Origin of the sequence: Ensifer sp. 4252, assembly GCF_050434565.1 — a bacterium.
In the GTDB taxonomy this organism is placed as follows: domain Bacteria; phylum Pseudomonadota; class Alphaproteobacteria; order Rhizobiales; family Rhizobiaceae; genus Ensifer.
The window spans coordinates 1-115,343 of record NZ_JBNDIU010000022.1; the positions used below are offsets into that span (position 1 = coordinate 1).

A 115,343-nucleotide genomic window follows, 5' to 3' on the forward strand; every position below is an offset into this window, starting at 1 on the left:
CCAATATGGGCATCGGCGGCATCACGCCCGCACAGAAACTGAAAATCGCCGCGTGAATTCTACCGCGGAGCCCCGTTGAAAACGGGGGGATTACCACCGCTGCGCGTGTACAGGACTGACATGTCGTAGAAAGGGAGAAACGACCACGCGAAAAAGTTCGTCGGATCGGAGCGTGCGGGTGGCACAGCATCAACTACGTTGTTTTCCCACTGGTAGAATTGTCTTTCGGGGAACTGCTGGGAGACGCATGTCAACGTATCCAGGCATCTTCTCTGGAAATCCCAAAGGAGACGATATGCGTGACGGACGTCGACGAGAGACGCTGACAAGGTGCGTTCATCGAGGGACATGGGCGTGACTTTCACTTGAAATTTCTGAGCGAGGCGCTCGCGATCGGGTTCCAGGGGCGGGCTTGATAGGGCATGTCGCCCAGAAGCCGGAGGTGTTGGTAGCCGGCTAGACCGAGGGCGGTTACAATGTCGTCGACAATCCTGCCCGCTGAACGGCCCATTGGTTTCGCTCGTTCTTCCTCAATGGCGGTCAAGAGGCGGTCCCAGCCGGCCGCCACCACTTCGATTTCGTGCCCTAACGCAGAGATCTCTTTGGCGATTTTGTCCACGGTAGCCTCGACATTCTTGCCCAGGCCTCCGATGGCGGCGAGAACGACTTTGTTTCCGTCGTCGCCATTGGCTTCCCGGTATGCCGTCCATTGTCGAACCCATTGGTCGGCATATTGAGTAGGATAGGTGCCGAACTTCGCTTCCACGATCAGCTTCATGGAAATTGCGGGATCGCCAAGCTTGAAGTCAAGGAACGCGTCCGGTTCAACCGTACCGTCCGTCTCCCCGCTTTCAAGCCAAGTCGGCCAAAACGTGATTTCAGACAGCTCGGCCACGCGAAAATCAGGCAGCCCGGGACCAAAAGTTCGCCTCAGAATCCGCCACAAGACAGCGCCGTCGAGATAGGCGAGGCGACTGAAAACTGAGGCAGTCAGAAGATCTTCCGACATGCGGAAGGCCGCCCGCCAACTGATCGGTTCGTTTTCAGACTGGAGCCGGCCGGCTTTTCTGCCGGCAACCGCGTGTAGCATTGATTCTCCCGGAATGGTTGTCGACACCACTGGTGGGATAAATGCAAACCGAACGCAAGCGGTGCTCGTGGTTTTGCCGGATGTCCATCTCCGCCTTGGTCCGCACCATTATCCGCCTGGTCAGTTTCAACTAGACACACTCGTGACTAGGCAGACGCGCGCAGACATATTGACTTGGATCGACCTGAACTAACCAACTGTTGGCGATGTGGTATCTGTCTTTGGAATCGTATCACCGTGAGTTGCCGTGGTAGAGTCTGTCGCTGTTTGCCCCGTCGCTTGTGCGCTGCCTTTCGTCGACTCGACAACTGCGAGGGAAGGCACCGTCGTCGATTCATTAAACGGTTGAGGCGAGGCGGCCGTTGACGGGTTAGAGCTCGGCTTTGCAGCAGACGCCGGATCCTCTTTTCCCGAAGGAAGCGTCGCGGCGGGCGGCGATAGGAGGCTAATCCAGATCGAGACCACCGCTCCGAAGATCGAGGAGCCTATGATCGTGGTTACGTTCGCAATCGCATCATGGTGTTTCGACGCCAGTTTCAGTTCCGAACTGGCAATCGCGCCGGGACGGCGGTTTGTCGGAGTTGTCGGACGACTTCTCCACGAGTATATGGTTGCGATATCATCTCCGACATCCACGGTCGAAGGAATGGCGGAGATGACGTCGAACTTGTGCGAAGGGGACCTGACCCTCACGGTGACGGGGAACTCGCATTCAGATGTTGGCTTGGTTATGCCCTGCGAAACCGCGCGACTACATCTGCCAGTCTGAACCGTCGCGATCATCTTGACATGGAGACGACCGAAGCCGGCGTTCCAGCTTCCCAGAGGAAAGATCGCCGTCTCCACCGTCTGTGCTGCTTTTGCTATCCGCACCACATAGGGAAACTCTCCCTCGAGTTCCTTTGCGTCCTTTGCCAAATGATAACCGAGCGGAAGGAGCGGGGATGGCGATTGAAAGGTGACCTTCACATCAGGTTCAAAGTCGCACCCGGAGGGTTTCGAGTGAACCTGTTCCGCTATCAGCCTCAGCTCGTTGGGCGACTCCACGAGATTGGTTTCGAGGGTTAGGAAAGCGAGCTTGTCGCATGGATCGTATGCCGACAGGATTATCTGCGGTTCGGGATCCAGGTAGTCCTGGGATTCGAATAGGCCGAAACCATCGTTCACAAAGAGTACGGCACCCAGCGATGCCGCCCCGCAGGCTGCCAAGGCAATCCACCTCCAGACCACGATCGTGTTCCTTTTTGAAGGGCGCGGACATTGGAAATCGAGAAATGTAGAGCGACTTTCCAGGATTGTATGGAAACCGCGAGGCAGCGCAAGATCGGCTGGTCGGCGATCATCCGAAACACCAGTGCATCAGCGCGGCGATAATGTGCCACTCGAGGCCGAACTGAAAGCTTGCTTACTCAACTTTTCGTAGAGAACGCAATGGATTCTTAGGGAGTCCTGAATAATCGCCGAGACCCTTCGCGGCGATCAGCACCGCGATGCCCCCATCGACAGTCACGTCAGGATGGCCTGGCTCACGCCAAGCCACGGTGTACGATGTATCTCGCAATCGATGTCCGCCGGCGGGTTAACCAGAGTCAGATCTTGATATCGATCGTGTTCGCCCCTGGCCGAATCCGAAAGTGCTCGGTCTGCTTTGTAGCGCCAGGCGAGGTCTTGAAACCGGTCGAGGAAAGAATGTCGTTGTCTATGACTTTCCTGCGGAAGTTCTGGCCGAAAGAATAGGTCGAAGTCACCGTTGAATACACCCTGTTCAACTGCGGGATCGTGAACTCCTCGTCAAGCAGGTAGGCTGGAAGGATCGACCATGCTCCCTTGCTACGAAGGCGCGATACGGCGACGTCAATTATCCGGTTTTGATCGAACGGCAGCACTGGTAGGTCGTCGACTGACACCAAGCTCAGGCGATCTGCAGCCGGCTCGGTGGCGGCCAGCTTGGTGTGGGCAACCAGCGCTAAATACGCGACTCTGATGGACGGCCACCGCGGGTCGGGCTTCTCTGTGTCCCGACCGGAAAACGTGAAAAGCTGCTCGAAGTACACGTCGTCGAGGCCAGTGCTGGCGAGTAGCTCACGCTGAACGACTGTTTCGAGGTCTATGTCTTCGTCGCCGTCTAAAAGCCTGCCCAAGAGAGCAAGGGCGCCGGTGTCTCCCTTTAGCGGTGCCAGAGCGACATGCAGACGTTCGTCCTTGAGGGTTAGGAGGACGGTGTCCACACTCACTTTCACTTTGCCGGGAGCCGTCATCAATTCAATTCCAAATAGGTTGGGGAGGGATCATTCCTACGAGCAGCCAACCGGATGCTGGCATGGGGTGTGTTTGGTCAGTGGGACGTATCCCATGGCTCTCCGATCCGACTTGCTCGGGTCTGCAAAAAGGAGACGCTCGAAACAGTTGCCGGAACCGTGAATCGAGTTAGGCCTCAATTTCTAAGGAAGGGTGAACATTGCTTTGAGGTCTCTTCGTGTCGGTCTCTGAGATGATCACCTGACGTCTGGTATTCGTCTGATGGCACAACGCTAGGCGCGGCAATGACGCCGAGCGGAAAGCCCTGGTGGCCTCCTCGGATTGGTCGATGCGTGGCCTCCGATGCGTCGGATCTAATCAGCCACTGCTTGCTCCATCCGACACCCACGAACTCCGTACGGCCCGCCCCATAGGGTAATCGGCTATGCGCTGGGTGCCCTTTCATGCCAATCCGGTCCGCATTTAGGCTAACAATCGCGCGCTAGACTAAAAGCCAACGATTGCCGGTGTTTGGGCGCCGGTTTGGCCGTTGGGCCATTTGAGAGTTCGCTTTGCAGCAGAAAAGGTTGCCGAGCGGCAGAGTTCGTTGCTTTCAGCACTCGTGGCTTTCCTCAAAGTTCCGTATATTTCAGATTGTATATTGGATCCAATCTTTCTATGACTGTTGCCACGTCGGCTGTCAGCGGCCCTTTGGCCACCGAGAGAGAGCCGTTCTCCTGAGTGTCGACGTGCAGATATCAAGGCATGGCATGTGGATGCGGTCCCCATGCACCGCATGGAGGCGAGAGATGCGCAGCAGCAAGGTCATTCATATTGTTTCCTGCCACGCGGAGGGCGAAGTCGGCGATGTTATCGTCGGCGGCGTCGCACCGCCACCGGGCAAGACGTTGTGGGAGCAACGACGCTTTATCGCCGAGAATCAGACCCTGCGCAATTTCGTGCTCAACGAGCCGCGCGGCGGCGTCTTCCGTCACATTAACCTCCTGGTGCCGCCAAAGGATCCACGCGCGACCATGGGCTTCATCATCATGGAGCCGGAGGACACGCCGCCGATGTCCGGTTCGAACTCGATCTGCGTTTCGACCGTGCTGCTCGACAGCGGCATCGTGCCGATGCAGGAGCCGGAGACGAGAATGGTGCTGGAAGCGCCCGGCGGACTGGTCGATGTCGTGGCCACCTGCCGCAACGGCAAGGCAGAGCGCATCACGGTGACCAACGTCCCGTCCTTTGCCGGTAAGCTTGACGCCAAACTCGAGGTGGAAGGGCTCGGCACGCTCACCGTCGACACCGCCTATGGCGGCGACAGTTTTGTCATCACCGACGCTCGCGCGCTCGGCTTCTCAGTGACGCCGGATGAAGCGCGCGAGCTTGCCGAGACCGGCATCAAGATCACGCGGGCAGCCAACGCGCAACTCGGCTTCGCCCATCCCGAAAACCCGGAATGGGCTCACATCTCGTTTTGCCAGCTGACGCTGCCGGTGGAAGAGCGCGACGGGGTCCTGCACGGTCGCAACACGGTGGTGATCCAGCCGGCCAAGCTCGACCGGTCGCCGACCGGCACCGGCTGCTCGGCGCGCATGGCCGTGCTGCACGCGCGCGGGCAAATCAAGGTCGGCCAGCGTTTTGTCGGTCACTCTATCATCGATTCGACCTTCGATTGCCGTATCGTCGGCGAGACGACGGTTGGCGGCCGCCCGGCGATCGTTCCGGAAATTTCCGGCCGCGCTTGGGTCACCGGCACGCACCAGGTGATGCTCGATCCGGCCGATCCTTGGCCGGCCGGCTACCGGCTGGCCGATACCTGGCCGCGCAAACAATAGAGCATTTCCAGGAAAAGTGCGGAGCGGTTCTCCGCGGGAAAATGCGTAAAAGCATGGAGATAGAGCGTTTCTGCGGGCCCGCCCAGACCGGAAACGCTCTACGGCGCCAGAGCCTATTCCTCGGCTATGATGCGGGTGGTGCCGACCCAGAGTTCACGGGCCGACCCCGCGCCGATATTGCGGGCGCGGTGCGGCAGGGACGAGGGGAAGTGCAGGGTGTCGCCGGCCTTCAGGACATATTCCTTGCCGTCGATTTCGTAGAGCATTTCACCTTCGATCAGATAGAGAAAATCCTCACCCTCATGGCTGGTCAGCTCGGAGGCGTAGCCGGCTGGCATGTGGGTGATGCAGCCATTGAGCTGGGCGCCGGGAAAGCCGCGCTCGAGCAGTTCATAGACGCGCTCCTTCGTCTCGACATTGTAGCCGCGGCGTTCGCCAGCGTGAGACACCATGGAATGGGCGTGCTGCGGCGGCTGCGACAGGAACGTATCGACGCTGGTGCCGAGCGCATTGGCGACATTGTAGAGCGAGATCAGCGAAGGGGTCGAAATGCCTCTTTCGATCTGGCTGATGAAGCCCTCCGTGAGGCCGGCTTCCCGCGCGACCTGCTTCATCGTCTTGCCGATTTCCTTACGGCGGGCGCGCAGCATCTGGCCGATCGATGCGGTCGCAGGCAGGTCGGTGTGGGGGGCGCCGGCGTCTGCCACTGGCGCCTCGTCGGTATCGAGAGGCATGGTTTTCTTTCCGCTTGACTCGCGTCTGCTGTTGTACTTTAGTCCAGCTAAAGTCGGTTATGCAAGCTGATCAACTCCGCTTGTGACCGCTTTAAAAAGGGGAACAACAAGAATGCCTTCGTCGCAATCCGGACGCAAAGGAAAACGTTCGGAAAAATTGGATCCAATATCCAATTAGCGCGAGGCGTCGAACCGACGTTCGCCGGTCGATCAAACAGGAGGAGTGAGAGATGAAACGTTTGTTGCCGATCTTACTGGGTGCGGCGCTTGGTCTGGCTGCGGCCACGTCCGCGCTCGCCATCGAGCGTGGCGGCGCGATGACCTTCGCGCGCTACGACGATTCCACCGTCATCGATCCGGTCTATGCCGATCGCAACCCGGATCTCTGGATGGTCACCGGCCTATACGAAACGCTGCTGCGCAATGGGCCGGACGGTTCGATCGTGCCGGGGCTGGCCGAGGGTTACGACGTCGCGGCCGACGGGCTCTCGATCAAGCTTAAGCTGCGTGACGGTCTGAAGTTCTCCGACGGGTCGGCCCTGACGGGTGCCGATGTGGTGTTCTCGCTCGACCGTGCCCGCAATCCCGAGCTTGGCCCCTGGGCGGGTCTGCTTGGCGCCGTCGACAAGGTTTCCGCCGACGGCAAACAGGTGACATTGACGCTCAAGAACCCGGATCCGACCATCGTCTCTATTCTTGCAACGTTCAACACCGGCATCATGCCGCAAGCAGCCTTCGAGAAGGCGACCGGAGCCAACGACCAGGAGAAGGCGCGTGCCTTCTTCGAGGCTGGGCCGGTGACGTCAGGTCCGTTCACGATGAAGAGCCGCGTGCAGGGCTCGAGCATGACCTTCGCACGCAATCCGAACTACTGGCGTCCTGGTACGGACGGGCAGCCGCTGCCCTATCTCGACCAGGTCGATTTCGTCATCATCCCTGACGATGCGACCCGCATCCTCAAGCTTCAGGCTGGTGAAGTCGATGCGGCGGAGTTCATTCCATTCGCGCGCGTTGGCGAACTTGGCGCCGATCCGGCGCTGAAGATGGAGCTCTTTCCCTCGACCCGCATCGTCTATGCGCCGATCAATACGCGCGAGACCCGTAAGGACGGCTCCAAGAACCCGCTTGCCGACGTCAAGGTGCGCCAGGCGCTGAACTACGCCACCGACAAGAACGTGCTGATCAAGCTCGTCACTTTCGATACCGGCAAGCCGATGACGTCGTTGATGTCGGCCGCCACCCAGCTCCATTACGGGCCTGAGCCGCTCTACCCCTACAACCCCGAAAAGGCCAAGCAACTGCTTGACGAAGCCGGCCTCGGCGGCGGCTTCGAGGTGAAGTTCACCACGCTTGCCGGCAGCGCCGACGATGCGACCTTGTTCACGGCCCTGCAGCAGATGTGGTCGCCGCTCGGCGTCAACCTCAAGGTGGAACAGGTCGACAATCCGACGCGCGGCGAGAAGAACCGCTCCGGCGACTTCGACATCCACACCTATGGATGGGCTAACGACGTCAACGATCCGGCACAGGTTACCGGCTGGCTCGGCTACTACAAACAGCGCCAGGCAGTGGGCACCGGCTGGAACAACGAACAATTCAACACGCTATTCGAAGCGTCCAACGTCGAGGTCGATCCGGCCAAGCGCAAGGACGAATACAAAAAGATGCAGGAGATCTACGCCGAGGGCGCGCCGCTGCTCTTCCTGTTCGAAACCCCCTTTGCGGTCGCCGTCTCGAAGTCGATCGAGGGCTATGTGCAGACGCCACTCGGTGCGAACGATTTCTCCGAGGCCTGGCGGGCCAAGTGACAACGGCCTGATTTCAGGATGTCGGGTGGCGAGCGCTGCCCGACATCGCTCACAAGGTTCAATCCATGCCCTCGTTATCCTATCTTCTGGCGCGGCTGTTGCAGATCATCCCGACCTTTCTGCTGGTCATGATCTTCATCTTCCTGCTTGTCCGGCTGCTGCCCGGCGACCCGGCGATTGCCATGGCAGAGGCCAAGGCAACGGACGCGCAACTCGAGCAGATCCGCCACAATCTCGGCCTCGACCAGCCGCTGCCGATCCAGTTTCTCGTGTTCGTCAAGAACACGCTGACCGGCGATCTCGGGCGTTCGATCATGCTGAAAGCGCCGGTAACCGAGATCATCCTCGATCGCTTGCCGACCACGGTCTTCCTGGCGCTCTATTCCGTTCTGCTGGCCATCTGTCTCGCAGGGCCACTGGCGTTCCTTGCCGCCTCGCGGGTCAATCGTCCCGTTGACGTCGCAATCCGCAGCGTCTTTCAGGTCGGGCTGTCCATGCCGGTCTTTTACATCGGCTTGGTGCTGTTGACGGTTCTTGCAGCCCAGCTGCGCTGGTTTCCCGTCGGCGGCTACGGCACGGGCTTCCTCGACAATCTTCATCATCTGATCCTGCCGGCGCTCAGCGTCGCGCTCTATACGTCGGCCATCATCCTGCGCAATCTCAGGGCCTCACTGATCGAGGTGCTCGATGCCGACTACGTTCAGTTCGCGCGCGCCAAGGGGCTTTCGCGGCGCATCGTCATGACGCGGCATGTGCTGCGCAACGCGCTGGTCTCGACAGTGACGCTGCTCGGCCTTTCCATCGGCAACCTGATGAGCGGAACGCTGGTCACCGAGACCGTCTTTGCCGTTCCGGGCGTCGGCCGACTGATGCTGGAGGCGATCTTCGCCCGTGATTACCCACTGATCCAGGGGCTGACCCTCACCTTCGCCGTTCTGGTTTCCGTCGTCTTCCTGCTGACGGACATCGTGCAATCCTGGCTCGATCCGAGGCTTCGTCAGTCATGAGCATCGTCGTGCAATCTCCCATCCGGAAGGCGGGCCGCGTGCGCGCCTTCCTTGGCCGGGCCTTCTCGCGGCCGTCCTTCGTCATCGGCTTTGCCATCCTCGCGCTGTCGATGGCGCTGGCGCTGTTTCCTGGGGTGCTCGCCCCCTACGATCCGCTTGCCTTCGACCTGAGTGCGATCCAGCAGGGGCCGAGCCTCGCCCATCCCTTCGGCACCGACAATTTCGGGCGCGACGTGCTTTCGCGCGTCATCTGGGCCTATCGCGTCGACATGCAGATGGCGTTCTTCGCGACGATCTTCGCGCTTCTGATCGGGGTGACGGTCGGGGCCCTCGTCGGCTATTACGGCGGCATCGCCGATACCATCTTCGGCCGCTGCGTCGATGCGATCATCACCTTTCCCTTTCTCGTGCTGGTCATCGCCATTGTCGCAGTTCTCGGCCCCGGCCTCGTCAACATGTATGTGGCGATCACGGCCGTGAACTGGGTCTACTATGCTCGTCTGACCCGCGCGGAGATCATGACGCAAAAGGCCAATGACTATGCCGCGGCCGGCCGCGTGCTCGGCTATTCCGACCGGCGCATCATCTTCCGGCATCTGCTCCCCAACGCGACCTCGCCGATCATCGTCTACTGGATGACCGACATGGCGCTCGCCATTCTTCTCGGCTCTTCGCTCGGTTATCTCGGCCTGGGCGCCCAGCCGCCGGCGGCTGAATGGGGCGTGCTGATCGCCGAAGGCCGCAACTTCCTGCTGACGGCCTGGTGGATGAGCCTGATGCCCGGCATCGCGATCGTGCTCACCGGCCTTGGCTTCAGCCTTGTCGGCGATGCGCTCGCCGATCTGCTTCGACCGAAGGGGCGCTGACATGAGCCAACTTGAGAAAGAAACGGTTCTGGATGTCCGGCACCTGCGCACGGAGTTCGGCCTGCCGGAGCGACCTCTTGTTGCCGTCGACGATGTTTCGTTTCAGGTGCGGACCGGGGAAATCCTGGGACTTGTCGGCGAATCCGGTTCGGGCAAGAGCATCACCTTGCGCTCGATCCTCGGCATCGTGCGGCCGCGCGGTCGCGTCAGTGGCGAAATCCTCTGGAATGGGCGGAACCTCGTGCCGCTTGATGAAGCCGCTTTGCGACGGGTGCGCGGACGCGAGATCGCGATGATCTTTCAGGAGCCGATGTCGTCGCTCAACCCGCTCCTGACCGTCGGCTTGCAGATCTCGGAAAACCTCGCTGCTCATACCGAGCTGGACGCGAAGGCACGGAAAGCCCGCGCGATCGAACTGCTCGACATGGTCGGCATTCCCGCGGCGCGCAACAGGCTCGGCGACTATCCGCACGAGTTTTCGGGCGGCATGCGGCAGCGGGTGATGATCGCCATCGCCCTTGCCTCCAACCCGAAACTGCTCCTGGCCGACGAGCCGACGACGGCGCTTGATGTGACCATCCAGGACCAGATCCTGCGACTCATTCAGGGGCTCAGCCGCGACCTCGGCATGGCCGTGATCCTCGTGACACACGACATGGGCGTGGTGGCGGAAACCTGCGACCGGGTGGCGGTGATGTATGGCGGGCGAATGTGCGAAACGGGACCAACGGCTGATGTTATCGGCGACGCCCGGCATCCCTATTCCCTTGGGCTTCTGCGCTCCATTCCGCGCGACGTCGCACCGCGCACGCCGCTCTATTCCATCCCCGGTGCGCCGCCGTCCTTGGACGCCTTACCGGCCGGCTGTGCGTTTACGGCCCGCTGTCCCGTGGCTGGCCCGGAATGTCGGGATGTTCGCCCGAGCCTTGAAGCTGCCGGACGACAGCGTCAGGTCGCCTGCCATCACCGCGAGGAAGCACTCGCCCATTTCAGCGCGCGGGAGGCGGCGCAATGAGCCAATCAACGCATCAGGCGGCCACGCCGCTGCTTTCCATTCGCGATCTTTTCATGCGGTTTGAAAAGCGTCGTTCTCTGTCGGACACGCTTGCCGGCCGGCCGCGGCAGGTTGTCTCGGCATTGAACGGTGTCGACCTCGATGTGATGCCGGCCGAAACGCTCGGCATCGTCGGCGAGTCCGGTTGCGGCAAGTCGACGCTTGCGCGCTGTATCGCCGGCCTGCACCGGCCGACATCGGGCGATATCCGCTTCGAGGGCGAGAGTGTCATCGACCTCAAGGGCGCCAGGAGACGCGGCTACAACAAGCGCGTCCAGATGATGTTCCAGGATCCCTATACGTCGCTCAATCCGCGCATGACGGTGCGCGACACGCTGCGGGAGGCGATCACGGTCCATCGCATGCGCGAGGGCGCGAGTATCGAACGCCGTGTCGATGAACTGCTTGACCTGGTGCGATTGCCTGATGGTGCCGCCGACAAGTACCCGCACGAGTTTTCCGGCGGTCAGCGCCAGCGCATCGGCATCGCGCGGGCACTTTCGTTGGAGCCGACCTGCCTTGTCGCCGATGAGCTGGTTTCCGCGCTCGACGTCTCCGTGCAGGCGCAGGTCGTCAATCTGCTGCTCGAGTTGCAGGACAATTTGGGCCTGACGGTGCTTTTCGTTGCCCATGACCTCAGGCTAGTACGGCATGTCTCGCACCGCGTCGCGGTGATCTATCTCGGTGCCATCGTCGAGATAGGGCCGTCGGAGGCGCTTTTTTCAAAGCCGATGCACCCGTATTCGCAAGCCCTGCTGGCGGCCGCCCCTTCGCTTGATCCGACTGAGCGGCGTAGAGCGCCGGCGCTCTCCGGCGAGTTGCCGAGCCCGCTCGACATTCCACCGGGCTGCCCCTTTCACATTCGCTGCCCGCACGCCACCGCGCTTTGCCGACAGGAGAAACCGACACTGCGGCCGGTTGGCCACGGCATGGCCGCCTGTCACTTCGCCGAGACGATCGGCGACGCGTGAAGACCACTATCCAATAGGGAAAGACGACATGACATCGAACGACAGGCCGGGCGTTTCCAGCCGGATCGAGGCCCTGCGCCGCAAACTCGACGAGCAGGGGCTGGACGGCTACGTCGTCCCACGGTTCGACGAACATCAGGGCGAGTATTGTGCGCCCCATGACAACAGGCTCGCATTCGTGACCGGGTTCACCGGATCGGCTGGCGTCGCAATCGTCATGCGCGACCGCGCGGCAATCTTCGTCGACGGCCGCTATCAGGTGCAGGTTCGCCAGGAGATCGACCTCGGCAGCTTCGCCATTGAGCATTTCTACGACGCACCTCTCAAGGACTGGCTGCGGAAGAACCTGCGCAAGGGAGAACGCGTCGGCTTCAATTCGATGCTGCTGCCGTCGACCTGGGACGTCGATTGCGGCCAATCCGTTGTCGCAGCCGGCGCCGAGTGGATTGCCGTGACGGATGATCTCGTCGACGCGATCTGGGCGGACCAGCCCGAACGGCCGCTTGGCAATGTGATTGCCCTGTCACGCGACTATGCCGGGGAAAGCGTCGCCGACAAGAAGCGCCGCATTGGCCAGCTGCTGGCAGAGCAGGGCGCCGATGTGTTGATCGAGGCGCAGCCAGACAACATCGCCTGGTTCCTGAACGTCCGCGGGCGCGACGTGGCTTTCAACCCGATGCCGCAATCCTTCATGATCGCCGACAGGGACGGCCGCGTCGAATGGCTCGTCGACCACCGCAAGCTGCCAAACGATCTCACGGACTTCGAGCTTGACGGCGTGACGATGTCCGGGCCGGATGTGCTTCTCGACCGCGTCCGGACGGCTGCCGCGGGACGAGTGGCGCTCGTCGATCCCGGCTTTGCCCCTTCGGCGGTCGCCCACGCGACGCGGGAGGCCGGCGGCACCGTCCACCTTTTGCGCAGCCCGATCACGCTTGCCAAGATGCTGAAGAACCCCGTGGAATTGTCGGGCTTCCGCGATTGCCATCGCCATGATGGTGCGGCCTGGATCAGGTTCTTCGCGTGGCTGGAGACCAATGCGGCCAAGCGGGAGGAGGAAGGGCGTCCGGTGACCGAGCTCGAGGCTGAGGATCGGATCCTCGCCTTCCGGCAGATGGAGGAAACCTTCGTCGAGCCGAGCTTCCGGTCTATCTCGGCGGCCGCCGGCCATGCGGCCATGTGCCATTATGCGGCGAGCGCCAAGAGCAATGCGCCAATCACCTCGCATGGCGTCTATCTGCTCGATTCCGGTGGGCAGTATTTCACCGGCACGACGGATGCGACGCGCACGACGGCGATCGGGCCGGTCTGCGATGAAATCCGGCGCGCCTATACGGCGGTCCTGAAGGGACTCATCTCCATGGTCTCGCTCAAATTTCCGAAGGGGACCTACGGCCATCACCTCGACGCCTTCGCGCGCCGACCGCTTTGGGACCTCGGGCTCGACTACGATCACGGCACCGGCCATGGCGTCGGTCATTTCCTGTCGGTGCACGAGCAGCCGCAACGCTTCGACCGGCGTGTCAACGAGATCGAATTGCGACCGGGCATGGTGACGACCATAGAGCCTGGCTATTACAAGGCCGGAGAATACGGCATCCGCATAGAGAACCAGGTGGAAGTGATCGACGACGGCGACGGCTTCATGAGCTTCCGCAGCCTGACGCTGGTGCCGATCGATCTGCGGCTCGCGGACATCAATCTGCTGAGCGAAACCGAGAGGCAGTGGATCGACGCCTATCATTGGCGGGTTGCCAAGACCATGAACAGGGTACTCGATCCGGAGACGGCAGCGTGGTTGGCAGCGCGTACCGCGCCGATCGGCGGCTAGCCGAATGAATAGCGGCGGCGGGCTTCAATGACTTATCGTCGTCGCCGTTTTCAAAGCGAAGATTCTGGACGGCGGAGGCTTGCGCTGCAGTCTTTGCCGTCTGCCTTTTCTGTGGCTGTGAAGTTACTTGCGGAATGACGACGTTTTGTGATATTTATCACAAATGATGTTCGGCCATCTCTGCTGTGATGTTTTGGCGCGAACGACCGGACATACGGAAACGCTCATGGCCAGCCGCAAGACAGCCCGTATCATTCAACTCGCCGACGCGCTCTCCGGCCGCCGCGTCCTTCATCTGCGCGATGCCGCAGCCCTGCTCGGGGTTTCCGAGATGACGATCCGGCGCGATGTCGCTGATAATCCGGGGCAATTCACCTTCCTCGGCGGCCACATCGTGCCATCAGGCGAAATCGATGGCGGTATGCCTTATGAGCTGGCGCGCGAAGCCGACAGCCATGCCGCAGCAAAGCGCGAGGCCTGTGTCCATGCAGCGCAGCACATCCGCCCGGACGAAACCATCTTTATCGATTGCGGAACGACGCTCGAATATCTGGTCGATCTCATCCCCGAAAATTATGCAATTACTGCAGTATGTTACTCGTTGAATGTGGCGGACAGGCTGACCCGAAAACCCAATGTCCGCATCGTCATGCTCGGTGGTGTCTATCATCCGGCCTCGGCGTCGTTCTCTGGGAATTCGGGGCTCGACACGCTCGATTCGCTGGGGATCAATGTTGCCTTTCTCTCTGCCGCGGGCGTGGATCCGGGGCGCGGTGCAACCTGTGTGCATTTTCACGAGGTGGCAGTGAAGCAGAAAGTGATCTCGCTCGCCCGCGAAAGCCATCTCGTCGTCGATCTGAGCAAGATCGGCAAACTGAAGCCTGCCTTCTTTGCGCCGATGAATGTCTTTCGTTCGGTGATCACCGAAGACGGCGACACGCGCATTCCAGCGATCTGAGCCTCGCCAAAAAATGGTACGATTCCATCGGAATGCGATGGGTCGCTTGACACTTTCGGTTTCTGGTGGAATGCTAACAAAAATGCGATAGAAAAATAACAAAACGAGAATCGCCGTCGAAGTGGGTAACAGCCGTGGTATCGTGCTGCGATGTCAGGGAGTTCGAGGAGCAATCGCTTGGAAGACCTTGCTATGAAGACTGTGGCCGCGAAAACGGTGCCAGCTGTGGCCTCCGGCCACAACTGGCCGCGCAACGATGGCATGGAGCTTGATCTCGGCTGGGTCGTCGATCAGCGCGTCAATCTTTCGGCTGCCGAACGGCGCGTTTCTACACTGCCTGGTCGGCGGACGGTGAAGAGGGATGCGCAGGCCGCCTGGCTGTTAAAGGCCGTGACCTGCATCGACCTGACGACGCTCAACGGCGACGACACGACGGAACGCGTCAAGCGGCTCTGCGCCAAGGCGCGCCAGCCGGTTCGCCAGGACATTCTCGATGCACTTGGCATGGGCAACCGCGGTATCACCACCGGCGCCGTCTGCGTTTATCACCGCTTCGTTTCGACCGCAGTCGAGGCGCTTGATGGCTCGGGCATTCCGGTCGCCGCCGTCTCCACCGGCTTTCCCGCCGGTCTCATCCCACACGATGTCAAGCTGCGCGAGATCGAGGCTTCGGTCGCCGATGGCGCCAAGGAGATCGACATCGTCATCACCCGTGAGCATGTGCTTACCGGCAATTGGCAGGCGCTCTATGACGAGATGCGCGATTTTCGCGCCGCCTGCGGCGATGCGCATGTCAAGGCGATCCTGGCGACCGGCGACCTCAAGACGCTGCGCAACGTTGCCCGTGCTTCGCTCGTCTGCATGATGGCGGGCGCCGACTTCATCAAGACGTCCACCGGCAAGGAAGGTGTCAACGCCACCCTTTTGGTGACGCTGGTGATGCTGCGCATGATCCGCGCCTACCAGGAGCGCACCGGCATCAAGGTTGGCTACAAGCCTGCGGGCGGCATTTCGGCCGCCAAGGATATCCTCAACTACCAGTTCCTGATGAAGGACGAACTCGGTCGCGAGTGGCTGGAGCCGGATCTTTTTCGCGTCGGCGCATCGAGCCTGCTCGGCGATATCGAACGCCAGCTGGAACATCACGTGACCGGCGCCTACTCGGCCCTCAACCGACACCCGATTGGATGATCCCGATGACAGTCGCAAGGTATTTTGACGAAATGTCCTATGGTCCCGCACCGGAAGCCGACGCCGAGGCCCGCCAGTGGCTGGCGCGCCACAAGGGTGAGTTCGGCCACTTCATCAACGGCGCTTTTGTTGCATCGTCTTCCGGCAAGACCTTCGAGAGCCATGAGCCCGCGACCGGTGCGCTATTGGCGAAGCTCGCCCTTGGCAGCGCCAAGGACGTGGATGACGCGGTCACTGCCGCTCGAAAGGCGCAAGGTGCCTGGGCCAAGCTGCCGGGCCACGCCCGTGCCCGCCACCTCTATGCCCTTGCCCGCATGATCCAGCGCCATGCGCGCCTGATCGCGGTGGTCGAAGCGATCGACAACGGCAAGCCGATCCGCGAGACACGCGATATCGACATTCCGCTGGCTGCGCGTCACTTCTACCATCATGCCGGCTGGGCGCAGTTGCAGGAGACCGAGTTTGCCGATCAGGTGCCGGTTGGCGTCGTCGGCCAGGTCATTCCGTGGAATTTTCCGTTCCTGATGCTCGCCTGGAAGGTCGCTCCGGCGCTGGCGCTGGGCAACACCGTCATCCTCAAGCCGGCCGAGTTCACGCCGCTGACGGCCTTGCTCTTTGCGGAGCTCGCCGCTGCCGCAGGGCTGCCTGCGGGTGTACTGAACGTTGTGACCGGCGAGGGCGAAACCGGTGCGCTGATCGTCGAGCATGCGGATATCGACAAGATCGCCTTTACCGGCTCGACGGAAGTCGGTCGCCTGATCCGGGAAAAGACGGCGGGCACCGGAAAATCGCTGACGCTCGAACTCGGCGGCAAGTCGCCGTTCATCGTCTTCGACGATGCCGATATCGATGGCGCCGTTGAGGGCGTGGTGGACGCGATCTGGTTCAACCAGGGTCAGGTCTGCTGCGCCGGTTCCCGGCTGCTGGTGCAGGAAGGCATTGCTCCGCTCTTTTACGAGCGCTTGACGCGGCGCATGCAAACCTTGCGTGTCGGCCATCCGCTCGACAAGGCGATCGACATGGCAGCGATCGTCGCGCCGGTGCAGTTGCAACGCATCGAGAGCCTGGTTGCCAAGGGTGTCGCCGAAGGCGCGAAGCTCCACCAGCCGAAGATCGAGCTGCCGAAGGGTGGCAGCTTCTATCCGCCGACCCTGCTCACCAATGTGCAGCCGACGTCGGTCGTCGCGACCGAGGAGATCTTCGGTCCGGTCGCCGTGTCGATGACCTTCCGCACGCCGGAAGAGGCGATCCAGCTCGCCAACCATTCGCGCTACGGTCTGGCCGCAAGCGTCTGGAGCGAAACGATCGGCCTGGCGCTTAACGTCGCAGCAAAGCTTGCCGCCGGCGTCGTCTGGGTCAACGCCACCAATCTCTTCGATGCGGCTGCCGGTTTCGGCGGCAAGCGTGAATCCGGCTTCGGTCGCGAGGGCGGCCGCGAAGGTTGCTACGAGTATTTGAAGCCCAAGGCCTGGGTGGGGCGCAAGCTGCGTGCAGCACCGGCAGAGCCGGTGTTGAAGCCGGCGTCCGGCGATTTCTCGGCTCCGTCGCTCGATCGCACCGCCAAGCTATTCATCGGCGGCAAGCAGGCGCGTCCGGATGGCAACTATTCGCGCCCAGTTCTGTCGCCGAAGGGCAAGGTGATTGGCGAGGTCGGCGAGGGTAACCGCAAGGATATCCGCAACGCCGTGGTTGCCGCGCACGCCGCTTCCGGCTGGACGTCGGCGACATCGCACAATCGTGCGCAGATCCTCTATTACATCGCCGAAAACCTCAGCGGTCGGGCGGATGAGTTTGCAGACCGCATCGTCGCGATGACCGGCGCATCGGGAGCCAACGCAAAGGCAGAGGTCGAGGCTTCGATATCCAGGCTCTTCACCTACGGCGCCTGGGCCGACAAGTACGAGGGCGTGGTCCATCAGCCGCCGCTGCGGGGCGTGGCACTCGCCATGCCCGAAGCGATCGGTGTGGTGGGTGTCGTCTGCCCGACGGAAGCGCCGCTGCTCGGCTTCATCAGCCTCGTCGCGCCGCTGATCGCCACCGGCAACCGCGTCGTCGCGGTTCCAAGTGAACAGCACCCGCTGGCCGCGACCGACTTCTACTCGATCCTCGAGACGTCGGATGTTCCGGCCGGGGTCATCAACATCGTCACCGGTTCGGCGATGGAACTGGCAAAGACGCTGGCGAGCCACAACGATGTCGATGCCCTCTGGGCCTTCGGCACACAGGAACTGTCGACGGTGGTCGAAAAGCTTTCGGCCGGGAACCTGAAGCGCACATTCGTCGACTATGGCAAGGCGACCGATTGGTTCGATCGCTCGGCGGCGGAAGGGCAAGCCTATCTGCGCCGTGCCACCGACGTCAAAAACATCTGGATCCCTTACGGCGAGTAAGAGATCCACATCTCGGGGCGGGGGAGCCGGCCCGAGAGTGCGACTGTCTGCGGAGTTGCAACGGAAGATTGGGAGTGCGTGGTGCCGGCTCGGCGTCACGTGGTTGCGCGTCACTCGGGAGCATGCGAGCGGGCGCCTGGAGGAGGAATGTCCATGCTGAAAAATCTCGACCCGGCCCTCAATGCGGATGTGTTGCACGCATTGCGCTCTATGGGGCACGGTGACACGCTGGTCATTTCCGATACCAACTTTCCGTCCGATGCGATCGCCCGGCAGACCACGCTCGGCAAGCTCTTGCACATCGACAACGTCTCCGCCGCCCGTGCCGTGAAGGCGGTTCTGTCGGTGCTGCCGCTCGATACGCCGCTGCAGCCATCGGCAGGCCGCATGGAGATCATGGGTGCGCCGAGCGAAATTGCCGATGTGCAGCGAGAGGTCCAAGCCGAAATCGACCGTGCCGAGGGCAAGTCTGCGCCAATGTACGGCATCGAACGCTTCGCCTTTTACGAGGAAGCCAAGAAGGCCTATTGCGTCATCACCACAGGTGAGACGCGCTTTTATGGCTGCTTCCTGTTTACCAAGGGCGTCATTCCGCCTGAAACGGCCTAGCTGACCCAAAGTCAGCCTGCGCAGGATCCGCTTGAGCAGGTCGTCATAACGTCTTGAAGTCGTGAAAATTTATCTGGATCCCCGCTCCGGTATTCGCGGCGGTGCGACCGGTGGAGGCAGAAATGAAGGTTGGTGTTTCGATCCTCGGGATCTTCGTGGCCGATACGGCCTATCTGGCACGGCGCATGCCGGTTGTCGGCGAAACGATTACCGGCAGCGGCTTCTCGGTTGGGCCGGGCGGCAAGGGGTCGAACCAGGCCGTCGCGGCGGTACGCGCGGGCAGTCCGGTGTCCTTCATTTCCAAGATCGGACGTGACACCTTCGGTGACATGGCGCTTCGCACCTATGCCGAGGCAGGCGTGACACCGAAGATCGTCCAGATGGACGACCTGCCGACGGGGGCAGCCTTCATCTACGTCAACGACCAGAATGGCGAGAACGCCATCATCGTCTATCCCGGTGCGGCCGGCTCGATCGGTATCGACGATGTCGAGGCAGCGCGGGAAACGATCGAAGCCTCGCGCATTTTCGTCACGCAACTCGAGCAGCCGGCGGCTGCCGCCCAGCGAGCGCTGGAAATCGCCCATGCGGCAGGTGTGGTCACAGTTTTCAATCCGGCGCCGGCAGAACCCTTCCCGGATGCCATCTATCCTCTTTGCGATTACATCGTGCCGAACGAAACCGAAGCGGCTGCGCTGGTCGGATTTGCGCTTGCCACGGCCGACGATGCGCGGCGGGCGGGCGACGCACTTCTGAAGAAGGGCGCAAAGTCTGCACTGATCACGCTGGGCGAAAGAGGCGTTCTTCTCCACAATCAGAGCCAATCCGTTTTCGTCCCGGCGATGGCGAGCGGCCCGGTGATCGACACGACCGGTGCGGGAGATGCCTTCGTCGGTGGGTTCTCGGCGGCCTTGGCGCGAGGGTTGGCGCCGGTCGAGGCGGCGCGTTTCGGTTGCGCGACGGCCGGGATCTCGGTTACCCGCCGCGGCACGGCGCCGGCGATGCCGACGCTTGCTGAAATCGAGGCGCTGCTTGGGCAAGGAGCGGAGGCCTGAACAGAGCCCGCATTCCTTGCGGCTCCCGACCATCTCCGGTTTGTTGTCGGCAACGGGGAAGGCCGTGGAATGGTGCAGGGTCGAAGAACGTCGGGATACCCCTCTTGATGGGGGGACGAAGGCTCAACGGCAGCAGGTTGGTTCGACGCGGGCGATTGGTTTCAGGCTCGTACGCCGCCGCCGACTTCAACTCATGTCCAGGGGAAATGGCCGAGGGCAAGCAATGCCCCCGGCCTCAAAGAATCAGTCTTTGGACAAGCGAGCGGCAGCAAGGAAGGCCAGCTTCGCCGGCAGTTCCAGGTGCTTCGAGAGCGCTACGCGCTCCGGCGTGTAATGATGCTCGACGTCAAGGCAGTTGACGGTTCCGAGCAGTTCGCCACCGACGACAACCGGGATATTGGCGACGGATCCGCAGCCGAGCGCCCAGATCGTTTCGTGGTCGCCGAACACCTTGGAGATGTCGACAATCGTATTGGCGACGAAAGTCTGGTGCGCCTTGTGCACGATATCGAACCAGCTGTCATAGCGGATCGGCTTGGTGCCGGAGGTCGGGTATTCCTCGGGGTGCGAGGTATAGGCGCGACGGGCAACTTCATTGACCATGTCGACGGTCATGATCGTGAAGAGCTTGGCGCCGATCACCTGGCGGCAAAGCGTCTGAAGCGCGCCCCATACGGCGTCCGCGTTGATATCCTTGGCAATCGCCGCGTCGAATTCAGCCAACGCAGCAGCGATCTGTTCACTGTTCATCATATGTCCTTGGAATGTTGATTAGTTCGCGTGCGCTGCGCTGATGTGCATCAGTTCGCGCGAATAGGAGTCCTTGAGGTCGCCGCGCTTGAGGTCGGCGACATCGGCCACCTCGACGATGCGGCCCTGCCGCATGACGGCGAGACGATCGCAGAGGAAGGAAACGACCGGAAGGTTGTGGGTGACCATGAGGAAGGTGAGGTTCTGTTCCTGCCGCAATCGCTTGAGCAGGTTCAGAATTTCCGCCTGCACCGAAACATCGAGCGCTGAGGTGGGCTCGTCGAGCAACAACACCTTCGGCTTCAGCATCAGCGCGCGCGCAATGGCAACGCGCTGGCGCTGGCCGCCGGAGAGCTGATGCGGAAAGCGGAAGCGGAATTTTCGGTCGAGGCCGACGGAGGACATCACCTCTTCGATGCGCGCACTGCGATCACCGATGCCGTGGATTGTCAGCGCTTCGCCGAGCGTGGCGTCGACGGTCTTGCGCGGATGCAGCGAGCCGTACGGGTCCTGGAACACCATCTGGCACTGGCGGGAGAAGGCGCGGTCGATGCCGTGGCTGCGCGGCTTGCCGAAGACGTTGATCTCGCCGGTCCACTCAGGCGCAAGGCCGGCGATCGCCTTCAGCACCGTCGACTTGCCGGAGCCGCTTTCGCCGACGAGGGCAAAGCTCTCACCATCGGCAATTTCGAGGTTGACGTCGTGCGTGATGTGCGCGTCGCCGTAGAAGATATCGAGGTTCTTCAGAGAAAGCGCCGTCATTTCTTTGCCCATGCGCTGCGGTCGAGCACGGGAAGCTCGTTCCGGGTTTCGTCGAGACGCGGGATCGAGGCGATGAGGCCGCGGGTATAAGGGTGCTTTGCGTTCATCAACTGGCCGGCCTTGCATTCCTCCACCACCTCGCCGGTGTTCATCACCAGGATGCGGTCGCAGTAGCTCGAAACGAGGTTGAGGTCGTGGCTGATGAAGATCAGGCCCATGCCCTTGCGCTTGACCAGTTCATCGATGATGTCGAGCACCTGGGCCTGCACCGAGACGTCGAGCGCCGACGTCGGCTCGTCGGCGATGAGAAGATCCGGTTCGGGGATCAGCATCATCGCGATCATCACCCGCTGGCCCATGCCGCCGGAAACTTCATGTGGGTAGAGCTTGGCGACGCGCTCCGGATCGGCGATCCGGACCGATTCCAGCATGGTCAGAACGCGGTTGTTCACCTCGCGGCGCGGCAGCCGCTGATGCGTCAGAAGCGCCTCGGCGATCTGTTCGCCGATCGTCATGACAGGGTTCAGCGAGAACTTCGGATCCTGCATCACCATCGAGATGCGGGCGCCGCGGATGGCACGCATCTGACGCTCGGAGCGCTTTAGCAGATCGATACCGTCGAAGGTCAGCTTGTCGGCCGTCACTCGCCCCGGTGCACGCACCAGTTTGAGGATCGAGCGGCCGGTCATCGACTTTCCCGAACCGCTTTCGCCGACGATGCCGAGGCGTTCGCGGCCGAGCGTGAAGGAGAGGCCACGGACGACCTCAAGGTCGCCGCGTGGAGTCGGGAAAGTGACGCGCAGGTTTTCGATTTCGAGAAGCGGGTTCATCAGCGTTGCTCCCCGCTCTTCGGGTCAAGCACGTCGCGCAGGCCGTCGCCGAGGAAGCAGAAACCGAGGCTGACGAGAATGATCGCAAAGCCGGGCATCGTTGCCACCCACCATTGGTCGAGAATGAAGGAGCGGCCGCGCGAGATCATCGCGCCCCATTCGGGCAGCGGCGGCTGGGCGCCAAGCCCGATGAAGCCGAGGCCGGCTGCCGTCAGGATGATGCCTGCCATATCGAGCGTGACACGCACGATCATGGACGAGGTGCAGAGCGGCAGAACGTGACCGAGGTTGACCCGGAGGCTCGATGCGCCGAGCAGGCGCACGGCCGAGATGAACTCGGAGTTTTTGAAGGTCAGCGTTTCGGCGCGAGCGACGCGGGCGTAGCCGGGCCACGAGGTAATGGCGATGGCGATGATCGCGTTTTCGATGCCCGGTCCAAGCGCCGCGACAAAGGCAAGCGCCAGGATCAGCTTGGGCAGCGACAGGAAAATGTCGGTGATGCCCATGAGGATGCGATCGACCCATCCGCCGAAATAGCCGGCGGCAACGCCGATGACCAGGCCGGCGGGTGCTGCAAGCACCGCGACCAGCGTCACGATCGCAAGGGTGATGCGTGCACCGTAGACGACGCGCGACCAGATATCCCGGCCGAGTTCATCGGTTCCCATCCAATGCGCAGCGCTTGGCGGCAGCAGTCGCTCGCCGAGCGCCTGGCGCAGCGGATCATGCGTCGCAATCCAGGGCGCGAACAGCGCAGTCAAGACGAGCACCAGGATGATGATCGCGCCGACCACGGCGAGCGGATTGTGCATCAGCGCGCCGAAAATCCTATAGAACCGGCCGAGGCGCGCTTGCATCGGCGAGGCGGGGCTGTCGTCGATCAGCCAGTCGCGAAGTGTTGTCATGTCCGCTTCTCCCTAGCGCGCACGCGGATCGAGCACGCGATAGAGCACGTCCGATATCTTGTTGATGCCGATGAAGACCGCGCCGATCACCAGGGTCGAGCCGAGGACGGCCGCCATGTCGGCGTTGAGCAGGGCGACGGTCAGGTAGTTGCCGATGCCGGGCCACGAAAAGATCGTCTCGATCATCACGGAGCCCTCGAGCAGGCCGGCATAGGACAGGCCGATGACGGTGATCAGCGGCACGCGGATCGGGCGGAAGGCATGGCGCCAGATGACGAGCCTTTCCGGCACGCCCTTGACCCGCGCGGTGGTCACATATTCCTGGCTCAACTGATCGAGCATGAAAGACCGCGTCATGCGGGCGATATAGGCAAGCGAGAAAAAGCCGAGGCAGGACGCCGGCAGGATGAGATGCCAGACCGCGTTGCGGAAGATCTCCCAGTCGCCGGCGATGATGCTGTCGACGAGGATAAGGCCGGTGATCGGGGTGACGACACCGTCGTAGAAGATGTCGACCCGGCCGGGGCCGCCGACCCATTTCAACTTCGCATAGAAGACGGCGAGCCCGACGAGGCCGAGCCAGAAGGCGGGCACGGAATAACCGAGCAGGCCGACGACGCGGATGCCCTGATCGAGCCAGGAGCCCCGGCGGCTTGCGGCGACGACGCCGAGCGGCACGCCGATCAATACGCCGAGGATGATGCCGAGCGTCGCCATCTCCAATGTCGCCGGGAAGACCCGGGCGAGGTCCTCGATCACGGGTTTGCCTGTGGAAACTGCCGTGCCGAAGTTGCCCGTCACCACATCGCCGACATAGCTGACGAACTGGGCGGCGAGCGGCCGATCGAGGCCCATTTCCTCGCGGACACGTTCATAGACGGCAACGGGGGCGCGATCGCCGACGACCGCGAGCACCGGGTCGATCGGCACGATGCGGCCGATGAAGAAAGTGATTGCGAGCAGCCCGATGAAGGTCACGCCGAGCGTGACGAAAAAGCCAAGCAGCGAAAAAAGGCGCCGTCTGCCCGGGCTTTGCGCCCCGGCGCGGCGCGTCGGCGCGGGCGCTGTAGTCGTGTTGTTGTTTGCCACGTGGCGATTCCATCCCTCGTTCGCTTGCGGTCGCGGCTGTCGATAGCGCAAGAATTCGCTTGGAGCATATAAATAAGTTTGCTTAAATCAAAAAAATTTTACTGGTGAGGAGAATCCATCGTGACCGTGCCATCTGAGGATGCAGACACCGCATCCGCCAGGGCCGCGACTGCGGGCCAGCCGCGGATCGGCGCACTGGTGCGTGCGCGACGGCGGCAGATGCATATGACGCTGCAGGAGCTGAGCGACGCGGCGGGCGTCTCGGTTGGCTATCTCAGCCAGATCGAGCGCGACCTCGCGATGCCCTCGCTTGGCACGCTGGCGCAGATCGCGCAGGGGCTGAATGCCGAGCTCAATCACTTCATCCTGGCGCCGGCGATCGATACCGGTCTGTCGCGTGCCAGCGAACGCATGGTCTTTTCCGTGGGCGGCTCGCCGGTGTCCTATGAGCGGATCGGCGCGGATTTCGCCGGCAATCAGTTGTCCAGCTTCGTCATCACTATCCCCGCCGGGCACCGGTCCGAGGTGTTCAGCCATGAGGGCGAAGAGCTGGTGTACGTCCTGCACGGCGAAATCCTGTTCGGTCTCGATGATGACGAGACCACGCTTACACCCGGCGATGGCCTGCATTTTCGGGGCATCCAGCCACACTACTGGTGGAACAAGACGGATAGGCCCGTGCGGCTGATCTGGACCGGCACGCTGCCGCTGTTCCGATCCCGCACACCCTTGCCCAACGAGACCGGCATGCCCCAGGCAGTCCCCAAGCCGGCGACGACAACAAAAACCAAACCTCATCGAAAATAGGAGAGCGATGATGAGAATGTTCAAGGCCGCGGTTTTCGCGGCATCCCTTATGCTGAGCGTGGCTCCGGCAGCTTTGGCGGAAACGCCTGCCGAAGTGCTGGTCGTTGCCCAGAACATCGACGATATCGTCAGCATCGATCCGGCCGAAGCCTACGAGTTTTCGTCCGGCGAATATGTGACGCAGACCTATGACCGTCTGGTGCAATATGATGCGCCTGACGTTCTGAAGCTTTCGCCGGGCCTTGCCAGCGAATGGACCGCTGACGATGCGGCAAAGACCATCACCTTCACCCTGCGTGATGGCGTCACCTTCTCTTCCGGCAACCCGCTGCGTGGCGAGGACGTCGTCTACTCCTTCAAGCGCGTCGTCGTGCTCAACAAGGCGCCTGCTTTCATTCTGACGCAGCTTGGCTGGACCCCTGAAAACATCGACAAGATGGTGACCGCCGACGGCAACAAGGTCACGATCAAGTATGAAGGCGACTTCTCGTCGGCCTTCGTGCTCAACGTCCTGGCGGCACGCCCGGCATCGGTCGTCGACGCGGAAGCGGTCAAGGCAAACGAAGCCGATGGCGACTACGGCAATGCCTGGCTCAAGGCGAACTCGGCCGGCTCCGGTCCGTTCGTGCTGAAGGCCTTCCGCGCCGGCGAACTTCTGAACCTGCAGAGCAACCCGAACTATTTCGGTGGCGCTCCGGCAATCAAGGGCGTGATCATCCGCCATGTCGCAGAAGCCGCAACGCAGCAGCTGATGCTTGAAACCGGCGACGTCGATATGGCGAAGAACCTGACGCCGGATCAGATGGCAAGCGTTGCAGCCAAGGGCGGCATGAAGGTCGAATCCTACCCGCAGGCGGCCGTTCACTTCCTGTCGTTCAACCAGAAGGCCGCAGCCCTGCAGCCGCCAGCCGTCTGGGAAGCTGCCCGTTACCTCGTCGACTACAAGGGTATGACCGACAGCTTCCTGAAGGGTCAGATGGACGTCCACCAGGCCTTCTGGCCGAAGGGCTTCCCGGGTTCGCTCGACGAGACGCCCTATACCTACGATGTCGAAAAGGCGAAGAAGATCCTCGCAGACGCGGGCATTCAGACGCCGATTAAGGTGACACTCGACGTCATCAACTCGACGCCGTTCACCGACATGGCGCAGTCACTGCAGGCTTCGTTCGCCGAAGCCGGCATCACCTTCGACATCATCCCGGGCACCGGCAGCCAGGTTATCACCAAGTACCGTGCCCGCACCCATGAGGCCATGCTGCTCTATTGGGGCCCCGATTTCATGGACCCGCATTCGAACGCCAAGGCCTTCGCCTACAACGAGGACAATGCCGACGATAAGTACCAGTCGACGACCACGTGGCGTAACGGCTGGGCTGTCCCGGCAGAACTCAACGAAGCGACGAAAGCTGCGTTGAAGGAAGCCGATCCGGCCAAGCGTTCGGCACTCTATGTCGACCTGCAGCGCAAGGTGCAGGAGAAGTCGCCGATCGTGATCATGTTCCAGGCTGCAACCCAGGTTGCGATGAAGGACAAGGTCGAAGGCTACGTCAACGGCGCCACCTCCGACTTCGTCTTCTACCGCCTCGTCAAGAAGAACTGATTCCTGCGCGCGCTCACTTGCGCCAGCGACTGAGCGCGGACATATCAGAACCGTGGGCCAGTTATGGCCCACGGCATGACGAACAGATCGGGACTTCTGCGTAATAGGTCAGTCCGATTTCGCGAATATTGGAGAAGGCGAGTAAAATGGCAGATGTGAAGGTACGGACGCGAGAAACAGGCGCAACGGCCGTCGTCGGCAAAACCGGGTTCCCGCATGTGACGTCGGTCACCGGCGGCGAATTGGATATCGTGACCGGGCCGTCGCAACCGGGCTATGGTCCGCTCGACCTGCTCTATGCTTCGCTGGCCAGCTGCCTGGTATTGAGCGCCCGCATTGCCGCCAGCCGCTTTGGCGTGCTCGACCGGCTGACCGAAGTCAGCGCCAAAGTGACGGGCGAGAAGGCCCATGACGAGCCGTCACGAATCGCGAAATTCGAGATCGTCTTCGACATCAAGGGCGACTTTGATGAAGCGACGCGGCATGCGATTGCCGAGGCTGCCGAAAACGAAATCTGCACCGTCAGCAACACTTTGCGCGGCAATCCCGAATTCACCACCCGATACGCCGATTGAAATTACGGCAGAACGTTAAAGCGCCGCGCATCGGGCGGCGCTCTCGCTGCTCACTCAGTCCATGAATGGTGCCAGTTCCTGGTCGAAATCGACTTCGACGACATTGTTGAACATCGCCGTTGCAACCATGATCCCCGCAAACGCCACGAGGTTGACAAGCGCCGCATTGTCATAGCGCGCTTTGAGCCCATCCCAGATCTCTGCCGGCACCGCATTGGAATTGCCGACGATCGCCCGGCCGAAGTCGATCAGCCGCTGTTCGTCTTCCGTCGGCACGATCGAATGAAAATCGACGCCGGAATTGGCAAAGGCGCGGCGGAAGAAGCCCATGGCGATCGGCGATTGCATCGCCTCGGAGATCGCATGCGAAAGCAGCCAGATTGCCCGGTCGTCGAGCGCCGGCCGCAACTCCTCCCTGAGCGTGAACCATTCCGCATAGATCCGATGGGCTGTCGGCGAATGCAGCAGGGTGCGCTTCATGTTGGTCATGCGGCCGCGGACGCGGACCTCTTCGTCATGGGCCGAACGGATAAGTTCGGAAGCGGTGTCGTAATCGATCTGAGGAATGTGGCTCACGGTCATGCCTGTGTTTTGCGGGGCGCGGGGACGCGCCGATATCAGATGGTGCTGAGAAGAATGCTCGTCTCGCTGTTGAGCACGCCTTCGACGTCACGAACTTCACGCAGGATTCGGTCGAAGTCGCTCAGGCTGTTGGCGCGAATTTCGGCCACCATGTCCCAGGCGCCATTGGTAGTGTGAAGGGCGTAGAGTTCGGGCAGGCCGCGAAGGAACTTGATGACCTTGGTGGTCGTGCGCCCGCTGACCTCGATCATCATGATCGCACGGATGGCGCGCTCGTCGTAATCCTGCCGCACGCGCAGGGTGAAACCCAGCACCGCGCCGGTCTCGAGCAGGCGGTCGATGCGCGTCTGCACCGTCGCCCGCGATATGCCGAGAACCGAGGCGACCTTGGAGTAGGGCGCGCGGCCGTCTTCTCGCAGTAGCGAGATGAGCTGGTGATCGAGGTCATCGAAGATATGCATGAAAAGTGTATATCAGTGTTGCGCAAATTGCTCAATCTTTGTTCCTCAAGCGTACAAGTTTAAAATTTCAACTCGCTTGTTGCATGCCTAGGCTGACTTCATCGAGTTTCCCGATGGAGTTGGAATCGTGGTTCAGTATGTCGGTGTCGGCAACGTAATCGAGCTGGTCAAATCGATCGGCATTGAAACGTTCCTGTTGGGTCTTGCGGAATATATCGAAGACGATTTCCGCAGATGGAACGATTTTGAGAAAACCCCGCGGCTCGCGAGCCACTCGAAGACGGGTGTCATCGAGCTGATGCCGACGTCGGACGGCGAGCATTACGGCTTCAAGTACGTCAATGGCCACCCGAAGAATCCGAATGTCGGCCTGCAGACGGTGACGGCGTTTGGCGTTCTCTCGGATGTCAGCACGGGGTATCCCTGTCTCGTCTCCGAGATGACGATCATGACCGGCCTGCGCACTGCCGCAACTTCGGCGCTGGCGGCGAAATACCTCGCCCGGCCCGATGCCCGCTCGATGGCGATCATCGGCCTCGGCGCCCAATCGGAATTTCAGGCGCTGGCGTTCCGGGCGCTGCTCGGCATCAAGCGTCTGCAGGTTTTCGATATCGATATCGAAGCGGCGGACAAGTTCCAGAAGAACCTTGCCGACATGGATTTCGATATCGTCGTCGCCAAGACGGCCGAAGAGGCTGTTGCGGGAGCCGACATCATCACGACGGTGACGGCCGACAAGCGTAACGCGACGATCCTCTCCGACAACATGGTCGGCGCCGGCGTGCACATCAATGCCGTAGGCGGCGATTGCCCCGGTAAGACCGAATTGCAGGGCGATATCCTGCGTCGCGCCGACGTCTTTGTCGAATATCCGGAGCAAACCCGGATCGAGGGCGAAATCCAGCAGATGGCGCCGGATTTTCCGGTGACCGAGCTTTGGCGCGTGATTGTAGGCGAGGCGGAAGGGCGCCGGTCGGGCGCCCAGATCACCATCTTCGATTCCGTCGGCTTTGCCACCGAGGACTTTTCAGCGCTGCGCTTCCTGCGCGACAAGATCCAGGGCACGGCTTTCTACACCGAGCTCGACCTGACGACGCAGCCGGAGCATCCGCGCGATCTCTACGGTTTGTTCAAGCAACCGGCCGTCGTTGCAGAGCGGAGCGCTGCCTGAGATGAAGAGACTGTCCGTACAAGCGCCCAAGGGCGTCGTGATGATCCGACCGCACCATTTCGGCCCGAATCCGATGACGGCCAAGGACAATGCCTTTCAGTCGACTGACGAGGCCCGCAAGCCTTCGGCGATCGCAACCGCCGCCTTCGACGAAGTGACGCGCATGGCTGAAGGCCTGTCGTCGGCTGGCGTCGCCGTCCATATGTTCGAGGACGAGACGATGACGCGTCCGGACTCGGTGTTTCCCAACAACTGGTTCTCCACCCACTCGGGCGGACATGTGGCGATCTATCCGATGTATTCGGAAAGCCGCCAGAGCGAACGCCGCGCCGACATCATCGAGATGCTCAAGAACGAGTATCGCGTCCAGGACGTGATCGACTATTCCGGCCTCGAAAAGGACGGCGTCTATCTCGAGGGCACTGGTGCCATGGTGCTCGACCATATCGGCCGCGTTGCCTATGCCGCACGATCGAACCGCACGAACGAGGTGGCGCTGGAGCGTTTCTGCACCCATTTCAATTTCGAGCCGATGGTTTTCGGCGCGGTCGATCGCAACGGCAACTCGATCTATCATACCAATGTGCTGATGTGCATCGGCACGGATTTCGCGCTGATCGGCACCAGCATGATCCCGGACGCCGCACGGCGGCACGAGATTTGCGCGCGGCTGGAGGAAACGGGCCGACAGGTCATCGACCTCACGATCGATCAGATCGAGAACTTTGCCGGTAACGCAATCGAACTCGATGGCGCCGATGGGCGTGTCGTCGTGATGTCGGCGCGCGCTCTTGCGTCACTCCGACCGGACCAGATCAAGGCGCTCGAAGCTTCGGGCCACGTCCTCGCCTTCGACGTGCCGACCATCGAGCTTGCCGGCGGCTCCGTGCGCTGCATGCTCGCCGGCGTTCATTTGTCGCGCAGAGAACCGGCCGGTACGCAAAAGCTTTACGCCGCCACATCCGATCGATAGAAGCACCTCATCCAAGCCAAAGGTACTACAAATGTCGCAAGCACGCCCCGTCTACAATTTCAACAACATCATCGTCCGCACGCCCTCGACCACCGTCGTTAACGGCTTGCGCGCAGACGATCGTGGCAATCCGACCTATGAGGGCGTGAAGGCCGAGCACGACGCCTACATTCAGGCGATGAAGGATGCGGGCGTGAAGGTCACCGTCCTTCCGGCACTGGAAGCCTTCCCGGATTCGATCTTCGTCGAAGATCCGGCGCTGGTCTTCACCGAAGGTGCGATCCTGCTGCGTCCGGGTGCTGCGACCCGCGTCAAGGAAACGATCGAGATCGCGCCGACCCTTCGCGGCATGTTCGAAACCGTTCTCGACCTGCCGGGCAGCGGTCTTGCCGACGGCGGTGACGTGCTGACGACGCGCGAAAGCGTGATGATCGGTCTTTCGGCGCGCACCGACAAGGTGGGCGCCGAAGCGCTGCAAGCCTGCCTCGACAAGCTCGGCCGCAAGAGCGAGATCGTCGCCACCCCTGAAGGCGTGCTGCACTTCAAGACCGATTGCTCGCTGCTCGACGAGGAAACTGTGCTTTCAACTGCTCGTCTCGCCAAGTCGGGTGTGTTCGACCGCTTCAAGCAGGTGATCATTCCGGAAGGCGAAGAGCCGGCAGCCAACGCCCTGCGCGTCAACGACGTGGTGATGGTCGGCTCCGACTTCCCGCGCACGATCGAGATGCTCGACAAGCTCGGCTACAAGGTCGCGCCACTCAAGACCACTGAAATCGGCAAGATCGATGCGGGCCTGTCCTGCATGTCGCTGCGCTGGTTCAGCAACACGCTCTGATCCAGACACATTTTTCGCGGAGGAATCATCATGAGAACGTTCAAGTCGGCCCTGTTCGCCGGGATCGCGCTTACCATGGCGGCAAGCGCCGCTTTCGCCGAAGACACCATGCGTCTGGGCATGACGCCCGAGCCCTACATGCCCTTCACGCAGGTCAATGCCGGCGGCGAATGGGAGGGCCTTGAAGCCGACCTGTCCCGTGCACTCTGCGAAAAGATGGCCATGAAGTGCGACATCAACCAGATGGCATGGGATGGCCTCATTCCGTCGCTGAAGGAGAACAAGGTCGATTTCATCATCGGCGCCTTCTCGATCACCGATGAGCGTCGCAAGGTCGTCGACTTCTCGACGCCTTACTACACCGAAGGCACGTCCTTCGTTGGCGCCAAGTCCGACACCAGCGAGATCAAGACGATCGACGCTGCCGACGGCACCGGCCAGATCATCGATCCGGCCAGCGTCGAGGGCAAGATCATCGGCGTCCAGACGTCGAGCGTCCAGTCGGCCTACGTTGCCAAGTACCTGCCGGGTGCCGAAGCGAAGAGCTACGATACGGCCGACAACTCGGTCGCCGATCTCGTCGCCGGCCGCGTCGACTACGTTCTGATCCCGGACCTCTACATCCAGACGTTCCTGAAGTCGCCTGACGGCGCCGACTACGAAGTCAAGGTCGAGGTCCCGAAGAACGCCGTTCTCGGCGAAGGTGTCGCCTATGCGGTGCGCAAGGGCGACGCTGCGACCCTCGACAAGGTCAATGCCGGTCTCGCCGCTCTCGAAAAGGACGGACAGGTCAAGACGCTCGTCGATAAGTGGATCTTCGGCAAGAAGTGATCATAGACGTTTTCGAGGGCGACGGGCCGAGCTCCTTCGCCCTCGATTGCCAAACGGACCGCAGCGTCCGGGGCATCATCGCAGCCTTTGGCTGACGACACCAATCGGGAACAGGTAACGACGGATGGAGTATTACTGGCAATTGCTTGCCTGGGGCGGCGAGGGCTGGGGCGATGATTTCGCCTGGGGCCTGGTGATGACGCTGCAGGTATCCATGATCGCCTATGCGGTCGCGGTCGTCTTCGGGCTGCTCGGTGCTGCCGGAAAGCTGTCGAAGCGCCGCTTGCCGCGGCTTCTCGCCGATATCTATACGACCGTCGTGCGTTCGCTTCCCGAGCTCCTGGTCATCCTGCTTCTCTATTTCTCGGTTGCAAGCGGCGCTGAGCGGCTACTGAAGCATTTCGGGCTCGTTGCCGAGTCGTTCCAGTTCAGCTCGTTCTGGGCGGCCATCATCGCGCTTGCCTTCGTCTCCGGCGCTTTCATGACGGAAGTGCTGCGTTCAGCCTTTCTCGCCGTGCCACCCGGTCAGATCGAGGCAGCCGTTTCGATCGGCATGCGGCCGCGCAAGGTCTTTACCCGTGTCGCGCTGCCGCAGATGATGCGTCACGCCGTGCCCGGCATGGGCAATCTCTGGCTTTCCATCACCAAGGAAAGCGCCATCATCAGCGTGCTCGGCTCGTTCAGCGAACTGCTCTATACCGGCTACCGCGCCGCCGCAGGCACCAAGCAGTACATCTTCTTCTACGGGCTGACGGCCGTGCTGTTTCTGTTGATCACGCTCGTTTCCGCTCTGGTGATCGCTCAGATCGAACGCCGCCTGAACCGGGGGCACCATTGATGGAAACGATCTCCAACATTATCGGCTTCCTGCCGGCACTGATCAAGGCGACCCCGCTGACGCTGCTGTTGACGGCCGTTGCCGGCATCTTCGGCCTGGTCATCGGCACGCTTGTCGCGCTCGCCCGGCTCTCGACCCGGCGCATCCTGTCGATGCCGGCCTATGTCTTCACCTTCGCGTTTCGCGGCACACCGCTGCTCGTGCAGATCTATCTCGTCTATTATGGCCTCGGTCAGGTTCTGCCGGGAACCTGGGTTCGCCACAGCTTCCTGTGGCCTTACCTGCGCGACGGCCTGTGGTATGCGATCTTCACGCTCAGCCTCAATCAGGCGGCCTATAATGCGGAAGTCATCCGCGGCGCGATCAAGGCGATCCCGCGCGGGCAGATCGAGGCGGCCAAGTCTATCGGCATGCGGTCGTCGATGATCCTTCGGCGCATCACGCTACCGCAGGCGCTGCGTTCCTGCCTGCCGGTTCTGACGGGCGACCTGATCATTCTTTTGAAGACGACCTCGCTCGCGTCAACCATCACCATTCTCGAGGTGATGGGCACCGCGCGCATGCTGCAGCGCCAGTCGCTCTTGATCTTCGAACCATTGATCGCCGCCGGCATCATTTATTTCGCCGTCGTCTTCATCCTGACGCGGGTGATGAACGTCGTCGAAAAGCGGCTAACCCGCTACCGCACGGCCAAGGCATAAGCACAAGGCGCGTGAAGGCGCCACGGGAGGAACGACGATGGTCGCAACCGCACTGTCTGTGAAGAACATCCACAAGAGCTTCGGCTCGGTCGAGGTGCTCAAGGGCGTTTCGTTTGAAGCGAAGTCAGGCGACGTCATTTCGCTGATCGGCAGCAGCGGCTCGGGCAAAAGCACCCTGCTGCGCTGCATCAACTATCTTGAGACGCCCGACGAAGGTGAAATCTCGGTATCGGGCGAGGTGATCAGGACGTTGAAGGGCAAGGACGGCAAGCTCGTTGCCGCCGACAAGCGGCAGCTCGAGCATATCCGCACCCGCCTCGGCATGGTGTTCCAGAGCTTCAATCTCTGGTCCCACAAGACCATCCTCGAAAACATCATCGAAGGACCGATGCATGTGCTCGGCATGACGCGCAAGGACGCCGTCGGCGAGGCCGAGGTGCTGATGGAGAAGGTCGGCATCACGCCGAAGCGCGATCATTATCCCAACCAGCTTTCGGGCGGCCAGCAGCAACGCGCGGCAATCGCGCGCGCTTTGGCGATGAAGCCCGATGTCATGCTCTTCGACGAGCCGACCTCGGCGCTCGACCCGGAACTCGTCAACGAGGTGCTGCTGGTGATCAAGAAACTGGCGGAGGAGGGGCGCACCATGGTGATGGTGACGCACGAAATGTCGCTGGCGCGGGACATCTCCAGCGAAGTCATCTTCCTTCACAAGGGGCTCGTCGAGGAACGCGGCGCGCCGTCGCAAGTCATGCGTGACCCCAAATCGGCGCGCCTGCGCCAGTTCCTGCAGATGGCCTGAGGAGAAAACCATGCGCGACGCAACCCTGTCGGAGTTCCTGCCCGAACTCGTCAATATTCGCCACAAGCTGCACGAGATGCCGGAGATCGGCCTGTCCGAAGTGAAGACCTCGGAGTTTGTTGCCGGGCTGTTGCAGTCCTGGGGCTTCGAGGTGACGCGCGGCCTTGCAACGACCGGCATCGTCGCGACGCTGAAGCGCGGCAACAGCAACCGGTCGATCGGCTTTCGTGCCGACATGGACGCCTTGCCGATGCAGGAAGAAACCGACCTTTCCTACCAGAGCAAGCATCCCGGCGCGATGCATGCCTGCGGCCATGATGGCCATACGAGCATGCTGCTGGGTGCCGCCTGGGCGCTGTCGCAGGATGCGAGTTTCAACGGAACCGTGCATCTGATCTTCCAGCCGGCCGAGGAAAATTTCGGCGGCGGCAAGCTGATGATCGAGGATGGCCTGTTCGAGCGCTTTCCCTGCGAGCGCGTCTTTGCGCTCCACAACTGGCCGGGTCTGCCGGCCGGCACCTTCTCGACACGCGCGGGCGCCATGGCTGCCTCGATCGACGTGCTGACGCTGACGATCAAGGGCAAGGGCGGCCATGGAGCGCAGCCGGAACTGACGGTCGATCCGGTTGTCGTCGGCTCAAGCGTCGTCATGGCGCTGCAGACGCTCGTGTCGCGCAACGTCTCGCCGCATCAGCCGTCGGTCGTGACTGTCGGCTCGTTTCAATCGGGCTCGGCGTCCAACATCATTCCCGACACAGCCGTGCTGGAGATCAGCATGCGGGCCACTGACCCGGTCGTGCGAAAGCAGTTGCAGGAGCGCGTCGAGCAGATCGCCCGTTTCCAGGCGCAGAGTTTCAACGCCGATGTCACGTTCGGCTGGCAGGTCGGCTATCCCGCGACCATCAACGACGCGGATGCCGTCGATGAGGCGCGCGCAGTGATCAGCGAAAAATTCGGCGAAGAGTCTTTCGTTGAACTCGCCCAGCCGCTGATGGGCAGCGAGGACTTTTCCTTCCTGCTGGAAGAGGTCCCCGGAGCCTACGTGCTGATCGGCAATGGTGAAAGCAGCGGGCTCCACACCACGCGTTACGATTTCAACGATGACATCCTCGAGCGCGGTGCGATGTATTTCTACCATCTCGCACGCTCTGCGCTGGTCTGAACGAACACCTGACGGTCGGCTTGCCGACCGTCAGCTTGCCGGCGCGAGATCGCCAAAGACCGTCGGGATAAGCTCTGAAACCGTCGGATGAATGTGCACCGCATGGGTGATCGTGGTGTAGGGTTTCCTGGCGTACATGACGTCGAGAATGCTCTGAACGGCTTCGTCGCCACCGGTGCCCAGGATCGACGCGCCGAGGATCTCCTTGCTGTCGGCGTCGACAACGACCTTCATGAACCCTTCGGTTTCGCCTTTTTCGACCGCACGACCGACACGGGTCATCGGCCGTCTGCCGACGGCAATTCTGCGGCCGGACTTGAGCGCCTCCGTTTCGCTCATTCCGGCGCGCCCGAGCGGCGGGTCGATATAGAGCGCATAGGTGGAGATGCGGTCGCTGACCCCTCGCGGCTCGCCGTCGAGCAGGTTTGCAGCGACGATCTCGAAGTCGTTGTAGGCGGTATGCGTGAAGGCGCCGCGACCGTTGCAGTCTCCCATGGCGAAGATGTGCGGCACGTTGGTCCGCAAGGCGTCATCGACCTCGATATAGCCGCGCGCATCGGTCTTGACGCCCGCCTTGTCGAGCCCGAGATCGTCGGTGTTCGGTCGCCGGCCCGTCGCAAGCAGCAGATGCGAGCCGATGACCTCCGGCGCACCGGAGGCGCAGTCGACGCCGGCGACGACATCCTCACCCTGCCTGGCGAAGCGAATGCATTCGGCGTTGAGCCGAAACCGGATGCCTTCCTTGTCCAGGATCGCAAGGACCGCATCGGAGACATCTGGGTCTTCGCGGGCAATCAGCTTCGGGCCCTTCTCGATCACCGTCACCTCGGACCCGAAGCGTCGGAACATCTGTGCGAATTCAAGGCCGATATAGCTGCCGCCGACGATGATCAGGTGTTTGGGAAGAACATCCAGGTCCATCATCGACACATTGGTGAGAAAGGGCACGTCGTCGACACCCGGAAAGTCCGGCGTTGCCGCCCGGCCGCCGGTGTTCAGGAAGATCTGGTCGGCGGTGAGGCTCTCTTCCCCCACCCGGATCGTGTGCGGGTCCTCAAATTTGGCATGGCCTTCGAAGACGGTGCAGTTTTCCATCCCCTTGAGCCAGCTTTCGACGCCCGAGCGGGCGTCGGTTCTGACCTTGTCCTTGCGCGCCATGACGCGCTTGAAATCGACCGAAACCGGCCCCGTCGTCACGCCGAAATCGGCGCCGCGGCGCGCCATATGCATGGCGTAGGCGCTCGCGACCATCGCCTTGGTCGGCATGCAGCCAGTGTTGACGCAGGTGCCGCCGAAGAGCTTGCGCTCGACAAGTGCGACGGTCTTGCCGGCTGCTGTGAGGCGACCGGCCAGTGATGGTCCCGCCTGGCCGGCGCCGATGATGATAGCATCGAAATGTTTTGTCATAGGACCAAGGACACCACCCAAAGCGCGAGCAGGACGGCAACAGCATCTTCGATGAGGGCGATCGGCAGGTCCTTGCCGCCTGTCGCAGCGACCAGCCGCTTGCGTGCCTCATAGCCGCCAAGCGTCCCGATCACGGCGCCGATGGCGCCGGCAATCAGCCCGCCGATCAGCGAACCGCCGGCCGTGCCGAGGACTGCACCGCAGAAGCCGCCGCTGACGATGCGTGTGCCGAACTGCTGCGGTACCTTGCGGCTCGGCGTGCTCGGTAACTGGTCGGTGACGAATTCGACAAGGGCAAGGAGCCCAAAAATATAGGGCGTGAACCGGAAGCCCAGAAAGGCGGCCCAGGTGCCGGCAACTGGCAGCCATCCGGCGGCAGCGGCTATGCTGACGGCGGCAGGTGCTGTCATGGCGCGAAGGCCGGCGACCACGCCGATAAGGAGCGCGAGAAGGTAGATCGACATCAATTCCCCGAACGTTCGCCGGGCGAACCCGCGCCGCCGGCCCCCAAGCGGTTCGGATCGAGCGGCATCGCAACCAAGAGTGAAAGCGGATGTTTCTGGCGGGCCTCAATCAGAGTGACCGACAACGCGGCTGATTGCAATGTGCATTCGTATGCTGCCGCAGGCAGTAGTCGATGCTTTCGATGGTGATACTGGACCTTGGAATTTTAGCCCATCGCGCTCTCTGCGCGCAGCTCTATTTTTTGTCGAAGACTGACATATATGGAATGGCTTGCCCGGACGACGCGAATATTCCGTGATCAAACTGCGGGACAGAATTTCGAGGGAGATCTCCATGCGCCTGACCAAACTGCTTATTGGGACAGCCTTTGCTTTCACGCTCACCGCGGCGGCCGCCAACGCCGACGTCGTTGTGTCCTCCAAGATCGATACCGAGGGCGGCGTGCTCGGCAACATCATTCTTGCCGTGCTGAATGCCAACAATATCAAAACGGTAGACCGGGTGCAGCTCGGTGCTACACCTGTGGTGCGTAAGGCGATCACGGCCGGCGAGATCGACATCTATCCGGAGTACACCGGCAATGCCGCCTTCTTCTTCGAGAAGGCCGACGACCCGGTGTGGAAAGACGCGGCGAAGGCCTACGAGTCCGCCAAGAAGCTTGACTATGATGCCAACAAGATCGTCTGGCTGACGCCATCGCCCGCCAACAACACCTGGGCGATCGGGCTACGCAAGGATGTGGCTGAGGCCAACAAGCTGGCGACGCTTTCCGATTTCGGCAAATACGTTGCCGGCGGCGGAAACATTGTGCTCGCCGCATCGTCCGAGTTCGTCAACTCGGCTGCAGCGCTGCCCGCATTCCAGACCACCTACGCCTTCACGCTGAAGCCGGAACAACTGATCACGCTTTCGGGCGGCGATACCGCAGCGACGATCGCTGCTGCGGCCAACCAGACGAATGGTGCCAACGCCGCGATGGTCTACGGCACCGATGGCGGCATCGCCCCCTCTGGCCTCGTGGTCCTGGAAGACGACAAGGCGGTGCAGCCTGTCTATCAGCCGGCTCCGATCATTCGCGAGGCGGTGCTGAAGGAGAACCCTCAGATCGAGACCCTGTTGAAGCCGGTTTTCGAGAAACTCGACCTGGTGACGCTGCAGGAACTGAATGGTCGCGTCCAGGTGGGCGGCGAGCCCGCCAAGACGGTTGCAGAAGACTTCCTGAAGAAGAACGGGTTCCTGAAATAAGTTGACGCAAAAGCGCGACGCTGGTCGGATGCAGGCATTCGACCGGCGTTTTCTTTGTCTGGGCGTAAGGCAAGCAAAGTCCGTCGAGCGGAAGCCGGGCGAGGAAAAGGGATCTGATGCAGCTCCGCGTGGATAAGCTTGGCGTGATCATTGCCGCACTTGCCGCCTACGGCGCGTTCCTGGCGCCTTTCGCGACCTTTCGTGCCAATCGCATCGTCGCGGGCGAGGCGAGGTCGACGGCAGAAGCGCTGCCGCCGGTGTGGGCTGCTATCATCCTTTTCTTCGTTGTCATCGCGGCGGTTGTCGCGGTTCTGAAAACGCCGAGCGCGCTACGTCTTGGCATTGCCTTTTCGACGCTCGCCGTTTTGGCGTTGGGCATCGGTGTTGCAGCCGGCCACCTGACGCCACCTGAAAACACCTATGCCCGTGTTTCGCCGGCTTCCGGGTTCTGGATTTTGCTGTTTGCGCTCAGCCTGCTGGCCGCCGACGCCCTGACCCGGTTGCGGCCGTCCCCCTTGGTGAGGGTTCTGTTCCTCGCGGCCGTGCTCGGCTTTATCGCTGCTCTCCTGGTGTCCGGCACCTGGGACGGTCTGTCGCTTCTCAAGGAATATGCCAGCCGCGCCGACACCTTCTGGGCTGAGGCCGGCAAGCATGTAATGCTCGCCTTGGGTTCACTTGCGGTCGCCACCATTGTCGGCATTCCGCTCGGCGTTCTCTGCCATCGTGTCACGCGCCTGCGCGATGGCCTGCTCGGCGTCCTGAATGCGATCCAGACGATCCCCTCGATCGCGCTTTTCGGCATTTTGATTGCGCCGCTCGGCTGGATCGCAATCCATGTTCCAGGCGCTGCTGCCATCGGCATCCGCGGGATCGGCACGGCGCCAGCGTTCGTCGCTCTCTTCCTCTATTCGCTGCTGCCTGTTGTCGCCAATACCGTGGTCGGGCTTGCCGGCGTGCCGAGAGAGGCCAACGACGCGGCGCGCGGCATCGGCATGACCGACTTCCAGCGCCTTGCCGGTATCGAATTTCCGCTGGCCTTCCCGGTTATTCTGACCGGCATTCGCATCGTTCTCGTTCAGAACATCGGGCTGGCCACGATCGCGGCGCTGATCGGCGGCGGCGGTTTCGGTGTCTTCGTCTTCCAGGGAGTGGGGCAGACGGCAATGGATCTCGTGCTGCTCGGGGCAGTTCCGACCGTACTCCTCGCATTCACAGCTGCAATTGTCCTTGATGCCGTGATCGAGGCGGCCACACCAAATCACAACCAGGTGCAAAGCGCATGATCGAGATCGAAGGCATTACCAAGCGCTACGCCGAAACCACAGTCGTCAGGGACGTCAGCCTGACGATAGCGCCGCGCACGGTCACCGTCATCGTCGGCACGTCCGGTTCCGGCAAGACGACGCTGCTACGGATGATCAATCGTCTGGTCGAGCCGACATCGGGCACGATCAGGCTCGACGGCCAGGACAATCGCTCACTGCCGGGCTACGAGCTGCGCCGTCGGATCGGCTATGCCATCCAGGGGCACGGGCTGTTTCCGCATCGCACGGTTGCGCAGAACATCGCCACCGTACCGACCCTGCTTGGCTGGGACCACGCCCGCGTCGACGCGAAGGTCGCCGAACTGCTGACGCTCTTTCAGCTCGATCCGGCGGCGTTCGGCCCGCGCTATCCGCATGAACTCTCCGGCGGCCAGCAGCAGCGCGTCGGCGTTGCCCGGGCGCTAGCAGCTGAACCGAAGGTGCTGCTGATGGACGAGCCTTTCGGCGCGCTCGATCCGATCATTCGCGCCAAGGCCCAGGACGATTTGCTGGCGATCCAGAAACATTTCGAAACGACGATTGTCCTCGTCACGCACGACATGGAGGAAGCCTTCCATCTGGCTGACCGGATCGCGGTCATGGACAAGGGTGAAGTGGTGCAGTACGCGACGCCGGCCGAGATGCTCGTCAGGCCGGCGACCGCTTTCGTCGAGAGCCTGATCGGGGCCGGCGAACGGCCGTTTCGGCTGCTGGCGATCGAACCCGTCGCGACTGCCGTCGAACCCGGTACGGCGGAGGGAGAGGCGATTTCGAGCGCCGCCAGCCAACGCGAGGCCCTGTCCACGCTGCTCTGGTCCGGCCGTAAGGCTCTTCCCGTCGTCGGCCCCGATGGCGTCCTCATCGGCAAGGTCAGCCTTGAAGGTCTGGCACAGCGTGCCGCGGGGCCATCCTGATGCTAGGTCTGCCCAACCTTTTCCGGCTGTTCGCTCTAGCCGTCCTGATCGCATTTCTGGTCGTGCCGCATTGGTTTGAGCCGCTGTTGCGGCCGTTGGTGCAGGAGAATGCGCCCGCGATCTATAATCAGGGCAGCCTGCTGCAACTGACGCTGCTGCACCTGCGCACCGTCGCGATTGCAACGGTTGGCGCAACTGTAGTCGCGCTGGCTTTGGCGATCCTGGTGACGCGTAGTTCGGGGGCAGAGTTCCTGCCGCTTTCGCGCAGCCTGGTGAATATCGGCCAGACCTTTCCACCGGTCGCCGTGCTGGCGCTCGCGGTGCCTATCTTCGGCTTCGGCGAGAAGCCGACGCTGATTGCGCTCTTCCTCTATGGTCTACTGCCGATCTTCGAGAACGCTCTGACCGGGTTGACGACCTTGCCGCCATCGATCATGGAAGCGGCGCGGGGTACCGGCATGACCGGGCGCCAGCGGTTGATGAAAATCGAACTGCCGCTGGCGATGCCGGTTATTCTTACCGGCATCCGGCTCTCCGTGGTGATCAGCCTCGCGACCGCGACGATCGGCTCGACGGTGGCAGCCAGAACGCTCGGCGAGGTGATCATTGCCGGCCTGCAGTCGAACAATCTCGCCTTCGTCGTTCAGGGCGGCCTCATCGTTGCTGTGCTCGCCGTTTTGATCCACGACGCCCTACAGGCGGCCGAAAGAAAGCTTGCTGCCCGAATGGGCCGCGAGGGCCGGGCTTAGGCGCCAACTCAGCAAGGCGATAAACGTCACTGACAACGCGCTGAATCAAAATGTGGTTTTGCGTGCTAGAATGGCGCGTGCTCTACCGAGGCGCCAAAAGTCCTGTTGTCAGGGATATGGGCGGGTTCAAGACCAGGCTCAATATGCCCGGCTGGCTGTTGCCCAGGCCACGCGACCATGGCTATGGCCCGCTGGCGATGGTCGTCGAGTCAATGCTGGAGCCAGGCAGGCTCATCGCCATGCACGAGCACCGCAACGATGAAATCCTGTCATGGGTGCCGGATGGGGTCATGCGCCACGACGACCCCGTTACCGGCCGGCTGATCACCGACAACGCGCACCTCATGGTGATGAATGCCGGACGAAGCTTCTGGCACTCGGAGGAGACATTGCCGAGCGACCCGCCGCTGCGGATGCTTCAAATTCTTGTGCGGCCGCGCAGTCTCGACCTCGTGCCAAACATCCAGCACGGCTTCATAGCACCTGCGCCCCTCAATCAATGGAGGCATTTTGCTGGGAAGGAGGGCGGCGTGGCGCCGTTTTTCGTCCGCAACTCCGTCGACATATTTGATCTCAGGCTCGAGGTCGAAGCAGAAGCTACGTTTCCCTCGGCGAAAGGTCGGCACCTCTACTTCTATCTCTTTTCGGGTTCGGTACAGGTCGCAGGTGTCGGCTTTGACGAAGGAGATCAGGGGCTATTTCTCTCGGAAGAACCTTTGGATCTTCGTGCCACCCGCAGTTCGCTGATCGTTGCGTTCCTGATCGAGCCCAATGCGCCTTTTGCGCGGCAGGGGACGGTTGGCGACCATCCCAAGATACCGCCACCCTATCTCGCCCGGCCGTTGCTGCGGTTGCTGCACTGGCGCAACCGCCTGGTCGGAAAAGCTTGAGCGGATCAGAATCCGTTCTAGCAACATGCAGTGGTCTGGACCGCTTTCCTCCTCTCGGAGAGGTGCGGCAGCCGCACTCTCCATGGTTGTCTGCGAAATGCCTGCTTTTGCGGCGTTTGCCTTGCCCCATGAAAATGAATTTCACAATTTTACAAAATACGCGGATTCAGGTTGACGACCTGAAAAAACTGCACCAGTCTGCGAAAATAAATTACGCCATAAGGCAAGGGAACAGTGCGAGCATGAAAGTCGGGATAATCGGACTCGGATTCCGTCTGGGATATCTGGGCTACGTTTTCAAAGCCATGGATGAGAATTTCGAGATCGCGGGATACGTCGATCCGAACCCGGCTGGACTGCCGAGCCTGACCGAAAAAGGCATCTCCGCCGGCACGGCCTATGCGACGCCTGAAGAGTTGATCACCAACGAAAAGCTCGACCTGTTGATGATCGGTTCGCCGAACCACATGCATCTCGATCATATCCGGATCGGGCTTGAGGCCGGACTCAAGGTCTTTAGCGAAAAGCCGATCGTGACGACGGTCCAGGAAAGCCTGGAGCTTGCGCAACTGATGGCGAAATTCGGTCATGAGCGACTGATGGTCGGCCTCGTGCTGCGCTACGCGCCGATGTACCGCGACCTGCGCGCGGCCCTTGCCGCAGGAAAACTCGGCCAGGTCGTCTCGATAGAGGCCTCCGAACATATCGAACCCTATCACGGCGCCTTCTTCATGCGCGACTGGCGTCGCTACGAGCGCTATTCCGGCAGCTTCATGCTGGAAAAATGCTGCCACGACCTCGACCTCTACAACGGCGTCATCGGCGCTCGTCCGGAGCGGGTGGCGAGCTTCGGCGGCCGCAAGAGCTTCATTCCGGCCAACGACCCCGCGCGCGAGGGCATCAACGACCTCGAGCTTTTCCATCGCAAACCGAGCGGCTGGATGGGCTCCGACAAGGTGTTCGACAGCGACGGCGACATCATCGACTACCAGGTCGCAATCGTCGAATACGCCAATGGCGTCGGCATGAACTTTCACACCAACCTCAACGTGCCGGATCAGTTCCGTCGTTTCTGCATCATGGGATCGCGCGGTATGGCCGAAGGCGACTTCATCCGCGGGTATTTCGACGTGCACGAGATGCTGACCGGCAAGAAGGTGGTCGAGAACAAATACGCCGCCACCGAACTGTCGCAGCACTACGGCGCAGATGAGCAGATGGCGACCGATATCATCGGCCATGTGCGCGACGGCCGGCCGCTGCCGGTCTCGACGATCGACGCGCTCGAAGCGGGCATCCTCGCATTGTCGATGGACGAGGCCCGGCGCAAGCGGAGCGTGATCGATCTCAGGCCGATCTGGGATCGGTTCGACGAAGCCTTGCACTCACGCGCGGCTTGAGGGGAGAAGCGGGATGAGTGTTCAACGCAGCACGATCATCTTCGCCTGGATCCTGCTCTTACCCGCCGTGCTCTACGTCACGGTCATCGTCGCCTATCCGCTTGTCGATACCTTCATCCTGTCGTTCACCGACGCATCGCTGAAGAAGACGACGAAATGGGTCGGCTGGGCGAACTACGACAAGATCTTCAACGAGACCTTCGCCGAGGTCATCTTCCGCACCTTCATTTGGACCTTCTTCTCGGTTTCGATCAAAATGATCATCGGTGTCTTCGGCGCGACCATGCTGAACGCCGCCGTGCCCGGCCGGGCGCTCTTCCGCCTGCTCACCATGCCGCCGTGGATCGTGCCGATGGCCATCGGCATCTTCATGTGGGGCTGGATGTATAACGGCCAGTTCGGCATGATTTCCGGCGTGCTGCAGAACTGGGGACTCATCGACGGTCCGATCGCCTTCCTCGCGCGCGGCGAGACGGCGTTCTGGGCGACGATCGTCACCGACGTATGGATCGGCGTGCCGCTGGTCACGCTCTACATGCTGGCTGCGATGCAGGCTATCCCGCAGGATCTCTATGAGGCTGCCTGGACGGATGGGGCAGGGCGCTTCTATCGCTTCCGGCGTATCACACTGCCACTGCTCATTCCGTCGCTGATCACCATGTCGATGTTGTCGCTGATCGCGACCTTCAACTCCTTCGATATCATCTGGATCCTCACCCAGGGCGGCCCCAACGGCGAGACCACCACGATGATCATCGATACCTATCGCACCGCCATCGGATCGAAGAAATACGGGGAGGGCGCCGCACGTGCCGTGCTGATCTGCATCTTCCTGTCGATCTTCTGCTTTGCCTATTTCCGGGTGACCAGCCGTCTCTCAGCGGGGGAACAGAAATGAGCCAGCCTGCCATGATCAACCGCTATCGCTGGTACGAACTCGTCGCCATCTATGCCGGGATCTTTGCATTCCTGGGTTTCATTCTGGCACCGTTCGTCGAAGGCTTTCTGGTGTCGCTGAAGCCGCTGGGGCTGCTTTTTTCATCGCCCTACAAGTTCTGGCCGGAAAACGGGTCATTCGCGGCCTACCGGACCATGTGGGAGAGCGTGCCCGGCTTTGCCCGATACATCTTCAATTCCTTCTTTATCTCCACCATCGTCACGGCCATCGTGCTGCTGCTGGTCATTCCGGCCGCCTATGCTTTTGCCCGCTTCAACTTCCGCGGCAGCGGTGCATTGCTCGGCGCGTTCCTCGCCGTCAATATGTTCTCCGGCGCGGTGCTGCTCATTCCGCTCTTCCGGCTGATGCGCAGCTTCGGCGTGCTCAACACCTACCTCGCCATGATCATGCCGGGCGTCGCCTTCCTGATCCCGTCGGCGATCTGGCTGTTGCGCACCTACATGATGCGCATTCCGCGCGAGCTGGACGAAGCGGCTTTTGTCGATGGAGCAAGCCATTTCTATACGCTGCGCCGGGTGATCCTGCCGATCGCCATGCCGGGCATCACCGTGGTGGCGATCACCACCTTCATCGGTGCCTATGCCCAGCAGTTCATCTACGCCCTGACCTTCAATTCCAAGACCGAATACATGCCGCTGCCGGTCGGGCTCTTTGCCTATTTCGGTCGCCAAGAGGTGATCTGGAACGAACTCATGGCGGCGAGCTTCGTCGGCATCGCGCCGGCAGTCGTCGTGATCTTTCTCCTACAACGGTATCTCGTCAGCGGGCTGACCGCAGGCGCGGTGAAACAATAAGACCAACCAACCACCAGAGAACGGGAGCTTGCAACGTGTCAATTCAATTCAAGACAGGGGTACTCGCCCTGGCGCTACTCGGTTCGACCGCGCTTGGCGCCGTCACCGTCCAGGCGGCCGACCAGGAGATCAGCTGGATCTATTGCGGCGACACCATGGATGCGGTTCACGCGAAATACATCAAGCAGTGGGAGGAAAAGAATCCAGGCTGGAAAGTCACGCCGGAAGTCGTCGGCTGGGCCCAATGCCAGGATAAGGCGACGACGCTTGCGGCTGCGGGCACGCCGGTCGCCATGGCCTATGTCGGCTCGCGCACGCTGAAGGAGTTCGCCCAGAACGACCTCATCGTTCCCGTCCCGATGACGGACGAGGAAAAGAAGAGCTACTACCCCAACATCGTCGATACGGTGACCTTCGACGATAACCAGTGGGGCGTTCCGATCGCGTTTTCGACCAAGGCGCTCTATTGGAACAAGGACCTGTTCAAGCAGGCTGGTCTTGATCCGGAGACGCCGCCGAAGACCTGGGCCGAAGAGATCGAGTTTGCCAAGGCGATCAAGGAAAAGACGGGTATCGCCGGTTACGGCCTTCCGGCCAAGACCTTCGACAACACGATGCACCAGTTCATGCACTGGGTGTACACCAACAACGGCAAGGTGATCGACGGCGACAAGGTCGTCATCGACAGCCCGGAAGTGCTTGCTGCGCTTCAGGCCTACAAGGACATCACGCCCTATTCCGTCGAAGGGGCGACCGCCTACGAACAGAACGAGGTTCGCGCCATCTTCCTCGATGGCAAGGTAGGCATGATCCAAGGGGGCTCTGGCGCCGCCGTGCGCCTGAAGGAAACCAAGGTCAATTGGGGTGTCGCACCGCTTCCGCTCGGCCCCTCGGCCAAGGGCGAGGGCACGCTGCTCATTACCGACAGCCTGGCGGTCTTCAAGGGCTCTGGCGTGGAGGAGAAGGCGATCGAGTTTGCCAAGTTCATCACCTCGCCCGGTCCGCAAGGTGAATATGAACTGCAGGGCGCCGCCGGCCTGACGCCGCTTCGCCCGTCGCCGATGGTCGATGAGTTCGTCAAGAAGGATCCCTACTGGAAGCCGTTCATCGACGGCATCGCCTTCGGTGGTCCGGAGCCTCTCTTCACCGACTACAAGGGCTTCCAGAACGTCATCATCGCGATGGTCCAATCGGTCGTGACCGGCAAGGCCGAGCCCGCCGATGCCTTGAAGAAGGCGGCTGCCGAACTCGAAGAGTACAAGTAAGATCATCGGGCCGCGGATCTCCAGTTCGCGGCCCTGACCACTTCGCTACGAACGGGCCGCTTCCAGCCGGCGGCCGGAGACAGTTTCTTGGGACAGCTCAATCTCAACAGGATTCAGAAATTCTACGGGACATTCGAGGTGCTGAAGGGCATCGAACTCGAAGTCAAAAACGGTGAGTTCGTCGTTTTCGTCGGACCGTCCGGTTGCGGCAAGTCGACATTGCTCAGGATGATAGCCGGTCTCGACGAGACCAGCTCGGGGGACATCCTGATCGATGGCAAGCGCGTCAACGACCTGCCGCCGGTCAAGCGCGGGATCGCCATGGTCTTCCAGTCCTATGCGCTCTACCCGCACATGAGCGTCTTCGAGAACATCGCCTTTCCGCTTCGCGTGGAGAAGATGCCGGAAGAGAAACTGAAGGCCAAGGTGGAGCACGCGGCGCGCATTCTCCATCTCGACCAGCGGCTGCAGCAAAAGCCGGGAATGCTGTCCGGCGGCCAGCGCCAGCGGGTGGCCATCGGCCGGGCGATCGTACGCGAACCGAAGATCTTTCTGTTCGACGAGCCGCTCTCGAACCTCGATGCGGCGCTGCGCGCCGACATGCGCATTGAACTGGCGAAGCTGCATCGGCAATTGCGCGCCACGATGATCTACGTCACGCACGACCAGGTCGAAGCGATGACGATGGCGGACCGGATCGTCGTGCTCAATGCCGGTGAAATCGCCCAGACAGGCGCGCCGCTCGAACTTTACCACAAGCCTGCAAACATCTTCGTCGCCGGCTTCATCGGCAATCCGAAGATGAACTTCCTGCCGGTCACCTGCAAAGGCGTCAGCGATGCCGGTGTGGAGGTCGATTACAAGGGACAGACGATTTTCGTTCCGGTCAAACCGCACGACGGCCTCGTCGGGCGGACATTGACGCTGGGCGTCCGGCCCGAGCACATTCTGCTCGGCGCCGGCGACCTGTCGCTGACCATCACGCCAACGGTGATCGAGCGCCTCGGCGCCCACACCGTGGCCTATGCCGCCATTAGCGGCGAAGGAGAGAACTACTGCGCGATGCTGCCGGGCACGGTGGCAATCCGACCCGAGGAACAGGTGCTGACCGGCATTCGTGCCGCCGATTGCCACCTGTTCGACGAGGCGGGCATCGCGCTCGAGCGGTGTGTGGAACTCACCGAAATCGACATGGGCTTGCTCGACCCGGCTGCGGCCTGAGCGGAGCCTCGCGAAGAAAAGAACGGCCGCCGTCCTTTAACAGGACAGCGGCCGTTTTGTCATTGGTGACGGGATGGACCAGATCGTTGCGTTATCTGCCGATTGGCCGCGTCAGTGAATTGGCCGCGTAAACTTGCCTCGGTTCAGGCCGCTCCCTTTTCAAGACCATGCGGATCGGCAACCTTCGGCCAGATATTGCTGGGTGCACGCAGATAGGCGGTCTTGGCGGGATTGTTCGGGTAGGGGGTGCCGGCCGAGCAATAGAGGATCTGCGCGGCGATCTTCGAGAACGAGGCGTAGAAGTGGTTGGTCGACTTGATGACCAGAATGCTCTTTGCCTGCGGGTCGACGCCCATCACCGAGAAGAGGCTCGGATCGAAGCTTTGCGCCCGCGTCGAATTCAGGATGATGTCGATGCCGCGATAGGAGATGAGGGCTGCATCGCCGAAGGGGGCAAAACTCTCGCCGAACTGCATTTCGGCGTCGCGGACCAGCTTGACCACTTTGACGATGCCGTCGACCGGATTGCCCGTCCCCGGCGCCGACTTGGCGCCAAAGCGCAACGGGATTTCCGCGCCTTCGCCGGCGGCCATGCAGATCTGCACGGCCATCGGATCCCAGATCGTTCCGACGGCGGCATTGGTAGCACCCTTTGCCAACAGTTCCTCGAGCAGCACCGTCGCGTCGCCCGCAGTTCCGCCGCCGGGATTGTCCCAGACATCCGCGATGACGACCGGGCCTTCTGTCGCGGCCATCGCCTCGGCGACAGCCTGCTTCTCGTCGATCTGCGGCATGATGAAGGTACCGCGTTTGGAAAAAAGTTCGAGCCCGAGTTCCCGTGCAAGCGCCTCGCCTTTCTCCGGTTTGCCGTTTGTCACGGCAAGCACCTTGGTCCCCATTTCCGGAACATCGCCGGCCATGAAGCCGTGCACCATCGACAGTGACAGGACGTCTGGATCGTCCAACTCGATACGCATCAGCTTGTCGACGAAGGAGCGCATCGGCTCTCGCGATGTCGGGTAGACGTCGATCATGCGGCAGTCGAACACGGACATCACAGGGGTCACGCGGCCTTCCAGTGCATCAATGGCGATCCGCCAGAGATCCTCGGCACGGTCGACGAAGTCGGTGTGCGGGAACTCCTTGAAATAGACGAAGAAATCCGACGCTGAAACGCGCTTCTGGGTGAGGTGGCTGTGCGGGTCCAACTCGGCGCAGACGAGAACATCAGGACCGACGATCTCGCGAATGCGGGTCAGAAGGTCGCCTTCGGTATCCTCGTAGCCGGCAGCTACCATCGCGCCGTGCAGTCCCATGACGACGGCATCAACAGGCAGTGCGGCGCGCAGTTGGTCGAGGATTTCGTCGCGCAGGCTCTCATAGGTCTGTCGGTTGACGAGGCCGGCCGGATCCGCCCAGGTGGCTGTGCCTTCGATCAGCGTCCAGCCTTTTTCTGCGGCAACGCGGCGGCCGACCGTGATCGGCGCCGTACAGAGCGTCGGCGTCTCCGGATGCTCGCCCGGCGGCGCATAGAGCGACGCCTCGAAGGCGCGGCGATCTATGCAGATGGGGGAGAAGGTATTGGTTTCCGTCGCGAGCGCTGCTGTAAAGATCCGCAATGCTGTTGCCTTTTCTCGTGCGTCGCTTTTTTAAGCCGGTCCCATGGGGTTCGGCAGGTAGCCGGTGAAACCGGAGATCTTCCAGCGTCCCTCGTGCCGTCGGCAATAATAGACCGTCTGCCACTTCATCACGTCGAAGCTGCCGTCCGACTTCTTCAGGCCGCCATCGAATTTCTTGCGCGCGAGCGCGAAGTCGCCGTTGACCTCGATATCCTCAAGCGTCGTCGTCGTGAAGATCGCCGCGCGTGTGTCCTCCGCGAAGGAAAGGCCAGCGAAGTCTTTCGCCTGGCGCAGCCACTCGTCGCGATAGGCCGAAAGCGAGGGAAAGGTGAGGCGCCAATTGTCGGGATTGGTCTCGCGACGACCATCGATACCAATGAAGCCGTCTTCGACAAAATCGCCGGCGACCATCTGCCAGTCGGCCGAAAGAAAAGCATCGATATCGCGCGGAACCAGCATCTCCCAGATGGCATGGCGCACGGTGTCGGAAGAGGGGAACGGATTGAGGAAGGGATCCCGCATGTTTTCGCCCTGGATTGAAATTCTTTTCATGAATGGTGTTTTTCTCTGGTCAAATTCAGCTTTCTATGGTCACTTGTCAACGATCAAAGAAAATAATTTGCACGAAGGCACACATGACCATCAAACGGTATGGCACTGAACAAGTCGGTGCGGGCGGTAAGCCATTACCCTTTGCGCGCGCGGTGGAAGCGGATGGGTGGCTGCACGTTTCCGGCCAGGTCGCCATGGAAAAAGGCGAGATCATCGAGGGCGGTATCATCCCTCAGACGCACAAGGCGATCGCCAATCTTCTGGCCATTCTGGAAGAGGCCGGATACGGTACCGAGCACGTGGTGCGTTGCGGCGTCTGGCTCGACGATCCGCGTGATTTCTGGACTTTCAACAAGATCTATCAGGAGTATTTCGGCGCGCATCCGCCGGCCAGGGCCTGTGTCCAGTCGGCGATGATGGTTGATTGCAAGGTCGAGATCGACTGCATCGCCTACAAGCCGAAGGAAGGCTGATAGGCCCCAAGGACATCAGCAGCCGATGGATATTTTCGCGACACTTCAGGAAGAAAAGGGCCGGCTCTCGCAATCGGAGAACCGCATAGCCGATATTCTCCTGAACGACTTCGAGTTCGCGGTGAATGCATCGATCATCGAGCTGGCCGGCAAGGCCGATGTCTCTCCGCCCACGGTCACCCGCTTCTGTCGGCGGCTCGGCTGCGACAGCTTCTCCGACTTCAAGGTGCAATTGGCGCGCACCGCCTATATCGGTATGCGCTACCTGAAGCCGGAACCAAAGAGTCGCGAAACCGCAGATGTCGCCCAGGACATCATCACCAAGGCGCAAAACGCGTTGTTCCTGCTGCATCGTTCGCTTGACCTGGCGGCGATCGAGCAGGCCGTCGAGCGCATCGCAACCGCCGAAATGATCTATGCCTTCGGCTCGGGCGGCAATTCCTCGATGATTGCGAGCGAGCTCCAGAACCGGCTCTTCCGCTACGGCCTGCGCGTTACCGCCAGTTCGGATCACAGCATGCAACTGATGATGGCGGCCGCTGCTCGTCCGAGCGATGTGCTGATCGGCTCATCTTTCTCCGGTCGGAACGCCGAGCTCGTGCGCGCCTTCACACTGGCGCGCGAGCTCAAGGTGCCGACGATTGCGCTCACCCAGAGCAACAGTCCGGTCGCGGCTGCCGCGACCATCACGGTTCCCGTCGATCTGCCCGAGGGCAACAACATCTACCGCCCGACCTCCACCCGCATCGCCTATCTGGCGCTGCTCGATATCCTCTCAAGTCTCGTTGCCTACCGGGTTCAGCCGCAGGCGACGGTCACACTTCGGCGCATCAAACAACAACTGGTGACCCACCGCGACGGTGACGATCGCCAGTTGATGGGAGACTGAAGTGCCGCGAAAGGTTCCCGCATGAGGCAGTCCGTCGCCATCGTCACCGGCGCAGCCGGCGATATCGGCCGCGCAATCGCCAGGCGCCTGGGCGAGGATCATGATGTTGTCCTGCTTGCCGACATCGACAGTGGAGCTGCCGAGAAGGCGGTGCAGGCGCTGGGCGACGGCAAGCGCTTCGTGCCTGTCGCTTGTGATGTCACGGATGCCGAAAGCGCCGGGAAACTGGCCGTGACGGCGGGCGAGCATGGGATCGTGCGCACGCTCGTCAACAATGCCGGCGCTGCGCGCGCTGTCAGCCTGCACGACACGACACCTGACATCTGGCGAATGGATAATGCGCTGAACCTTGAAGCGGCCTTTTTGTGCTTCCGTGCGGTGGAAGACATGCTGAAGGAGAGCCGCGGCTCGGTGATCAATATCGCCTCCGTCAATGGCATGAACGTCTTCGGCCATCCCGCCTACAGCGTTGCCAAGGCCGGGCTCCTGCATCTGACGCGCCTCATTGCCGTGGAATACGGCAAGTTCGGCATTCGCTCCAACGCGGTTGCGCCGGGCACGGTCAGAACACAGGCATGGGAGGTGCGTGCCGCCGCCAATCCTGAGGTCTTCGAGGAAGCGCGCCGCTGGTATCCGCTGCAGCGCATCGTCAATCCTGAAGATGTCGCCAACGCCGTGCACTTCCTCGCAGGGCCACTTGCCGCCGCGATAACAGGCGTGTGCCTGCCGGTCGATTGCGGTCTGACCGCCGGTCAGGCCGAACTGGCGCGAACCTTCTCACAATCAAACCACTACTGACCGAAAGACTTCTGGGAGGAAGATCATGGCGCCCGTTTCCTATCGTCTCGAAGCGTCCTGGCAGCCTGACGGCGGCGCATTTGGCCGGTTCACCTTCACGCTCTTCAATTTCTCGCAAGCACCGCTCACGGGCTTCCGTCTGGTCTATACGTCGCTGACGCGCGTGATCGTGCCGGAGGCCTGCGACAACGCCATTTTCCTGCGCCGCAACGCCAATTTTCATGAATTCGCGCCGCCCGCAGGATTGACGCTTGCCCCCGGCGAAAGCTGGACGTTTACGGTGAGTGGCCTGCACCGACAGGCGAAGCACTGCACCGACGGCGCGAAATCTGCCTATCTGTCGCTTTCTGACGGCGAGCATGTGCCGGTCGCCGTCTCCGATCTGCTTCTGGAAAATGCCGCCAGCGAACCTCCGCCGCCTCGCTTGCCGGAGGGCAAACTCGATCTGCCATTTTCGATGCAGCCGTGGCCTGCGCACGTTGACGCTTGGGCCGGAGACAGCTTTCCCGTCGTGCTTTACCCCGCACCGATGACGGCGCCCGCCGACGTGGCAGCTGTCGCCAGCGTGCTCGCGCTCTTTCACCGGCTGTTTTCGGAGGGGCATGCTCCGCTCAGTCTGGTTGCCTCCGGTCAAGGTCGGGCGATTATCTTTTCGAAGAATGCAGCACTAGCACCGGAAGCCTACGAACTGGTGTTCTCGACCAAGGAGATCCGCCTTGCCTATGGCGGTGCGGCAGGTCGGCAATATGCGCTGACGACCCTGGCGCAGTTGCTGAACGGCGCCCGCACGCATCCTGAAAAATTCCGGTTTCCAGCACAGGGCACGATTTCTGATGCGCCGCGTTACGGCTGGCGCGGCTGTCATCTCGACGTCTCGCGGCAATTTTATCCGACGTCGGACATTTCCCGCCTCATCGATATTCTTGCCTGGTTCAAGCTCAACATCTTCCATTGGCATCTGACCGACGACGAGGCCTGGCGGCTGGAGATCAAGGCGTTTCCGACATTGACGACGATCGGGGTCTTGCGTGGCCCGGACGAGCCGCTGCTGCCTCAGCTCGGAAATGGCGCTGAGCCGATCGGCGGGTTCTACAGCCAGGACGATGTGAAAGCCCTGGTCGCGCAAGCCGCAGCGCTTCATGTCGAGATCGTTCCGGAGATCGACATTCCCGGCCACAGCACCGCCACGCTCGTTGCTCTGCCTGATCTGGCTGATGGTCAGGAGGCGCCGGAGAGCTATCATTCGGTTCAGGGTTACCCGAACAATGCGCTCAATCCGGCGATCGACTTTACCTATGTTTTCCTCGAGAGGGTGCTTGACGAAATTGTCGAGCTGTTCCCGAGCCTGTACATCCATATCGGTGGCGACGAGGTTGCCAACGGTTCCTGGCTTGCTTCGCCGCTGGCGAAGAAACTGATGGAGAAGGAGGGTCTTTCCGGCACCTTCGCCTTGCAGTCCTTCTTCCTGAAGAAGGTCAAGCAGATGCTGACCGCCCGCGGCCGCAAGCTGGCCGGCTGGAACGAGGTTGCCCATGGCGGCGGCGTTTCGACCGAGGGCACGCTTCTGATGGCCTGGGAGCGGCCGGAGGTCGGTATCGAGCTTGCGCGTGAAGGTTACGATGTCGTTATGACGCCCGGCCAGGCCTATTATCTCGACATGGCGCAGGCGGATGCCTGGCAGGAGCCGGGCGCGAGCTGGGCCGGGACGGCAACGCCAGCGCATACATACGGCTACGAGGCCGAAGGCGAGTTTCCGGACGAGCTGAAGGTGCGCATGAAGGGCGTGCAGGCCTGCATCTGGTCGGAACACTTCCTGTCACGTGGCTATTTCAACCACCTCGTCTTCCCGAGGCTGTGTGCCATTGCCGAAGCCGCATGGACCCCGCGAACCGCCAAGGACTGGCAGCGCTTTGCCGCGATTGCCCCCTTGAGCCCCGAGTTGTGACAGGAGCTTTCATGCGCATTGCCGTTGGCGGTATTCACACGGAGTGCAGCACCTATTCGCCGGTGCTGATGGCGAGCGAAGATTTCCGGGTCCTGCGCGGAGCCGATCTGCTCCAGGCGGAATATTTCGATTTCCTCGACGCCGAGGGCGTCGAACATCTGCCGCTGCTGCATGCCCGGGCCGTGCCGGGCGGGCCGGTTTCCCGGCCGACCTATGATGCGTTCAAGGCGGAGTTTCTCGAGCGATTGCAGCAGATGCTGCCGATCGATGGGCTGTATCTTGCCATGCACGGCGCGATCAAGGTCGACGGTATGGAGGACGCCGAGGGGGACTGGATCTCGGCTGCGAGAGCCGTGGTCGGGCCGGACTGCCCGATCGCCACCAGCTATGATCTGCACGGCAATGTCAGCCAGCGCATCATCGACCAGATCGACATCTTTGCCGGCTATCGCACGGCGCCGCACATCGACACGCGTGAAACGATGGTCCGCGCCTGGACGATGCTGATTTCGGCGCTGCGCAGCGGCACCCGCCCGGGGCTCGCCTGGGCAAAGATCCCCGTATTGCTGCCGGGGGAATGCACCTCGACCGAGGATGAACCGGCCAAGAGCCTCTATCGGCAGTTGCCCGATATCGATGGGCGGCCGGGCGTGCTCGATGCCAACCTGATGGTCGGTTATGTCTGGGCCGACGAGCCGCGTGCAACGGCTTGTGCCGTGATTACCGCGACAGACCGGGCCACGGCCAAGCAGGCGGCCGCCGATATCGCGGCGGCATACTGGGCGGAACGTCGCAACTTCCGCTTCGGTCCGGTGACTGGCGCCCTCGACGCCATGCTCGACATCGCCGAAAAGGCGACGACCACGCCGATCATCCTTGCCGATTCCGGCGACAACCCGACCGGGGGTGGCGTCGGTGACAGGGCGGATGTGCTAAAGGCTCTGCTTGCACGGGGGTGGCGCGGCGCGCTCATCGCCGGCATCGCCGATCGTCCGGCCGTCGGTGCATGCTTTGCTGCCGGCGTCGGCGAAAGCCTGATGCTGAAGATTGGCGCCAGCCTCGACCCGGCAGGCCCGGTGGCGGAGATGCTGGTGGAAGTCGTGCGGCTTGATGATCCCGGTCCGGAAAACGAGCGCCAGGCGGTCGTGCGTGCCGGTGCGATCGACGTTGTACTTTCGGCGCGGCGCCGGCCCTACCACAATATCGCTGATTTCAGCCGCCTCGGGCTAGACCCCAGAAACGTCCGGCTGCTGGTGGTCAAGTCAGGCTATCTCTCACCGGAACTGGCGCCGATCGCCAATCCCAACCTGATGGCGTTGACCGATGGCGTCGTCAATCAGGACATAGCCAATCTCGCGAGCCTGCACCGCCAGCGCCCCGTCTTTCCCTTCGATCAGAAATTCGAGTTTTCGCCTGAGGCAAAACTCTCGGCGCGCTGGTCGGAATCGGTGTAAGCGGTTTCCCATAATACAACCGCCGGCGCTCCGCCGACGCCAAGCTCCTCCTCTGAAATCGCCTCCTTCGCGGACGTGCATCATTATGACCTCCACGCTTTTCAGCGCCATGCGCAACCCGGCCATGCGGGTCAGCATGCTGGCAATCTTCCTGTTCGGTTTCGCCGGTGCGGCGACGTCGCCGTATCAATCCGTGGTCGGCATCAACGAACTGGGCCTGAGTGACGGGCGCTACTCGCTCCTGATCCTGGTTGCTGCGACGGTGAACGTCATCGTCAGCGTTTCCATCGGTATCCTTGCCGATCGCATCGGCAATTATCGCGTGCTGATGTCGGTGGCCATCCTGTTCGGCGTCGTCGGTTACGGGATTGTCTATGTGATGCCGCACCAGACGAGTTTCGTCGTCAGCGTGCTGTTGCTGCTGCCGATCTACGGCGCAGTCTATACGCTGCTCTTTGCCAATGTGCGCAGCATCGCCCGTCGGATGAGCGGCCATGACGCAGCCTCGCTGACAACGGGAGCGCGAGCCGCCATTTCGCTCGCCTGGGTGCTCGTGCCCGGATTGGTCGGCTTTGCGCTCGCCGGCGGAGACAGCATGCTTCCCGCCTATTTGCTCGCTTGCCTCGGCTGTGCCATCAATCTGCTGATAGTCTTCTTTTCCCTGCCCAATGAAGGCGGCGCTGATCCGGCACTGGGCAAGCGGCTTTCCTACTGGACGTCTTTTCGAGAGATCATGGCACCGCGCATCTTCCTGCGCGTGATAGCGGTCGCGACGATCACCTCGACGCTGCACATCAATGGCGCCGTGCTGCCGCTGATCATGACCGACGAGATCGGCGGAAGCGTCACCGATATCGGCATCATCGTCGGCATCGTCGCCTTTCTCGAGGTCGTCTTCATCCTCGTCTGGGCGCGCATCCAGATGGACCTTGCTCCGTTCAAAGCGCTGGCGCTCGGGACGGTCATTTATATTGGCTACATGGTGTTGCTCGGCTTTTCTTCAGCCACGTGGCACATCTACGCGCTGAGCCTGATCAGCGCCTTCGGCGCGGCCGCGCTGATCACCATCCCGATCAGCTATCTTCAGGAGTTGATCGCCGACCGGCCGGGGCTGGGGAGTTCGCTGATTGCGGTGAACATCTTCCTGAGCGGCGGGCTTTGCGCCGGATTTTTCGCTCTTGGGACGCGCATCAGCAATTACTCCGGCACGGCCCTGCTTGGCGGCGTGGCCGGATTTGCCGGGTTAGTGCTTTTGCTGGTGCTCGACGGATGCCGCAGGAGCGACAAGGTGGCGTCGTAAAACGCAGAAATTCCCGTAAGATACGGGTGGAACCTCATCTCATGCCATAGAAAAAGGGCGCCTTGCAGGCGCCCCTTGCTGTTTATCAGTTGCCGAGAATGCCCGGCAGGCGTAGGCCTTTGTCCTTGGCGCAATCAAGCGCGATATCGTAGCCCGCGTCGGCGTGGCGCATGACGCCGGTCGCCGGGTCGTTCCAGAGGACACGCTCAAGTCGCTTGGCGGCGTCATCCGTGCCATCGGCGCAGATGACGACGCCCGAATGCTGCGAGAAGCCCATGCCGACGCCGCCGCCATGGTGCAGCGACACCCAGGTGGCGCCGGAGGCGGTGTTCAGCAAGGCGTTCAGCAGCGGCCAGTCGGAGACGGCGTCCGACCCGTCCTTCATCGCTTCCGTTTCGCGGTTCGGCGAGGCGACCGACCCGGAGTCGAGGTGGTCACGCCCGATGACGACGGGGGCCTTGAGCTCGCCGTTTCTGACCATCTCGTTGAAGGCGAGGCCGAGGCGATGGCGATCGCCGAGACCGACCCAGCAGATGCGCGCCGGCAGACCCTGGAACGAGATGCGCTCACGCGCCATGTCGAGCCAGTTGTGCAGGTGCGTGTTGCCGGGGGTCAGTTCCTTGACCTTGGCATCCGTCTTGTAGATGTCTTCCGGATCACCCGAGAGGGCCGCCCAGCGGAACGGACCGATGCCGCGGCAAAAGAGCGGGCGGATATAGGCCGGCACGAAACCGGGGAAGGCGAAGGCGTTTTCGAGGCCTTCTTCCTTGGCGACCTGGCGGATGTTGTTACCGTAGTCGAAGGTCGGAATGCCCATGTCCTGGAAGGCGATCATCGCTTCGACATGCTCGCGCATCGAGGCGCGCGCGGCCTTCTCGACAGCCTTAGGATCGCTTTCACGCTTTGCCTTCCATTCGGCCATGGTCCAGCCCTTGGGCAAATAGCCGTTGACCGGATCGTGTGCGGAGGTCTGGTCGGTGACCATGTCGGGGCGGATGCCGCGGCGAACCATTTCCGGAAGGATCTCGGCGGTGTTGCCGAGCAGGCCGACGGACTTGGCTTCGCCGTTCTTGGTCCAGCGGGCGATCATTTCCATCGCCTCGTCGAGCGTTTCCGCTTTTTCGTCGACGTAGCGGGTGCGCAGGCGGAAGTCGATCGAATCAGGGTTACACTCGACGGCAAGGCAGGATGCGCCGGCCATAACGGCTGCCAGAGGCTGCGCGCCGCCCATGCCGCCGAGACCGCCGGTCAGAACCCATTTGCCCTTCAGGCTGCCGCCATAATGCTGGCGGCCGGCCTCGACGAAGGTTTCGTAGGTGCCCTGAACGATGCCCTGCGTGCCGATATAGATCCAAGAGCCGGCCGTCATCTGGCCGTACATCGCCAGACCCTTCTTATCCAGCTCGTTGAAGTGGTCCCAGGTTGCCCAATGCGGCACCAGGTTGGAGTTGGCGATCAGGACGCGCGGCGCATCCTTATGGGTGCGGAAGACGCCGACCGGCTTGCCGGATTGCACCAGCAGCGTCTCGTCCTCGTTGAGGTCCTTCAGTGTTTCGACGATCTTGTCGAAGTCCGCCCAGGTGCGGGCGGCGCGGCCGATGCCGCCATAGACCACCAGTTCGTGCGGGTTTTCCGCGACGTTCGGGTCGAGGTTGTTCATCAGCATGCGCAGCGGCGCTTCGGTCATCCAGCTCTTGGCGTTGAGCGTGGTGCCCTGTGGGGCGCGCACGTCGCGAATATTGTGGCGCGGATTGTTCATGGTCATGCCTCGCTCCCTGTCAGCGTTTTAAGGTCGAATGCGGTATTCTCGATGCGTTGAAGAATGGCCCGAAGGGGCACGCGCAGACGCTGCGCCTTGCCGGCGTCGAGCGCAAAAGGCGGCTCCTCCGCGGCAAGATGGGTCGATTGTGCCAGTTCCATCTGGATAGCGTGCACACCGGTTTCCGGCCGCCCGTAGTGGCGGGTGGTCCAGCCGCCCTTGAAGCGACCGTTGAGAATGCTCGTGTAACCATCTGCCAAAGCAGCGATATCGACGGCAGCCTTCTCGATTTCAGGCGCACAGGTCCGGCCCATGTCCGTGCCGATATTCAGGTCCGGCAGCTTGCCGTCGAACAGGAACGGGATATGCGAGCGGATGGAATGGCAGTCGTAGACGATGGCGATGCCGTGGATAGCCTTCACCCGTTCGATCTCGGCCAGAAATGCGGCGTGATAAGGCGCGTGGAATTGGCGCAGGCGCGCTGCCGTGTCGACCTCTGTTGGCGCCTCGCCGTCCTTCCAGATCGGCAACCCGTCGAAATCGGTCTCCGGAATGAGCCCGGTGGTGTTCTGTCCGGGATAGAGACTGACGTTTTCCGGATCGCGATTGGCATCGATCACGTAGCGGTGGAAGGTGGCGCGCACGACGGTGACATCAGGCAGCAGGCCCTCGTAGAGCTTGTGAATGTGCCAATCGGTGTCCGCAAGCAGGCGACCGGTATCGTTGAGGCGCTGCCAGATTTCAGCGGACACATCCGTGCCGGTGTGCGGAAAGCCGAGGATGACTGGCGAGGTTCCCTGGCGAACTTCGAAGACGCTCATCTCAAGCCTCCAGTTTTGGTAGAATGCCGACGGAAATCGCTGCATTCAGCGTGCCGGATGCGATCAGTTCGCCGGCGGCCTGCAGGTCGTCTGCGAGGTAGCGGTCCTCTTCGATTGTCGGCGAAACTGCACGCAGTGCTGCGGCGGCTTTTCGAAGCTCGGGGCTTGTCGCCAATGGCGCGCGGAACTCGACGCCCTGAACGGCCGTCAGCGCCTCGATGCCGATGATCGAAAACAGGTTGTCGGTCATCTGCAACAGGCGGCGCGCGCCGTGGCAGGCCATCGACACATGGTCTTCCTGATTGGCCGATGTCGGCGTGGAGTCGACCGAGGCCGGGTGCGAAAGCTGCTTGTTCTCAGACATCAACGCCGCCGACGTCACCTCGGCGATCATCAGGCCGGAGTTGAGGCCCGGCTTCTTGGCGAGAAAAGCCGGCAGTCCGTAGGACAAAGCCGGGTCGACAAGAAGGGCAATGCGGCGCTGTGAGATAGCGCCGATCTCGCAGACGGCAAGCGCGATCTGGTCGGCGGCAAACGCTACCGGCTCTGCGTGGAAATTGCCGCCGGAGACGACGGAATTGTCGGAAAGGACAAGCGGATTGTCGGTAACGGCATTCGCCTCGATTTCGAGCACGCGCGCAACCGAGCGCAACAGGTCGAGGCAGGCTCCATCCACCTGCGGCTGGCAGCGAATGCAATAGGGGTCCTGCACCCGCTCGTCGCCTTCGATATGGCTTTCGCGAATGGCGGAGCCTGAGAGTAGCGCACGAAGGGCGGCGGCAGTGTCGATCTGCCCCTGATGGCCGCGAAGCGTATGAATGTCCGGATGGAAGGGGGCAGACGAGCCCATCGCGGCATCGGTCGACATTGCGCCGGTGATGAGGGCCGCCTGGGCGGCACGGTGGGTGCGGAAGAGACCGGCGAGCGCAAGCGCGGTGGAGGTCTGCGTGCCGTTGATCAGCGCCAGCCCTTCCTTTGCGGCAAGCACGACCGGCGTCAGGCCGGCTTTGGCAAGGGCCTCAGCTCCGGACATGCGAGCGCCTGCGAAGAACGCCTCGCCGTGTCCCATCATGACGGCGGCCATATGTGCGAGCGGCGCAAGATCGCCGGATGCACCGACGGAGCCCTTTTCCGGGATGACCGGGATCACACCCTTGTCGAGCATCGCCTCGATCAACCGGACCAGTTCGAGACGCACGCCGGATGCACCGCGGCCGAGAGAAACGAGCTTCAGCGACAGGATCAGGCGGACGATGTTTTCGGCGAGCGGCTGACCGACGCCGCAGCAATGCGACAGGATCAGATTGCGCTGCAGAGTAGCGACGTCGGCGCTGTCGATCTTGATCGAAGCCAGTTTGCCGAAGCCGGTGTTGATGCCATAGACAGGCGCATTGCCGGCGACAATCTCGGCGATCCGCCTGGCTGCCTTCTCGATACCGGCATCGAACGACGGATGCAGGCGAGCAGGTTCGCCTGTCCAATAGATGGTCTCGAGATCCTCAAGCGGAACCGAGCCCGGATGCAGAATGATGGTCATAGACCGGTCCTTTCGCCCCTAAAGATGCGTAGATGAAGTGGATTGAAGCCGATGCGATAGACGAGCTCGGCCGGATCCTCGATGTTCCAGAGTGCAAGGTCGGCGGACTTGCCGACTTCGATTGTGCCGGTTTCGGCGAGAAGCCCAAGCGCACGCGCGGCCTCGCGGGTAACGCCGGCGAGGCATTCAGCGATCGTCAACCGGAAGAAGGTCGCTGACATGTTCATCGTCAGGAGCAGCGAGGTCAGCGGCGAGGTGCCGGGATTGCAATCCGTCGCGATGGCGATATGCGCTCCGGCCGCGCGCAGCGCTTCGACCGGCGGCAGCTGCTTTTCGCGCAGCGCGTAAAACGCGCCGGGGAGCAACACGGCGACGGTGCCCGATCGGGCGATCGCCTGCGCGCCGTCAGCATCGAGATATTCGAGATGGTCCGCAGACAATGCACCGTAGGAGGCGGCAAGCTTGGCGCCGCCGAGGTTGGAAAGCTGTTCGGCGTGCAGCTTCACGGGAATGCCGAGGGCCTTGGCACGATCGAAGACGCGGGCGATCTCGGCGATTGAAAAGGCGATGCCTTCGCAAAAGCCATCGACAGCATCGACCAGACCCTCAGCATGGGCGGCGTCGAGACCCGGAAGCACGACATCGGAAATGTAGTCGTTATGGCGGCCCTTGTAGTCGGCGGGGGTCGCATGGGCTGCGAGATAGCTGGTAACGATCCGGACCGGGCGCTTTTCGCCAAGCTTGCGCGCGGCGCGCAGCATGTTCAGTTCGGCGTCGATGTTCAGGCCATAGCCCGACTTGATCTCGACCGTCGAAACGCCTTCGGCAAGCAGGGTATCGAGCCTCGGCAGGGCGCTTTCGACGAGCGCGTTGACCGAGAGCGCATTGGTTGCCTTGACCGAGGAGACGATACCGCCGCCGGCGCGGGCGATCTCCTCATAGGACGCACCTTCGAGCCGCATCTGGAACTCGCGAGCGCGGTTGCCGCCGTGGACGAGGTGAGTGTGGCAGTCGATGAAAGCGGGGGTCATCACCCGGCCTTCGCAATCCGTGGCTTCAAGTGTGCCGGACAGATCGACGGGAAGGTCGCTCTCGGCGCCGGTAAAAGCGATGCGCCCGTCGACGACAGCCACTGCGCCCTTTTCCACCATGCCGAGGCCATCTTGATCGGGCCGCAACGTCGCAAGGCGGAGATTGCGCCAGATGCCGGACGCCTTTGCGGTGGTCGAAAATTGACTCATCAGCCGATCCCCTCTCGTTGGATATAATGTATATACATAATAATCGCCTCGACAAGAGGAAAATTGGCTTGCCGGTGGAAAAGGGAAGAGGGCCGGTGTGCGGCAGTGCCGGTGGGCGGTGGCTGCAAATGCAAAAGGCCCCGGAGTTGCTGCTCCGGGGCCTTGCAAATGATGCCTAAAAGACGCGGCGTTCAGGCTGGATGGGCGGCGCTCATGCGCAATCGCTCGACGAGGTCGACGAAATGACGCCCCGCAATTTCCAATCGACCGCTGTTGTCGATGAGCGTGACGTCCGGTCCCGATGTGACGTCGGGCACCTGTCGCGAGAGCCGGCGTAACACATCCTCTTCGCTTTCACGTCCGCGCTCGGCAAGACGCTTGGCCAGCGCGGAGGGCTCGGCTGTTATGACTGCGACGGCGATATTGCCGAAGGCGGCGCGGAATGCCGGCAGGGCGCTTCGGCTGCCGTTGACGATTGCCGTGGTGCCGTGTTCGACATTGCGGCGAACGTCTTCGGGAATGCCGTATTTCAGGCCGTGCGCGCCCCAGGATACGGCGAAGGCACCGGCCTGCTCCATGTCGACGAACTCCGAGGCTGAAACGCTTTCATGCACCTCGCTCCCGGCGTCCGATGGCCTCGTGATCACGCGGCGAACGAAGTGGATATCGGCGCAGTCGGAGAAGTGTCGGGCGGCAAAGCCCATGACGCTGTCCTTGCCGGCCCCGCTCGGGCCGACGACGACGACAAGCGCGCCGCGTCTGAGTTCGACCTGGCTCATGCGACACGCCGACCTTCGCGCCAGACCGAGCGCACCACCGGAATACCTTCCTGCCGGTGGACACGCGAGATGTCGGCGCGCAGGCCGACGGCAATGCGGCCACGATCGTCGAGGCCGACGGTGCGGGCAGGGGTCGCGCTGACCATGGAGATTGCTTTCGGCAGGTCGATGGCTTCAAGCTCGTCGGCGAGCACGAACGGCGCGTGGATCAGGCTGAAGGGCACATAGTCAGACGAAAGCACGTCGAGCACGCCGCGGTCGGCAAGGTCACGGGCGGCGATATTGCCGGAATGCGACTTGCCGCGCACGATGTTCGGCGCGCCCATCAGCACGCTGAGACCAGCACGGTGGGAGGCTTCCGCCGCTTCGAAGCTGGTCGGGAACTCGGCGAGCTTGATGCCGTAGCTGATCGATTCGTCGACATGGGCGATCGTGGCGTCGTCATGGCTGGCGATGGTAATGCCGCGCTCAGCGCAGGCCTTGGCGAGTGCGTCGCGGTGCGGCCCGGCATATTTAGCCGAAAGCGCCTGCTGGCGTTCGACGAACTTGGCGAATTCGGCATCGGACAGTCCACGCTTGGATTTGTAGTAGAGCGTGTATTGGTCCATCGTCTGGAACTGGCGCTGCCCAGGCGCGTGGTCCATCAGTGAAACGAGCTTCACCTGCGGGTCGTTCTGGAAGTCCTCGTAGTGATCGAGCACATCCGACGTCGAAACCTCGCAGCGCAGATGGATCAGATGGTCGGCGCGCAGGCGGCCTTCCTGCTTGGCCTGCGCCAGCGCGTCGGCCATGCTGCGCATCTCACCCTTCTGGAAACCGCCGTCTTCGTCAGAACCGAGGCGCAGACAATCGAAGACTGTCGTGATGCCCGATGTAACCACCTGGGCGTCGTGCGCCTGGATCGCGGCGATCTTCAGCCAACGCACGCCGGGCCGCGGCGAATAGTGCGCCTCGAGATGGTCGGTGTGCAGCTCGATCAGGCCCGGCAGCAGATAGTCGCCTTCGAAGTCTTCGCCGGTGCCGGTGGTGCCCTTCGAGATGTCGGCGATCTTGCCGTCACGGATCAGCACCGAGCCGTCAAGGATGCTGTCCTCGAGAACGATGCGGGCGTTGGTCAGGACTTGTTCATTGCTCATCTCATGCGATCTTTCGTTGTGTCGCGCCACCCAACGGCAGCAGGGAATGGACTAAAAAGGGTGCGCCGCGGTGCGGCTCGACGAAGAGCGCAACTGACGCAACGTGAAGCGGCTTGCCGATATATTCGGCAAAGGTGCTGCCGAGCAGGGTCCGCATTGTCTCCGCTGTCTCGCCGGGCACCGGACCGGTCAGCGTCAGATGGAACTGGAACTCTTCAAAAACATAGGGATACCCCCACTTTTTCAAGTATTCTCTCTGCCGGTCCGGCAGCTTGTCCGGGCTTCGGCGCGCCATGTCCACGTCCGACAGCGGCGCACGAAACGGCTCGAAGGCTTGCACGGCCTGCGCCGCGAAATCCTGTAGAGCGGCGCAATGGGTTGCAGAGACCAGGGCAAAGAATGGTCCCAACTGATGGAGGGTTAATTCCGGTAGCTCGAACGGTTCGAGGTCTGCAGCGAACTCTTCAAAAGCTGCGACCAGTTCGGCCTCGCTGCGGCCTTCTGCAAGTGTGAAGGGGGCCTTGAGAGTGCCGTGAAAACCGTAGCGTCGCGGGTCGGCAGTCAGTGCATGTCGCGTGTCGGCATCAAGTCCGCCTAACGCCGGAAGTTCATTGGTCTCGTCGGTAAAGGCGTCACGGCCGAGCCAACGGGCCGCCGTCTGCGACAGCCGGTCGTCTGCCGGCGGCGCGAAGTAGATTGCATAACGCACGGTCTTCACTTTCTTGTATCGACCGGCCCGCCGGGACGGCGGGTCGATTGTTCGCTGGACGCGATGCGCAGCTAGCCGATTTCCATGACAACATCATGATGGCGAGGCTGCAAAACGCTCATCTCGTCAATGCGCTTTCTGTCCGATCAGCCGGGAGCGGCAGGCGTTCGAGATGCTGTCGAAAATAAACACAACCAGCAAGATCAGAAGTACCATATAGGCGACATTTTCCCAATCGGAGTTGGTGCGCATCGCTTCCCAGAGCTTCAGGCCGATGCCGCCGGCGCCGACGGCACCGATGATCGTTGCCGAACGCGTGTTGGATTCCCAGAAATAGAGCGCCTGGCTGGCGAAGACCGGCAGGACCTGCGGCAGGACGCCGAAGCGCTGCACGGCAAGCGGGGTGGCGCCGACGGATTTTACGCCTTCGCGCTGCTTGTCGTCGATGTTCTCCAGCGCCTCGGAGTATAGCTTGCCCAAGGTGCCGGTGTCGGTGAAGAAGATCGCCGACATGCCGGCGAGTGGTCCCGGACCAAAGGCGCGTGTGAAGAACAGTGCCCAGATGAACATGTCCACGGAACGCAGGAAGTCGAAGAAGCGCTTGACGATCTGGTTCGTCAGGAAATTCGGGGTGATGTTGCGCGCCGCCAGGAAGCAGAGCGGGAACGCCACCAGCGAGGCAAAAAGCGTGCCGACGAAGGCCATGACCACGGTCTGCAGCAGCTTGGTCCAAACGTCGAGATGCTGCCATTCGGCGTTGTAGAGAATGTTGTTCCAGGCGAGCGACAGGTTCGAGCGCGTGGGATCGATGCGCTCGCCGCTCGTGATTAACGAAAGCACGTCGCCATAGCTCTTGCCGAAGAAGGGCGAGTTGGTGTCGAAGAGGAAGTTCGCCCATCCGAAGAAGCGGTTCCGGATCGAGACATCGTCACCTTCGACGTCGGCCCAACCCGTTGCACCAAAGGCGAGCGTGATCTTTTCACCTGGGCGTTTCTGTGTGGCCCAAGCGGGAAGCGAACCCTGAGGGGTTACCGTGTCCTGGCCATCGACGGCCATCGTCAGTGTCTCGCCACGATGGGTTGCCTTGACGAGGCCGTCGGCAATTTCGATCTTCGTCGACCTATCATAGGTGATGACGGCCCTGGTGATGATTTCCTCGGTCCGCGTCTCGACGCGGTTCTGCTCGGTTGGCGTGCTGGCTGCGCCGAGCGCTGCACCCGGCGCCATGAAGCTGAAGGACGACGCCGTCTTCGGCTTTGCAGTCTGCTCGGCTGCAGCGGGCAATTCGACCTTGCGCGTCACCGTTTCCTTGTCGAGTTCCACCCATGCCGGATTGGGATTTGGCCCCAGCGGCGAGTTGCGTTGGTAATCGAGCGTCATGGTCTTGTCGCGGGCGATCTTGATCTCGGGCCGAACCTCGTAGGAGACCCAGTCGGCGAGGTAGGTCCCGGCGATGCCCCAATTGGCGTTGCCCAGCACATGTCCGATCGAAAAGAACCACCAGCTGAAGATGAGGTACACGACAAGGCCGGCGCTGATGAGGATCGTGCGCAGGCGCTTGTTCGAGGAGCCCTGCAGCAAGTGCGGGTGGCGCGATGCGATCGCATCCATTTCGAGAGGGCTTAGTCTGTTTGCGGAGGTCATGATGCGCACCTACTGGGCAAGCTGGAAGGCCTGGTCGCCGACGAGGCGACGGCGCAGCCATGCGGAAAACTGGTCGACGGCGAAGATCGTCGCAAACAGCAGGATGACGATCGCCAGTGTTTTTGCCTGGTGACCCTGGCCGATCGACAGCCGCAGCAACTCGCCGATACCGCCGCCGCCGACGGCACCGATGATGGTCGAGGCGCGCACGTTGATCTCGAGGCGCAGCAGGAAATAGCTGGCGAAGTTGGGCAGCACCTGCGGCACCATGCCGAACCAGACGCGCTCGAACCAGTTGCCGCCGGCCGCACGCAGGCCCTCGTCCGGCTTCATGTCGGCGTTCTCGACCACCTCGAAGAACAGCTTGCCGAGCGCGCCGACGGTATGGATCGAAACCGCGGCGATCGCCGGGATCGGCCCGAGCGAGAGGATTGCCAGGAAGAAACCGGCGATGACCACTTCGGGGAAGGCACGCAGGATTTCCATCAGCCGGCGCACGACACCCCGCACCCACGGATTGGGCATCAGGTTGCGGGCGGCGAGGAAACAGAAGATGAAGCCGAAGAACGTGCCGATGACAGTGGAGAAGATCGCGATGTTCACGGTCTCCAGCATCTTGTGCACGTATTCGGGGATGTAGAAGCTCTCGGTCAAGTAGAGCCGACCGTCGGGATAATTGTACTTGAAGCTGCCGTCGTCATAGGGCGAGGGCAGGTCGAACATGGCACGGAAGATTTCCAGGCCGTCGCGCGGCGCGAGATCGCCGACGAAATCGAAGAAATGCGGCAGGCGGTCGAAGAATTTGCCGGCATTGGAATCGTTGGCAAACCAGAGCGAGCCGGAAAGGGCGAGCACCAGAACGGCGAAGCCGAGCCAGGAGTAAAGCCGGCGGCGGGAATTCAGTTCCTGCCAGTGACGCTCCACCAGCGCGCCGTTTTCACTCAGATGCTTCGGGAGCATGGAAGTTGCCATGAATGTTCCGGCAATGCCGGCCTCTGTCGACAGGCGCTCCACGCGCCCTAGCAAAAAGGCGAACGCTGGCCGCATTGGCGGCCAGCGTCCTTGAATGAACCGGAAAATCAGCCGCCGATCGTTGCCTTGCGGGCGTCGATGATCGGCTTGTAGAAGTCGGCGTTGACTTCGGTGAAGCCGGTGAAATCGCCGCCCTGGATGGCGGAGAAGCAGGCGGCGTCGGTCTTCGGCAGGTCGAGCATGAACTGCTTGAACTTGGCCTTCATGTCGTCGTTCATCGTCGAGCGTACGACGATCGGGCCGTTCGGGATCAGCGGCGACTTCCAGAGCTCGACCAGGTCGTTCATGTCGAGGATGCCCTTATCGACCATCTTCTTCAGGTTGCCCGAGGTGTAGCCGTCCTTGAATTCGCCGACGCCCGAACCGAAGGTCGTGCCGGCAGCGAACGTGCCCTTGACGACTTCGAGAACGAGGTTTTCGTGACCGCCGCCGAAGCCGGTTTCACCGAAGAATTCCTTGACCGGCGCGCCGATCGATTCCGGCAGGGTGACGAGCGGGATGAGGTAGCCAGAGGTCGAGTCCGGATCGGCGAAGCCGAGCTTCTTGCCCTTCAGATCTTCGAGCTTGGTGATGCCGGAGTCCTTGCGGGCGACCATGATCGAGTGATAGCCGGTCGAGCCGTCGGTCTGGACGGTCGTCAGGATCGGCTCGACCGCGTCGGCCTTGGCGAGGTAGATCTTGGCAAAGCCCGAAGCGCCGAGTTCGGCGTAGTCGAGCGTACCGCCGAGCAGGCCCTGGATGACGCCGTCATAGTCGGCGGCCGGGAACAGCGAAACCTTTTCGACGCCGATGGCGGCCGGCAGCTTGTCGACGATGCACTGGAAGTTGCGCAGACGGTCGGCTTCGTTTTCGCCGCCGATGATGCCGACGCGGAATTCCTTGAGGTCTTCAGCCTGAGCATGGCCGACGAGGGCGAGCAGGGCGACGGTGCCCAGAAGAGCTTTCTTCAGCATAAGGTTCTCCCGTTTCTCCGGCTGTGCCGGATGATTTTCGGTTTCAAAGAGGTGCCCTTGACGTGGGCCTTCGATCCTGGCGGGCGTCAGATGCCGGCCAGTGCCAGCGGCTGGAGGCCAGCAGATGCCGTTTGTTCCTGCGGAATGGCCGCCGGAATGTTGATGCTTGTCGAGGTCATCGATTCCTCGATGCCTGTGTCGGCGCCGTAGATCTCGGCGACGGTGGCGGCCGTCAGATCCTTTGGCTGGCCGTCGAAGACGACGCGGCCATGTGCCATGCCGATGATGCGTTCGCAGTAGTTGCGCGCCGTGTCGAGCGTGTGCAGGTTGGTGATCACGGTGATGCCGTCGCGCTCGTTGATGTCGCGAAGCGCATCCATGACGATCTTGGCGTTGAGCGGGTCGAGCGACGCGATCGGCTCGTCGGCGAGCAGAACCTTGGGCTGCTGCATCAGTGCGCGGGCGATGGCCACGCGCTGCTGCTGGCCACCCGAAAGGGTGCCGGCCGCCTGCAGCGCCGTCTGCTCGATGCCGAGGCGCTCAAGCGCGCCGATCGCCATGATGCGCTCTTCGCGGGTAAACATGTTGAGGATGCTCAGAACCGTCGAACGGTGGTTGAGACGGCCAAGCAGCACATTGGTCAGGACGTCGAGGCGCGGCACCAGGTTGAACTGCTGGAAGATCATCGCGCAGTCGCGCTGCCAGTTGCGAAGTGCAGCACCGCGTAGCGACGAGACTTCCGTGCCGGAAAACTCGATCGAGCCGGACGACAGGTCGACCAGGCGGTTGATCATGCGCAAGAGCGTCGACTTGCCAGCGCCGGAGCGGCCGATCACGCCGACCATCTGGCCCTGGGGAATGTCGAAGGTAACCGAGCTCACGGCTGTCTTCTTGCCGAACTGGCGGGTTACGTTCTTCAACTGAAACATTTCTAGCAGGTCCTCTTTCGGGGAGACCGGTCATCGGTATGACACCTGCCATATCGGCGCTTCATGAAAGCGAAATGTCAGTTTCTTGTAGTTTCTGTTACAGTTCACAGCCTCGGCGACATCCTTAACGGAATGTGACAATCGCAGCGGGACGGAGGTGTGTGACTGCTACCTCAGGAAGCGCTCGGGGTTGAAGCCGACAGGATCAAGTCCGTTTGCGGCGAAGCATTCGGGGGCTGGCGCGCCAATCAACAGGTTGGCAGCAAGCGCGCCCAATGCCGGCGACGTTAGAATGCCGTAGCCGCCCTGGCCGGCAAGCCAGAAGACATCTGGTCGGTCTTTGGCGTGGCCGATCACCGGCAGCTTGTCGGGTGAAAAACTGCGCAAGCCCGCCCAGCTCTTGAAGATGCGGCGGACCGGGACGGTCGTCGCCTCTTCCACATAGTGTGCCGCCCAGGCGACATCGATCTCTTCGGGCTGCACGTCGGTCGGCTCGCACGGCGTGGCGTCGGCGGGGGAGGCAAGCAGCCTCCCGCCTTCGGGCTTCATATAGAAATCCTCGTCGATCTCGTTGATCTCCGGCAGCGTGCGAGCATCGATCTCCGCGGGGAGGTCCACTGTGATCGCCGTGCGCCGATGCGGCACGATGCCGACCGGCGCTACGCCGAAGAGGGTGGCAACCGGATCGGCCCAGCCGCCGGCCGCATTGACGATGACCTGCGCACGGATCTCGCCGGCATTCGTCGAAAGCACCCAGCCGCCCGCTTCGCGGCGCGGAGCCATGATCTCGCTACGCTCGATCACCTCGGCGCCATGATGACGTGCGCCGCGCAAATAACCTTGCAACAGGTTCTCGACTTCGATGTCCCAGAAATGGGGGTCATAGAATGCGGCCGCCACATAATCGCGCCGCAGGATCGGCACGCGGGCGATCGCTTCGTCGACTGTCAGTCTTATGAGGGCGGGATTGACAGCGCTTTCCTCGGCAAACACTGTCTCGAGCCGTGCCGCTTTCTCCGCATTGGCGATCATGACGCCGCCGCGCTGCTTCAACAGCGGGACGTCGGAAAAGCCTTCGGGAGGCTGATCGAAGAAAGGCTTGGAGATCGCCGCGAGCTTGCACACTTCAGGGGCGTTGTAGCGCAGCACGAATTCGGCGGCGGAGCGCCCGGTGCTGTGATAGCCCAGCCCGTCTTCCCGCTCGATGACGGCAACGGAGCGATGCGGCGCCAGAAAATACGCAAGCGAAAGGCCGGCAATGCCGCCACCGATGATTGCCACATCAAATTCACGCATGTCCCGACCTCGCTCCTGATTTGGCGGGACCATAGGCAGCGCGGGCTACGCGTTCAAATTTATAACCGGAAATGTCACTATCAATTCTGATGATGGTCAAGGCAGTGATCAAGCGGCGCGGTATCGGCTACATGCGTCAGGAAAGCGGCCTCGGCAGGATTGAGAATCGAGTTCGGGTTGGAGATGCGAAACACATCCGTCGTCGGCAGGTTGTGGTAGGGTGGAAGTTGCCAAAGTCGGCCGTCGGCGACGGCAGGTGCTGCCAGATGATCCGGCAGCATGCCGATGCCGATATTGGAGGTGATCAGCCGCATGACTTCCTCGACATTGCAGGAGACGGCCCGAACCTGCTGGCCGAACGAGCCTATGGCGCGCACGGCCGTCACCGAGTTCATGTGCTGGCCGCCGAGCACATCCGCGATGAAGGCGATATAGGCATTGCCGCGCAGGTCGTTGAAATCGACCCCCTCGACACCGAACAGGGGATGATCGCGGCCGCAGTAAAGCGCATAGCGCTCACGCACGTGGAAGCTCTTGTTCAGCCAGTCGGGGATGTTGCCGTCGCAAAGCCCCATCGTCGCGATGTTGCGTTCGACTGCGCTCAGAACGTCCACAGTCGTGGCGACGGTCACCGAAATCGTCACCTTCGGGTGCTGGACAAAGAAGCTCTCGAGCTTCCGGTCCCAGGCCGGGTTGTGGGCATGGCTGACGACATGAATGTTGAGATGGCCGGTGATTTCCTCGCCCGCTGTTTCAAGGACGTTGGGAAGCCGGATGACAGCCGCAAAGATGTCGCGGCACTGCGCGTGCAGCCTGGCACCGGCATCGGTCAGGTCGAAGCGGCCGGGACGGCGATCTATGAGCTTTTGCCCCACCGTCTGTTCGAGCCGCTTGAGCGCCATGCTGACGGCCGGCTGCTGCAGCAGGAGCCTGTTGGCCGCGGCGGTGATGCTGCCTTCCTCAACCACGACGATGAATGTGCGCAGCAAGTTCCAGTCGAGATTGTGAGCAAAGCGTTCTAAGCGGTCGTTGGCCATCGGCGGATACGAGCATGGACCTCTAGCGTGGAACTGGCGCGGCGTGGTGACGACGATCGCTACCACACCGCCAGTGAACCCGACCCTTGTCGCCATATTTCGACGGATTTGCAACATGAACGGCACCCGGCGACCGGTGGCGCGCCCAATGTGTGGCGCGCAAGGACGCCGTCCGGCACTTTAAGTCGATTGTGTGCTGCTCAGCGAGGCCATTCCGCAGACGCATGAGGCGGTGCCTCAATTTCGTTTGAAAGCCTTGGTTCTGCTTGCCATAACCGCAAGTGGAAAAATCCGATGGGAGAGAAACATGGCCGGCAAGACGCAATTTCAATGGGATGACGCGTTCCTCCTCGAAGATCAGTTGACCGAGGACGAGCGCATGATCCGCGACACAGCGCGGGCCTATGCGCAGGAACGGCTGCAGCCGCGGGTTATCGCTGCCTATCGTGAAGAATCGACCGATCCCGAAATCTTCCGGGAAATGGGCGAACTCGGTCTGCTCGGCGCGACCGTATCGGAGACCTATGGCGGTGTCGGTGCTTCCTACGTCGCCTACGGCCTTGTCGCCCGCGAAGTCGAGCGCGTCGATTCCGGCTATCGCTCGATGATGAGCGTGCAGTCCTCGTTGGTCATCTATCCGATCTACGCCTACGGCTCGGAGGAGCAGAAGCAGAAATATCTGCCGAAGCTGATCAGCGGCGAATGGATCGGCTGCTTCGGCTTGACGGAGCCTGACGCCGGTTCCGACCCCGGCGGCATGAAGACCCGCGCCATCAAGACGGAGAGCGGTTACCGCCTCGTCGGTTCGAAGATGTGGATCTCCAATGCGCCGCTCGCCGATGTTTTTGTGGTATGGGCAAAGTCAGAAGCCCACGGCAATGCCATTCGCGGCTTCGTACTCGACAAGGGCATGAAGGGCCTTTCGGCGCCGAAAATTGCCGGCAAATTGTCACTGCGCGCCTCGATCACCGGCGAAATCGTCATGGACAATGTCGAAGTGGGCGAAGATGCGCTGCTGCCCAATGTCGAGGGGCTCAAGGGTCCGTTCGGCTGCCTCAACCGTGCACGCTACGGCATTTCCTGGGGCGCGCTCGGCGCGGCTGAGTTCTGCTGGCACGCGGCGCGCCAGTACGGTCTCGATCGCAAGCAGTTCAACCGCCCGCTCGCCCAGACGCAGCTCTTCCAGAAGAAGCTCGCGGACATGCAGACGGAGATCTCGCTCGGGCTCCAGGGTTCGCTGCGCGTTGGCCGACTGATGGACGAAGGCCGCATGGCGCCGGAAATGATCTCGATCGTCAAGCGTAACAACTGCGGCAAGGCGCTCGATATCGCCCGCATGGCTCGCGACATGCACGGCGGCAACGGCATCTCCGAGGAATACCAGGTCATGCGCCACATGGTGAACCTCGAGACGGTCAACACCTATGAGGGCACGCACGACGTTCATGCGCTGATCCTCGGCCGCGCCCAGACCGGCCTCCAGGCCTTCTTCTGAGCGGCCGGTCATGGAAGCGCCACTGAAGGGTATTCGTGTTCTTGAACTCGCCCGCATTCTCGCGGGCCCCTGGATCGGCCAGACGCTCGCCGATCTCGGCGCCGACGTCATCAAGGTGGAAAGCCCGGCGGGTGACGACACCCGCACATGGGGACCGCCCTTCGTCGCCGGCGAGGATGGGGAGAGCCTCGATGCGGCCTACTTCCACGCCTGCAATCGCGGCAAGCGCTCGGTCGTGCTCGATTTCACGACCGAGGAGGGACAGGAGGCCGTGCGCCGGCTGGTGGCGCAATCCGACGTCCTGCTCGAGAACTTCAAGGTCGGCGGCCTTGAGAAGTACGGCCTCGACTACGAGAGCCTGAAGAAGGTCAATCCGCGCCTGATCTATTGCTCGGTGACCGGCTTCGGTCAGGACGGGCCCTATGCGCATCGTGCCGGCTACGATTATATCGTCCAGGGCATGAGCGGGATCATGGACCTGACCGGCGAGCCGGACCGAGAGCCGCAGAAAATCGGCGTCGCCTTCGCCGATATCTTCACCGGCCTTTACGGCGTCATCGCCGTTCAGGCGGCATTGGCGCAGCGCGAGCGAACCGGCAAGGGCCAGCAGATCGACATGGCATTGCTCGACTGCATGACCGGGGTGCTTGCCAATCAGGCACTCAATTTTCTTGTCTCGGGAAAGGCGCCGCGCCGCCTTGGCAACGCCCATCCGAACATCGCCCCCTACCAGGTGTTCCCCACAGCTGACGGACATCTGATCGTTGCCGTCGGCAACGACCGTCAATTCGTCAAGTTCTGCAATCTGCTTGGCCGCTGCGATCTGGCGACGGACGCGCGTTACCTCACCAATGCACTACGTGTTCACAATCGTGACAGCCTGACTCCGGAACTGGCGGCTGAAACGGCAAGGTTCGAACGGGATACGCTTTTGACATTGCTGGAAGAGGCAGGCGTGCCCGGTGGTCCGATCAACACGGTTGCCGACGTCTTCGCCGACCCGCAGGTCGTGCATCGGCAGATGCAGATCGACACGCCACATTCCGGTGCGGCCGTCGGGACCTCGCCGGGCGTTCGTACGCCGATCCGCTTTTCCGATGCCTCGCTGGTGCTCGACCGCGGCGTTCCGCGGCTCGGCGAGCATACAGCGGAGGTGCTGGCCGAGATCGGCATGACAGGCGTGCCTGAAAAAGCGAAAGGGTGAGAGGGATCATCCCTCTCACCCTATAATTTCTGCAATTACAGTCCCTTGAGCCGGTGCGTTAAACCTTGAGCGCCCGGTTGAAGACGCGCGACAGGCGCTCGGCGAATGCGCGCGGATCCTGTGGCTTGTCGCCATCGAGAACCCGCGCCTGGTCGAGCAGAAGCTGGACGGCGTCGGTCCTGAAAGCGCTGTCGTCGGCGGGGCAAGCGGCGATCGCTGCGATCAGCGCATGGCCGGGGTTGATCTCGAGGATCGGCTTAGCCGCGCCATCGAGACGGCCGGCGCCCTGCAGCATCTTTTCAAGCTGACGGTCGGGGCCATGCTCCGGCGCGACCAGGCAGACCGCGCTCTCGGTCAGGCGGTCGGAGGTGCGAACTTCCGACACGGATTCCCCAAGCGTCTCCTTGGCGAAGGCAACGAAATCCTTCACCGCCTGGCTCGCTTCCGGCGCGCTGTCGGCGCTGCCTTCCGGCTTTGCGACACTGCCGAGATCAGCCGAGCCCTGGGTGATCGACTTCATCGGCTTGCCTTCGAAGTCCGGCGCCGACGTCACCCAGAAGCTGTCCACCGGGTCGGTCAGCAACAGCACCTCGATGCCGCGTGCGCGGAAGCCTTCGAGTTGCGGTGAAGCCTTGAGCTGGGCAAGGTTGTCGCCCGTAAGGTAATAGATCGCCGACTGGCCGTCCTTCATGTCCTTGACGTAGTCCGCAAGGCTGCGGTGCCCGTCTTCGGACGTCGTGGTACGAAAGCGGGAAAGCGCGATCAACTGCGCACGGCGTTCGAAGTCCTCGTAAATACCTTCCTTCAGCACGCTGCCGAAGTTTTCCCAGACCTTGTCGAAGGTCTCGCGGTCGGTCTCCGCCAGCTTTTCGATCGCCGTCAGGACGCGGTTGGTCAATCCCTTGCGAATGCTCGACAGCAGCGGACTTTCCTGGATCATCTCGCGCGAGACGTTGAGCGGAAGATCAGAGGTATCGACCAGACCACGCACGAAGCGCAGGTAACGGGGCAGCAATTCCGCCTCGTCGGTGATGAAGACGCGCTTGACGTAAAGCTTCATCCGGCCCTTGCGGTCCTGATCGAAGAGGTCGAAGGGCTTGGAGCCGGGCACGAAGGCAAGTGCCGTGTATTCGTGCCGGCCCTCGGCGCGGAAATGCACCGTCAATGCGGGATCGTCATACTGCCCCGAAACGCCGCGATAGAAGTCGGCGTAATCTTCCTTCGAAATCTCGCTCTTTTGCTTGGTCCAGAGAGCCGTGCCATCGCCGACGGAAACGGGCTCGGCGCCGGGCTTCTCGACGATCGAGATCGGAACCGGCACGTGACCGGACTGGTCCTTGACGATGCGCTCGACCGTCCAGCGCGAGGTGTAGGTCTTGGCATCTTCCATCAGATGCAGGGTGATGCGTGTGCCGCGGGCTGGCGCGTCCGCAAGATCGGCGGCTGCGACCGTGTAGCTGCCCTTGCCGTCTGACGACCAGACCCAGGCGTGATCAGAGCCGGCGCGGCGCGAGACGACGTCGACATTGTCGGCGACCATGAAGGCGGAATAGAAACCGACGCCGAACTGGCCGATGAGCTGCGCGCCCTCCTTGCCCTGCGCCGCTTCGATGCGCTCCATGAAGGCGCGCGTGCCGGAGCGGGCGATGGTGCCGAGCGCTTCCACGAGTTCGTCGCGGCTCATGCCGATGCCATTATCTTCGACAACGAGACGGCTGTTTTCCTCGTCGAGCGTCAGCTTGATGCTGGGGCTCGTGTCGCCAGCCAGCAGTTCCGGCGAGACGATCGCCTCGTAACGCAACTTCTCGCAGGCGTCCGCGGCGTTCGAAATCAGTTCGCGGAGGAAGACGTTCTTGTCGGAATACACCGAGTGCACCATGAGATGGAGCAGCCTGGCTACATCTGCTTCAAAGACATGTTTCTCGACGGACATTTCAACTTCGCTCATCGCGGTGGCAACTCCCTATGGTTCCTTGGTTCTTGCCCCAATTGGCAAGCCCGCCGCGCAATTTCAAGTGCTGTTTATGAGAGGTCGGGCATCGACAGGCATTGCGCCCGCCGCAGTCCACAAAGCTTTGCGATCGGCGGCGGAGCAAGAGTTTCAAGCGGTTCGCATGGAAGGCAACGCTCAGATGTTGCCCATGCACAGATACTTCATCTCGAGATGATCTTCGAGCCCGTGGCGGGAGCCCTCACGGCCGATGCCGGATTGCTTGATGCCGCCGAAGGGCGCGGCCTCCGAAGACATGCGGCCGGTATTGATCCCGACCATGCCGTATTCGAGCGCCTCGGCCACATGCCACACACGCTTGAGGTTTTCGGCATAGAAGTAGGCGGCAAGGCCATAGATCGTATCGTTCGCCTCGGCGATCACCTGTTCGGCTGTGTCGAAGCGGATGATCGGAGCGATCGGGCCGAAGGTCTCTTCCTGGGCCACGCGCATGTCGGTCGAAATGCCGGTCAGGACCGTCGGCTCGAAGAACGTGCCCGAGGTGCCGATGCGATGACCGCCGGCGCGCACCTGCGCGCCTTTGGACACGGCGTCGGCGACATGGGCTTCGATCTTCTCGATCGCGTGCCGGTCGATCATCGGGCCGATCGTGACGCCGGCGGAAAAGCCGTCGCCGACAGAGAGCTCGGCGACCCGAGCGACGAACTTTTCGGCAAACGCGTCATGCACGGCCGATTGCACATAGATACGGTTTGCCGAAACGCAGGTCTGGCCGGCATTGCGGAACTTTGCCTGAACGGCGCCATCGACCGCCTCGTCGATATCGGCGTCATCGAAAACGATGAAGGGTGCGTTGCCGCCGAGTTCCAGGCTGACCTTCTTGATCTGATCGGAGCACTGGCGCATCAGCAGGCGCCCGACTTCTGTCGAGCCGGTAAAGCTGATCTTGCGAACCTTGGGGTTGCTGCAGAGCTCGCGCCCGATCGCCGCACCTTCCGAGGCGTAGAGCAGATTGACAACGCCCGTCGGGAAGCCCGCCTTCTCGGCCAGAACGAAGAGGGCTCCGGCAACGAGCGGCGTCTGTTCGGCAGGCTTGAGGACAATGGCGCAGCCAGCGGCAAGAGCCGGCGCGATCTTGCGGGCGACCATCGAGGCTGGGAAATTCCACGGGGTAATCGTGCCGACGACGCCAACGGGTTGCTTGATGACCAGCATGCGGCGGTCATTGGCCGGCGCCGGGAAGGTTTCGCCGTAGATGCGCTTGGCTTCCTCGGCATACCATTCGACATAGGCGGCTGCGTGCAGCACTTCGCCCTTCGATTCGCCGATCGGCTTACCCATTTCTGCGGTCAGGATGGCGGCGAGATCGTCGGCATGGGCGATGATGAGGTCGTGCCAATGTCGAAGCACGGCACTTCTATCCTTGGCAGGCTTTGCCGCCCAAACGGTTTGCGCGGCGGCAGCCGCCTCGATCGCGGCACTCGCCTGTTCGATGCCCATATCCGGCAAGGACGCCAGAAGCTCTCCGGTAGACGGATTAAAGACGTCGAAGGTCTCGCCCGTCCAGCTCCCGGCGGAATGCGCAATGCCGTCCAAAGCGGAAAACAGCTCGCCGTCGTGCAAATGTCTGGTCAAAGCCGGCGTCAAGGTCATGATGGGCGTCCTCCAGCGATGCCTGTCGCACACCGACGGGCTCGCTTCCTGTTTGTTCTTGCGGGTGTCGTTCCTCCCGACACCCGGAGCCATTCCGTCGGCCCGGACAACCGCGTTAGCGGTCGCCTGGCAAAGCGTCAACCGCGCGCTTCGAGGATCGACGCTTCGAGGATGTCGAGTGCCTCGGCAAAGACGTTGTCCTGGATGGTAATCGGTGCCAGGAAACGGATGACATTACCGTGCACGCCGCACGTAAGCAGGATCAAGCCCTTGTCGAGCGCAATCAGTCGCACCTTGTTGGCAAAGTCGGCGCTCGGCAGATTGGTCTTCACATCGTTGAATTCCACGGCGTTCATGAAGCCGGGTCCGCGGATGTCGACGATCTCAGGCGCCTGCTCGCGGATCGCGGCGAGGCGCTGCTTCAGACGACCACCGAGCTGCTCGGCACGTTCGCAGAGTTTTTCCTCAGCGATGACGTCCAGCACGGCATGGGCCGCGGCGATGCCGAGCGGGTTGCCGCCATAGGTGCCGCCGAGGCCGCCCGGCGCCGGCGCGTCCATGATCTCGGCGCGGCCGGTGACAGCAGCGAGCGGGAAGCCGCCGGCAAGGCTCTTTGCCATCGTCATCAGGTCAGGTGCGACCTCGTGATGGTCCATGGCGAACATCTTGCCGGTCCGGGCAAAGCCGGTCTGAACTTCGTCGGCAATCAGCAGGATGCCATGCTGGTCACAGATTTCGCGCAATGCCTTCATGAAGGCCGCCGGAACCGGGTAGAAACCGCCTTCGCCTTGCACCGGCTCGATGATGATGGCGGCCACGCGGCCCGGATCGACATCGGCAGCAAAGAGCTTCTTCAGCGCAGCCAGTGACTGCTCGACGGTGACGCCGTGAAGCTCGATCGGGAAGGGGGCATGGAAGACGTCGCCCGGCATGGCGCCGAAGCCGACCTTGTACGGGACCACCTTGCCGGTGAGCGCCATGCCCATGAAAGTCCGGCCATGGAAGCCGCCGGCAAACGCAATCACGGCCTGGCGGCCAGTCGCGGCGCGGGCGATCTTCACCGCATTTTCAACGGCTTCCGCGCCGGTCGTAACGAAGATCGTCTTCTTGGCGAAGTCGCCGGGCGCAAGCGCATTGAGGCGCTCGGCGAGATGCACATAGGTCTCGTAGGGCACGACCTGATGGCAGGTGTGGGTGAAGCGATCGAGCTGCGCCTTGACGGCAGCGATCACCTTCGGATGGCGGTGACCGGTGTTGACGACGGCGATGCCGGAAGCAAAGTCGATGTAGCGGTTGCCTTCCTTGTCCCAGATCTCGGCGTTCTCCGCACGGTCGGCGTAGATCTGTGTGGTCATGCCCACGCCGCGGGAAATGGCAGCGTTCTTACGATCGGTGAGGCTAGTCATGGCGCGTGTCCTGTTGCTGGCGGAGGCAATATATTGCATTTTTTCTGCAAGATTGTTCGGGAAGTGGTACATCTTTCAAAATGGAATGCAAATCAAATTTGGTGATCGAGAGAACACCGGCGCTGATGACGCATTCTTGTAAAAGCTCATGCCCGGCGGGTAAGTTCGCCAACGCACAAGCGCGGCGCAGATTCGCGCCGATACCGGCGGCTGAAACAGGGAAAGAAAAAATGGGCAGCGTGCGCTACAAGGTTGCCGAAGCTGCACGATTGGCGGGTGTATCCGCCTCGACGCTCCGATTGTGGGAAACCCAAGGGCTGGTCGTGCCCGAGCGCTCGCCGACCGGCCATCGGCAATACACCGAAAGCGATCTTGCCCGGCTGAAGCGCATTTCCTGGTTCCGCGTCGAGCGCGGACTCAATCCCGCTGCCATCAGGGAAGCGCTCGAAGCGGAAGCGGCCGGGGACGACGACGCGCCCGTACCGGGCGAAAGCGGTCTCGACAATCAGGTCGGCCGCAAGCTGCGCAGTCTTCGGCATGCCGCCGGCAAGACTCTCGAACAGGTCGCAGGCGACGTCGGCATTGCAGCTTCCGTCCTCTCGACGCTGGAGCGAACCTCGCAGGGCGTGTCTGTCGCTGTTCTGCACAACATCGCCGAGTATTTCGGGTCGACGGTTTCGAGCCTGTCGGGCGAAGAGGAGACCGATGCTCGAGCCGTTGTCCGTGCGGGAGAATGGCGCACCTGGCCGAAGACGACGCCCGGCGTCACTGTCCAGCTTTTGGCGGACGGTCGCAACCAGATGGACTGCCATCGTTTCGTGCTGGAGCCGGGTGCTTCGAGCGAAGGCGCCTATCGGCATGATGGCGAAGAGTTCGTCTATGTGCTTTCGGGGCGTGTGGAGTTCATTCTCGACAGCGAACAGTTCTACGACCTGAGCGTCGGCGATTCGCTCTACTTCGAAAGCAAACGCCGTCATGCCTGGACCAACCGGCATGATGGCGAAACGGTTCTTCTTTGGGTCAATACGCCGCCGACATTCTAAGCCTCGGGCTGACTTGAGGACGTTCGTTTCTGAAACGAAACAAGCGCTTGCGATTCGGGTTCTGCAGCGGCGACCGAATTTGCGGGCGTCGCGTCGGCCGCCAGCCGACGGTATCCGCGCGCGGTTGCCAATCAAGCGGTCAAAGTTTGGCCCTATTCAGCCCTAAGGTTTTGGGGGCCGCCCTCAACGCGTCTTGCGACCGACCGGACCCTTCGCGCTTCTTGGAAGCAAATGGCAAACCTCGCGGCAAAAATCGTAGCTGACCAAGGAGTTGGCTCCACAGGAAGTAGACCGCAGCGGTCGGAACTCCGAGGGGACGTTTAATGCTGACCATGCGCGACCGGCAACTGGACGGACTGAGAGCCGCTGCCGTTTCGATGGTGCTGTATGCGCATTTCTTTGCCGCCGACGATTCCCATTGGGGGCATGTCGGCGTAAGGCTGTTTTTCGTGCTCAGCGGCTTTCTTATAACGCGGCTGCTCCTCGACGCGCGTTCCGCGGCACAGTTCGAAGCAGCGACCGCCCTCAGGTCGTTCTATATTCGCCGCGCCCTGCGCATCTTCCCACCCTATTTCGGCATGCTGGGCCTCGTGTGGCTCGTCAACCTGGAAGGCGCCAAGGAAGGCTGGGCATGGCACGCGCTTTATCTCTCGAACTTTTGGTACGCGCTCAAGGATGCGTGGACGCCGTGGGTGCTCTGCCACACCTGGAGCCTGAGCATTGAAGAACAATTCTACATCGTCTGGCCGCTCCTTATTCTGCTGACGCCGCGCCACTGGATTGGGCGGCTATGCGTCGGCGTCATCGCCTGTTCGCTGGCATACCGCTTTTGTTGGCCGCTCACGGGGGAGCCATCGCTTGCACGAGACCTGCTGCCTCTGGCATCGATGGATGCGCTGGCGGCTGGTGCCCTCTTGGCTGTTCACCGATCGACGGCCACGGCCTGGCCGCGATGGATGACAGTCAGTTGGCTGCCGCTTTCCATATTATCCCTCGTGCTGCTTTGGGGTCGATCGATGCCGGTGGGGCCGGTGCTCGATTGGGTCGTTTGGATCGGTCTCGAAGTTCTGCCTCTCGTTCCGCTTGCAATGTTGGTCGGCAGCGCTTCCGCCGGGTTTCGCGGCGATTTCGGCAGGTTGCTGGAACTCCCGCCGCTGACGGCGCTCGGGCGCGTGAGCTATGGCGTCTACCTGTTTCATCCTGTCGTGCTGGCGCTCGTCGTCAAAGCGCAGGGGTGGATACCGGTCAACGTTTCGGAACAGGGCGTCGGGCGTTTGGTCGTTGCAGGTGCCGCCACTTTGGCCGCGGCGACGTTCTCCTGGCTGGCGTTAGAGAAGCCGCTCAACGCCCTGAAGCGGCACTTTCCCTATCTTCGTGCCGACGGTCGGCCAGGTACAGCGGCCGCGGGTGCTGGAAGCGCTGTCGACTGGTTTCAGGGGCGGGGGGACGAGCGGCCGCATCCGGCTTATCGTGCGGACGCTGCTGGCCGGGGAAACGCGCTTCCAGCCTCAGATCTGCAATAACTCGAGGTTGTTCATGACCGTTCCGTTGGTTTCCGTCCTGCTGCCCGTCTACAACGCCGAGCCCTATCTCGCCGCGGCGCTTGAGAGCATCTTGAGGCAGGACTACCAGCGGCTGGAGATCATCGCCATCGACGATGGTTCGCGTGATCGCTCACTGGAAATCATGCGGCGTTATCAAAAGGCCGACGGCCGCGTCACCATCATCTCCCGCGAAAACCGCGGTTTGATCGCGAGCTTGAACGAAGGTCTCGCTCTGGCAAAGGGCGATCTGATCGCCCGGATGGATGCGGACGACATTTCCTATCCGTCACGGCTGTCGCGGCAGGTGTCGCTGTTCATGCAACAGCCGCAGCTCGCGCTGTGCGGCACCCGCATCGATACGCTCATCGGCGATCGTATTGTCCGCGGCACGCCCAATCCGATCTATCGACCGGAGAACCTGAAGGCGCTGTCGATGTTCTTCACGATCTTCATGCACTCGACCGTCGTCTACAACAGGCATGTCATTCCGGAGGATATGCTCACTTATGACGCGCTTTATGTGCATGCGGAGGATTTCGATCTCTTCCGGCGCGTCACTGACCGTTTTCCGGCGACGATGATCGACGAGGCCATGGTCGCCTATCGTATCCATGGCAACAGCGTGACGAACAAGCACAAGCGCCAAATGCGCCGCACCCACCTGCAGATTGTTGCTGAAAACCTCGAGCGCGAACGTCTTTGCGACGATCCCCAGGCGCTCAATGACATCGGCCTTGCCGTCACGCCCGAAACGATCGGAAACGCCGCGAACTGCATTCTGGCGCTCGAAGACAGGATTTCCGGGTACCCGCAGCAAAGCCTCGCCGGCTATGAGGAAGGCGCCTTGAACCTCTTCTATTTCCTCTACCAGCTTGTCAGCGACGAGCGGCGGCCGCAGCTCACCCATGAGTTCCTGACGCGGACGGGCAAATGGGGGCTTATCCGGCGCCGGGAGCGATACGGCCTCATTGCAGGCGTTCATGCGCCCTGGTGCAGCAGCGTGTCGCTGGCTGCGATGAGGCGCATGGATGCCCTGTCGCGATACCTGCAGTCCGTGCCGGCAGCCAACGTCCTTCCCCGTCATGGCCCGGTCTAGTATGACAGTCGCACGTCCGGCAGGGGCGGCAACGGAACGCGCGAATGCGACGGAGACGCCGTGGGTGCCGAGGTCGGCCGCGCGCGAAGAGACCTTCGCAAGCTTCATCGTTTGCACGCGCAACCGCGTCGAGGCGCTCGATGCCTGTATCCGATCGATCGAGGCGGCGTGCCGCTCCCATGCCGTAGGTCGATGCGAGCTTGTCGTGGTGGATAACGGCTCCACGGACGGCACGCCCGATCGCATCATCCGGATTGCGGCCGCGTCGCCCATGGCGATCACGCATGCCGTCGAGACCCGACCGGGCCTGGCTGCCGCCCGAAATACGGCAATGGCATATGCGCGCGGCAAGATCCTGATCTTCATCGATGATGACTGCGAAGTCGACGTCGGCTATCTGCGCGATCTGGAACGCCACTGTGCAGGCGGCGTGGACGGGGTCATCCGCGGCGGTCGCGTCGAGCTCGGCAACCCCGCCGACTTGCCGTTCACCATCAAACGGTCGAACGTGCGCGAACGGCTGACGCATGCGGTTCATCCAGGCGGCTTCGTGCTGGGCTGCAACATGACGATGCATCGTGATGTCGCATTGCGCGTCGGGCCCTTCGACGAACGGTTTGGGGCCGGCGCGCCGTTACTGTCGGCAGAGGACACCGATTATCTCGTGCGCGCCGATCGGCTTGGTATCCCCGTCGAATATGTCCCCGACATGGTCGTCTTCCATCATCACGGCCGTCGCGCACGGGCGGCAATCGAGACGCTTCATTGCAACTACAGCTTCGGCAATGGCGCGCTTTGCCTGAAGCACCTGCGCACCGCGCCGTGGCTGCTGCGGCATTTCTGTTGGACCGTCAGGTCGGCGTTCGGAGAAATCTTCGGTGGCGCCCGGTTCGACCCGGTCTTGCACCTGTCGCACTGGCCGATCGTTTTCATGAACCTACTCGGTGCCCTCAAGTTCGTGGGCCTGTTCGTCGTCGAGCGGTCGCCAGGTCCGGCCGAGCAACGGGCCGAAGAGCAACTCCAACGCTGAGGACGGTCGCCATGTTCAGAATCTTCTTGCCGGGCCTGCAGCTCTTGCGCGATGCACTGGGCGGACAAATGCGTCTGCTTCCGGCCGTGGTGATTCTCGGCCTTTGCAGCGCAGCACTCGAGGGCGTCGGGATCGGTCTCATCATCCCCATGCTCGGCATCATTGCGGGCGATCAGAATCCGGCGGCATTGAACGGCGTCTCCTCGCTGTTCCAACAGGTCGGATCGGGATTGGACGACGGCGAGCGGCTGATTGTCATCGCCGGCGCGGCCTTTGCCTTGATCGCGCTTAAGAACGTCCTCGCCTATGCCAACACCGTGCTCGCGACCTTCATCTACGGCAAGGCAGGACACTCGATCCGCAGCGCCCTATCGGGTCAACTCCTGCGGGTCGGTTTTCCCTTCTTCATGAAGGAGAATCCGGGGCGGCTGCTCAACATCATTTCAAATGAATCCTGGCGGGCCTCCGATGCAATCCAGACCGTACTTGCGGCGCTCGTGAATGGCTCGGCCGCCGTCATTCTCCTGGCATTCCTCCTACTTCTGTCCTGGCAGATGACGCTGTTTGTGGCGCTAGGCCTCGTTCTCGTCCAGCTCGTGCACTACGTCCTGTCTGCAACCCTCAAGGGGCCGAGCCGAGAAGTCACCTCCTTCAACAGCGAGCTTGCCGCTCGAATGCTCCATCTTGTTCATGCCGGCCGTTTGATACGGATATTCGGCCAGGAGGCACGGGAGAAGGCCGTGTTCGATACGGCGTCGGATGCGGTCAGACGCGCCGGGTTCTCGCTACAGGCCCGTCAGGGCGTGCTGCCGCCACTCACCGAGACGCTCCACTCCGCCCTCTTCCTGGCTGTGGTTGTCGCCGCATGGTCTGTCGGCGTCAGCTTTCCCGTCATCGTTGCCTTCGTGGTCCTGCTCTATCGCTTGCAGCCGCACGTGCGTGCGCTGCAATTGTCCTGGAGCCAGATCCAGGGCTGGAGCGGCTCATTGGAAGAGGTGCGGTGGCTGTTGGACGCATCCGACAAGCCAAAGCCTCCCGAGGGGAGGGAGCCATTCGATTGTCTGCGACACCAGCTGAGATTTGATCGGGTGACTTTCCGATATCCGAGTTCGGGTCCGCGCGCCGTGGTGCTGCATGCCGCGACATTCAAAATCCGTGGCGGCTGCTCGACGGCGGTCATCGGCCGGTCCGGTGCCGGGAAGACGACGATCGTCAATCTGTTATGCCGCTTCGTCGAACCGGGCGAGGGGCAGATCCTCGTCGATGGTGTCCCCCTGAACCGGATAGACCCGGTTCAGTGGCGGAGCCAGATCGCGCTCGCCAGCCAGGATCTGGAATTGGTGGATGGTACGATCCTGGAGAACATTACCTACGGCCGGGAGGCGACCACGGCCGAAGTGGAGCACGCGGCCAGGATGGCCGAAGCGCACGGCTTCATCGAAAGTCTGCCGCAGGGCTATCAAACCGTCGTCGGATACAGAGGCGCCAGCCTCTCGGCGGGGCAGCGGCAGCGGGTTGCGCTGGCCAGAGCCCTCGTGCGCGACCCCGAAATCCTGATCCTGGACGAAGCCACCAACGCGGTCGACGGCCTGTCCGAAGCGGCCATCGTCGAGACGCTGAAATCGAGGGCCGGGCGCCGCACGACAATCGTCATCAGTCATCACCGCAGCACGATTTCATTCTGCGACGATGTCGTCATCCTCGGTGGCGGCCGAGTGAAAAGCCAAACGCCTTTCGCTGACGTGGCCACCTTGAGCATGGATCAGCTTTACGAGCACGGAGCGGCGGGCGAGCGCCGCGCCTGAATGAGCACTGGGCCCAAGCGAGCAACTCGCCGAACCAGCCACCATGATCGAAACGAAATCGGTGCGCGGCCTGCTTGATCACGGGCCGCACGCCGATTGTTGTCTATCGCCAAGCGCTCGAACAGGCCGCCCCTTTCCCGTCGTTCCGTTGGGAACAGGGGCGGGGCGGTTCGTGGATCAGGCTGCTGCGTAGCGCTTTGCCATCTCCGGCAGGCGCAGGGTGCGGATCTTCGATGCCTTGCCGGCGGTGCGGAAGGCTTCGAAACGCTCCCTGCAAACCTCGGTCATGAGAGCTGTTGCCGGCTTCAGATAGGTGCGCGGGTCGAAATTCTCGGGGTTTTCAGCGAAGTTCTTGCGGATCGTACCGGTCATGGCCAGACGCAGGTCGGTGTCGATGTTGACCTTGCGGACGCCGAGCGGAATCGCCTTCTGGATTTCCGACACCGGAACGCCCCAGGTCGGCTTCATCTTGCCGCCATAGGTGTTGAACAGATCCTGCAGGTCCTTCGGAACGGAGGACGAGCCATGCATGACGAGGTGCGTGTTCGGCAGGCGCTTGTTGATCTTGGCGATCGTTTCGATCGACAGGATGTCGCCATCCGGCTCGCGAGTGAACTTGTAGGCGCCATGGCTCGTGCCGATGGCAACCGCCAGCGCGTCGACGCCAGTCTTGGTGACGAAGTCGAAAGCCTGCTCCGGATCGGTCAGCAACTCCTCACGTGACAGCTTGCCTTCGAAGCCGTGGCCGTCTTCCTTGTCGCCGGCGCCGGTTTCCAGGTTGCCGAGGCAGCCGAGTTCGCCTTCGACGGAGACGCCGGCCGCATGGGCGATCTTCACGACTTCTGCCGTGACGGCGACATTGTATTCATAGCTGGCGACAGTCTTACCGTCTTTTTCCAGCGAACCGTCCATCATGACGGAGGTAAAGCCGTTGGTGATTGCCGAGATGCAGGTCGACGGCTGGTCGCCGTGATCGAGATGCAGACAAACCGGAATGTGGGGATATTCTTCTGCCGCACCCAGGATGAGATGGCGTAGGAACGCATCGCCCGCATAGGAGCGAGCGCCGCGGCTTGCCTGTAGGATGACGGGAGAATCAGTCGCGTCAGCTGCGCGCATGACGGCCTGAATGTATTCGAGATTGTTCACATTGAACGCCGGCAGCGCGTAGTCGTTCTCCGCCGCATGGTCGAGCAGTTGCCGCAATGTGATCAATGCCATTCGATATCTCCCTTTAGTGTTTCGGCGCAGCCTTGTGCGCCACGAAAATTGGTCCGGCGAGGCGCCGCACGTGCTTGCATCGACGCAAAGTCGATGGCCGGATTTCTCGTGCGACGTGACAACGCGTGCGAAATGGTCGCGCCCACCGAAGTCTGGCGCACAATAGTTCATCAAAGTGGTTTGGCAACGGTCGAAGGGCGGCCTGCGAGGGGTACCGAACGCGCTTCAATCGATTTTACTGTGGACTGGATGCAACAGAGCGGATCTAACCGTTTCGCTTTCTAGTGGTGCGCCAGGGACGAGCGGGTCGGGGAAGGTCAATACCACTTTTCCGCGTGCCGATGGCGGGTTGCACCGAGCCTGAAAACACCTATAGGGAAACACAGTGTCGCTGCTGGGTGAACGCTCTGCAAGAAGATTGCGGCAAAGGCTCCATTTATTTCCGCACATTACGTAAACTGCGCCTTGAATTCACAAAGTTTGCATCAGGGCCGATTCTTGCCGTCCTGGAGACAGAGCGGCGCTCGCATCTAAAACGTTGCAGTAGAAACGCGTGGATTGCCGCCCGGTTGTCACACCTGCGTCGCAAAAACGACGAAAATGATCGCAAACGAAATACAACCTGAGATTTCGTAAAAATATGGCTCTATAGATAAAGATGCAGCGGGTTGCAGAATCCGCCTTGCGTTCGAGAAAGATTTGCACTTCTCTCCTGCGATCACAAACCCAAAAAAGGGGAAGGAGAGAAACAAAATGGCCTCACTGAAACTCAACCTAAGCGCCGCCGCGCTGATCGGCTCGTTGCTCATCGGAGCAAGCCCGGCTCTTGCCGAAGCTGTCCTGCATCGTGGCAACGCCGGTGAGCCGCAGACGCTGGACCAGGCCCATACGTCGATCAACATCGAAGAGTTCATCCTCAAGGATCTCTACGAAGGCCTGACGATCTATGACGCCGCTGGCAAGATCGTCCCGGGTGCAGCCGAAACGTGGGAGCTTTCGGACGACGGTACCGTCTATACCTTCAAGCTGCGCGCTGACGCGAAGTGGTCCGACGGTTCGCAGGTAACGGCAGAAGATTTCGTCTTCTCGTTCCGCCGCGTCGAAGACCCGAAGGTCGCGGCCGGCTACGCCAACATTCTCTTCCCGATCAAGAATGCCGAAAAGGTCAACAAGGGCGAACTGCCGACCGACCAGCTCGGCATGAAGGCTGTCGACGAAAAGACGCTTGAAATCACGCTTGAGCGCCCGACCCCGTTCTTCCTCGAACTGCTTGCGCACCAGACGGCACTTCCGGTCAGCAAGGCAAGCGTTGAAAAGAACGGCGCGGACTTCGTCAAGCCCGGCGTCATGGTTTCGAACGGCGCGTTCACGCTCTCCGCGCACGTTCCGAACGACAGCCTGACCGCCGTCAAGAACCCCAACTACTGGGATGCCGCCAACGTCAAGCTCGACAAGGTCATCTTCTACCCGATCGACGACCAGGCCGCTTCGGTTCGCCGTTTCGAAGCCAAGGAAATGGATCTCGCCTACAACTTCTCGGCCGATCAGCTCGATCGTCTGCGCAAGTCCCATGGTGAACAGGTCCACGTTTCGCCGACGCTCGCGACCTACTACTACGCCTTCGATACCCGCCAGGAGCCCTATAGCGACGTTCGCGTTCGCCAGGCCCTTTCGATGGCTGTCGACCGTGACTTCCTTGCCAAGGAAATCTACGCCGGTTCGCAGCTGCCGGCATACTCGATGGTGCCCCCAGGCATCGAGAGCTATGGCGACCCGTCCAAGGCCGAGTTCGGCACCCTGTCGCAGCTCGATCGCGAAGACAAGGCACTGGCTTTGATGAAGGAAGCTGGTTACGGCGAAGGCGGCAAGCCGCTCGAAATCGAGCTGCGCTACAACACCAACCCGAACCACGAGCGCGTTGCAACGGCTGTTGCCGACATGTGGAAGAACACCTTCGGCGCCAAGGTGTCGCTGGTGAACCTCGACGTGTCCTCGCACTACGCCTACCTGCAGGAAGGCGGCAAGTTCAACGTTGCGCGCGCCGGCTGGGTTGCCGACTACGCCGATGCCGAGAACTTCCTCGCTCTCAGCCTCAGCTCCAACAAGACCTTCAACTACGGCCACTTCGAAAACGCTGAATTCGACGGCCTGATGAAGAAGTCCTACGAGGAGCAGGATCCGGCAGCTCGCTCCAAGCTGCTGCATGAAGCCGAAGCCCTGCTGATGAAGGAACAGCCGATCGCTCCGCTTCTGACCCAGGCCGACCTGTGGCTGGTTTCGGACCGCGTCAAGGGCTGGCAGGACAACTCGCCGAACCAGCACCTGAGCCGGTTCTTGAGCGTCGCCGAATAACGAACAGGGACGACGCGCGGCGAAAAGGCCGCGCGTCGCCTCCGGAGCACGTCAATGATTTCCTTCATCCTTCGCCGATTGGCGAGTGCGGTGCCGACCCTGTTTATCGTCGTCACCATTTCCTTTTTCCTGATGCGGTTTGCCCCAGGCGGCCCCTTCAACCTCGAGCGTCCCCTTCCGCCGCAAACGATGGCGAACCTGATGGCGACGTATCAGCTCGACCAGCCCCTGTGGCGCCAATACGTTCACTATCTCAGCAATGCAGTGACCGGCGACTTTGGCCCGAGCTACATCTACAAGGATAACAACGTCGCGCAGCTGATCGGCAAGGGCTTGCCCTATTCGATGGAGCTCGGCCTGTACGCGCTGCTGTTCGCCGTAATCGGCGGCGTTATCGCCGGCACGATCGCAGCGCTTAGGCAAAACAGTATCCTCGACTTCACGATCATGTCGGTCTCGACGCTCGGCGTCACCGTACCGAACTTCGTCGTCGGCCCTGTCTTGACGCTAGTCTTCGCCATTGTCCTGGCCTGGTTGCCGGCCGGCGGTTGGGGCGACGGTTCGATGCGCTTCCTGATCCTGCCGATGATCGCGCTCGCACTGCCGCAGCTCGCGGTCTTTGCGCGCCTTACCCGCGGTTCGATGATCGAGGCGCTGCACACCGACCATATCCGCACCGCCAAGGCCTACGGCCTCCCGGCAAGGACAGTCGTCATCACCCACGCCATGCGCGGTGCGATGCTGCCTGTCGTCTCCTATCTCGCACCTTGCGCGGCGGCATTGCTCACCGGTTCGGCCGTGGTCGAGACGATCTTTACCATTCCGGGCGTCGGTCGCTACTTCGTCCTCGGGGCGATCAACCGCGATTATACGCTGGTGATGGGTACGGTCATTCTCGTCGCCATCTTCGTTATCGTTTTCAATCTTTTGGTCGACATTCTCTACGGCCTGCTCGATCCGAGGGTTCGCCATGACTGATATCGTCCAGACACCGGCGGCAACGCCGGAAACCAAGGGGCGCAGCCTCTTCCAGCTGGCGGCCATGCGCTTCAAGCGCAACCGTGCGGCCATGGCTGGCTGCATCATGCTGGCCCTCATCGCGGTATTCTCGTTCCTGGGGCCGCTGTTTGTGCCGCACACCTATGATCAGGTGTTCCCGTCCTACGTGAATATCGGCCCGAGCCTCGAGCCGCGCCCGGATACGTCCACCCTGCAAGGCGTGATGGAAGGGATCGCGACCCGTGCCCGCGTCACGCTCAAGGAGTTCAACATCGACGGTGAGACCTTCACCGCGACGATCACCTCGGAGCAGCCGATCGATGCGCGCGCGACGCGCTACTTCGATCGCGCCAACGAGTTCCGCGACACCCAGGTCGTGGCAACCGAGGACGAAGGTCGTAGCCTCAAGGTGACCGGCCAGGTGAACCGCGAGTATTTCCCGTTCGGCACCGATTCGAACGGCCGCGACCTCCTGGTCCGCGTCATGCTCGGGGGCCAGATCTCGATTGCCGTCGGTCTTTTGGCAAGTCTTGTGTCGCTCGGCATCGGCGTCGTCTACGGCGCGACGTCGGGTTATATCGGCGGCCGCGTCGACAACGTCATGATGCGACTGGTGGAGATCATGTATTCTCTACCCTTCGTGTTCCTCGTCGTCGTGCTCGTGGTCTTCTTCGGGCGCTCGTTCATCCTGATCTTCCTGGTGATCGGCGCGGTCGAATGGCTGGATATGGCACGTATCGTGCGCGGTCAGACGCTGGCGCTGAAACGACGGGAGTTCGTCGGTGCGGCCCAGGCGCTCGGTCTGACGGACTGGCAGATCATCCGCCGGCACATCATTCCGAACACCATCGGTCCGGTCATCGTTTTCGTCACGGTCGTCGTGCCGAAGGTGATCCTGCTCGAGAGCTTCCTCTCCTTCCTTGGCCTTGGCGTTCAGGCGCCGCTGACGAGCTGGGGAGCGTTGATTTCTGAAGGCGCCAACAACATCCAGTCGGCACCCTGGCTGCTGATCTTCCCGGCCATCTTCTTTGTTCTGACGCTGTTCTCGTTGAACTTCGTCGGCGACGGCCTGCGCGACGCGCTCGACCCGAAGGACCGCTGATATGGCAGACATCAACGAAACCATTCTGGCCGTGCGCGGCCTCAAGGTGAACTTCTCGACGCCGGACGGTACGGTCGAAGCGGTCAAGGGCATCGACCTCGATGTGCGCACCGGCGAGACACTTGCGGTCGTCGGCGAGTCCGGCTCCGGCAAGAGCCAGACGATGATGGGCATCATGGGGCTGCTCGCCAAGAACGGCACCGTCACCGGTTCTGCCCGCTATCGCGGCCAGGAGCTGGTGGGGCTTTCGCCCAAGGCGCTCAACGGCGTGCGCGGTTCCAAGATCACCATGATCTTCCAGGAGCCGATGACGTCGCTCGATCCGCTGTATACGATCGGCCGGCAGATTGCCGAACCGATCGTCCATCACCGCGGCGGCACATTCAAGCAGGCGCGCAAGCGCGTGCTGGAACTGCTCGAACTGGTCGGCATCCCGGAACCGGGCCGACGCATCGACAGCTATCCGCACGAGCTTTCGGGCGGCCAGCGCCAGCGTGTGATGATCGCGATGGCGCTTGCCAACGAGCCTGACCTCTTGATCGCCGACGAGCCGACGACAGCACTCGACGTCACGATCCAGGCACAGATCCTCGATCTCCTGAAGTCGCTGCAGAAGCGCTTCGGCATGGCGATTGTGCTGATCACGCACGACCTCGGCATCGTCAAGCATTTTGCCGAGCGCGTCGCGGTGATGCGCCGCGGCGAAGTGGTCGAGCAGGGCACGACCGCCGACATCTTCGAGCGGCCGCAGGCCGACTACACGAAGATGCTGCTTGCTGCCGAACCGAGCGGCCGCAAGGCACCGCCGTCAGATAACGCGCCGATCATCCTTGAAGGGCGGGACGTCTCGGTCGATTACTCGATCGGCGGCGGGTTCTTCACCCGCGGCAATGCCGTCTTCCGCGCGGTCGACAAGGTCACCCTGCGGCTTCGCGAAGGTCAGACGATCGGCGTGGTCGGCGAATCCGGCTCCGGCAAGTCGACGCTCGGGCGTGCCTTGCTGCGGCTTCTGCCGAGCAGCGGCTACTACCGCTTCGGAACGACTGACATCTCCGGCTTCGACCGCGGCCAGATGCGTCCGCTCAGGCGGGCGCTGCAGCTGGTGTTCCAGGACCCCTACGGCTCGCTCTCGCCGCGCCGGACCGTTGGTGAAATCATCACCGAAGGTCTCCAGGTGCACGAGCCCGCGCTCAGCCGTGCCGACCGCGATCGTCGCGCCATCGAGGCGCTCAAGGAAGTCGGGCTCGACCCGGCGTCGCGCAACCGCTATCCGCACGAATTTTCGGGTGGCCAGCGGCAGCGCATCGCGATTGCGCGGGCGGTGATCCTGAAGCCGAAGGTCGTCATTCTCGACGAGCCGACATCGGCACTGGACCGTTCGGTGCAAGGTCAGGTGATCGAACTTCTGCGCGATTTGCAGCGCTCGCATGGCCTGTCCTACATCTTCATCAGCCACGATCTTTCGGTGGTGAAGGCGATGTCGGATTACGTGATCGTCATGAAGAACGGCAAGATCGTCGAAGAAGGCGATACGGACGCGATCTTCGTTGCCCCGAAGGAGCCTTACACCAAGACGCTGATCGGGGCCGCTTTCAACGTCTAAGGCGAGAACCTTGCCATTGCTTTGCAGGGGCGCGGCATCCGCGCCCCTGTTCTCGTTTTGATTGGGCGCAGCAGTGGTGCGGGTACGCGGTATTGCGGGGACACCATGTGCACGACGTCCGCCGTCGCCGCCTGGTCGCCAGCGTTAACGCCCGTCGCCTTCGCCGGACAGGTCCGTCGCAATGAGTTTCTTGTCCAGCCCGAATTTCTGCATCTTTTCGTAGAGCGTTTTCCGGGAGATGCCGAGCGACTCGTAGACCGGCTTCAGGGCGCCACCGTGGGTGGCTATGGCGTTGGCGATCAGCCCCTTTTCAAAAGCTGCGACCTTTTCCGCCAGACGGCTGCCATTCGGCCCGGACGAAGCGATCTCGTAGGAAGTCGTATCGAGCCCGAGCCCGAGCACCAGCCTTTCGGCGGCGTTACGCAATTCGCGCACGTTACCCGGCCAGTTGCGTTCCGCCATCTCGGCCAGCAGGTTCTGTGACACGTCCACTTCGTCCCGGCCGTAACGAGCCGCGGATTCCCGTACGAGCTGCAGGAACAGCAGCGGAATGTCGGCACGACGTTGCGTCAGCGGCGGCACGCGCAGCGTCGCAACATTGAGGCGATAGAGAAGGTCGGGCCGGAAGCGGCCGGCGGCCACTTCCGGCTCGAGATCCACCTTGTTGGTGGCGATGAAGCGAACGTCCAGCGGCACGACCTCGTTAGAGCCGAGCCGCGTGATCACGCGCTCCTGCAGCACGCGCAGAAACTTGGCCTGCAGATCGATCGGCATCGAGCCGATCTCGTCGAGCAGGATAGTGCCGCCGCGTCCATGTTCGAACTTGCCGTAGCGTGGGCGGATTGCACCCGGAAACGCCCCGGGCTCGTGTCCGAAAAGCTCGCTTTCGATCAGGTTTTCGGGCAGGGCTGCGCAGTTGATGGCGATGAAGGGGTTGTTTGCCCGGCCGCTCAGATCGTGCAAGGTGCGGGCCACGACCTCCTTGCCGACGCCGGTGTCGCCGATGATCAAGGTGTCGGCATCAGAGGCACCGATTGCGCGGACCCGATAGCGCAGATCGACCATGACCTGACTGCGGCCGGGCAGCCGCTGCTCGATGTCGTCGCGCTTGCCGGCCACCGCCTTGAGCCGTCGGTTTTCGAGTACCAGTGCGCGCCAGTCGAGCGCGCGACGAATGGTGCCGGCGAGCATCTGGGCGGTGAACGGCTTTTCGACGAAGTCATAGGCACCTTCGCGCATGGCGCGGACGGCAAGCTGAACGTCGCCATGGCCGGTGACAAGGATCACCGGCACCTCGACGTCGATCTCGCGGATGCGCTGCAGGAAGGTCATCCCGTCCATGCCCGGCATGCGGATATCGCTGATGACGACACCGGGAAAGCTGAAGCCGATGAACTCCAGGGCGTGTTCTGCGCTCGCGAATGTATCGACACGGAAGCCGGCGAGTTCCAGCGCCTGCGCACTCGAATGGCGCAACTCCTCTTCGTCATCGACAAGCAGCACACGGCTTTCGATCATTCGGCGGCCTCCTGGCCCTGCTCATCGGCGGCGGGAAGTTCGATGCGGAATTCCGCACCGCCTTCGGCAATGTTCGTGGCGATCAGGCTGCCGCCGAAATCCTTGACGATGTTATAGGAAATCGACAGGCCGAGACCCAGCCCCTTGCCAACGCCTTTGGTTGAAAAGAACGGGTCGAAGATGCGCTCGGCGATCGCTGCGGGTACGCCGGGACCGCGGTCGATGACCGCAAGCACGACCTTGTCGCCATCGCTCCAGGCGCGAAGCCGGATGCGGCGATCATCCAGCCCCTCGACCGCGTCGGCCGCGTTGGAAATGACATTGACCAACACCTGTTGCAACCGGACAGAACCGGCGCGCACCACCAGCGGCGCTGGACCAAGATCGATGTCGATGTCGGCCGCTGCCGCCTTCAGCCTGACGGCGACAATCTCCATCGTGTCGCGCACGACATCTTCGATCAGCACCGGCCCCAGCTTCTCGTTGGGCTTGCGCGCAAAATTGCGCAGATGCCGGCTGATTGCCGCCATCCGGTCGACCAGGCCGGAAATGCGGCGGATGTTGTCGCTCGCCTCGTCGGCGCGCCCGCGCTCGATCAGCAAGGCTGCGCTGTCGGCATAGGTCTTTGCAGCCGCCAGCGGCTGGTTGAACTCGTGCGAAAGCGCTGCGGACATCTGGCCAAGACCGGCGAGCTTGCCCGCCTGGATGAGGTCGGCCTGGGTCCGGCGCAACTGCTGCTCGGTCTGGCGCCGTTCGGCGACTTCCTCTTCGATCTGCACGTTGACGCGAGCGAGGTCAGCCGTGCGTTCGTCCACGCGTCGCTCGAGTTCGACCTGCGCTTCCGCCTGCATCGAGATGCGCTCGTTGAGCCGGGCGCGGCGCTGCCAGAGAATGGCGGCTGCAAGTCCGGTGAGGCACAGAAGCAGGACGGCGGCGAGGACGGTCGTGAGCGCCTGGGTGCGAACGGATGCGGTGTCAGTCAGCACATTCACCGTCCAGTCGGCATCAGCCATGTACTGCGACAGCAGAAGGTACTCCCGGCTCGTATCGCCGGAAGCGATCGTCATCAGGTCGTGATCGGTCAGGCGGTCACGCGTGAGCGGCAGTGCTCGCAATGTCGCATTGGCGTAGCGCCGCGATGTCTCCGTGCGCGTAAGCCGCTCGGGCGTCAGCGGCAGGACGGATGCATAGAGCCATTCCGGCGTGCCGGACATGAAGATGATGCCCTCCGGGTCGGAAACGAAGATCTTGTATTCGCCACCCTGCCAGGATGCCTCGATGCTCTCGATATCGACCTTGAAGACAATGACGCCGCGAATGTCGTCACCCACGCGGATTGGTGAGCCGAAATAGTAGCCGCGTTTCAGAGACGTCGTGCCGAGCGCATAGAACCGGGACTGCTGCCCCCGCAGGGCCTCCTGGAAGTAGGGCCGATAGCTGAAATTCTGCCCGACGAAGCTCGTCGGGCCGTCATAGTTGCTGGCAGCAATCGTGTCGCCGTCCGGCGTGATCACATAGATATCGGATGAATTGAGAAGTGCATTGATATCCTTGAGATAGGCGTTCACGGCCTCTCTTAGTCGACGGTCGCGCGGGCGGGTCGCAAGTTCCCGGATGTCGTCGTGGTCGGCGATCAAAGCCGGCAGAGCCTGATAGCGGTTGAGGTGCCCATCGAGGGCCGCCACTGCGAGCGTGAGTGCCGTATTTGCCTGCGCCGATGCTTCATCGAGATAGCTGCGCGTGGCCACGGCATTGCCCTGCAAGGCGAGCGCGGCGACCGCCAACGGCAACAGGATGACAGCAATGACCAGGCGGTATTTCACGGAATGTCTGGGCTCCTCCTCCCGCACGTTCCCGACAGCCACGAGGTGGCCGATACCGATCTTAAGCAGCAGCCGGTTCACCCACAAGGCATGGAGCCTCCGGTCGCCGTTCGTTCAACGATTTTCCGCAGTCGTCAACAGTATGTTGACAATGCGTTTGGTCGCGCGCGCCTTTCGCAACGGTCCGGATGAGCGCATCTATGCGTCATGAGAAAGCCCGGTCTTGGCGGGCGGAAAGGATCACGGCAATGCTCAATCAGATCAAGGGCCTGCACCACGTTACATCGATGGCGGACGACGCCTTCACCAACAATCAGTTCTTCACGAAGACGTTGGGCATGCGCCGCGTCAAGAAGACGGTGAACTTCGACTCTCCCGACGTCTATCATCTCTACTATGGCGACGAGGCCGGCACGCCCGGCACGGTGATGACCTATTTCCCCTTTCCGCAAATGCCGCGCGGACGTGCCGGCACCGGCGAAGTCGGGACCACCGTCTTTTCCGTTCCCGAAGGGGCACTCGGTTTCTGGCGCGAGCGGCTTTCGAGCCTGGGCGTCTCCGGGCTGAAGGATGAAGAAACATTCGGTGAAAAGCGCTTGAACTTTGCAGGCCCTGATGGTGACGGCTTTGCGCTGGTCGAAACACGCGACGATCCGCGGGCCCCATGGACCGGCGGCGGCGTATCACAGGACCATGCGATCCGCGGCTTCCATTCGGCTGCAATGCGGCTGCGCGACGAAGGAGCGACGGTGGAGCTTCTGAAGTTCATGGGCTATGAGGAGTTGGACCGCAAGGACGGCGTCAGGCGCCTGATTATGCCTGATGGCAACGGCGCGGGTCTAATCGACCTTGAGACCATGCCGAACGTCAACCGCGCGGCACAGGGCGCGGGTTCCGTACATCACATCGCCTTTGCCGTCGACAATCGCGAAAAGCAGCTTGAAGTGCGCAAGGCCCTGATGGACACCGGCTACCAGGTCACCCCGGTGATCGATCGCGATTATTTCTGGGCCATTTACTTCCGCACGCCGGGCGGGGTCTTGTTCGAAATTGCCACCAACGAGCCGGGCTTCAACCGCGATGAGGACCTGGCGCATCTCGGCGAGGCGCTGAAGCTGCCACAGCAGCACAAGCATCTGCGGCCGGTTCTCGAAAACCATCTGCAGAAGCTGGAAGCCTAAGGTGCACGGCGGCCGGGCGATGCTCCGCCGCCGATGCCCCACCATCCAGCAAGCGATAAGGAGATTTCTATGGCCGATCATGGCTATGTGCACAAACTGAAGGCCGGCGAGCCCGGCAATCCGATCTTCTTCGTCTTCCACGGCACGGGTGGCGACGAAAACCAGTTCTTCACCTTCGGTACGCAGTTGCTGCCTGAAGCAACGATCGTGTCGCCGCGCGGCGACGTATCGGAGCATGGCGCTGCCCGCTTCTTCAAACGCACCGGCGAAGGCGTCTACGACATGGGGGACTTGTCGCGGGCAACGAAAAAGATGGCCGAATTCGTGAGGAGCCTCGCAGGCGAACACGAGGCGTCTGAGGTCATTGGCCTCGGTTACTCGAACGGGGCGAACATTCTTGCCAACGTGCTTATCGAGAACGGCCTTTTCGACAAGGCGGTCCTGATGCATCCGCTGATTCCGTTCCGCCCGAGGGACAATGCAGCGCTTGCAGGGCGCCACGTGCTGATCACGGCCGGCGAGCGTGACCCGATTTGCCCGGCGCCTCAGACGCAGGCCTTGGCGGACTATTTCAAAGCGCAGGGCACGGCCACCGAGATCGAATGGCATGCCGGTGGGCACGACATCCGCCAGAACGAAATCTCCGCGATCGAGCGTTTCATCAAGGGCTGATATTCATTCCAACCGGCGGCGGAACAGCCATGAAGCGGCCGAGAGCGTGACAAAGGCGATGACGCAGAGCGGAATCGTCTGGCGCACGACCTCGGCCAACGGAATATCCTTCAGGAACACCCCCTTCACGATCACCAGGAAGTAACGGAGCGGATTGACAAGCGTGACCGGCTGCAGCCAGGCGGGCATGTTCTCGATCGGCGTCGCAAAGCCCGAGAGCAACATTGCCGGCACCATGAACAGGAAGGCGCCGAGGATGGCCTGCTGCTGCGTCATGGACAGCGCTGAAATGAACAGGCCGAGACCGACCACGGCTGCAAGATAGAACACCGCACTGCCGTAGAGCAGGAACAGCGAACCACGCAGCGGCACGCCGAAGATGAAGACGGCGGCGAGAATATAGACCGTGATGTGAAACAACCCGATCATCATCGGCGGGATCAGCTTGCCGATCAGGATCTCATGCGTGCGCAACGGCGATACCATCAACTGGTCGAACGTGCCGAGTTCCCGTTCGCGCGCGATCGAGAGCGCAGTGACGATCAGCCCGATCAACAGTGCAATGCTGGCGACGAGATTGGGCACCATGAACCATTGATAGGTGAGGTTGGGGTTGAACCAGTTTCGCGCCACGACCGCAACGGCCTCCGACGCCATGCGCTTGCCGGCCGGCGTATCGGCCGCGAGCGTGCCGACGATGCGTCCGAGATAGCCCGAGACGATCTGCGATGCATTCGATCGACGCCCGTCGAGAATGATCTGGACCTTGGCGGGCCTGCCTGCCTCTATGTCGCGCGAGAAGGTTGGGCCGATCTCCAGGGCGGCGATAGTGCGTTGCCTGTCGATGGCGTCGCGAACCTCGTTCTGATCGTCGGTGAATGCAATGCTTCGAAACGTCGGAGAGCCATCGATCCGTTCGACGAGTTCTTGCCCCCAATGGCCGTTGTCACGATTGAGGACCATGACGTCGACATTCGTCACTTCGAGCGTCGCCGCGTAGGAAAAGACCAGAAGCTGCACGATCGGCGGTCCAATCAGAATTGCGCGGCCCTTGGGGTCACGCAGCACTGCCAGCAGTTCCTTGACGATCAGCGCCTTTAGCCGGGTCCACCACATGTCAACCGATCCTCTTGCGGGTGCTTCGTGCCGCGAGCGCGAAAAAGACGCAGCCGATCAGCAGCATGACGGCAATCGCCTGCAGGAACATCGGCCAGATGTCGCCTGCCAGAAACACCGTCTGCAGGCTCGGAATGAGATAACGGGCCGGCACGATGAAGGTGATCCACTGGATGACCGTCGGCATGGAGTTGATCTCGAACAGGAATCCGGACAGCAGAAACGCCGGCAGGAAGGCCGAGATCAGCGCCAGTTGCGAGGCCAGGAATTGGTTCTTGGTCGCCGCGGAAATCAAAAGCCCCTGGCCGAGCGCCGGCATCAGGAACGTCGCCGAAAGCGCGTAGAGGGCTGCAACGGAGCCCCGGAACGGTACGCCGAAGAGAAAGACCGCCAAGAGCACACAGAGCGTCATCGACGCCAGCCCGAGTAGAAAATAGGGCAGCAGCTTGCCGGCGAGCAGCTCCGCCGCCGATACAGGCGTCGCCATCATCGCCTCCATCGTGCCGCGCTCCCACTCACGCGCGACGACCAGTGAAGTCAAAAGCGTGCCGACGAGGGTCATGACGATGGCAATCGAACCGGGCACGAGGAAATTCCGGCTGGTCAGCTCCGGATTGAACCAGAACCGTTGCTCCGCGGAAATTGGCGGTGGCCGGCCGGCATCCTCCTCGAGCCGTTGGCGTTCCCAGTTGGTGACTGTCGCCTGTGCGTAATTCTGCACGAAATTGGCCGTGTTCGGCTCCGAGCCGTCGACGAGAACCTGCAATGCCGGGTGTCGTCCGGCGGCGTGATCCGCAGCAAAGCGGGCAGGGATGATGACGAGGCCGCGGATACGCCCGAGCACGAGATCGTCCTCGAAATCGCGGCGGTCGCGGCCAAGGCTGACCGAGAAGTAGCGCGATGCCTGAAAGCCCGCGGCGAGATCGCGCGTCAGGGGCGTCTCCTGTTCCACCACGAGGCCTATGCGTGTTTGCGTGGTATCGAGCGATACGCCATAGCCGAACAGGAACAAGAGGATCAGCGGCAGGACGAAGGCGATGAGGATACTGCTCGGATCGCGAACAATCTGGTAACTCTCCTTGCGCACCAGCGCGATAAAGCGGCGTCCGCGTCCGGTCGTCGGCGCTTCCATCGGTGCGGGCGCGCTCATGCCGCGGCCTGTTTTTCTTCAGATCCCTGCACCAGGGCGATGAAGGCGTCTTCCATCGTCGGGTCGGGGTGGGCGGTATCGGCCACCTGCTTCTTCAGGTCGTCGGGCGAACCCAGCGCGATAGAACAGCCACGATAGATGAGCGAGATCCGGTCGCAATATTCGGCCTCGTCCATGAAGTGGGTGGTGACCAGCACGGTCACGCCCTTTTCGACGAGGCCATTTATATGGGTCCAGAACTCGCGTCGCGTGATCGGGTCGACGCCAGAGGTCGGCTCGTCAAGGAACAGCGCTTCAGGCTCGTGCAGAACCGCGCAGGCAAGGGCGAGGCGCTGCTTGAGGCCGAGCGGCAGGTCCTTGGCGGACATGTCGAGCAGACGGCCAAAGCCGAAAATCTCGACCATCAACCGTGTCCGTTCCTTCTTGCGCTCCCCGGATAGGCCATAGACGCCGGCAAAGAAATTCAGGTTCTGCGCCACGCTGAGATCGCCATAGAGCGAGAATTTTTGAGCCATGTAACCGAGGCGGTTGCGGGCTTCGGCGGCGTCCCGGCGCAAGTCGAAGCCGGCGACCCGTCCTTCACCGGCGCTCGGCTTCAACAGTCCGCAGAGCATCTTGAAGGTCGTCGATTTTCCGGCGCCGTTGGGGCCGAGAAGCCCGAAGATCTGGCCGCGCGGAATCTCGAAGGTGATGTCGTCGGCAGCGGTGAAGTCGCCAAAGCGTTTTGTCAGGCCATGGGCCTCGATCACCGGTTTGCCGTTCTCGTTGGTAAACGGCGTCTGCGCCTCAGCCAGTTTAGAGCGGCCGCCCGGACCGCCCCCGAGCATGTCGATGAACGCGTCTTCGAATCGGGGCGGAGTGAGGCTCGCCCGCGGCGCGGCTTTGGCTTTCTCCGGCTGGGCTGATGGCGGAGCCGCCCCTGAGGCCATGACCAGGCGGATGGCCTCACCCTGGATGACGCCATCGACGACGCCATCCTCATCAAGATAACGCGCAAGCGCCTCGCGGCGGCGTCCCGTGATGCCGGAAATCTTGAAGACACGATCGGCGACACGTCCCGTCAACTCGGCGGGGGCGCCAGCAAAAAGCAGCTTGCCTTCGTTCAGCAACATCACTCCGTCACAGGCTTCCGCCTCGTCGAGATAGGCTGTCGACCAGACGACGCCGATGCCGGAGGCCGTCAGGTTTTCGACCATCTTCCAGAGATCGCGCCGAGAGATCGGGTCGACACCGACGCCTGGCTCATCAAGCAGCAACAGACGGGGTTTGCGCAACAATGCGCAGGCAAGCCCGAGCTTCTGCTTCATGCCACCTGAAAGCTTACCCGCCATGCGGGATGTAAAGCGCTTGAGGTCGGTGAATTCGAGCAGTTCGTCGTACGTCGCAGTGCGTTCGGCGAGCGGAAGGCCGCGGAGGTCCGCATAAAGATCGAGGTTCTCCTGTACGCTCAGGTCTTCATAAAGGCCGAAGCGCTGCGGCATGTAGCCGATGGACGCCTGAATGCTGGCGGGGTCCTTGGCGGTGTCGAAACCGAGGACCTCTACCTTTCCCCGGTCGGGCAGCATCAGGCCTGTCATCAACCTGATCAGCGTCGTCTTCCCAGCGCCGTCAGGGCCGACAAGACCGGTGATGCGGCCGCCAAGAATTTCGCCATCGATATGATCGAGCGCGGGCGCGCGCTCGCCAAAGCGCTTTACCACGCCGGAGATCCGAACGAAGGGTTCGTCGGTCATGGCACGCGTCCTTCAGCCGGTGGCAGGCGTACGGTGACGGGCATGCCCTGGCGCAGATCTTCTCCCGGATTGGTCACCACGATACGCAGCCTGTAGACGAGATCGGTGCGCAGTTCCGGTGTTTCGACCGACTTCGGCGTGAATTCGGCAACAGGAGAAATGAAGCCTACCGTTGCCGCATAAGGCCGGTCCGGGGCGGTATCCGAGATGATCTCGACCTTCATGCCGGGATGCACGCGGCCGAGGTCGGGTTCGGCGACGTAGGCGCGAACCCAGACGGGCTCATTCAGCGAAAGCACATAGGCCGTATCCGATGGCGCAATCATCGCGCCGGGCTCGCGCACACGGGAAAGCACAATGCCGTCGCTCGGCGCCAGTAACTGCGTATCGGAAAGCGAGGTGCGCGCGCTGGCGAGCCTGGCTTCGGCAGCCTGCACCTGTGCGGTTGCTGCGGCGATGTCTTCGACCCGACTTCCTTCCTCAAGCAGTGCAAGTGCCTCGCGGGCGGAGGTGGCGCGAGCGGCCGCCGCGGCGCGAGCGGCGCTTGCCTCGTCAAGGTTCGCCTGCGAAATCGTGCCATTCGGCCGCAATTGCCGGGCGCGCTCATAGGCGAGTTCGGAATTCTGGAGATCGGCGAGACGCTCCTCATGGAGGGCGCGCGCCTGAGCGATCTCGGTCTTGCGTGCACCGGCTTTCAGCTTTTCAAGATTGGCGCGCAGCGCACCGAAGTCAGCCTCGGCCGCGTCGACCGCCTGCTGAAAAGGCGTGGCGTCGAGGCTGCCGAGGACGTCACCAGCCTTGACCGGATCTCCCTCGTCGACAGTCAGTTTGTCGATACGCCCGCTGACGCGGAAGCCGAGAGACACCTGCCTGATATCGACATTGCCGTAAAGCACCGAAGCTGGCCGCTGTTCGGTCCATCCGAGCCGCGAGGGAAGCTCGAACCACCAGCCGGCGGCTACTGCTCCGGCGAGGACGACGACGGGGATGAGTGCTTTCCGGTTCATAGGTGGCGCTCCCCCTTCTCTCCGAGCGCTTCGACGAGGCCGGCGGCATGGCGGTGCAGCATCTCAAGTTCAGCAGGACCGACGGCCTCCCACTGCATCTGGCGCAGCAGTGCGGCATGCGCCATGCGGAAGACGAGGATGCTGCCGACGAAAGACAACGTTTTCAGTCGGACCTGCTCCGACGCCGGGTCCTCGCCAAGGATCGTGCCGACCAGCCGACCGGCCATGCCGATCATCGGCCCCATGATGTTTTCATAAACCCGTGCGAAGGCTTCCGTGGGCTCCATCTGTTCGCGGATGATGAAGCGGGCCCAGCTTTCGGACTGCCGGCTGACGAAGAGGCCGACCATCCGCTGGACCATCTGCGTTAGCAAGGCGCGTGCTTCCGTCGGGCTCATGGCGCCACCTTCTGCATCAAGCCGTGCCAGGCGCTCCAGGATGGTGGTTCGCAGATCGGCGACATGTCCGCCGATGATCGCCGCCAGATGCTCGGCGGCGGCGATGTAGAGGCCTTCCTTGCCGCCGAAGTAATAGGGGATTGCCTGCAGGTTGACGCCGGCCGCATCCGCCAGCTTGCGGGTGCTTGCCCCGTCGAAGCCGTAGCGTCCGAAGACGTCGATCGAGGTCGAAAGCAGCTTCTCTTTCGTGATGTCACCGCGATCGGGTTTTGGTGTGGACTGGGAATTTTTGTCTTTCATCATGTGCGCATATTGCAGTATTCGAGTGATTAAGTCAATCGAATGAATGCGCGCCAGCGCCTCCGATCGATCGGTCCGCCATTTTCCAAGAGGATGGCTTGGTATGTCGCCCCAACGCTAAAGTGGGATACTACGCGACGTCGCGCTCGTCGTTTTCCAGTCTTCGCTGGAAGAGGGCGGCGATCAGGTCCGATTGGGTGACGATGCCGACCAATCGGTTGTCGGCGTCGACAACAGGCATGTGGTGCAGGCCCATGTCGGCCATCGGCGGGACGAGCTTGGCGATCATCGTTTCCGGCAGTGCCGACTGCACGCGACGTGTCATGATCTCGGAAACCAGACGCGGCGCCTTCGGCCCGAAACCGATGACGTTGCCGAGGCGTTGCCTGAGGCCGGCATGCGGTGCCAGCATGGCATGCTTGATGAAGTCGGTCTGGGTAATGATGCCGACGAGGCCATCTTTTTCCGTGACCACCGGCAAGGCCTTGATGTCGTGATCGAGCAATGTCTGCCAGGCCTTGCGCAGTGAGGTTTCCGGCGTCGCCGTCGCGACGTCGCGTGACATGACTTCGCCGCAGGTGATCTCGCCCGAGCGTCGATTGAAGGCGCGGATCTGCGCCTGATGAATAAGGGTATCGAGCTCGTCCGGGCTGATGGCGACAACCTCGCCATATTGCGCCAGCACGGCCTGCAAGTCGTCCGGTACGATGCCGAGACGCTGCATCGGCAATGGGTCATCGGTGCGATGCGCATTGCCGGCAGGCGCCAGGTGCGGATAACGGCGACCGGTAGCATTGTTGAACAACAGCGCAACGAGGAGGATGAGGGCGGAATTGATGGCAACCGGCGACAGCACGAACCAGTAGCCGGCCTCATGGATCGATGTGCCGCCAAGTACGGCGGTCAGCGCGACCGCGCCGCTCGGCGGATGAAGGCAGCCGAGCAGCAGCATGACGGCGATCGCAAGTCCGACGGCGACAGCCGCCGCGACCACCGGTTCTGGAATGAAAAACGCACAGGTGACACCGATCAGCGACGACACGATATTGCCGCCGAGGATCGACCAGGGCTGTGCCAGCGGACTGGACGGCGCGGCGAACAGCAGGACTGCGGAAGCGCCCATCGGCGCGATCAGCAGGGGCAGGTTGGCATCGGCGCCAAGTGCCAGAGTGCTGACGAGGCCGGTCAGGAGAATGCCGACAAGCGCGCCAAGCGACGCACGCAGCCGCTCCATATGGCTGACGGGAACGAGCGATGGAACGAAACGCTTGAGGTAGGCACTGGCCTTCGACATGGCAACTCGCGGGCGGCAGAATGACTAATTGCCCAGGCCAATAGCATATGACGACGAATTGGGCAGGAAATCTGCATCCAAAAAAACGCGACGGATTAAAATATATGCACGGCGCCCGTATCGGAAGCAATGTTGGCGCGAACCTCCGGCGGATCGGTTGTCACGTCTCAGCCCGATCTGATCGTGCGGCAGAGAAGTCGATGGTAATCTTCGTGCCTTGATCCGGCGCGGTCTCGAAGGCGATCGGGGCATCATGCAGCTCGCTAATGCGCTGGACGATTTTCAAGCCGAGGCCGAGCTGTCCCGTCCGCTTGATATAGCCGAGATCTTCGTGATGTTCCGGCAGATCGACGAGCCCCTTGCCGTTATCCTCGACGCTGACGATCGAGCCGGGACCGCAGGTCAGGACAATGCGGGTGCCCGGCGGATTATGCTTGACCGCATTCTCGATCAGGTTGCGCAGCATGTTTTCGACGAGCGCCGGGATAATCGTGACTGCAGGCGTGCCTTCGTCGACGAATTCCAGCGATTTGTCGTGATCAAAGACAAAGGGCACGATCGCCTCTGCGAGGCTCGCACCGATCTGCGAGAGACTGGCCGACTGATAGGCCGAAGGGTCGACGGCGTCGGCCCGGGCGAGCGAGGTCAACTGCTCGAGAATATGCGTGAGGGCATCGAGGTCACGTTCGGCGGCGCGGGCACGCGGGTCATCGATATGGCTGAGTTCCATTTTCGCGATTGAAACGGGGGTCCGGATCTCATGCGCGATGGAGGACGAGAATAGCTTCTGGGATTGGATCAGGTCGGCGACCCGCGCCAGCATGCGGTTGACGGCATTGACCAGGCGAGCGATCTCTTCGGGCATGCGGGTGAGCGGCAGGCGAGCGCCGCTGTCGCGGGGATCCAATCGATCCGCTGCCGCCGCAGCCATAGCCACCGGTTTGAGCGCACTGCGGATTGACCAGATCGTCGCGCCGATGACGAGGCAGAACATCAAGGTCATCGGCACGATCATGGAATCGAACATCTCGTGCAGCAATGCGCTGTACATGAAGCCGTTCGGATCCTTCAGGATCGCCAGTTCGACCAGGACAGTCGCCCCCGCACGCTCAAAGGTTTGTCCACCGGCGACGCTGAACGGTTTGCCTGGTTGAATTTCGCGTTTCCAGAAATTCGGCGCGTCGATGCTCATTGGAAGAAAATGCTCGGCGCATTCCGTCGTGCAGTTTGAATAGAGCGGCTTACCCGACTCCGTTCGTACTCTGAGGAAGATCGAGCCATCGCGATCATGGCGGTCCATGTAGCGTTCACTCAGTTCGCGATCCGGTTCGAAACTCACAATGCCGTTGCGGACACGGACGGCGCTCGCCAGCAATTCCGTTTCCTGCTGCAGCATGAGAACGCTGAGCTTGTCGTCGTCGAACCAGTAGTCCGCAAAGACAACGCCGATCTGGATTGCCATGGCGAGCAGCGAGAACGCCACGATGCGGCGGGCGACGATGCCGATAAGCGACGAGTTCGGCCTTTTCATAAGGCCCGCCTGAGCAGATAGCCGATCCCGCGCACGGTCTCGATCTGGATGCCGGTCTCATAGACCTGCAGCCGTTTGCGCACCCTGGAAACGGCCAGCTCCAGCGCATTGGGGCTCATCTCCTGGCCATATTCCGAAAGTGCGATTTCCAGCTTGCGCTTGGGAACGACCCGGCCGACTTCGCGCATCAGGATTTCGATCAGCGAGCGTTCGCGCGGCGGCAGCGGCACAACAATGCCGTCACATGTCAGATCTGCGGTCGCAGGGTCGTAGCGCAGGGCGCCTGCCTCGAGAACCGGCTGCACCGCTTGCGGATTGCGCCGCAGCATCGCGCGGCAACGCGACAAAAGCTCCCGGTGATGGAAGGGCTTGACCAGATAGTCGTCGGCGCCGGCATCCAGTCCGGCAATGCGCTCATCGACCGATCCTCGCGCCGTGATGATCAAGACGGGCAGCCCCGGATACTCCTGGCGAACGCGGCGCAACAGTGTGAGGCCATCGCCATCCGGCAGACCGAGGTCAAGCAGAATCAGGTCGTGTTCCTGACCCGCGATTGCAGCTTCAGCGTCCGAGACGCTCGAAACTGCGTCGAGCCGCCAGCCCGCATCGCGCATGGTCTCTCCGACCAGTTCTACCAGTCGCGGACTGTCTTCAACCAGGAGCAGGCCCATCGAGTCGTCTCGGCATGACCATTCTTCGTTCGACCATATGGACTTTCTCAAGGGCTGCCAACTCCCCCGCGCGCGCCAACCAAAGCGGGTATCGCAGAGGCAATGAGCAATCTTGACGGGATTTCGACAGCTTGCCGGGCGTATCTCGACGGGGCAGGGGCAGGCTGCAGTCGAACCGGCGAGCCCGCATGTCACGGCTCCGCCTCTACTGGATGCCCGCGACAGCTTCGGCCGCAAAGCAAAATCGGCCTGGCAGTCGCAGCAGGAGAAGACTGTTTTGATTGTCACGAAAATCCGCCGGCCAGAACTCGGCAGCATCACGCTCACTGCAATCGTCAGCGCCTATCTGCTAGCTATGACCAACAATTCATTCTGGACGCACGCAGCGGCCTATTTCGATCATTCGCGGCTGTCGCTGCTGTCCTTCGGCGCCGCACTGGCGCTTGCAACCTTCGCGGTTTTGACGCTGGCTTCGGTGAAGTACGTCATGAAGCCGGTTCTGATCTTCCTCATCGTCGTTTCAGCGTCGGCTGCCTATTTCATCGACTACTTCGGCGTGATCGTCGACAAGGACATGATTGGCAATGCCGCCGTTACAACGCAAGCCGAGGCAAGCCACCTGCTGACCGGCAGCCTGATGCTGCATCTACTGCTCTACGCGGTCGTTCCTTCGCTGTTTGTCGTCTGGGTCAAGGTCCGCCATCGGCGCTTCCTGCCCAAGGCGGCAATCAATCTAGCGTTCATCATTCCGTGCCTGCTCGTTAGCGGCGGGTTGATCTATTCGGACTTTGCCAGCGTTGCCTATGTCATTCGCGAGCACAAGGATCTGATGAAGCGATTCAATCCCACAGGACCAGTTTCCGCTGCCGTTCGATACGCATCTTCAACCTACAAGGAACGCAATATTGTCGTGCAGCCGCTGGGCACCGACGCCCGGCAGGGGCCTCGTATCGCTGCGGTAGCCAAGCCGGTTGTCGTCATCGTCGTTGCCGGTGAAACCGCCAGGGCGATGAACTTCTCGCTCAACGGTTACGACAGGGAAACCAATCCGGAACTCAAATCTCTCGGTGTGATCAACTACACAGACACGACAAGCTGCGGCACGGCAACGGCGATATCGCTTCCTTGCATGTTCTCGGTCTATCCGCGCAACGAGTATACGGACTGGAAGGCCCGCTCGACCGAAAATCTCGTGAACGTTCTGACCCGCGCCGGCGTATCCGTGTCGTGGTGGGACAACAATACCGGCAGCAAGGGCATTGCCGATCTTATCAGCTTCGCCAGCATGACGAACCAGAAGGACAGCCCGCTGTGCAACAATGGCGAGTGCCTTGACGAAATTTTCCTAGGCGAGCTGGACAAGAAGCTGGCGGCGACAAAGTCGAACAGCGTCATAGTCCTGCACCAACTCGGCAGCCATGGTCCGTCCTACTATCTGCGCTATCCCGAAAGATTCCGGAAGTTCAAACCGGATTGCCGCACGGCTGAGCTGATGAAATGCTCGGTCGAGGAAATCACCAACGCCTACGACAATACGATCCTCTATACAGATTACGTGCTCGCAAGTGTTGCCCGGCTCCTTGAGAAGCATCAGAACGCCATTTCTGGCGCGATGATCTACATGTCCGATCACGGCGAATCCCTCGGCGAGAACGGCATCTATCTGCACGGCGCGCCCTATGCGATCGCGCCGCGCGAGCAGACGCAGGTTCCCTTCGTCACGTGGTTTTCGAAGCCGTATCAGGCGGCAATGGGCGTCGACGCGAGCTGCCTTGCCAAGGAAACAGATCAGCCGAAATCGCACGACAACCTTTTCCACACCGTGCTTGGCATGATGGATGTCGAGACGAAGGTCTACAATCGCGAGCTTGATGCCTTCGCCAAATGCACCCGGCAGGATCCGCCCGGCAAATCGAACGGTTCGGCCTTCCAGGCCGCCGATACCGCAAAAGATCTGCCGGCGCCGATTGTCCCGGCAACGGTCATGTCGGGTGCTAAGGCACTCTAGACGATCGGTCCGGCAGCGGATGCCGTACAAATCTGATCCGACCGTGGAACAAAGCAACCGTCTGCGCACTTCCCTGAATAGACTCTCGTTTGCGCCAGTACGGCAAACGCAAACGGAGGGTGGCAAAGACGTCAGCGCCAATCGGCGCCGGCGATCTATGCTTTTGCAGAAGGAGAGACTGATGCAGGTCGTCGGAATACAGGTTTCCGCTGAACGCGCCGGCAAGGCCGGCTTCACGGTCGAGTTCGTTGGCGCCGAGGGCGAAGTTGTCACGGTCACATGTCCGCAGGATGCGGAAGGATCGCTGAACAGGTTGAATGCGGTGGCGAGGGCAAAGGACAGTCTGTCCGCCGCGCTCGGGGCCGATGAAAAATTACTGGATGCACCAGATCAACCGCGCGCAAGTGCTGCCGGGCTTCGCCCGATCCCCAATGCGCGGACTGCACATGACCATAAAACCATGGAAGAACAGCTCGACGAAGGTCTAGAAGATACCTTCCCGGCAAGCGATCCGGTTTCCATCGCCAGCTCGGCGATTGCCAAGGGAAACTCCCGCCGTTAATCACCGGGTTCTCAGCGGTTCAATTCGGGCCCGGGACGGCGCACCATCCTTGACCGGCGCGTTGCCTGCTTTTTCGGCTTGATTATTGCCGGCCTTGCCGTGTTTCCGCCATCCGTGCAGTCTATCGGCGCTCGCATCCACGCGCCGAACATCCGTTGCGGCGTCAACCCTTTCGTCGAGTTCCGGAGGACTGGTGCATGAGCGCGCAGCATCTGACCTTTGCTGTCGGCGATATCCACGGCTGTTTGGCCGAGCTTCAGGCGCTCCTGCGGCGGATCGAAGCCTTTGCGCCCGAGGGCAGGGTGATCTTTCTCGGTGACATGATCGACCGTGGCCCCGATAGCCGAGGCGTGATTGAATTGATCATGGCAGGGCCGCAGATCCAGGGCTGGTCCTGGCTGGTGCTCAAGGGCAATCACGAAGAGATGCTACTCGGCGCCCGTAGCGGCGAGAGCGAAGTAGACTGGTGGCTGCTCAATGGAGGAAAGGAGACACTGGCATCCTACGCTCACACTATTCCCGCAGCGCATTTGAAGTGGCTGATGCAACTGCCGTCCATCATCGTCGAGCGTTTTCGCATCTTCGTTCACGCCGGGATCGACGAAACCATTCCGCTGGAGCGCCAGGGGGACGAAATCTTCCTCTGGATCAGGCGGCCGGATAATTACTCGGGCGACTATTGGGGCAAACACCTTTGCCACGGCCACACACCGAGCCTTTCCAATCCGCGGACCGTGGGCAACCGCACCAATGTGGATTCGGGCGCCGTGTTCGGTGGCCATCTTTCCTGCGCGATTTTTGACGATGATGTTCCCGGTGGGCCGATCGGCTTTCTGAGCACAGGGGACGGCGTTGACCAATCGTAACTTACGGTTGGCGAAGATGATCGCGGACATGCCGAATTGCGTTGTGCCCCTGCTCTTCAGGCTGTAGGTGTGCCGGGACTGTCGGGCGGGCTTTCTCGCTCATCATCGCAGCTTCAGGGGATCACCGTTGGATACCGCGCCTTCATCTCTCTTTGCCAAGAACTTCGCCGCTCTCCTGTTCGACATGGATGGGACACTGCTCAATTCCATGGCCGTCGTCGAACGCGTCTGGGGCGCCTGGGCCGTGCGCAACGGGCTCGATCCCGTCGAGATGATGAAGACGGTGCACGGCGTTCGCGCCGTGGATACGATCCGGACGCTCGAATTGCCTGATATCGATCCGGAGCATGAGGCCTACGAGCTTGCGCTCGCTGAAATCGCCGACGTCGAGGGGATCATCGAGATCGAGGGCGCTATTGCCTTCCTCAACTCGTTGCCGCCAGAGAAATGGGCGATCGTCACCTCTGCGCCGCTCGACCTCGCCGTTCGCCGCCTCGCGGCCGCGGGTATCCCGACGCCGAAGCTGATGATCACGGGCGAAGACGTGTCGGTCGGCAAACCCCATCCGGAGGGCTATCTTCTAGCCGCCGAAAAACTTGGCGTGCGTCCGGAAGACTGCATCGTTTTCGAAGATGCTCCGGCCGGAATTCTCGCCGGCAAGGCCGCCGGCGCCGAAGTCATCGTGATCACCGGCGCGCATGACGCTGCAGCCGACACGCCGCACATGACGCTCGCCCGCTATAACGATATCGAAGCGGGTATTGCCGACGACGGCATGCTGTCGCTGCGCCGTCGCTGAACGCTATCTTGAGCGACGCGGGCCACCGTGAGGGTGCCACGTCTCGAAGTTGATGAAAGCCGGAGAGCCTGATCAGGCCTCCGGCTTTTCCGTCTCTTGGCTCAGGCCGTGACCCAGCATTTCGTCAGGGCGTGGCCGCCCATCAGTTCGCCGTTCGGATCGTCGACCCAACCGCCGACCTTGTGGTTGGTGGCGTCGATATAGTTATTGAACATCGGCACGATGACGCCGCCTTCGTCGCGCAGCATCATCGCCGCCTGGCCATAGATCGCCTTGCGCTTGGTTTCGTCGAGCTCACCGCGGGCGGTAAAGATCAGTTTGTCGAAGTCTTCGCGCTGGAAGCGCGTGTCGTTCCATTCGGCCTTGGACAGATAGGCAATGGAATAGACCTGGTCCTGCGTCGGTCGGCCGGTCCAATAGGACATGCTGAACGGCTGCTTGTTCCAGACATCCGACCAGTAACCGTCGCCCGGCTCGCGCTTCAGGTCGATGGTGATGCCGCATTTGGCAGCGCTCATCTGGAAAAGCTGGGCGGCATCGACGGCGCCGGGGAAGGCGACGTCAGACGTGCGCAGCAGAACGGCGCCGTCGTGGCCGGATTTCTTGTAGTGGAATTTCGCCTTGTCAGGGTCGAAGACGCGTTGCTCGATATCGTTGTCGAAAAGCGGATAGCCTTTGATCATCGGCGTGTCATTGCCGACCGTGCCATAGCCACCCAGGACCTTTGCCACCATTTCCTCCCGGTCGACGGCATATTTCAGCGCCAGTCGCAGGTCGTTGTTGTCGAACGGCGCAGTATTGCAATGGGCGATGAACACGTAGTGGCCCTTGCCCGGAACGTTTCGGATGACAACGCCCGGCAGGCGCTGGATCAGCTGGACGAGCTTCGGCTCGATGCGGTTGATCATATGCATCTGGCCGCTTTGCAGCGCCGCCGTGCGCGCGGTCGAATCGTTGATGACGACGATTTCGATCTGATCGGCATGTCCGCGTTCGGCCGAGCCCCAATAGCCTTCGTGGCGCTCGGCGACGTGTTTTACGCCCGCCTCATTCACCACCACCTTATACGGACCGGTGCCAATGCCTGCGGTTGGATCGTCCTTGCCGCCGTTCGGCTGGATCATCAGGTGGTAGTCACTGACGATGTAGGGCATGTCCGCATTGGGCTGCCGCAAGGTGATGACGACATTGTCGCCGTCAGCCTTGATGGTCTCGAACTCCTGCACGAAGGGCAGGGCCGCCGATTTGGAGTCCGCATCGCCGTGGCGCTCAAGTGTCGCCACGACGTCGGCCGGGGTCAGAGGCTTGCCATTGTGGAAGGTGACGTCCTTGCGAATCCTGAAGCTCCAGGTTTTTGCGTCGCTGGAGGCTTCGTAGGATTCGGCCAGGCGGTACTCGATCTCGCCGGTCGGCGCGACTTCCAGCAACTGCTCGCCCCAGCAGCGACCGAGCGTGTATGGCACCTGGCTTGCCCATGTCGCAGGGTCGAGGCTGTTGGTCGATTCGCCGCCGACCAGGCCGGCCCGCAATGTCCCGCCCTTGACTGGGCCCGCCGCACGGGCGGCACTGCCTAGCAATGTCTGCGCCGACGCGATCGTCACGCCGAGCGCCGCTGCCCGTCCCAGAAATTCCCGTCGTGATAGACGACCCGCGGCAACCTGTCGGCTCATGTATTCCAGTTCTGTTGGCATCGCTTACTCCCTCCCTCGCAAGACGCGCCCGGCATACCGGCGCCGTTGCAGGATAGTGTGGGAGAAGAGACGTCTGAGATTCTCACCCGACGACAGCCCATGCCGCAGATGACGAACACAACGTCGTATTCGGTTCTGCCTTCGGCGTTCGCGGCGCACAAGCGCACCGCGAACGCTGGTGCGACTGACCTTGAAGTGATCGGCGATCGTGTCGTCGGAAAGCTTGGTGCCGGGCTTCAGCGCCTGCTCCGGGATGGCCTGGCGCAACAGCCGATAGACGACGTCGCTGCGGCTTGAACTCTCAAGCAACGTCGCCTCCCCAAGCCAGCCGAAAGGAACGGCGAAACATCTCCCATAACCTCGATGGCGCCCCAAAGCCATGTGCTTCAGTATTGTATACAATAATGTTGCCATTTGTATCCGGCTATCGTATGCAATTGATGACGCTGCGGGTTGCCCCCGGTGTCGGCCTAGGCGGGAGGAGGCATGCGAAGTGGATCGCATGACCCGCAGAGGCGGAGATTGTCGAAGTCATCGGGAGGGGAAAATGAAGAAAAGAATTCTGCAACTTTGCGCCACCGCGGCAGGTATCGCGGTTGGCCTCACGGCGTTCACCGCCAGCGCCGCCACCACGCTTGAAACAGTCAAGGCGCGCGGCAAGTTGATCTGCGGCGTTTCGATGAGCACGCCCGGCTTTGCGACGGCCGACGCCAAGGGCCACATGCAGGGCTTCGACGTCGACGTCTGCCGCGCCGTGGCTTCGGCTGTCTTCGGCGACCCGGAAAAAGTCGATTTCGTTCTGACGAACATCAACACCCGGTTCCAGGCTCTGCAATCCGGTGAAATCGACATGCTGTCGCGCCAGACGACCCATACCTTCTCGCGCGAGGTCTCGCTCGGTCTCGATTTCGGCCCGACGGTGTTCTACGACGGTCAGGGCTTGATGGTGCCGAAGTCGCTCGGCGTCAACAGCGCCAAGGAGCTGACGGACGCAGCGATCTGCACGCTGCCCGGCACGACGACAGCCCAGAACCTCAGCGACTTCTTCCGCTCGATCGGCGGCAAGTTCGAACTGGTCGTTTTCGAAAGCCCGGATGAGAACCGCAACGCCTTCTTCTCGGGCCGTTGCGAGGCGATTTCGTCCGACCGGTCTGACTTGGCGTCGATCCGTGCGGTTGCCAACAATCCAGACGACTACGTCGTTCTTCCCGAGACCATCTCCAAGGAGCCGCTCGCTCCGTCGGTCCGGCAGAACGATTCCAACTGGCGCGATATCGTTTCCTGGTCCGTCTGGATGCTGATGGCGGCCGAAGAGCGCGGCATCACTCAGGCCAATGTCGATGAAATGGCCAAGAGCGAGGATCCGGAAATCCAGCGCATGCTTGGCGTCAGTGAAGAGCTTGGCAAGATGCTCAACCTCGACAACAAGTGGGGTTACAACATCGTCAAGGGTGTCGGCAATTACGGCGAGGTGTTTGAGCGCAACCTCGGCACCAAGACCGCGCTCGGTCTGACCCGTGGGCCAAACACCCGCTGGAGCGAGGGCGGCCTGCTCTACGCGCCGCCATTCCGTTGATATTCGTCGGCCCGCGCTTAGGCGCGGGCCTTTTTCGTCTTCGACGTTCCCCTTGCCCGGCAGACGTGTCGCCATGTCCCTGTTTTATGACGCGCGCATCCGCGCGTTCCT

102 protein-coding genes (1 of these 102 running past the window's edge) are annotated in these 115,343 nt (G+C 61.8%); 58 read left to right on the forward strand and 44 right to left on the reverse strand.

Annotated features, from left to right (window positions below):
- Nucleotides 1-361: 361 nt before the first annotated feature.
- The 3 genes from ABIE33_RS28480 to ABIE33_RS28490 form a co-directional block, all read right to left on the reverse strand.
- The gene (locus ABIE33_RS28480; protein ID WP_429131305.1) at nt 362-1,090 is read right to left on the reverse strand and encodes a hypothetical protein; all 729 of its coding nucleotides are present in this window, start codon (nt 1,088-1,090) and stop codon (nt 362-364) included.
- A 189-nt stretch (nt 1,091-1,279) separates the two neighbouring features.
- A complete protein-coding gene (locus ABIE33_RS28485) occupies nt 1,280-2,320 on the reverse strand; it encodes a hypothetical protein (protein ID WP_429131306.1) in 1,041 nt (346 codons plus the stop codon).
- Nucleotides 2,321-2,679: 359 nt separating this feature from the next.
- Complete coding sequence (locus ABIE33_RS28490; RefSeq protein WP_429131308.1) at nt 2,680-3,348, reverse strand: NUDIX hydrolase; 669 nt, start codon at nt 3,346-3,348, stop codon at nt 2,680-2,682.
- Nucleotides 3,349-4,137: 789 nt separating this feature from the next.
- Here ABIE33_RS28490 and ABIE33_RS28495 point away from each other — a divergent pair.
- The gene (locus ABIE33_RS28495) at nt 4,138-5,169 is read left to right on the forward strand and encodes a trans-3-hydroxy-L-proline dehydratase (protein ID WP_429131310.1); all 1,032 of its coding nucleotides are present in this window, start codon (nt 4,138-4,140) and stop codon (nt 5,167-5,169) included.
- Between the two features lie 113 nt (nt 5,170-5,282).
- Here ABIE33_RS28495 and ABIE33_RS28500 read toward each other — a convergent pair whose 3' ends face one another.
- Entirely contained in the window at nt 5,283-5,903 is a 621-nt protein-coding gene (locus tag ABIE33_RS28500) for a helix-turn-helix domain-containing protein (protein ID WP_429131312.1), read from the reverse strand.
- A gap of 230 nt (nt 5,904-6,133) precedes the next feature.
- Between ABIE33_RS28500 and ABIE33_RS28505 the strand changes: the two genes are divergently transcribed.
- The 11 genes from ABIE33_RS28505 (at nt 6,134) to rbsK (ending at nt 19,643) form a co-directional block, all read left to right on the forward strand.
- Nucleotides 6,134-7,711, forward strand: a complete 1,578-nt coding sequence (locus tag ABIE33_RS28505; RefSeq protein WP_429131314.1) for an ABC transporter substrate-binding protein — start codon at nt 6,134-6,136, stop codon at nt 7,709-7,711.
- 65 nt (nt 7,712-7,776) lie between these two features.
- The gene (locus ABIE33_RS28510) at nt 7,777-8,718 is read left to right on the forward strand and encodes an ABC transporter permease (protein WP_429131316.1); all 942 of its coding nucleotides are present in this window, start codon (nt 7,777-7,779) and stop codon (nt 8,716-8,718) included.
- Entirely contained in the window at nt 8,715-9,584 is an 870-nt protein-coding gene (locus tag ABIE33_RS28515) for an ABC transporter permease (protein ID WP_429131318.1), read from the forward strand. The genes ABIE33_RS28510 and ABIE33_RS28515 overlap by 4 nt, the downstream gene beginning before the upstream one ends.
- 1 nt (nt 9,585) lies before the next feature.
- Nucleotides 9,586-10,599: an ABC transporter ATP-binding protein gene (locus ABIE33_RS28520; protein ID WP_429131320.1), complete on the forward strand. Its 1,014-nt coding sequence runs from the start codon at nt 9,586-9,588 to the stop codon at nt 10,597-10,599.
- Nucleotides 10,596-11,609 carry an ABC transporter ATP-binding protein gene (locus ABIE33_RS28525; RefSeq protein WP_429131322.1) on the forward strand — a complete coding sequence of 338 codons (1,014 nt, stop codon included), beginning with the start codon at nt 10,596-10,598 and terminating at the stop codon, nt 11,607-11,609. The genes ABIE33_RS28520 and ABIE33_RS28525 overlap by 4 nt, the downstream gene beginning before the upstream one ends.
- Nucleotides 11,610-11,637: 28 nt before the next feature.
- Complete coding sequence (locus ABIE33_RS28530) at nt 11,638-13,440, forward strand: aminopeptidase P family protein (RefSeq protein ID WP_429131324.1); 1,803 nt, start codon at nt 11,638-11,640, stop codon at nt 13,438-13,440.
- Between the two features lie 226 nt (nt 13,441-13,666).
- Nucleotides 13,667-14,398 carry a DeoR family transcriptional regulator gene (locus ABIE33_RS28535; protein WP_429131326.1) on the forward strand — a complete coding sequence of 244 codons (732 nt, stop codon included), beginning with the start codon at nt 13,667-13,669 and terminating at the stop codon, nt 14,396-14,398.
- A gap of 177 nt (nt 14,399-14,575) precedes the next feature.
- Complete coding sequence (gene deoC / locus ABIE33_RS28540; RefSeq protein ID WP_429131328.1) at nt 14,576-15,589, forward strand: deoxyribose-phosphate aldolase; 1,014 nt, start codon at nt 14,576-14,578, stop codon at nt 15,587-15,589.
- Between the two features lie 5 nt (nt 15,590-15,594).
- Nucleotides 15,595-17,979, forward strand: a complete 2,385-nt coding sequence (locus tag ABIE33_RS28545) for an aldehyde dehydrogenase family protein (protein WP_429131330.1) — start codon at nt 15,595-15,597, stop codon at nt 17,977-17,979.
- A 153-nt stretch (nt 17,980-18,132) separates the two neighbouring features.
- Nucleotides 18,133-18,588 carry an RbsD/FucU family protein gene (locus ABIE33_RS28550; protein WP_429131331.1) on the forward strand — a complete coding sequence of 152 codons (456 nt, stop codon included), beginning with the start codon at nt 18,133-18,135 and terminating at the stop codon, nt 18,586-18,588.
- A gap of 122 nt (nt 18,589-18,710) precedes the next feature.
- Complete coding sequence (gene rbsK, locus ABIE33_RS28555) at nt 18,711-19,643, forward strand: ribokinase (protein WP_429131333.1); 933 nt, start codon at nt 18,711-18,713, stop codon at nt 19,641-19,643.
- 243 nt (nt 19,644-19,886) lie between these two features.
- On the opposite strand, the gene ABIE33_RS28560 is transcribed toward rbsK, so the two are convergent.
- From ABIE33_RS28560 to ABIE33_RS28580, 5 genes are read right to left on the reverse strand one after another with little or no spacing between them, the layout of a single operon-like run.
- Entirely contained in the window at nt 19,887-20,393 is a 507-nt protein-coding gene (locus ABIE33_RS28560; RefSeq protein ID WP_429131335.1) for a GAF domain-containing protein, read from the reverse strand.
- Nucleotides 20,394-20,414: 21 nt separating this feature from the next.
- Complete coding sequence (locus ABIE33_RS28565) at nt 20,415-21,155, reverse strand: ABC transporter ATP-binding protein (protein ID WP_429131337.1); 741 nt, start codon at nt 21,153-21,155, stop codon at nt 20,415-20,417.
- A complete protein-coding gene (locus ABIE33_RS28570) occupies nt 21,152-21,985 on the reverse strand; it encodes an ABC transporter ATP-binding protein (protein ID WP_429131339.1) in 834 nt (277 codons plus the stop codon). Before ABIE33_RS28570 ends, ABIE33_RS28565 begins: the two co-directional genes overlap by 4 nt.
- Nucleotides 21,985-22,890: an ABC transporter permease gene (locus ABIE33_RS28575; protein ID WP_053249024.1), complete on the reverse strand. Its 906-nt coding sequence runs from the start codon at nt 22,888-22,890 to the stop codon at nt 21,985-21,987. The genes ABIE33_RS28570 and ABIE33_RS28575 overlap by 1 nt, the downstream gene beginning before the upstream one ends.
- A gap of 12 nt (nt 22,891-22,902) precedes the next feature.
- On the reverse strand, nt 22,903-23,979 hold the full coding sequence (locus ABIE33_RS28580; protein ID WP_429131342.1) for an ABC transporter permease: 1,077 nt from the start codon (nt 23,977-23,979) through the stop codon (nt 22,903-22,905).
- Nucleotides 23,980-24,177: 198 nt separating this feature from the next.
- On the opposite strand from ABIE33_RS28580, the gene ABIE33_RS28585 reads away from it, so the two are divergent.
- From ABIE33_RS28585 to ABIE33_RS28595, 3 genes are all read left to right on the forward strand, one after another.
- On the forward strand, nt 24,178-24,786 hold the full coding sequence (locus ABIE33_RS28585; RefSeq protein ID WP_429131492.1) for a helix-turn-helix domain-containing protein: 609 nt from the start codon (nt 24,178-24,180) through the stop codon (nt 24,784-24,786).
- Between the two features lie 10 nt (nt 24,787-24,796).
- The gene (locus ABIE33_RS28590; protein WP_429131344.1) at nt 24,797-26,386 is read left to right on the forward strand and encodes an ABC transporter substrate-binding protein; all 1,590 of its coding nucleotides are present in this window, start codon (nt 24,797-24,799) and stop codon (nt 26,384-26,386) included.
- 146 nt (nt 26,387-26,532) lie between these two features.
- On the forward strand, nt 26,533-26,961 hold the full coding sequence (locus ABIE33_RS28595) for an OsmC family protein (protein WP_065784327.1): 429 nt from the start codon (nt 26,533-26,535) through the stop codon (nt 26,959-26,961).
- A 54-nt stretch (nt 26,962-27,015) separates the two neighbouring features.
- Here ABIE33_RS28595 and ABIE33_RS28600 read toward each other — a convergent pair whose 3' ends face one another.
- Together ABIE33_RS28600 and ABIE33_RS28605 are read right to left on the reverse strand one after the other, a co-directional pair.
- A complete protein-coding gene (locus tag ABIE33_RS28600; RefSeq protein ID WP_429131346.1) occupies nt 27,016-27,537 on the reverse strand; it encodes a hypothetical protein in 522 nt (173 codons plus the stop codon).
- Between the two features lie 41 nt (nt 27,538-27,578).
- Nucleotides 27,579-28,004 carry an Lrp/AsnC family transcriptional regulator gene (locus tag ABIE33_RS28605; RefSeq protein ID WP_429131348.1) on the reverse strand — a complete coding sequence of 142 codons (426 nt, stop codon included), beginning with the start codon at nt 28,002-28,004 and terminating at the stop codon, nt 27,579-27,581.
- Between the two features lie 124 nt (nt 28,005-28,128).
- Here ABIE33_RS28605 and ABIE33_RS28610 point away from each other — a divergent pair, with 124 nt between their 5' ends.
- From ABIE33_RS28610 to ABIE33_RS28645, 8 genes are all read left to right on the forward strand, one after another.
- Nucleotides 28,129-29,175, forward strand: coding sequence for an ornithine cyclodeaminase (locus tag ABIE33_RS28610; protein WP_429131494.1), 1,047 nt, complete (start codon nt 28,129-28,131; stop codon nt 29,173-29,175).
- Between the two features lies 1 nt (nt 29,176).
- Complete coding sequence (ctlX, locus tag ABIE33_RS28615) at nt 29,177-30,148, forward strand: citrulline utilization hydrolase CtlX (protein WP_429131350.1); 972 nt, start codon at nt 29,177-29,179, stop codon at nt 30,146-30,148.
- A 31-nt stretch (nt 30,149-30,179) separates the two neighbouring features.
- A complete protein-coding gene (locus tag ABIE33_RS28620) occupies nt 30,180-30,983 on the forward strand; it encodes a dimethylarginine dimethylaminohydrolase family protein (RefSeq protein WP_429131352.1) in 804 nt (267 codons plus the stop codon).
- A 30-nt stretch (nt 30,984-31,013) separates the two neighbouring features.
- Complete coding sequence (locus tag ABIE33_RS28625) at nt 31,014-31,814, forward strand: transporter substrate-binding domain-containing protein (RefSeq protein ID WP_429131354.1); 801 nt, start codon at nt 31,014-31,016, stop codon at nt 31,812-31,814.
- 124 nt (nt 31,815-31,938) lie between these two features.
- Nucleotides 31,939-32,652 (forward strand): ABC transporter permease, encoded by a 714-nt coding sequence (locus ABIE33_RS28630; protein WP_429131356.1) that lies wholly within the window; start codon nt 31,939-31,941, stop codon nt 32,650-32,652.
- Nucleotides 32,652-33,353 (forward strand): ABC transporter permease, encoded by a 702-nt coding sequence (locus ABIE33_RS28635; protein WP_429131358.1) that lies wholly within the window; start codon nt 32,652-32,654, stop codon nt 33,351-33,353. Before ABIE33_RS28630 ends, ABIE33_RS28635 begins: the two co-directional genes overlap by 1 nt.
- 37 nt (nt 33,354-33,390) lie before the next feature.
- On the forward strand, nt 33,391-34,155 hold the full coding sequence (locus tag ABIE33_RS28640) for an ABC transporter ATP-binding protein (protein WP_025428643.1): 765 nt from the start codon (nt 33,391-33,393) through the stop codon (nt 34,153-34,155).
- A gap of 10 nt (nt 34,156-34,165) precedes the next feature.
- Entirely contained in the window at nt 34,166-35,317 is a 1,152-nt protein-coding gene (locus tag ABIE33_RS28645; RefSeq protein ID WP_429131360.1) for a M20 aminoacylase family protein, read from the forward strand.
- A 30-nt stretch (nt 35,318-35,347) separates the two neighbouring features.
- Here the strand turns inward: ABIE33_RS28645 and ABIE33_RS28650 are convergent, their stop codons facing one another.
- Both ABIE33_RS28650 and ABIE33_RS28655 read right to left on the reverse strand, forming a co-directional pair.
- A complete protein-coding gene (locus tag ABIE33_RS28650) occupies nt 35,348-36,724 on the reverse strand; it encodes an FAD-containing oxidoreductase (protein ID WP_429131362.1) in 1,377 nt (458 codons plus the stop codon).
- Nucleotides 36,721-37,188, reverse strand: a complete 468-nt coding sequence (locus ABIE33_RS28655) for a DUF4126 domain-containing protein (RefSeq protein WP_429131363.1) — start codon at nt 37,186-37,188, stop codon at nt 36,721-36,723. The genes ABIE33_RS28650 and ABIE33_RS28655 overlap by 4 nt, the downstream gene beginning before the upstream one ends.
- 334 nt (nt 37,189-37,522) lie before the next feature.
- On the opposite strand from ABIE33_RS28655, the gene osmF reads away from it, so the two are divergent.
- The 10 genes from osmF to ABIE33_RS28705 all read left to right on the forward strand — a co-directional run bounded on the left by osmF (nt 37,523) and on the right by ABIE33_RS28705 (nt 47,929).
- Nucleotides 37,523-38,434, forward strand: a complete 912-nt coding sequence (gene osmF, locus ABIE33_RS28660) for a glycine betaine ABC transporter substrate-binding protein OsmF (RefSeq protein WP_429131365.1) — start codon at nt 37,523-37,525, stop codon at nt 38,432-38,434.
- A 116-nt stretch (nt 38,435-38,550) separates the two neighbouring features.
- Nucleotides 38,551-39,717, forward strand: a complete 1,167-nt coding sequence (locus ABIE33_RS28665; RefSeq protein ID WP_429131367.1) for an ABC transporter permease — start codon at nt 38,551-38,553, stop codon at nt 39,715-39,717.
- The gene (locus ABIE33_RS28670; RefSeq protein WP_429131369.1) at nt 39,714-40,652 is read left to right on the forward strand and encodes an ABC transporter ATP-binding protein; all 939 of its coding nucleotides are present in this window, start codon (nt 39,714-39,716) and stop codon (nt 40,650-40,652) included. Before ABIE33_RS28665 ends, ABIE33_RS28670 begins: the two co-directional genes overlap by 4 nt.
- Nucleotides 40,652-41,401: an ABC transporter permease gene (locus ABIE33_RS28675; RefSeq protein ID WP_429131371.1), complete on the forward strand. Its 750-nt coding sequence runs from the start codon at nt 40,652-40,654 to the stop codon at nt 41,399-41,401. The genes ABIE33_RS28670 and ABIE33_RS28675 overlap by 1 nt, the downstream gene beginning before the upstream one ends.
- 77 nt (nt 41,402-41,478) lie before the next feature.
- Entirely contained in the window at nt 41,479-42,291 is an 813-nt protein-coding gene (locus ABIE33_RS28680) for a pirin family protein (RefSeq protein WP_429131373.1), read from the forward strand.
- 242 nt (nt 42,292-42,533) lie between these two features.
- A complete protein-coding gene (locus tag ABIE33_RS28685; protein ID WP_429131375.1) occupies nt 42,534-43,691 on the forward strand; it encodes a Gfo/Idh/MocA family protein in 1,158 nt (385 codons plus the stop codon).
- Nucleotides 43,692-43,704: 13 nt separating this feature from the next.
- Nucleotides 43,705-44,589, forward strand: coding sequence for a carbohydrate ABC transporter permease (locus ABIE33_RS28690; protein WP_429131378.1), 885 nt, complete (start codon nt 43,705-43,707; stop codon nt 44,587-44,589).
- Entirely contained in the window at nt 44,586-45,443 is an 858-nt protein-coding gene (locus ABIE33_RS28695) for a carbohydrate ABC transporter permease (RefSeq protein ID WP_429131380.1), read from the forward strand. Before ABIE33_RS28690 ends, ABIE33_RS28695 begins: the two co-directional genes overlap by 4 nt.
- 35 nt (nt 45,444-45,478) lie before the next feature.
- Nucleotides 45,479-46,708 carry an ABC transporter substrate-binding protein gene (locus ABIE33_RS28700; RefSeq protein ID WP_429131383.1) on the forward strand — a complete coding sequence of 410 codons (1,230 nt, stop codon included), beginning with the start codon at nt 45,479-45,481 and terminating at the stop codon, nt 46,706-46,708.
- An 87-nt stretch (nt 46,709-46,795) separates the two neighbouring features.
- The gene (locus ABIE33_RS28705; RefSeq protein WP_429131386.1) at nt 46,796-47,929 is read left to right on the forward strand and encodes an ABC transporter ATP-binding protein; all 1,134 of its coding nucleotides are present in this window, start codon (nt 46,796-46,798) and stop codon (nt 47,927-47,929) included.
- 143 nt (nt 47,930-48,072) lie between these two features.
- Here ABIE33_RS28705 and ABIE33_RS28710 read toward each other — a convergent pair whose 3' ends face one another.
- Nucleotides 48,073-49,548, reverse strand: a complete 1,476-nt coding sequence (locus ABIE33_RS28710; RefSeq protein WP_429131389.1) for a M81 family metallopeptidase — start codon at nt 49,546-49,548, stop codon at nt 48,073-48,075.
- Nucleotides 49,549-49,578: 30 nt separating this feature from the next.
- Complete coding sequence (locus tag ABIE33_RS28715) at nt 49,579-50,070, reverse strand: hypothetical protein (protein ID WP_429131495.1); 492 nt, start codon at nt 50,068-50,070, stop codon at nt 49,579-49,581.
- Between the two features lie 113 nt (nt 50,071-50,183).
- Here ABIE33_RS28715 and ABIE33_RS28720 point away from each other — a divergent pair, with 113 nt between their 5' ends.
- The 6 genes from ABIE33_RS28720 to ABIE33_RS28745 all read left to right on the forward strand — a co-directional run bounded on the left by ABIE33_RS28720 (nt 50,184) and on the right by ABIE33_RS28745 (nt 56,959).
- The gene (locus ABIE33_RS28720; protein ID WP_173423000.1) at nt 50,184-50,573 is read left to right on the forward strand and encodes a RidA family protein; all 390 of its coding nucleotides are present in this window, start codon (nt 50,184-50,186) and stop codon (nt 50,571-50,573) included.
- 25 nt (nt 50,574-50,598) lie between these two features.
- Complete coding sequence (locus tag ABIE33_RS28725) at nt 50,599-51,462, forward strand: MurR/RpiR family transcriptional regulator (protein WP_429131392.1); 864 nt, start codon at nt 50,599-50,601, stop codon at nt 51,460-51,462.
- A gap of 21 nt (nt 51,463-51,483) precedes the next feature.
- Complete coding sequence (locus ABIE33_RS28730; protein ID WP_429131394.1) at nt 51,484-52,260, forward strand: SDR family oxidoreductase; 777 nt, start codon at nt 51,484-51,486, stop codon at nt 52,258-52,260.
- Between the two features lie 25 nt (nt 52,261-52,285).
- Nucleotides 52,286-54,205 (forward strand): beta-N-acetylhexosaminidase, encoded by a 1,920-nt coding sequence (locus ABIE33_RS28735; RefSeq protein WP_429131397.1) that lies wholly within the window; start codon nt 52,286-52,288, stop codon nt 54,203-54,205.
- Nucleotides 54,206-54,216: 11 nt separating this feature from the next.
- On the forward strand, nt 54,217-55,659 hold the full coding sequence (locus ABIE33_RS28740; protein ID WP_429131398.1) for a M81 family metallopeptidase: 1,443 nt from the start codon (nt 54,217-54,219) through the stop codon (nt 55,657-55,659).
- 85 nt (nt 55,660-55,744) lie between these two features.
- Entirely contained in the window at nt 55,745-56,959 is a 1,215-nt protein-coding gene (locus tag ABIE33_RS28745; RefSeq protein WP_429131400.1) for an MFS transporter, read from the forward strand.
- 85 nt (nt 56,960-57,044) lie between these two features.
- Here the strand turns inward: ABIE33_RS28745 and hutU are convergent, their stop codons facing one another.
- From hutU to ABIE33_RS28810, 13 genes are all read right to left on the reverse strand, one after another.
- Entirely contained in the window at nt 57,045-58,718 is a 1,674-nt protein-coding gene (gene hutU / locus ABIE33_RS28750) for a urocanate hydratase (protein ID WP_057218298.1), read from the reverse strand.
- Nucleotides 58,719-58,720: 2 nt separating this feature from the next.
- Nucleotides 58,721-59,539: an N-formylglutamate deformylase gene (gene hutG, locus ABIE33_RS28755; RefSeq protein WP_429131402.1), complete on the reverse strand. Its 819-nt coding sequence runs from the start codon at nt 59,537-59,539 to the stop codon at nt 58,721-58,723.
- A gap of 1 nt (nt 59,540) precedes the next feature.
- The gene (gene hutH / locus ABIE33_RS28760; RefSeq protein ID WP_429131403.1) at nt 59,541-61,076 is read right to left on the reverse strand and encodes a histidine ammonia-lyase; all 1,536 of its coding nucleotides are present in this window, start codon (nt 61,074-61,076) and stop codon (nt 59,541-59,543) included.
- On the reverse strand, nt 61,073-62,317 hold the full coding sequence (hutI, locus tag ABIE33_RS28765) for an imidazolonepropionase (protein ID WP_429131405.1): 1,245 nt from the start codon (nt 62,315-62,317) through the stop codon (nt 61,073-61,075). The genes hutH and hutI overlap by 4 nt, the downstream gene beginning before the upstream one ends.
- A gap of 191 nt (nt 62,318-62,508) precedes the next feature.
- A complete protein-coding gene (phnN, locus tag ABIE33_RS28770; RefSeq protein WP_429131407.1) occupies nt 62,509-63,096 on the reverse strand; it encodes a phosphonate metabolism protein/1,5-bisphosphokinase (PRPP-forming) PhnN in 588 nt (195 codons plus the stop codon).
- Nucleotides 63,093-64,232: an alpha-D-ribose 1-methylphosphonate 5-triphosphate diphosphatase gene (locus ABIE33_RS28775; RefSeq protein WP_429131409.1), complete on the reverse strand. Its 1,140-nt coding sequence runs from the start codon at nt 64,230-64,232 to the stop codon at nt 63,093-63,095. The genes phnN and ABIE33_RS28775 overlap by 4 nt, the downstream gene beginning before the upstream one ends.
- Nucleotide 64,233: 1 nt before the next feature.
- Complete coding sequence (locus ABIE33_RS28780; protein WP_429131496.1) at nt 64,234-64,941, reverse strand: DUF1045 domain-containing protein; 708 nt, start codon at nt 64,939-64,941, stop codon at nt 64,234-64,236.
- Nucleotides 64,942-65,067: 126 nt separating this feature from the next.
- Nucleotides 65,068-66,585 (reverse strand): phosphonate ABC transporter, permease protein PhnE, encoded by a 1,518-nt coding sequence (phnE, locus tag ABIE33_RS28785; RefSeq protein ID WP_429131411.1) that lies wholly within the window; start codon nt 66,583-66,585, stop codon nt 65,068-65,070.
- Nucleotides 66,586-66,594: 9 nt separating this feature from the next.
- Nucleotides 66,595-67,557: a phosphonate ABC transporter, permease protein PhnE gene (gene phnE, locus ABIE33_RS28790; RefSeq protein WP_429131413.1), complete on the reverse strand. Its 963-nt coding sequence runs from the start codon at nt 67,555-67,557 to the stop codon at nt 66,595-66,597.
- A gap of 107 nt (nt 67,558-67,664) precedes the next feature.
- Nucleotides 67,665-68,570, reverse strand: coding sequence for a phosphonate ABC transporter substrate-binding protein (gene phnD, locus ABIE33_RS28795; protein ID WP_429131415.1), 906 nt, complete (start codon nt 68,568-68,570; stop codon nt 67,665-67,667).
- An 86-nt stretch (nt 68,571-68,656) separates the two neighbouring features.
- Entirely contained in the window at nt 68,657-69,499 is an 843-nt protein-coding gene (gene phnC / locus ABIE33_RS28800; RefSeq protein WP_429131417.1) for a phosphonate ABC transporter ATP-binding protein, read from the reverse strand.
- A gap of 168 nt (nt 69,500-69,667) precedes the next feature.
- On the reverse strand, nt 69,668-70,795 hold the full coding sequence (locus ABIE33_RS28805) for an NAD(P)/FAD-dependent oxidoreductase (protein ID WP_429131419.1): 1,128 nt from the start codon (nt 70,793-70,795) through the stop codon (nt 69,668-69,670).
- 80 nt (nt 70,796-70,875) lie between these two features.
- Nucleotides 70,876-71,832, reverse strand: coding sequence for a LysR family transcriptional regulator (locus tag ABIE33_RS28810; protein ID WP_429131498.1), 957 nt, complete (start codon nt 71,830-71,832; stop codon nt 70,876-70,878).
- Nucleotides 71,833-72,139: 307 nt separating this feature from the next.
- Between ABIE33_RS28810 and ABIE33_RS28815 the strand changes: the two genes are divergently transcribed.
- Both ABIE33_RS28815 and ABIE33_RS28820 read left to right on the forward strand, forming a co-directional pair.
- On the forward strand, nt 72,140-73,327 hold the full coding sequence (locus tag ABIE33_RS28815; protein WP_429131421.1) for an acyl-CoA dehydrogenase: 1,188 nt from the start codon (nt 72,140-72,142) through the stop codon (nt 73,325-73,327).
- Between the two features lie 10 nt (nt 73,328-73,337).
- Nucleotides 73,338-74,531 carry a CaiB/BaiF CoA transferase family protein gene (locus ABIE33_RS28820; protein WP_429131423.1) on the forward strand — a complete coding sequence of 398 codons (1,194 nt, stop codon included), beginning with the start codon at nt 73,338-73,340 and terminating at the stop codon, nt 74,529-74,531.
- 58 nt (nt 74,532-74,589) lie between these two features.
- Here the strand turns inward: ABIE33_RS28820 and htpG are convergent, their stop codons facing one another.
- The 3 genes from htpG to ABIE33_RS28835 all read right to left on the reverse strand — a co-directional run bounded on the left by htpG (nt 74,590) and on the right by ABIE33_RS28835 (nt 79,541).
- Entirely contained in the window at nt 74,590-76,479 is a 1,890-nt protein-coding gene (gene htpG, locus ABIE33_RS28825; protein ID WP_429131425.1) for a molecular chaperone HtpG, read from the reverse strand.
- 180 nt (nt 76,480-76,659) lie between these two features.
- On the reverse strand, nt 76,660-78,135 hold the full coding sequence (locus ABIE33_RS28830) for an NAD-dependent succinate-semialdehyde dehydrogenase (protein ID WP_429131427.1): 1,476 nt from the start codon (nt 78,133-78,135) through the stop codon (nt 76,660-76,662).
- A gap of 137 nt (nt 78,136-78,272) precedes the next feature.
- Nucleotides 78,273-79,541 carry a 4-aminobutyrate--2-oxoglutarate transaminase gene (locus ABIE33_RS28835; protein ID WP_429131428.1) on the reverse strand — a complete coding sequence of 423 codons (1,269 nt, stop codon included), beginning with the start codon at nt 79,539-79,541 and terminating at the stop codon, nt 78,273-78,275.
- A 230-nt stretch (nt 79,542-79,771) separates the two neighbouring features.
- Here ABIE33_RS28835 and ABIE33_RS28840 point away from each other — a divergent pair, with 230 nt between their 5' ends.
- From ABIE33_RS28840 to ABIE33_RS28860, 5 genes are all read left to right on the forward strand, one after another.
- Nucleotides 79,772-80,584 (forward strand): MerR family transcriptional regulator, encoded by an 813-nt coding sequence (locus tag ABIE33_RS28840; protein WP_429131430.1) that lies wholly within the window; start codon nt 79,772-79,774, stop codon nt 80,582-80,584.
- A 323-nt stretch (nt 80,585-80,907) separates the two neighbouring features.
- The gene (locus ABIE33_RS28845; protein WP_429131432.1) at nt 80,908-82,107 is read left to right on the forward strand and encodes an acyltransferase family protein; all 1,200 of its coding nucleotides are present in this window, start codon (nt 80,908-80,910) and stop codon (nt 82,105-82,107) included.
- A gap of 13 nt (nt 82,108-82,120) precedes the next feature.
- Nucleotides 82,121-83,224, forward strand: coding sequence for a glycosyltransferase family 2 protein (locus ABIE33_RS28850; RefSeq protein ID WP_429131434.1), 1,104 nt, complete (start codon nt 82,121-82,123; stop codon nt 83,222-83,224).
- Between the two features lies 1 nt (nt 83,225).
- On the forward strand, nt 83,226-84,254 hold the full coding sequence (locus ABIE33_RS28855; RefSeq protein WP_429131436.1) for a glycosyltransferase family 2 protein: 1,029 nt from the start codon (nt 83,226-83,228) through the stop codon (nt 84,252-84,254).
- A gap of 11 nt (nt 84,255-84,265) precedes the next feature.
- Nucleotides 84,266-86,059: an ABC transporter ATP-binding protein gene (locus ABIE33_RS28860; RefSeq protein ID WP_429131438.1), complete on the forward strand. Its 1,794-nt coding sequence runs from the start codon at nt 84,266-84,268 to the stop codon at nt 86,057-86,059.
- Nucleotides 86,060-86,236: 177 nt separating this feature from the next.
- Here the strand turns inward: ABIE33_RS28860 and fba are convergent, their stop codons facing one another.
- Nucleotides 86,237-87,280 (reverse strand): class II fructose-bisphosphate aldolase, encoded by a 1,044-nt coding sequence (gene fba / locus ABIE33_RS28865; RefSeq protein ID WP_057211221.1) that lies wholly within the window; start codon nt 87,278-87,280, stop codon nt 86,237-86,239.
- 753 nt (nt 87,281-88,033) lie between these two features.
- On the opposite strand from fba, the gene ABIE33_RS28870 reads away from it, so the two are divergent.
- From ABIE33_RS28870 to ABIE33_RS28885, 4 genes are read left to right on the forward strand one after another with little or no spacing between them, the layout of a single operon-like run.
- Complete coding sequence (locus ABIE33_RS28870) at nt 88,034-89,632, forward strand: peptide ABC transporter substrate-binding protein (RefSeq protein WP_429131440.1); 1,599 nt, start codon at nt 88,034-88,036, stop codon at nt 89,630-89,632.
- Between the two features lie 54 nt (nt 89,633-89,686).
- Complete coding sequence (oppB, locus tag ABIE33_RS28875) at nt 89,687-90,610, forward strand: oligopeptide ABC transporter permease OppB (RefSeq protein WP_429131442.1); 924 nt, start codon at nt 89,687-89,689, stop codon at nt 90,608-90,610.
- Nucleotides 90,603-91,733 (forward strand): ABC transporter permease, encoded by a 1,131-nt coding sequence (locus tag ABIE33_RS28880; RefSeq protein ID WP_429131443.1) that lies wholly within the window; start codon nt 90,603-90,605, stop codon nt 91,731-91,733. The genes oppB and ABIE33_RS28880 overlap by 8 nt, the downstream gene beginning before the upstream one ends.
- A 1-nt stretch (nt 91,734) precedes the next feature.
- Nucleotides 91,735-93,336, forward strand: coding sequence for an ABC transporter ATP-binding protein (locus ABIE33_RS28885; protein ID WP_429131446.1), 1,602 nt, complete (start codon nt 91,735-91,737; stop codon nt 93,334-93,336).
- A gap of 144 nt (nt 93,337-93,480) precedes the next feature.
- On the opposite strand, the gene ABIE33_RS28890 is transcribed toward ABIE33_RS28885, so the two are convergent.
- Together ABIE33_RS28890 and ABIE33_RS28895 are read right to left on the reverse strand one after the other, a co-directional pair.
- Nucleotides 93,481-94,854: a sigma-54-dependent transcriptional regulator gene (locus ABIE33_RS28890; RefSeq protein ID WP_429131448.1), complete on the reverse strand. Its 1,374-nt coding sequence runs from the start codon at nt 94,852-94,854 to the stop codon at nt 93,481-93,483.
- Complete coding sequence (locus tag ABIE33_RS28895) at nt 94,851-96,677, reverse strand: sensor histidine kinase (RefSeq protein ID WP_429131450.1); 1,827 nt, start codon at nt 96,675-96,677, stop codon at nt 94,851-94,853. Before ABIE33_RS28895 ends, ABIE33_RS28890 begins: the two co-directional genes overlap by 4 nt.
- A 248-nt stretch (nt 96,678-96,925) precedes the next feature.
- On the opposite strand from ABIE33_RS28895, the gene ABIE33_RS28900 reads away from it, so the two are divergent.
- Together ABIE33_RS28900 and ABIE33_RS28905 are read left to right on the forward strand one after the other, a co-directional pair.
- Nucleotides 96,926-97,858 carry a VOC family protein gene (locus tag ABIE33_RS28900; protein WP_429131453.1) on the forward strand — a complete coding sequence of 311 codons (933 nt, stop codon included), beginning with the start codon at nt 96,926-96,928 and terminating at the stop codon, nt 97,856-97,858.
- Between the two features lie 69 nt (nt 97,859-97,927).
- Nucleotides 97,928-98,530, forward strand: coding sequence for an alpha/beta hydrolase (locus ABIE33_RS28905; RefSeq protein ID WP_429131455.1), 603 nt, complete (start codon nt 97,928-97,930; stop codon nt 98,528-98,530).
- A 3-nt stretch (nt 98,531-98,533) separates the two neighbouring features.
- Here the strand turns inward: ABIE33_RS28905 and ABIE33_RS28910 are convergent, their stop codons facing one another.
- From ABIE33_RS28910 to ABIE33_RS28945, 8 genes are all read right to left on the reverse strand, one after another.
- Complete coding sequence (locus tag ABIE33_RS28910; protein ID WP_429131457.1) at nt 98,534-99,646, reverse strand: ABC transporter permease; 1,113 nt, start codon at nt 99,644-99,646, stop codon at nt 98,534-98,536.
- 1 nt (nt 99,647) lies between these two features.
- Nucleotides 99,648-100,796 (reverse strand): ABC transporter permease, encoded by a 1,149-nt coding sequence (locus ABIE33_RS28915; protein WP_429131459.1) that lies wholly within the window; start codon nt 100,794-100,796, stop codon nt 99,648-99,650.
- Complete coding sequence (locus ABIE33_RS28920; protein ID WP_429131461.1) at nt 100,793-102,529, reverse strand: ATP-binding cassette domain-containing protein; 1,737 nt, start codon at nt 102,527-102,529, stop codon at nt 100,793-100,795. The genes ABIE33_RS28915 and ABIE33_RS28920 overlap by 4 nt, the downstream gene beginning before the upstream one ends.
- Nucleotides 102,526-103,536 (reverse strand): secretion protein HlyD, encoded by a 1,011-nt coding sequence (gene hlyD / locus ABIE33_RS28925; protein ID WP_429131463.1) that lies wholly within the window; start codon nt 103,534-103,536, stop codon nt 102,526-102,528. The genes ABIE33_RS28920 and hlyD overlap by 4 nt, the downstream gene beginning before the upstream one ends.
- Nucleotides 103,533-104,237: a CerR family C-terminal domain-containing protein gene (locus tag ABIE33_RS28930; protein ID WP_429131465.1), complete on the reverse strand. Its 705-nt coding sequence runs from the start codon at nt 104,235-104,237 to the stop codon at nt 103,533-103,535. The genes hlyD and ABIE33_RS28930 overlap by 4 nt, the downstream gene beginning before the upstream one ends.
- Before the next feature lie 127 nt (nt 104,238-104,364).
- Nucleotides 104,365-105,528 (reverse strand): HPP family protein, encoded by a 1,164-nt coding sequence (locus ABIE33_RS28935; RefSeq protein WP_429131467.1) that lies wholly within the window; start codon nt 105,526-105,528, stop codon nt 104,365-104,367.
- Nucleotides 105,529-105,688: 160 nt separating this feature from the next.
- On the reverse strand, nt 105,689-107,059 hold the full coding sequence (locus tag ABIE33_RS28940; protein ID WP_429131469.1) for a sensor histidine kinase: 1,371 nt from the start codon (nt 107,057-107,059) through the stop codon (nt 105,689-105,691).
- Entirely contained in the window at nt 107,056-107,730 is a 675-nt protein-coding gene (locus ABIE33_RS28945) for a response regulator transcription factor (RefSeq protein WP_429131472.1), read from the reverse strand. Before ABIE33_RS28945 ends, ABIE33_RS28940 begins: the two co-directional genes overlap by 4 nt.
- Before the next feature lie 277 nt (nt 107,731-108,007).
- Here ABIE33_RS28945 and ABIE33_RS28950 point away from each other — a divergent pair, with 277 nt between their 5' ends.
- The 4 genes from ABIE33_RS28950 to ABIE33_RS28965 all read left to right on the forward strand — a co-directional run bounded on the left by ABIE33_RS28950 (nt 108,008) and on the right by ABIE33_RS28965 (nt 111,965).
- A complete protein-coding gene (locus ABIE33_RS28950; protein ID WP_429131500.1) occupies nt 108,008-109,738 on the forward strand; it encodes a phosphoethanolamine transferase in 1,731 nt (576 codons plus the stop codon).
- Nucleotides 109,739-109,919: 181 nt separating this feature from the next.
- Nucleotides 109,920-110,300: a hypothetical protein gene (locus tag ABIE33_RS28955; RefSeq protein ID WP_429131474.1), complete on the forward strand. Its 381-nt coding sequence runs from the start codon at nt 109,920-109,922 to the stop codon at nt 110,298-110,300.
- A 197-nt stretch (nt 110,301-110,497) separates the two neighbouring features.
- A complete protein-coding gene (locus ABIE33_RS28960) occupies nt 110,498-111,166 on the forward strand; it encodes a metallophosphoesterase family protein (protein ID WP_429131476.1) in 669 nt (222 codons plus the stop codon).
- Nucleotides 111,167-111,293: 127 nt separating this feature from the next.
- Nucleotides 111,294-111,965: an HAD family hydrolase gene (locus tag ABIE33_RS28965; RefSeq protein WP_429131478.1), complete on the forward strand. Its 672-nt coding sequence runs from the start codon at nt 111,294-111,296 to the stop codon at nt 111,963-111,965.
- Nucleotides 111,966-112,066: 101 nt separating this feature from the next.
- Here the strand turns inward: ABIE33_RS28965 and ABIE33_RS28970 are convergent, their stop codons facing one another.
- The gene (locus ABIE33_RS28970; RefSeq protein WP_429131480.1) at nt 112,067-113,656 is read right to left on the reverse strand and encodes an ABC transporter substrate-binding protein; all 1,590 of its coding nucleotides are present in this window, start codon (nt 113,654-113,656) and stop codon (nt 112,067-112,069) included.
- 3 nt (nt 113,657-113,659) lie between these two features.
- Complete coding sequence (locus ABIE33_RS28975; protein ID WP_429131482.1) at nt 113,660-113,965, reverse strand: GntR family transcriptional regulator; 306 nt, start codon at nt 113,963-113,965, stop codon at nt 113,660-113,662.
- A 238-nt stretch (nt 113,966-114,203) separates the two neighbouring features.
- On the opposite strand from ABIE33_RS28975, the gene ABIE33_RS28980 reads away from it, so the two are divergent.
- Both ABIE33_RS28980 and ABIE33_RS28985 read left to right on the forward strand, forming a co-directional pair.
- Entirely contained in the window at nt 114,204-115,232 is a 1,029-nt protein-coding gene (locus ABIE33_RS28980) for an amino acid ABC transporter substrate-binding protein (RefSeq protein WP_176355708.1), read from the forward strand.
- A gap of 73 nt (nt 115,233-115,305) precedes the next feature.
- Nucleotides 115,306-115,343, forward strand: the 5' end (the start) of a protein-coding gene (locus ABIE33_RS28985; RefSeq protein WP_429131484.1) for an amino acid ABC transporter permease. Its footprint extends 1,111 nt past the window's final position; 38 of the gene's 1,149 nt are visible here — the first part of the coding sequence; it begins with the start codon at nt 115,306-115,308; the stop codon falls past the right edge of the window.

Bases quoted from the DNA above. Each gene is read 5' to 3' on its own strand.
- ABIE33_RS28480 (WP_429131305.1), bottom strand. From the start codon at position 1,090: ATGCTACACGCGGTTGCCGGCAGAAAAGCCGGCCGGCTCCAGTCTGAA.
- ABIE33_RS28490 (WP_429131308.1), bottom strand. From the start codon at position 3,348: ATGACGGCTCCCGGCAAAGTGAAAGTGAGTGTGGACACCGTCCTCCTA.
- ABIE33_RS28495 (WP_429131310.1), top strand. From the start codon at position 4,138: ATGCGCAGCAGCAAGGTCATTCATATTGTTTCCTGCCACGCGGAGGGC.
- ABIE33_RS28500 (WP_429131312.1), bottom strand. From the start codon at position 5,903: ATGCCTCTCGATACCGACGAGGCGCCAGTGGCAGACGCCGGCGCCCCC.
- ABIE33_RS28505 (WP_429131314.1), top strand. From the start codon at position 6,134: ATGAAACGTTTGTTGCCGATCTTACTGGGTGCGGCGCTTGGTCTGGCT.
- ABIE33_RS28510 (WP_429131316.1), top strand. From the start codon at position 7,777: ATGCCCTCGTTATCCTATCTTCTGGCGCGGCTGTTGCAGATCATCCCG.
- ABIE33_RS28515 (WP_429131318.1), top strand. From the start codon at position 8,715: ATGAGCATCGTCGTGCAATCTCCCATCCGGAAGGCGGGCCGCGTGCGC.
- ABIE33_RS28520 (WP_429131320.1), top strand. From the start codon at position 9,586: ATGAGCCAACTTGAGAAAGAAACGGTTCTGGATGTCCGGCACCTGCGC.
- ABIE33_RS28525 (WP_429131322.1), top strand. From the start codon at position 10,596: ATGAGCCAATCAACGCATCAGGCGGCCACGCCGCTGCTTTCCATTCGC.
- ABIE33_RS28530 (WP_429131324.1), top strand. From the start codon at position 11,638: ATGACATCGAACGACAGGCCGGGCGTTTCCAGCCGGATCGAGGCCCTG.
- ABIE33_RS28535 (WP_429131326.1), top strand. From the start codon at position 13,667: ATGGCCAGCCGCAAGACAGCCCGTATCATTCAACTCGCCGACGCGCTC.
- ABIE33_RS28545 (WP_429131330.1), top strand. From the start codon at position 15,595: ATGACAGTCGCAAGGTATTTTGACGAAATGTCCTATGGTCCCGCACCG.
- ABIE33_RS28550 (WP_429131331.1), top strand. From the start codon at position 18,133: ATGCTGAAAAATCTCGACCCGGCCCTCAATGCGGATGTGTTGCACGCA.
- rbsK (WP_429131333.1), top strand. From the start codon at position 18,711: ATGAAGGTTGGTGTTTCGATCCTCGGGATCTTCGTGGCCGATACGGCC.
- ABIE33_RS28560 (WP_429131335.1), bottom strand. From the start codon at position 20,393: ATGAACAGTGAACAGATCGCTGCTGCGTTGGCTGAATTCGACGCGGCG.
- ABIE33_RS28565 (WP_429131337.1), bottom strand. From the start codon at position 21,155: ATGACGGCGCTTTCTCTGAAGAACCTCGATATCTTCTACGGCGACGCG.
- ABIE33_RS28570 (WP_429131339.1), bottom strand. From the start codon at position 21,985: ATGAACCCGCTTCTCGAAATCGAAAACCTGCGCGTCACTTTCCCGACT.
- ABIE33_RS28575 (WP_053249024.1), bottom strand. From the start codon at position 22,890: ATGACAACACTTCGCGACTGGCTGATCGACGACAGCCCCGCCTCGCCG.
- ABIE33_RS28590 (WP_429131344.1), top strand. From the start codon at position 24,797: ATGAGAATGTTCAAGGCCGCGGTTTTCGCGGCATCCCTTATGCTGAGC.
- ABIE33_RS28595 (WP_065784327.1), top strand. From the start codon at position 26,533: ATGGCAGATGTGAAGGTACGGACGCGAGAAACAGGCGCAACGGCCGTC.
- ABIE33_RS28605 (WP_429131348.1), bottom strand. From the start codon at position 28,004: ATGCATATCTTCGATGACCTCGATCACCAGCTCATCTCGCTACTGCGA.
- ctlX (WP_429131350.1), top strand. From the start codon at position 29,177: ATGAAGAGACTGTCCGTACAAGCGCCCAAGGGCGTCGTGATGATCCGA.
- ABIE33_RS28620 (WP_429131352.1), top strand. From the start codon at position 30,180: ATGTCGCAAGCACGCCCCGTCTACAATTTCAACAACATCATCGTCCGC.
- ABIE33_RS28625 (WP_429131354.1), top strand. From the start codon at position 31,014: ATGAGAACGTTCAAGTCGGCCCTGTTCGCCGGGATCGCGCTTACCATG.
- ABIE33_RS28630 (WP_429131356.1), top strand. From the start codon at position 31,939: ATGGAGTATTACTGGCAATTGCTTGCCTGGGGCGGCGAGGGCTGGGGC.
- ABIE33_RS28635 (WP_429131358.1), top strand. From the start codon at position 32,652: ATGGAAACGATCTCCAACATTATCGGCTTCCTGCCGGCACTGATCAAG.
- ABIE33_RS28640 (WP_025428643.1), top strand. From the start codon at position 33,391: ATGGTCGCAACCGCACTGTCTGTGAAGAACATCCACAAGAGCTTCGGC.
- ABIE33_RS28645 (WP_429131360.1), top strand. From the start codon at position 34,166: ATGCGCGACGCAACCCTGTCGGAGTTCCTGCCCGAACTCGTCAATATT.
- ABIE33_RS28650 (WP_429131362.1), bottom strand. From the start codon at position 36,724: ATGACAAAACATTTCGATGCTATCATCATCGGCGCCGGCCAGGCGGGA.
- ABIE33_RS28655 (WP_429131363.1), bottom strand. From the start codon at position 37,188: ATGTCGATCTACCTTCTCGCGCTCCTTATCGGCGTGGTCGCCGGCCTT.
- osmF (WP_429131365.1), top strand. From the start codon at position 37,523: ATGCGCCTGACCAAACTGCTTATTGGGACAGCCTTTGCTTTCACGCTC.
- ABIE33_RS28665 (WP_429131367.1), top strand. From the start codon at position 38,551: ATGCAGCTCCGCGTGGATAAGCTTGGCGTGATCATTGCCGCACTTGCC.
- ABIE33_RS28670 (WP_429131369.1), top strand. From the start codon at position 39,714: ATGATCGAGATCGAAGGCATTACCAAGCGCTACGCCGAAACCACAGTC.
- ABIE33_RS28675 (WP_429131371.1), top strand. From the start codon at position 40,652: ATGCTAGGTCTGCCCAACCTTTTCCGGCTGTTCGCTCTAGCCGTCCTG.
- ABIE33_RS28685 (WP_429131375.1), top strand. From the start codon at position 42,534: ATGAAAGTCGGGATAATCGGACTCGGATTCCGTCTGGGATATCTGGGC.
- ABIE33_RS28690 (WP_429131378.1), top strand. From the start codon at position 43,705: ATGAGTGTTCAACGCAGCACGATCATCTTCGCCTGGATCCTGCTCTTA.
- ABIE33_RS28695 (WP_429131380.1), top strand. From the start codon at position 44,586: ATGAGCCAGCCTGCCATGATCAACCGCTATCGCTGGTACGAACTCGTC.
- ABIE33_RS28715 (WP_429131495.1), bottom strand. From the start codon at position 50,070: ATGCGGGATCCCTTCCTCAATCCGTTCCCCTCTTCCGACACCGTGCGC.
- ABIE33_RS28720 (WP_173423000.1), top strand. From the start codon at position 50,184: ATGACCATCAAACGGTATGGCACTGAACAAGTCGGTGCGGGCGGTAAG.
- ABIE33_RS28725 (WP_429131392.1), top strand. From the start codon at position 50,599: ATGGATATTTTCGCGACACTTCAGGAAGAAAAGGGCCGGCTCTCGCAA.
- ABIE33_RS28730 (WP_429131394.1), top strand. From the start codon at position 51,484: ATGAGGCAGTCCGTCGCCATCGTCACCGGCGCAGCCGGCGATATCGGC.
- ABIE33_RS28735 (WP_429131397.1), top strand. From the start codon at position 52,286: ATGGCGCCCGTTTCCTATCGTCTCGAAGCGTCCTGGCAGCCTGACGGC.
- ABIE33_RS28740 (WP_429131398.1), top strand. From the start codon at position 54,217: ATGCGCATTGCCGTTGGCGGTATTCACACGGAGTGCAGCACCTATTCG.
- ABIE33_RS28745 (WP_429131400.1), top strand. From the start codon at position 55,745: ATGACCTCCACGCTTTTCAGCGCCATGCGCAACCCGGCCATGCGGGTC.
- hutU (WP_057218298.1), bottom strand. From the start codon at position 58,718: ATGAACAATCCGCGCCACAATATTCGCGACGTGCGCGCCCCACAGGGC.
- hutG (WP_429131402.1), bottom strand. From the start codon at position 59,539: ATGAGCGTCTTCGAAGTTCGCCAGGGAACCTCGCCAGTCATCCTCGGC.
- hutH (WP_429131403.1), bottom strand. From the start codon at position 61,076: ATGACCATCATTCTGCATCCGGGCTCGGTTCCGCTTGAGGATCTCGAG.
- hutI (WP_429131405.1), bottom strand. From the start codon at position 62,317: ATGAGTCAATTTTCGACCACCGCAAAGGCGTCCGGCATCTGGCGCAAT.
- phnN (WP_429131407.1), bottom strand. From the start codon at position 63,096: ATGAGCCAGGTCGAACTCAGACGCGGCGCGCTTGTCGTCGTCGTCGGC.
- ABIE33_RS28775 (WP_429131409.1), bottom strand. From the start codon at position 64,232: ATGAGCAATGAACAAGTCCTGACCAACGCCCGCATCGTTCTCGAGGAC.
- phnE (WP_429131411.1), bottom strand. From the start codon at position 66,585: ATGACCTCCGCAAACAGACTAAGCCCTCTCGAAATGGATGCGATCGCA.
- phnE (WP_429131413.1), bottom strand. From the start codon at position 67,557: ATGGCAACTTCCATGCTCCCGAAGCATCTGAGTGAAAACGGCGCGCTG.
- phnD (WP_429131415.1), bottom strand. From the start codon at position 68,570: ATGCTGAAGAAAGCTCTTCTGGGCACCGTCGCCCTGCTCGCCCTCGTC.
- phnC (WP_429131417.1), bottom strand. From the start codon at position 69,499: ATGTTTCAGTTGAAGAACGTAACCCGCCAGTTCGGCAAGAAGACAGCC.
- ABIE33_RS28805 (WP_429131419.1), bottom strand. From the start codon at position 70,795: ATGCGTGAATTTGATGTGGCAATCATCGGTGGCGGCATTGCCGGCCTT.
- ABIE33_RS28810 (WP_429131498.1), bottom strand. From the start codon at position 71,832: ATGGCCAACGACCGCTTAGAACGCTTTGCTCACAATCTCGACTGGAAC.
- ABIE33_RS28815 (WP_429131421.1), top strand. From the start codon at position 72,140: ATGGCCGGCAAGACGCAATTTCAATGGGATGACGCGTTCCTCCTCGAA.
- ABIE33_RS28820 (WP_429131423.1), top strand. From the start codon at position 73,338: ATGGAAGCGCCACTGAAGGGTATTCGTGTTCTTGAACTCGCCCGCATT.
- htpG (WP_429131425.1), bottom strand. From the start codon at position 76,479: ATGAGCGAAGTTGAAATGTCCGTCGAGAAACATGTCTTTGAAGCAGAT.
- ABIE33_RS28830 (WP_429131427.1), bottom strand. From the start codon at position 78,135: ATGACCTTGACGCCGGCTTTGACCAGACATTTGCACGACGGCGAGCTG.
- ABIE33_RS28835 (WP_429131428.1), bottom strand. From the start codon at position 79,541: ATGACTAGCCTCACCGATCGTAAGAACGCTGCCATTTCCCGCGGCGTG.
- ABIE33_RS28840 (WP_429131430.1), top strand. From the start codon at position 79,772: ATGGGCAGCGTGCGCTACAAGGTTGCCGAAGCTGCACGATTGGCGGGT.
- ABIE33_RS28845 (WP_429131432.1), top strand. From the start codon at position 80,908: ATGCTGACCATGCGCGACCGGCAACTGGACGGACTGAGAGCCGCTGCC.
- ABIE33_RS28850 (WP_429131434.1), top strand. From the start codon at position 82,121: ATGACCGTTCCGTTGGTTTCCGTCCTGCTGCCCGTCTACAACGCCGAG.
- ABIE33_RS28855 (WP_429131436.1), top strand. From the start codon at position 83,226: ATGACAGTCGCACGTCCGGCAGGGGCGGCAACGGAACGCGCGAATGCG.
- ABIE33_RS28860 (WP_429131438.1), top strand. From the start codon at position 84,266: ATGTTCAGAATCTTCTTGCCGGGCCTGCAGCTCTTGCGCGATGCACTG.
- fba (WP_057211221.1), bottom strand. From the start codon at position 87,280: ATGGCATTGATCACATTGCGGCAACTGCTCGACCATGCGGCGGAGAAC.
- ABIE33_RS28870 (WP_429131440.1), top strand. From the start codon at position 88,034: ATGGCCTCACTGAAACTCAACCTAAGCGCCGCCGCGCTGATCGGCTCG.
- oppB (WP_429131442.1), top strand. From the start codon at position 89,687: ATGATTTCCTTCATCCTTCGCCGATTGGCGAGTGCGGTGCCGACCCTG.
- ABIE33_RS28880 (WP_429131443.1), top strand. From the start codon at position 90,603: ATGACTGATATCGTCCAGACACCGGCGGCAACGCCGGAAACCAAGGGG.
- ABIE33_RS28885 (WP_429131446.1), top strand. From the start codon at position 91,735: ATGGCAGACATCAACGAAACCATTCTGGCCGTGCGCGGCCTCAAGGTG.
- ABIE33_RS28890 (WP_429131448.1), bottom strand. From the start codon at position 94,854: ATGATCGAAAGCCGTGTGCTGCTTGTCGATGACGAAGAGGAGTTGCGC.
- ABIE33_RS28900 (WP_429131453.1), top strand. From the start codon at position 96,926: ATGCTCAATCAGATCAAGGGCCTGCACCACGTTACATCGATGGCGGAC.
- ABIE33_RS28905 (WP_429131455.1), top strand. From the start codon at position 97,928: ATGGCCGATCATGGCTATGTGCACAAACTGAAGGCCGGCGAGCCCGGC.
- ABIE33_RS28910 (WP_429131457.1), bottom strand. From the start codon at position 99,646: ATGTGGTGGACCCGGCTAAAGGCGCTGATCGTCAAGGAACTGCTGGCA.
- ABIE33_RS28915 (WP_429131459.1), bottom strand. From the start codon at position 100,796: ATGAGCGCGCCCGCACCGATGGAAGCGCCGACGACCGGACGCGGACGC.
- ABIE33_RS28920 (WP_429131461.1), bottom strand. From the start codon at position 102,529: ATGACCGACGAACCCTTCGTTCGGATCTCCGGCGTGGTAAAGCGCTTT.
- hlyD (WP_429131463.1), bottom strand. From the start codon at position 103,536: ATGAACCGGAAAGCACTCATCCCCGTCGTCGTCCTCGCCGGAGCAGTA.
- ABIE33_RS28930 (WP_429131465.1), bottom strand. From the start codon at position 104,237: ATGATGAAAGACAAAAATTCCCAGTCCACACCAAAACCCGATCGCGGT.
- ABIE33_RS28935 (WP_429131467.1), bottom strand. From the start codon at position 105,528: ATGTCGAAGGCCAGTGCCTACCTCAAGCGTTTCGTTCCATCGCTCGTT.
- ABIE33_RS28940 (WP_429131469.1), bottom strand. From the start codon at position 107,059: ATGAAAAGGCCGAACTCGTCGCTTATCGGCATCGTCGCCCGCCGCATC.
- ABIE33_RS28945 (WP_429131472.1), bottom strand. From the start codon at position 107,730: ATGGGCCTGCTCCTGGTTGAAGACAGTCCGCGACTGGTAGAACTGGTC.
- ABIE33_RS28955 (WP_429131474.1), top strand. From the start codon at position 109,920: ATGCAGGTCGTCGGAATACAGGTTTCCGCTGAACGCGCCGGCAAGGCC.
- ABIE33_RS28960 (WP_429131476.1), top strand. From the start codon at position 110,498: ATGAGCGCGCAGCATCTGACCTTTGCTGTCGGCGATATCCACGGCTGT.
- ABIE33_RS28970 (WP_429131480.1), bottom strand. From the start codon at position 113,656: ATGCCAACAGAACTGGAATACATGAGCCGACAGGTTGCCGCGGGTCGT.
- ABIE33_RS28980 (WP_176355708.1), top strand. From the start codon at position 114,204: ATGAAGAAAAGAATTCTGCAACTTTGCGCCACCGCGGCAGGTATCGCG.